Annotated in this window: 95 protein-coding genes, 1 tRNA gene, 5 pseudogenes and 3 riboswitches (1 of these 104 cut by a window edge); of the genes and pseudogenes, 33 read left to right on the top strand and 68 right to left on the bottom strand. The window is 65.1% G+C overall.

Annotated features, from left to right (window positions below):
* Nucleotides 1-3,082, bottom strand: partial view of a type I polyketide synthase gene (locus P9A17_RS07460; RefSeq protein ID WP_278037918.1) — the 5' portion only. Its footprint begins 2,453 nt before the window's first position; only the first 3,082 of its 5,535 coding nucleotides appear in the window; its start codon is at nt 3,080-3,082; its stop codon lies off the left edge, out of view.
* A 14-nt stretch (nt 3,083-3,096) separates the two neighbouring features.
* Complete coding sequence (locus tag P9A17_RS07455) at nt 3,097-4,866, bottom strand: tryptophan 7-halogenase (RefSeq protein ID WP_278037917.1); 1,770 nt, start codon at nt 4,864-4,866, stop codon at nt 3,097-3,099.
* 262 nt (nt 4,867-5,128) lie between these two features.
* Between P9A17_RS07455 and P9A17_RS07450 the strand changes: the two genes are divergently transcribed.
* The 3 genes from P9A17_RS07450 (at nt 5,129) to P9A17_RS07440 (ending at nt 8,655) form a co-directional block, all read left to right on the top strand.
* On the top strand, nt 5,129-6,679 hold the full coding sequence (locus P9A17_RS07450; protein ID WP_278037916.1) for a threonine/serine exporter family protein: 1,551 nt from the start codon (nt 5,129-5,131) through the stop codon (nt 6,677-6,679).
* A 26-nt stretch (nt 6,680-6,705) separates the two neighbouring features.
* The gene (locus P9A17_RS07445) at nt 6,706-7,866 is read left to right on the top strand and encodes a lycopene cyclase family protein (protein WP_278037915.1); all 1,161 of its coding nucleotides are present in this window, start codon (nt 6,706-6,708) and stop codon (nt 7,864-7,866) included.
* Between the two features lie 222 nt (nt 7,867-8,088).
* Entirely contained in the window at nt 8,089-8,655 is a 567-nt protein-coding gene (locus P9A17_RS07440; protein ID WP_278037914.1) for a hemerythrin domain-containing protein, read from the top strand.
* Nucleotides 8,656-8,740: 85 nt separating this feature from the next.
* Here the strand turns inward: P9A17_RS07440 and P9A17_RS07435 are convergent, their stop codons facing one another.
* The 13 genes from P9A17_RS07435 to P9A17_RS07375 all read right to left on the bottom strand — a co-directional run bounded on the left by P9A17_RS07435 (nt 8,741) and on the right by P9A17_RS07375 (nt 21,477).
* Nucleotides 8,741-9,421, bottom strand: a complete 681-nt coding sequence (locus tag P9A17_RS07435; RefSeq protein ID WP_278037913.1) for an IF2 family translation initiation factor — start codon at nt 9,419-9,421, stop codon at nt 8,741-8,743.
* Between the two features lie 27 nt (nt 9,422-9,448).
* Nucleotides 9,449-10,006, bottom strand: a complete 558-nt coding sequence (locus P9A17_RS07430; RefSeq protein ID WP_278037912.1) for a CsbD family protein — start codon at nt 10,004-10,006, stop codon at nt 9,449-9,451.
* Nucleotides 10,007-10,313: 307 nt separating this feature from the next.
* Nucleotides 10,314-11,153 carry an SDR family oxidoreductase gene (locus tag P9A17_RS07425; RefSeq protein ID WP_278037911.1) on the bottom strand — a complete coding sequence of 280 codons (840 nt, stop codon included), beginning with the start codon at nt 11,151-11,153 and terminating at the stop codon, nt 10,314-10,316.
* Between the two features lie 352 nt (nt 11,154-11,505).
* Entirely contained in the window at nt 11,506-13,347 is a 1,842-nt protein-coding gene (locus P9A17_RS07420) for a sugar phosphate isomerase/epimerase and 4-hydroxyphenylpyruvate domain-containing protein (protein ID WP_278037910.1), read from the bottom strand.
* Nucleotides 13,334-14,038: a 3-oxoacid CoA-transferase subunit B gene (locus P9A17_RS07415; RefSeq protein WP_278037909.1), complete on the bottom strand. Its 705-nt coding sequence runs from the start codon at nt 14,036-14,038 to the stop codon at nt 13,334-13,336. The genes P9A17_RS07420 and P9A17_RS07415 overlap by 14 nt, the downstream gene beginning before the upstream one ends.
* Entirely contained in the window at nt 14,035-14,724 is a 690-nt protein-coding gene (locus P9A17_RS07410) for a 3-oxoacid CoA-transferase subunit A (protein ID WP_278037908.1), read from the bottom strand. The genes P9A17_RS07415 and P9A17_RS07410 overlap by 4 nt, the downstream gene beginning before the upstream one ends.
* Entirely contained in the window at nt 14,721-15,893 is a 1,173-nt protein-coding gene (pcaC, locus tag P9A17_RS07405; protein WP_278037907.1) for a 4-carboxymuconolactone decarboxylase, read from the bottom strand. The genes P9A17_RS07410 and pcaC overlap by 4 nt, the downstream gene beginning before the upstream one ends.
* Entirely contained in the window at nt 15,890-17,095 is a 1,206-nt protein-coding gene (locus P9A17_RS07400) for a lyase family protein (protein WP_278037906.1), read from the bottom strand. Before P9A17_RS07400 ends, pcaC begins: the two co-directional genes overlap by 4 nt.
* Complete coding sequence (gene pcaG, locus P9A17_RS07395; RefSeq protein WP_278037905.1) at nt 17,092-17,661, bottom strand: protocatechuate 3,4-dioxygenase subunit alpha; 570 nt, start codon at nt 17,659-17,661, stop codon at nt 17,092-17,094. The genes P9A17_RS07400 and pcaG overlap by 4 nt, the downstream gene beginning before the upstream one ends.
* Nucleotides 17,658-18,461: a protocatechuate 3,4-dioxygenase subunit beta gene (gene pcaH, locus P9A17_RS07390; RefSeq protein ID WP_278037904.1), complete on the bottom strand. Its 804-nt coding sequence runs from the start codon at nt 18,459-18,461 to the stop codon at nt 17,658-17,660. The genes pcaG and pcaH overlap by 4 nt, the downstream gene beginning before the upstream one ends.
* A gap of 13 nt (nt 18,462-18,474) precedes the next feature.
* The gene (locus P9A17_RS07385) at nt 18,475-19,746 is read right to left on the bottom strand and encodes an MFS transporter (RefSeq protein WP_278038645.1); all 1,272 of its coding nucleotides are present in this window, start codon (nt 19,744-19,746) and stop codon (nt 18,475-18,477) included.
* Nucleotides 19,747-19,877: 131 nt separating this feature from the next.
* On the bottom strand, nt 19,878-20,735 hold the full coding sequence (locus tag P9A17_RS07380; RefSeq protein WP_278037903.1) for a shikimate dehydrogenase: 858 nt from the start codon (nt 20,733-20,735) through the stop codon (nt 19,878-19,880).
* 100 nt (nt 20,736-20,835) lie between these two features.
* Nucleotides 20,836-21,477: a TetR/AcrR family transcriptional regulator gene (locus P9A17_RS07375; protein ID WP_278037902.1), complete on the bottom strand. Its 642-nt coding sequence runs from the start codon at nt 21,475-21,477 to the stop codon at nt 20,836-20,838.
* A 519-nt stretch (nt 21,478-21,996) separates the two neighbouring features.
* Here P9A17_RS07375 and P9A17_RS07370 point away from each other — a divergent pair.
* Nucleotides 21,997-22,986 (top strand): GGDEF domain-containing protein, encoded by a 990-nt coding sequence (locus P9A17_RS07370; protein ID WP_278037901.1) that lies wholly within the window; start codon nt 21,997-21,999, stop codon nt 22,984-22,986.
* Here the strand turns inward: P9A17_RS07370 and P9A17_RS07365 are convergent.
* The 6 genes from P9A17_RS07365 to P9A17_RS07340 form a co-directional block, all read right to left on the bottom strand.
* Nucleotides 22,983-23,597 carry a 5'/3'-nucleotidase SurE gene (locus P9A17_RS07365; RefSeq protein ID WP_278037900.1) on the bottom strand — a complete coding sequence of 205 codons (615 nt, stop codon included), beginning with the start codon at nt 23,595-23,597 and terminating at the stop codon, nt 22,983-22,985. The genes P9A17_RS07370 and P9A17_RS07365 overlap by 4 nt on opposite strands.
* Before the next feature lie 13 nt (nt 23,598-23,610).
* Nucleotides 23,611-23,967, bottom strand: coding sequence for a ClpX C4-type zinc finger protein (locus P9A17_RS07360; protein ID WP_278037899.1), 357 nt, complete (start codon nt 23,965-23,967; stop codon nt 23,611-23,613).
* A gap of 62 nt (nt 23,968-24,029) precedes the next feature.
* Nucleotides 24,030-25,628 carry an MFS transporter gene (locus P9A17_RS07355; protein ID WP_278037898.1) on the bottom strand — a complete coding sequence of 533 codons (1,599 nt, stop codon included), beginning with the start codon at nt 25,626-25,628 and terminating at the stop codon, nt 24,030-24,032.
* Nucleotides 25,629-25,755: 127 nt separating this feature from the next.
* Nucleotides 25,756-26,964 carry a cytochrome P450 gene (locus P9A17_RS07350; RefSeq protein ID WP_278037897.1) on the bottom strand — a complete coding sequence of 403 codons (1,209 nt, stop codon included), beginning with the start codon at nt 26,962-26,964 and terminating at the stop codon, nt 25,756-25,758.
* Nucleotides 26,961-27,590: a TetR/AcrR family transcriptional regulator gene (locus tag P9A17_RS07345; protein WP_278037896.1), complete on the bottom strand. Its 630-nt coding sequence runs from the start codon at nt 27,588-27,590 to the stop codon at nt 26,961-26,963. Before P9A17_RS07345 ends, P9A17_RS07350 begins: the two co-directional genes overlap by 4 nt.
* A gap of 31 nt (nt 27,591-27,621) precedes the next feature.
* Entirely contained in the window at nt 27,622-28,032 is a 411-nt protein-coding gene (locus P9A17_RS07340) for a nitroreductase family deazaflavin-dependent oxidoreductase (RefSeq protein ID WP_278037895.1), read from the bottom strand.
* A 556-nt stretch (nt 28,033-28,588) separates the two neighbouring features.
* On the opposite strand from P9A17_RS07340, the gene P9A17_RS07335 reads away from it, so the two are divergent.
* On the top strand, nt 28,589-29,941 hold the full coding sequence (locus tag P9A17_RS07335) for an alpha/beta hydrolase (RefSeq protein ID WP_278037894.1): 1,353 nt from the start codon (nt 28,589-28,591) through the stop codon (nt 29,939-29,941).
* Nucleotide 29,942: 1 nt separating this feature from the next.
* Here the strand turns inward: P9A17_RS07335 and P9A17_RS07330 are convergent.
* Together P9A17_RS07330 and P9A17_RS07325 are read right to left on the bottom strand one after the other, a co-directional pair.
* Nucleotides 29,943-30,038 (bottom strand): annotated as a pseudogene (locus P9A17_RS07330) (pyridoxamine 5'-phosphate oxidase); the annotation flags it as partial.
* A gap of 138 nt (nt 30,039-30,176) precedes the next feature.
* Nucleotides 30,177-32,900, bottom strand: a complete 2,724-nt coding sequence (locus P9A17_RS07325; protein WP_278037893.1) for a hypothetical protein — start codon at nt 32,898-32,900, stop codon at nt 30,177-30,179.
* A gap of 173 nt (nt 32,901-33,073) precedes the next feature.
* Between P9A17_RS07325 and P9A17_RS07320 the strand changes: the two genes are divergently transcribed.
* The gene (locus P9A17_RS07320) at nt 33,074-33,742 is read left to right on the top strand and encodes a TetR/AcrR family transcriptional regulator (protein WP_278037892.1); all 669 of its coding nucleotides are present in this window, start codon (nt 33,074-33,076) and stop codon (nt 33,740-33,742) included.
* A 40-nt stretch (nt 33,743-33,782) separates the two neighbouring features.
* Here P9A17_RS07320 and P9A17_RS07315 read toward each other — a convergent pair whose 3' ends face one another.
* On the bottom strand, nt 33,783-35,078 hold the full coding sequence (locus tag P9A17_RS07315; protein ID WP_278037891.1) for a cytochrome P450: 1,296 nt from the start codon (nt 35,076-35,078) through the stop codon (nt 33,783-33,785).
* Between the two features lie 46 nt (nt 35,079-35,124).
* A complete protein-coding gene (locus P9A17_RS07310; RefSeq protein ID WP_278037890.1) occupies nt 35,125-35,322 on the bottom strand; it encodes a ferredoxin in 198 nt (65 codons plus the stop codon).
* A 139-nt stretch (nt 35,323-35,461) separates the two neighbouring features.
* Between P9A17_RS07310 and P9A17_RS07305 the strand changes: the two genes are divergently transcribed.
* The 3 genes from P9A17_RS07305 to P9A17_RS07295 all read left to right on the top strand — a co-directional run bounded on the left by P9A17_RS07305 (nt 35,462) and on the right by P9A17_RS07295 (nt 38,322).
* Nucleotides 35,462-36,061 carry a TetR/AcrR family transcriptional regulator gene (locus P9A17_RS07305; RefSeq protein ID WP_278038644.1) on the top strand — a complete coding sequence of 200 codons (600 nt, stop codon included), beginning with the start codon at nt 35,462-35,464 and terminating at the stop codon, nt 36,059-36,061.
* A 124-nt stretch (nt 36,062-36,185) separates the two neighbouring features.
* Nucleotides 36,186-37,025, top strand: coding sequence for a mycofactocin-coupled SDR family oxidoreductase (locus tag P9A17_RS07300; RefSeq protein ID WP_278037889.1), 840 nt, complete (start codon nt 36,186-36,188; stop codon nt 37,023-37,025).
* Nucleotides 37,026-37,128: 103 nt separating this feature from the next.
* On the top strand, nt 37,129-38,322 hold the full coding sequence (locus P9A17_RS07295) for an MCE family protein (protein ID WP_278037888.1): 1,194 nt from the start codon (nt 37,129-37,131) through the stop codon (nt 38,320-38,322).
* 50 nt (nt 38,323-38,372) lie between these two features.
* Here P9A17_RS07295 and P9A17_RS07290 read toward each other — a convergent pair whose 3' ends face one another.
* The 4 genes from P9A17_RS07290 to P9A17_RS07275 are packed head-to-tail and all read right to left on the bottom strand — an operon-like array spanning nt 38,373 to nt 42,260.
* Complete coding sequence (locus tag P9A17_RS07290; protein ID WP_278037887.1) at nt 38,373-39,833, bottom strand: aldehyde dehydrogenase family protein; 1,461 nt, start codon at nt 39,831-39,833, stop codon at nt 38,373-38,375.
* Entirely contained in the window at nt 39,830-40,618 is a 789-nt protein-coding gene (locus P9A17_RS07285; RefSeq protein WP_278038643.1) for a carboxymuconolactone decarboxylase family protein, read from the bottom strand. Before P9A17_RS07285 ends, P9A17_RS07290 begins: the two co-directional genes overlap by 4 nt.
* Before the next feature lie 11 nt (nt 40,619-40,629).
* Nucleotides 40,630-41,433, bottom strand: a complete 804-nt coding sequence (locus P9A17_RS07280) for a mycofactocin-coupled SDR family oxidoreductase (RefSeq protein WP_278037886.1) — start codon at nt 41,431-41,433, stop codon at nt 40,630-40,632.
* Nucleotides 41,430-42,260, bottom strand: coding sequence for a mycofactocin-coupled SDR family oxidoreductase (locus tag P9A17_RS07275; RefSeq protein WP_278037885.1), 831 nt, complete (start codon nt 42,258-42,260; stop codon nt 41,430-41,432). Before P9A17_RS07275 ends, P9A17_RS07280 begins: the two co-directional genes overlap by 4 nt.
* A gap of 100 nt (nt 42,261-42,360) precedes the next feature.
* Here P9A17_RS07275 and P9A17_RS07270 point away from each other — a divergent pair, with 100 nt between their 5' ends.
* Entirely contained in the window at nt 42,361-42,942 is a 582-nt protein-coding gene (locus P9A17_RS07270) for a TetR family transcriptional regulator (RefSeq protein WP_278037884.1), read from the top strand.
* An 8-nt stretch (nt 42,943-42,950) separates the two neighbouring features.
* Here the strand turns inward: P9A17_RS07270 and P9A17_RS07265 are convergent, their stop codons facing one another.
* From P9A17_RS07265 to P9A17_RS07250, 4 genes and pseudogenes are all read right to left on the bottom strand, one after another.
* Nucleotides 42,951-43,976 carry a hypothetical protein gene (locus P9A17_RS07265; protein WP_278037883.1) on the bottom strand — a complete coding sequence of 342 codons (1,026 nt, stop codon included), beginning with the start codon at nt 43,974-43,976 and terminating at the stop codon, nt 42,951-42,953.
* Between the two features lie 203 nt (nt 43,977-44,179).
* A pseudogene (locus P9A17_RS07260) lies at nt 44,180-44,707 on the bottom strand (type 1 glutamine amidotransferase domain-containing protein); the annotation flags it as partial.
* A 110-nt stretch (nt 44,708-44,817) separates the two neighbouring features.
* Entirely contained in the window at nt 44,818-45,393 is a 576-nt protein-coding gene (locus P9A17_RS07255) for a hypothetical protein (RefSeq protein ID WP_278037882.1), read from the bottom strand.
* A 21-nt stretch (nt 45,394-45,414) separates the two neighbouring features.
* Entirely contained in the window at nt 45,415-46,563 is a 1,149-nt protein-coding gene (locus P9A17_RS07250) for a zinc-dependent alcohol dehydrogenase (RefSeq protein ID WP_278037881.1), read from the bottom strand.
* Nucleotides 46,564-46,982: 419 nt separating this feature from the next.
* Between P9A17_RS07250 and P9A17_RS07245 the strand changes: the two genes are divergently transcribed.
* Together P9A17_RS07245 and P9A17_RS07240 are read left to right on the top strand one after the other, a co-directional pair.
* Nucleotides 46,983-48,047 carry a glycosyltransferase family 1 protein gene (locus P9A17_RS07245; RefSeq protein ID WP_278037880.1) on the top strand — a complete coding sequence of 355 codons (1,065 nt, stop codon included), beginning with the start codon at nt 46,983-46,985 and terminating at the stop codon, nt 48,045-48,047.
* Nucleotides 48,048-48,055: 8 nt separating this feature from the next.
* A complete protein-coding gene (locus P9A17_RS07240; RefSeq protein WP_278038642.1) occupies nt 48,056-49,150 on the top strand; it encodes a glycosyltransferase in 1,095 nt (364 codons plus the stop codon).
* Between the two features lie 112 nt (nt 49,151-49,262).
* Here the strand turns inward: P9A17_RS07240 and P9A17_RS07235 are convergent, their stop codons facing one another.
* On the bottom strand, nt 49,263-50,165 hold the full coding sequence (locus P9A17_RS07235; protein ID WP_278037879.1) for an NADP-dependent oxidoreductase: 903 nt from the start codon (nt 50,163-50,165) through the stop codon (nt 49,263-49,265).
* Between the two features lie 66 nt (nt 50,166-50,231).
* A complete protein-coding gene (locus P9A17_RS07230) occupies nt 50,232-50,801 on the bottom strand; it encodes a TetR/AcrR family transcriptional regulator (protein WP_278037878.1) in 570 nt (189 codons plus the stop codon).
* 120 nt (nt 50,802-50,921) lie between these two features.
* On the opposite strand from P9A17_RS07230, the gene P9A17_RS07225 reads away from it, so the two are divergent.
* The 3 genes from P9A17_RS07225 to P9A17_RS07215 all read left to right on the top strand — a co-directional run bounded on the left by P9A17_RS07225 (nt 50,922) and on the right by P9A17_RS07215 (nt 53,043).
* Nucleotides 50,922-51,656, top strand: coding sequence for an SDR family oxidoreductase (locus P9A17_RS07225; protein WP_278037877.1), 735 nt, complete (start codon nt 50,922-50,924; stop codon nt 51,654-51,656).
* A 152-nt stretch (nt 51,657-51,808) separates the two neighbouring features.
* The gene (locus P9A17_RS07220; protein ID WP_278037876.1) at nt 51,809-51,952 is read left to right on the top strand and encodes a hypothetical protein; all 144 of its coding nucleotides are present in this window, start codon (nt 51,809-51,811) and stop codon (nt 51,950-51,952) included.
* A gap of 368 nt (nt 51,953-52,320) precedes the next feature.
* The gene (locus tag P9A17_RS07215) at nt 52,321-53,043 is read left to right on the top strand and encodes a GAF and ANTAR domain-containing protein (protein WP_278037875.1); all 723 of its coding nucleotides are present in this window, start codon (nt 52,321-52,323) and stop codon (nt 53,041-53,043) included.
* A 586-nt stretch (nt 53,044-53,629) separates the two neighbouring features.
* Here P9A17_RS07215 and P9A17_RS07210 read toward each other — a convergent pair.
* From P9A17_RS07210 to P9A17_RS07190, 5 genes and pseudogenes are all read right to left on the bottom strand, one after another.
* Nucleotides 53,630-53,959 carry a DUF3703 domain-containing protein gene (locus P9A17_RS07210; protein WP_278037874.1) on the bottom strand — a complete coding sequence of 110 codons (330 nt, stop codon included), beginning with the start codon at nt 53,957-53,959 and terminating at the stop codon, nt 53,630-53,632.
* A gap of 12 nt (nt 53,960-53,971) precedes the next feature.
* Entirely contained in the window at nt 53,972-54,670 is a 699-nt protein-coding gene (locus P9A17_RS07205; RefSeq protein ID WP_278037873.1) for a cation transporter, read from the bottom strand.
* On the bottom strand, nt 54,670-54,999 hold the full coding sequence (locus P9A17_RS07200; protein WP_278037872.1) for a metalloregulator ArsR/SmtB family transcription factor: 330 nt from the start codon (nt 54,997-54,999) through the stop codon (nt 54,670-54,672). The genes P9A17_RS07205 and P9A17_RS07200 overlap by 1 nt, the downstream gene beginning before the upstream one ends.
* 56 nt (nt 55,000-55,055) lie before the next feature.
* Nucleotides 55,056-55,259 (bottom strand): annotated as a pseudogene (locus tag P9A17_RS07195) (DinB family protein); the annotation flags it as partial.
* Nucleotides 55,260-55,568: 309 nt separating this feature from the next.
* The gene (locus tag P9A17_RS07190) at nt 55,569-56,189 is read right to left on the bottom strand and encodes a superoxide dismutase (RefSeq protein ID WP_278037871.1); all 621 of its coding nucleotides are present in this window, start codon (nt 56,187-56,189) and stop codon (nt 55,569-55,571) included.
* Nucleotides 56,190-56,483: 294 nt separating this feature from the next.
* Between P9A17_RS07190 and P9A17_RS07185 the strand changes: the two genes are divergently transcribed.
* Complete coding sequence (locus P9A17_RS07185) at nt 56,484-56,744, top strand: hypothetical protein (protein ID WP_278037870.1); 261 nt, start codon at nt 56,484-56,486, stop codon at nt 56,742-56,744.
* Between the two features lie 14 nt (nt 56,745-56,758).
* Here the strand turns inward: P9A17_RS07185 and P9A17_RS07180 are convergent, their stop codons facing one another.
* Nucleotides 56,759-57,037, bottom strand: coding sequence for a hypothetical protein (locus P9A17_RS07180; RefSeq protein ID WP_278037869.1), 279 nt, complete (start codon nt 57,035-57,037; stop codon nt 56,759-56,761).
* Nucleotides 57,038-57,073: 36 nt separating this feature from the next.
* Nucleotides 57,074-57,216: riboswitch (cobalamin riboswitch) on the bottom strand.
* A 54-nt stretch (nt 57,217-57,270) separates the two neighbouring features.
* A riboswitch (cobalamin riboswitch) is annotated at nt 57,271-57,394 on the top strand.
* 93 nt (nt 57,395-57,487) lie between these two features.
* Between P9A17_RS07180 and P9A17_RS07175 the strand changes: the two genes are divergently transcribed.
* Together P9A17_RS07175 and P9A17_RS07170 are read left to right on the top strand one after the other, a co-directional pair.
* A complete protein-coding gene (locus P9A17_RS07175; protein ID WP_278037868.1) occupies nt 57,488-58,378 on the top strand; it encodes a mycobacterial-type methylenetetrahydrofolate reductase in 891 nt (296 codons plus the stop codon).
* An 88-nt stretch (nt 58,379-58,466) separates the two neighbouring features.
* Nucleotides 58,467-58,832, top strand: coding sequence for a (2Fe-2S) ferredoxin domain-containing protein (locus tag P9A17_RS07170; RefSeq protein ID WP_278037867.1), 366 nt, complete (start codon nt 58,467-58,469; stop codon nt 58,830-58,832).
* A 27-nt stretch (nt 58,833-58,859) separates the two neighbouring features.
* On the opposite strand, the gene P9A17_RS07165 is transcribed toward P9A17_RS07170, so the two are convergent.
* Genes P9A17_RS07165 through prpD form a run of 4 tightly spaced genes read right to left on the bottom strand, consistent with a single transcriptional unit; the run spans nt 58,860 to nt 65,824 of the window.
* Nucleotides 58,860-62,249: a pyruvate carboxylase gene (locus P9A17_RS07165; protein WP_278038641.1), complete on the bottom strand. Its 3,390-nt coding sequence runs from the start codon at nt 62,247-62,249 to the stop codon at nt 58,860-58,862.
* Nucleotide 62,250: 1 nt separating this feature from the next.
* A complete protein-coding gene (locus tag P9A17_RS07160; protein ID WP_278037866.1) occupies nt 62,251-63,375 on the bottom strand; it encodes a bifunctional 2-methylcitrate synthase/citrate synthase in 1,125 nt (374 codons plus the stop codon).
* Nucleotides 63,372-64,289, bottom strand: a complete 918-nt coding sequence (gene prpB, locus P9A17_RS07155) for a methylisocitrate lyase (protein ID WP_278038640.1) — start codon at nt 64,287-64,289, stop codon at nt 63,372-63,374. The genes P9A17_RS07160 and prpB overlap by 4 nt, the downstream gene beginning before the upstream one ends.
* 29 nt (nt 64,290-64,318) lie before the next feature.
* Nucleotides 64,319-65,824 carry a 2-methylcitrate dehydratase PrpD gene (gene prpD / locus P9A17_RS07150; RefSeq protein WP_278037865.1) on the bottom strand — a complete coding sequence of 502 codons (1,506 nt, stop codon included), beginning with the start codon at nt 65,822-65,824 and terminating at the stop codon, nt 64,319-64,321.
* A 110-nt stretch (nt 65,825-65,934) separates the two neighbouring features.
* Between prpD and P9A17_RS07145 the strand changes: the two genes are divergently transcribed.
* Nucleotides 65,935-67,362: a short-chain fatty acyl-CoA regulator family protein gene (locus tag P9A17_RS07145; protein WP_278038639.1), complete on the top strand. Its 1,428-nt coding sequence runs from the start codon at nt 65,935-65,937 to the stop codon at nt 67,360-67,362.
* Here P9A17_RS07145 and P9A17_RS07140 read toward each other — a convergent pair.
* Genes P9A17_RS07140 through P9A17_RS07130 form a run of 3 tightly spaced genes read right to left on the bottom strand, consistent with a single transcriptional unit; the run spans nt 67,346 to nt 70,847 of the window.
* A complete protein-coding gene (locus P9A17_RS07140) occupies nt 67,346-68,257 on the bottom strand; it encodes a CoA ester lyase (RefSeq protein WP_278037864.1) in 912 nt (303 codons plus the stop codon). The genes P9A17_RS07145 and P9A17_RS07140 overlap by 17 nt on opposite strands.
* A 16-nt stretch (nt 68,258-68,273) precedes the next feature.
* A complete protein-coding gene (locus tag P9A17_RS07135; protein ID WP_278038638.1) occupies nt 68,274-69,458 on the bottom strand; it encodes a CoA transferase in 1,185 nt (394 codons plus the stop codon).
* 15 nt (nt 69,459-69,473) lie between these two features.
* Nucleotides 69,474-70,847 carry an LLM class flavin-dependent oxidoreductase gene (locus P9A17_RS07130; protein ID WP_278037863.1) on the bottom strand — a complete coding sequence of 458 codons (1,374 nt, stop codon included), beginning with the start codon at nt 70,845-70,847 and terminating at the stop codon, nt 69,474-69,476.
* A 68-nt stretch (nt 70,848-70,915) separates the two neighbouring features.
* Here P9A17_RS07130 and P9A17_RS07125 point away from each other — a divergent pair, with 68 nt between their 5' ends.
* The 3 genes and pseudogenes from P9A17_RS07125 to P9A17_RS07115 all read left to right on the top strand — a co-directional run.
* Complete coding sequence (locus P9A17_RS07125) at nt 70,916-71,572, top strand: GntR family transcriptional regulator (protein ID WP_278037862.1); 657 nt, start codon at nt 70,916-70,918, stop codon at nt 71,570-71,572.
* A gap of 31 nt (nt 71,573-71,603) precedes the next feature.
* Nucleotides 71,604-71,823: riboswitch (cobalamin riboswitch) on the top strand.
* A gap of 126 nt (nt 71,824-71,949) precedes the next feature.
* Nucleotides 71,950-74,232 (top strand): 5-methyltetrahydropteroyltriglutamate--homocysteine S-methyltransferase, encoded by a 2,283-nt coding sequence (gene metE / locus P9A17_RS07120; protein WP_278037861.1) that lies wholly within the window; start codon nt 71,950-71,952, stop codon nt 74,230-74,232.
* Between the two features lie 43 nt (nt 74,233-74,275).
* Nucleotides 74,276-74,503 (top strand): annotated as a pseudogene (locus tag P9A17_RS07115) (IS3 family transposase); the annotation flags it as partial.
* Between the two features lie 90 nt (nt 74,504-74,593).
* Here P9A17_RS07115 and P9A17_RS07110 read toward each other — a convergent pair.
* The 4 genes from P9A17_RS07110 to P9A17_RS07095 all read right to left on the bottom strand — a co-directional run bounded on the left by P9A17_RS07110 (nt 74,594) and on the right by P9A17_RS07095 (nt 78,894).
* On the bottom strand, nt 74,594-75,004 hold the full coding sequence (locus P9A17_RS07110; RefSeq protein ID WP_278037860.1) for a carboxymuconolactone decarboxylase family protein: 411 nt from the start codon (nt 75,002-75,004) through the stop codon (nt 74,594-74,596).
* A 133-nt stretch (nt 75,005-75,137) separates the two neighbouring features.
* Nucleotides 75,138-75,944, bottom strand: a complete 807-nt coding sequence (locus P9A17_RS07105) for a CbbQ/NirQ/NorQ/GpvN family protein (protein ID WP_278037859.1) — start codon at nt 75,942-75,944, stop codon at nt 75,138-75,140.
* A 92-nt stretch (nt 75,945-76,036) separates the two neighbouring features.
* Nucleotides 76,037-77,749: a VWA domain-containing protein gene (locus tag P9A17_RS07100; RefSeq protein ID WP_278037858.1), complete on the bottom strand. Its 1,713-nt coding sequence runs from the start codon at nt 77,747-77,749 to the stop codon at nt 76,037-76,039.
* A 26-nt stretch (nt 77,750-77,775) separates the two neighbouring features.
* Nucleotides 77,776-78,894 carry a spirocyclase AveC family protein gene (locus P9A17_RS07095; RefSeq protein ID WP_278037857.1) on the bottom strand — a complete coding sequence of 373 codons (1,119 nt, stop codon included), beginning with the start codon at nt 78,892-78,894 and terminating at the stop codon, nt 77,776-77,778.
* Between the two features lie 293 nt (nt 78,895-79,187).
* Here P9A17_RS07095 and P9A17_RS07090 point away from each other — a divergent pair, with 293 nt between their 5' ends.
* The 3 genes and pseudogenes from P9A17_RS07090 (at nt 79,188) to P9A17_RS07080 (ending at nt 82,596) form a co-directional block, all read left to right on the top strand.
* Nucleotides 79,188-79,808: a TetR/AcrR family transcriptional regulator gene (locus P9A17_RS07090; RefSeq protein WP_278038637.1), complete on the top strand. Its 621-nt coding sequence runs from the start codon at nt 79,188-79,190 to the stop codon at nt 79,806-79,808.
* 749 nt (nt 79,809-80,557) lie between these two features.
* Nucleotides 80,558-81,698, top strand: a pseudogene (locus P9A17_RS07085) (IS3 family transposase).
* Between the two features lie 148 nt (nt 81,699-81,846).
* On the top strand, nt 81,847-82,596 hold the full coding sequence (locus P9A17_RS07080; RefSeq protein ID WP_278037856.1) for a site-specific integrase: 750 nt from the start codon (nt 81,847-81,849) through the stop codon (nt 82,594-82,596).
* Between the two features lie 67 nt (nt 82,597-82,663).
* Here P9A17_RS07080 and P9A17_RS07075 read toward each other — a convergent pair.
* From P9A17_RS07075 to P9A17_RS07045, 7 genes are all read right to left on the bottom strand, one after another.
* Nucleotides 82,664-82,740, bottom strand: a tRNA-Met gene (locus P9A17_RS07075).
* A gap of 80 nt (nt 82,741-82,820) precedes the next feature.
* Nucleotides 82,821-84,776: a molecular chaperone HtpG gene (gene htpG / locus P9A17_RS07070; protein WP_278037855.1), complete on the bottom strand. Its 1,956-nt coding sequence runs from the start codon at nt 84,774-84,776 to the stop codon at nt 82,821-82,823.
* Between the two features lie 80 nt (nt 84,777-84,856).
* Nucleotides 84,857-86,242, bottom strand: coding sequence for an FAD-binding oxidoreductase (locus P9A17_RS07065; protein WP_278037854.1), 1,386 nt, complete (start codon nt 86,240-86,242; stop codon nt 84,857-84,859).
* Nucleotides 86,243-86,387: 145 nt separating this feature from the next.
* Nucleotides 86,388-87,005, bottom strand: a complete 618-nt coding sequence (locus tag P9A17_RS07060) for a hypothetical protein (RefSeq protein ID WP_278037853.1) — start codon at nt 87,003-87,005, stop codon at nt 86,388-86,390.
* A 171-nt stretch (nt 87,006-87,176) separates the two neighbouring features.
* Nucleotides 87,177-90,608 (bottom strand): BTAD domain-containing putative transcriptional regulator, encoded by a 3,432-nt coding sequence (locus P9A17_RS07055; RefSeq protein ID WP_278037852.1) that lies wholly within the window; start codon nt 90,606-90,608, stop codon nt 87,177-87,179.
* A 12-nt stretch (nt 90,609-90,620) separates the two neighbouring features.
* Nucleotides 90,621-93,632, bottom strand: coding sequence for a UPF0182 family protein (locus P9A17_RS07050; protein ID WP_278037851.1), 3,012 nt, complete (start codon nt 93,630-93,632; stop codon nt 90,621-90,623).
* 88 nt (nt 93,633-93,720) lie between these two features.
* Nucleotides 93,721-94,746, bottom strand: a complete 1,026-nt coding sequence (locus P9A17_RS07045; RefSeq protein ID WP_278037850.1) for a PDZ domain-containing protein — start codon at nt 94,744-94,746, stop codon at nt 93,721-93,723.
* A 95-nt stretch (nt 94,747-94,841) separates the two neighbouring features.
* Here P9A17_RS07045 and P9A17_RS07040 point away from each other — a divergent pair, with 95 nt between their 5' ends.
* The 3 genes from P9A17_RS07040 to P9A17_RS07030 all read left to right on the top strand — a co-directional run bounded on the left by P9A17_RS07040 (nt 94,842) and on the right by P9A17_RS07030 (nt 98,642).
* A complete protein-coding gene (locus tag P9A17_RS07040; protein WP_278038636.1) occupies nt 94,842-96,224 on the top strand; it encodes a zinc-dependent metalloprotease in 1,383 nt (460 codons plus the stop codon).
* Between the two features lie 213 nt (nt 96,225-96,437).
* Entirely contained in the window at nt 96,438-97,262 is an 825-nt protein-coding gene (locus P9A17_RS07035) for a cyclodehydratase (RefSeq protein ID WP_278037849.1), read from the top strand.
* A gap of 42 nt (nt 97,263-97,304) precedes the next feature.
* On the top strand, nt 97,305-98,642 hold the full coding sequence (locus P9A17_RS07030) for an AarF/UbiB family protein (protein ID WP_278037848.1): 1,338 nt from the start codon (nt 97,305-97,307) through the stop codon (nt 98,640-98,642).
* A gap of 28 nt (nt 98,643-98,670) precedes the next feature.
* Here the strand turns inward: P9A17_RS07030 and P9A17_RS07025 are convergent, their stop codons facing one another.
* Together P9A17_RS07025 and P9A17_RS07020 are read right to left on the bottom strand one after the other, a co-directional pair.
* On the bottom strand, nt 98,671-98,955 hold the full coding sequence (locus P9A17_RS07025; RefSeq protein WP_278037847.1) for a WhiB family transcriptional regulator: 285 nt from the start codon (nt 98,953-98,955) through the stop codon (nt 98,671-98,673).
* A gap of 438 nt (nt 98,956-99,393) precedes the next feature.
* A complete protein-coding gene (locus P9A17_RS07020; RefSeq protein WP_278037846.1) occupies nt 99,394-101,514 on the bottom strand; it encodes an ATP-dependent DNA helicase UvrD2 in 2,121 nt (706 codons plus the stop codon).
* 82 nt (nt 101,515-101,596) lie between these two features.
* Between P9A17_RS07020 and mrx1 the strand changes: the two genes are divergently transcribed.
* A complete protein-coding gene (mrx1, locus tag P9A17_RS07015; protein WP_278037845.1) occupies nt 101,597-101,848 on the top strand; it encodes a mycoredoxin Mrx1 in 252 nt (83 codons plus the stop codon).
* On the opposite strand, the gene P9A17_RS07010 is transcribed toward mrx1, so the two are convergent.
* The gene (locus tag P9A17_RS07010; RefSeq protein ID WP_278037844.1) at nt 101,845-102,111 is read right to left on the bottom strand and encodes a helix-turn-helix transcriptional regulator; all 267 of its coding nucleotides are present in this window, start codon (nt 102,109-102,111) and stop codon (nt 101,845-101,847) included. The genes mrx1 and P9A17_RS07010 overlap by 4 nt on opposite strands.
* An 89-nt stretch (nt 102,112-102,200) precedes the next feature.
* Here P9A17_RS07010 and map point away from each other — a divergent pair, with 89 nt between their 5' ends.
* On the top strand, nt 102,201-102,971 hold the full coding sequence (gene map, locus P9A17_RS07005) for a type I methionyl aminopeptidase (protein ID WP_278038635.1): 771 nt from the start codon (nt 102,201-102,203) through the stop codon (nt 102,969-102,971).
* A gap of 44 nt (nt 102,972-103,015) precedes the next feature.
* On the opposite strand, the gene nudC is transcribed toward map, so the two are convergent.
* Entirely contained in the window at nt 103,016-103,975 is a 960-nt protein-coding gene (nudC, locus tag P9A17_RS07000) for an NAD(+) diphosphatase (protein WP_278037843.1), read from the bottom strand.
* Between the two features lie 28 nt (nt 103,976-104,003).
* A complete protein-coding gene (locus P9A17_RS06995; RefSeq protein ID WP_278037842.1) occupies nt 104,004-105,098 on the bottom strand; it encodes a potassium channel family protein in 1,095 nt (364 codons plus the stop codon).
* 46 nt (nt 105,099-105,144) lie between these two features.
* Here P9A17_RS06995 and P9A17_RS06990 point away from each other — a divergent pair, with 46 nt between their 5' ends.
* Nucleotides 105,145-105,549, top strand: a complete 405-nt coding sequence (locus tag P9A17_RS06990; RefSeq protein WP_278037841.1) for a hypothetical protein — start codon at nt 105,145-105,147, stop codon at nt 105,547-105,549.
* On the opposite strand, the gene P9A17_RS06985 is transcribed toward P9A17_RS06990, so the two are convergent.
* Together P9A17_RS06985 and P9A17_RS06980 are read right to left on the bottom strand one after the other, a co-directional pair.
* The gene (locus P9A17_RS06985) at nt 105,546-108,824 is read right to left on the bottom strand and encodes an ATP-dependent DNA helicase (protein WP_278037840.1); all 3,279 of its coding nucleotides are present in this window, start codon (nt 108,822-108,824) and stop codon (nt 105,546-105,548) included. The two genes, P9A17_RS06990 and P9A17_RS06985, sit on opposite strands and share 4 nt — an antisense overlap.
* Entirely contained in the window at nt 108,821-111,937 is a 3,117-nt protein-coding gene (locus tag P9A17_RS06980) for an ATP-dependent DNA helicase (RefSeq protein ID WP_278037839.1), read from the bottom strand. The genes P9A17_RS06985 and P9A17_RS06980 overlap by 4 nt, the downstream gene beginning before the upstream one ends.
* 77 nt (nt 111,938-112,014) lie before the next feature.
* Between P9A17_RS06980 and P9A17_RS06975 the strand changes: the two genes are divergently transcribed.
* Both P9A17_RS06975 and P9A17_RS06970 read left to right on the top strand, forming a co-directional pair.
* Nucleotides 112,015-112,797, top strand: coding sequence for an alpha/beta hydrolase (locus P9A17_RS06975; RefSeq protein WP_278037838.1), 783 nt, complete (start codon nt 112,015-112,017; stop codon nt 112,795-112,797).
* A gap of 2 nt (nt 112,798-112,799) precedes the next feature.
* Entirely contained in the window at nt 112,800-113,096 is a 297-nt protein-coding gene (locus P9A17_RS06970; protein WP_278037837.1) for an MGMT family protein, read from the top strand.
* Nucleotides 113,097-113,167: 71 nt separating this feature from the next.
* Here the strand turns inward: P9A17_RS06970 and P9A17_RS06965 are convergent, their stop codons facing one another.
* Both P9A17_RS06965 and moeZ read right to left on the bottom strand, forming a co-directional pair.
* Nucleotides 113,168-114,022, bottom strand: coding sequence for a TIGR02569 family protein (locus tag P9A17_RS06965; protein ID WP_278037836.1), 855 nt, complete (start codon nt 114,020-114,022; stop codon nt 113,168-113,170).
* Between the two features lie 36 nt (nt 114,023-114,058).
* Nucleotides 114,059-115,237 (bottom strand): adenylyltransferase/sulfurtransferase MoeZ, encoded by a 1,179-nt coding sequence (moeZ, locus tag P9A17_RS06960; protein ID WP_278037835.1) that lies wholly within the window; start codon nt 115,235-115,237, stop codon nt 114,059-114,061.
* Nucleotides 115,238-115,343 lie beyond the last annotated feature (106 nt).

The following is a 115,343-nucleotide window of genomic DNA, read 5'->3' as shown; positions in this document are numbered from 1 at the left end:
GATGTCGGGGCCGTCGTGAGGGAACGGTGTTCAGCTCAGCGGTCGCGGTGATGACCCACTTGAGATCGCCATCGGCGTTGGCGGTGAACGCTGCGAACTCGAGCGTGCCATCGGCCTCGTTGAGGGTGGTTCGCAGGAGGGGGTCGCAGGTCGCGTCGAGGATGACGGCGCGATGCAACACCAGATTGTTGACGCTGTGATTCGACCCGTACGTTTCCCTGGCTGCGGCGTGTGCCATCTCGATGTACACAGCGCCGGGAACGACGACGCTGCCTTGCACCCGGTGGTCGGCGAGAAACGGGTTGAGGACGGCGCTCACCTCCGCTTCCCAGGTGGGATGGACGGCGCTGACTTCCTGTCCCAAGAGTGGATGCACCGGGTGGTAGAAAAGCAGTTCGGTCGCTTCCTGGGTGTCGTTCCAGTACCGCTTGGTCTGCCAGGGATAGGACGGCAGCTTGAGGAGTCGGGCGTCTCCGGTCGGGTTGACGGCGTCCCAGGCGATGTCGTGGCCACTGCAGTGCAATTCGCCGACGCAGCCGAGCAGCGTGCGGGCATCGTCGTGCTCGCGGCGTTGCGTCGCCGTCACCGAAACACGCTCCTGGCCAGCAGTTTCGAAGATGGAAGCAGCCAGAACGGGGTGGGGACCCAACTCGACGAAATGGGTGTATCCGTCGTCGATCATCTGGCGCAGTGCAGGCTCGAACAGCACCGTGGCTCGGGTGTTCTGCCACCAATAGGCCGCACCCGCTCCGTAGTGGTCCAGGCGTCCGCCGGTGACGGTGGAATACAACGGAAGAGTGGCCTGCTCGGAGGACAGTCCGTCGAAAGCCGACAGCAGGTCGTCTTTCACCGTCTCCATGAAATGCGTGTGGTAGGGGACGTTGCCCGCGAGCAGTCGGTTGAAGATGCCTGCGGCGTCGAGTTGTCGCGCGATGTCGTCGAGGACGTCGCCGTCGCCGGCGAGAGTGACGGCGGACGGGCTGTTGACAGCGGCCACCGATACCTGGCGGCCGATCTCGGCCAGTGCGTCGCCGGTCAGTGCACTCATCAGCGCGTCCGCATCGACGCCGACAGCAAGCATCCGTCCCAGTCCACTGGTGCGTTGCTGGAGCCGGCTCCGGTGGTAGATGACCTCGACCGCTTGCTCGAAGCTGAGCAGACCGGCGAGGTGATGTGCGGCGACTTCGCCTGCGCTGTGGCCGATCACCGCATCTGGGGTGATGCCATAGTGCGCGAGCAGATCGGCGAGGGCGATCTGGATGGCGAAGTTCGCCGGCTGGGCGATCTGCGTCTCTGCCATCCGGGTGGTGGCCTCGTCGCGCTGCAGTTCTTCGAGCAGCGACCAGTCGGCGTGGCGCGCCAGTTCACGATCGGTGCGCGCGATGCTGTCGGCGAAGACGGGGAAGGCCTCGAGCAGACCTCGGCACATCCGCCACCACTGGGGTCCCATGCCCGTGCACACGAAGGCGAGTTTGGGTGCATCGGTGGCTGCGCGCGCGGTGACGATCTGTCCGCCTTCGGCGAGTGCGTGAAGCTGTTGTCGCACTTCGTCGATGCTGTCGGCGATCACCGTGTGACGGTGACTGAGGTGGGCGCGTCGGAGACCGAGCGTGTAGGCAAGCGAGGTGAGCTCGACCTCGGGCTGCGAATCCAGATAGCCGGCCAGTTGCCTCGCGGTCGCGGCGAGCGCATCGTCGCTGCGTGCCGAAATCGGCAGCAGGGCCGGTCCTGTTGCCCGCGCGGATCCCGAGCTGGATTCCTCACGGGGCGTGGGGGGTTCGGCGAGGACGACGTGCGCGTTCGTGCCGCCGAAACCGAATGAGTTGACGCCTACCACGCGTCGGGCGCATTCGGGAAACGGTCGTCCCCGGTTTGAGATGTCGATGTTCAGGTCGGTCAGAGAGACATGTCTGGTCGGAGTCTGGAAGTGCACCGTGGCGGGGATGTACCCGTGCTTGGCGACCAACGCCGCCTTGATGAGTCCGGCCACTCCGGCGCCGGCCTCAAGGTGGCCGATGTTCGTCTTGACCGACCCGACGACGAGTGGGTTCGTCCTGTTTCGTCCGCCGGTCAACGCCGCGGCGAGAGCGCGGATCTCGATCGGGTCTCCGAGAGGTGTTCCGGTGCCGTGCGCTTCGACGTATCCGACGTCGTCGGGCTCGACACGTGCCCGACCGAGAGCGGTTCTGATCGCGCCTTCCTGGGCGTCCTCCCGCGGCACGGTGATGCCGTCGGTGTGCCCATCCTGTGTCACCGCGGTGCCCAGAATCTGGGCGTAGATGTCGTCACCGTCGCGGAGCGCGTCCGACAGAGGTTTCACAACGACGACGGCAGCGCCTTCGCCGCGGGCATAGCCGTCGGCCGAGTCATCGAACGCTTTGGAGCGCCCCTCCGGACTGAGGAACCCGCTCTTCGACTCGGCGATGGCGGTGTTGGGGCCCACCATGACATTGACTCCACCGACCAGCGCAAGCTGACAGTCACCGCTCCAGATGCTCTGCGCCGCAAGATGTACCGCGACCAGCGAGCTGGAACACGCGGTGTCGACCGACATGCTCGGCCCGCGCAGATCGAAGGCATGCGAGATGCGGTTCGCCAGCATCGTCATCATCATCCCGGTGGCCGAATGCGCCTTGAAGCGGTACCGGCTGGTGCGTCCCTGATTCTGCAACAGCTGATAGTCGAGGGTGAAGCCGCCGACGAACACGCCGACGTCGGTTCCCGCCAGCCGGTCGGCAGGCATCCCCGCGTCCTCCAGCGCTTCCCAGGTAGCTTGCAGCAGCAGCCGTTGTTGCGGGTCGAGCGAATGCGCTTCGCGGGGCGAGATTCCGAAGAACTGTGGATCGAACTGGTCGATCTCTGCGAGGAATCCCCCGCGGCGCGTGACGATCTTGCCGACCTTCGACGTATTCGGATCGTGGAAGCGCGCTGCGTGCCACCGAGTTTCCGGGACGTCGCGCGTGGCGTCGGCTCCGTCGCACAACAGGCTCCATAGCTCTCGCGCCGAACGGACATCACCGGGCAGGCGACAGCCGATACCGACGATCGCCAACGCCTCGTGCTTGCCGTCCTCACCGGACATGCCCACTCCCATCGTCAGGACGGCTGCAGAGCAACAGCGGTGGGAACGATCCATGCGCTGCTGACCGGGTTGACCGACTGTTCCTGGCGGTACACCGAACGCAGCTCACGCAGGAGTGAATCCTGTTGCCACGCTTGCACCTGGCGCATCACGTCGTCGTCGCCGAACATCGCCGACTTCTCGGCGATCACTGTCTCGACCAGCTGTCCGGCCAGCTGCCGGAGCAGCCGGGCATTGGCGTCGAACTGTACGGCGAAATCGGGACTCGTGCCGATCATTGCCGTGTGCAGCGTGACCATGAAGTTCAGCGGCGCATAGAGATCGACGAAAGATGCTGTTGCCGTGCCCTTCTCGATCGATGCCCACTCTCGGAAGAAGTGCTGGAGCCGATTGCTCAGGTCGATGAGACCCTGGAGGTAGGGCACGAAGTCGGGCTCGTCGGCGATCCGGACGAACCGGTCGTTCATGTAGAGGAGGCCGATGAAGCCCCAGTAGAACGCCACATCCCAGACCACTTTGGCCGACATGACCGCCGGTGCCCCCATCAGCACGTACTGATCCTGGTAGATGGCCAGCCACATGTCGGTCAGTGACCGGAAGAGGGTGTCGCTGATCGTCGAGCGCGCCAGTACGTCCTCGCCGTCCAGTTCGCGGATGATCATGTCGGTGATCAGCCCGTTGCCGATCGCGACCAGATCCAGCCCCGACGAATACAGCGGGTCCAGGAAGACTCCCGCGTCTCCGGTGAGGCACCATCGGGCACCGCCGTCGAACATCTTCGTCACGCCGTGGCTGTACTTCTTCATGACCCGGAAGTCGCGAATCCCGTCGTAATGCTCGGCCAGCACGTCGGCGCACTGAGGTTCGTGCTCACGCAGCCACGCCATCGCCTTCTCAAGAGTGTTGAAACCGTCGAAGGAATGAAACGCGGGGTCGGCCACGATGCCGACGCTGGTGGCACCCGAAGCAAGACGGATCAACCACACCCAGTAACCCTCGCCCATGAGGTGATTCGTCGACATCGCTCGATCACCTTCAACGAGACGGCTGTGGAACTCCGGGTCGTCGCTCCACCGATTGACGTCGATCTCCGTTGCCACCCGCAGCCAGGCGGCGTTGCAGTGATGCCCGTTGACCTGTCGCAGATCGAGTTGTCGCGGCAACAGCCGATTCCGGCCCGACGCGTCGACGACCCACCGCGACGTGGTCTCGGTGACGGTGTCCCCACTCTGGTAGGTGATCGTGTGCGCCGACGCGTCGGCACCGAGTTCGACGCTGCGAACTCGGCCGCAGACCAGGGCTATTCCTTCGGACCGGCAGTGGTCGTAGAGCTCGTTTTCCAGCCTTCCGCGGTCGATCTGGTAGGTCACCTGCGGCACGAACGATGAGCCCCCCAACTCCATCCTGCGGGCGATGTCGGTATTTCCGTTGTTGGAGAAGAACATCCGCAGGCCCATCTTGCGGATTTGGGCTGTGCGGAGATGGTCGGCAAGGCCGATGCGTTCCCGCAGGTAATGTGCTGACACTTCGACGGTCGACTCCCCGACTGTGTGCGTGACCTCGGGGATGGGATGCGCGTTGGGCTCGATGACTTGGATCCGGGTGTCGGGGCGGTCCCGACGGATCTGCAGTGCCAATGTCAGCGCGGCGGTACCGCCGCCGATGACGACGACGTCGTGGTCGGTCGCCGGCTTGTCAGCATGAGTCAGGCGTGACTTGATCCGCTGCGCGAGGGCCGCCCTGGCCTCGGGGCTCATCTGCGACACCTGTGCTCGGACGTCCACCGACAACCTCCATCTAGTCCTGTCGACGGTGTACCCAGCGGCTCGACCTGCATGCAGGCAGCGACGATCAAGGCCGCACCGAACGGCCCTTCCAGCGAATCACAGGACTCGGTCGCGCACAGGGGGACGATGATTACCGAATCCTGACGTGCGCCCGGACGTCATCACCGCGTCGAGGCGGTCGATCTGAGGCTGCCGGCGGGGCCGAAAGTTCGCGACGCCCCCGGCCTCCGCGTTGGCGACCGTCAGTATCGTGCCTCGGATGGCTCGTCGACGATCCGGTCGCCTGGCGCGATATCTGCAGAGCACCCTTCCGGGGCGCCGCGACCCCGCTCCCGACGCTGGGCAGCGCCGACGCAGCGGGCAGGAACTGGACGAACGGCACACCCGGGCGGTCCTCGACCTGACGGTCCGGCTCGCGGAGGTCATGCTCTTCTGCGGGTCAGGAACGGCCGACGTCGTTGCGACAGCTAAAGACGTGGCGGAGGCATACCGGCTGACCGACTGCGTCGTCGACGTCTTCGTCACCACGGTCTTCGTCTCTGCCCTGCCGACCGCCGAAAGCCCGCCGGTCACGATTGTGCGGACGGTACGCGCGCGCTCGACGGACTACACCCGCCTCGCCGAGCTGGACCGCCTGGTTCAGCGCGTCACTTCGGGCGGCGTCACCGTCGACGAAGCACATCGCGTCATGGACGAGTTGACCGAACGACCGCACGCCTACCCGCGCTGGCTGGCCACGGTCGGGTGGGCGGGTTTCGGTTTGGGCATCGCCATGCTTCTCGGTGGCACCTGGCTGACATGCCTGCTGGCCGCAGTCAGTGCAGCGGTCATCGATCGCGTCGGCCGCATCCTCAATCGCTTCGGCACGCCCTTCTTCTTCCAGAACGTTGCGGGGGCGGCCATCGTCACGTTGGTGGCGGTCGCGGCGTACTGGTTCGCAGGTCTCAATCCCACCGCACTCGTGGCCACCGGAATCGTGATGCTGCTGACCGGGTTGACCTTCGTCGGTGCGATGCAGGACGCCGTGACCGGTTACACGATGACCGCGGTGACCCGATTCGGCGAGGCGTTGTTCCTCACCGCGGGCATCGTTGTCGGCATCGTGACAGGGCTCGAGCTCGCCGCGCTCGCCGGAGTCATCATCGACCTGCATGTGGATGCGACGGTGAGCGTCGTCATTCCCAACCAGCCGCTGCCCATCGCGCTGGCCGTCTTCGGCGCCGGCCTTGCCGGGCTGTGTCTGACCATCGCGAGTTACTCGCCGCTGAGGCCGGCCTTCATCGGAGGGATCGCTGCTGCCGCAGCAGAACTCGTGCTGATCGGCCTCGGCCTCGCCGGGGTCGGCCAGGTCTTGGCAACGGGAGTCGCGGCAGTACTGGCCGGCTTTCTCGCCACGCTGATCTCGATCCGGAGACAGGCTCCCGCTTTGATCACCGCCACGGCCGCCATCATGCCCATGCTGCCGGGCCTGGCGGTGTTCCGGGCCGTCTTCTATCTGGCCGTCGACGAAAACTTCGCCGACGGCCTGGCGCAGCTGCTCTCGGCGACGGCGATTGCGCTGGCGCTGGGCAGCGGCGTGGTGCTCGGCGAGCTCCTCGGATCGCCGCTGCGCTATCGCGCAGGACGCGTCGGCGACTTCGTTCGCGCTGACGGGCCTCCCGGCCTGCGACGCGCGATCGGACGCGTGGTCCATCTGCAACCGTCCGATGCCGAACAGGTGACCGTGGAGCCTGCGGCAGAGAGCGTGGCGCTGGAGCCGGTCATGGATGAGGGCGCACATGACGATGCCGACGAAACGGCGCACGGGTGATGCGGCCGCAGCACATGGATGTTCTGGTGGTCGGGAGCGGCCCCGCCGGTCTTGCGCTGGCGGGAGCCTGTGCGCGGGTGGGCCTGGACACCGGCTTGGTCGACCCGGCGCCCGAGAAGCCGTTCACCGCGACGTACGGCATGTGGAGCAGCGAGCTGCCACCGGATCTGCCACCGGACGTGGTTGCGGCTAGCGCAACAGGCCGAGCGTTCGCACTGACAGAGCACGATCTGGGGTGGGAGTACGCCGTTCTCGATGTGCCTGCGCTGCATTCGCATCTCGCCGATCAAGCGCGCGGGGTCAGCGTCCAAACCGGGCGGGTGGTGGGATCGCCGGAACGCGGCGTGGTCACCTTGGCCGACGGGTCCCGACTACGCGCTTCGATCGTCGTCGACGCCGGCGGACGGGCACGCCCTTTGCATCCCGCCTCGACGCGCCGCACACCTGCCGAACAGACCGCGTACGGGGTGATGGTCGACAAAGAGATCGCCGCCCCGCTCGTGGCTCCCGGTGAAGCGCTGTTCATGGATTGGCGCGCCGATCACGGCGAAACCGGTTGGCCGACATTTCTTTACGCGATCCCGCTCGGGCGTGATGCGGTGCTGCTGGAGGAAACCTCGCTCGCGCGCCGACCCGGCCTTCCCCTGCCGACGCTGAAGAGGCGACTCCATGCCCGGTTGGCACATCACGGCATCTCCATTCCGGAAGGCCTACCCACAGAGAAGGTATGGTTTCCGGTCGACCAGAAGCGTCATGGCGCGCGGGAAGTCCTCGGGTTCGGGGCCGCCGCACCTCTCATTCATCCAGCGACCGGATTCAGTGTGGCGACAACACTTCGGCTCGCTCCGCTGGTCGCCGACGCCTTCGCCTCGCATCTGCCGCATGACCCGGACAGGGCCGTGGCGGCAGCTCGTCACGTGGTCTGGCCATCTGCCGCGACGGTCATCCACCGCTTCCGTCAGATCGGCCTGGAGGCACTGCTGCGCATGCCCCCAGACGATGTACCCGGATTCTTTGAACGCTTCTTCGGCCTACCGGCGGAACATCGGTTGACCTACCTGACCTCGCGGGACGACATCCGCGGTACGGCCGTGGCCATGGCCCACCTGTTCCGCGCATCAGACGGCCTGTTGAGACGCCGCCTCGTCACGTCCGCCGTCCGGCGTCCGGTGTTCAATGACGATTGAGGATTAACGGCCCACCTGCAACCGTCCGAGGCCGAACCGGTGACGTCCCAACCGGCATCGGAAAGCGTCACTGTAGAACCTGTCGTGAGCGATGCCCGCGATGTCGGTGGTTCGGAGTCACAGGACGACACGTGAGGCGTTTGGCCGGATTGCCGCTGGGAACTCGTGCCTCAGGCGCACAGCCCCGCGCCGCATTCGACGTCGTGAAGCAGAGGTATCCCCATGGTTGAAACATTCGTGCAGTCCACCGATGACGTGGTCGAATTTCTACGGGGGCAGCACAACTTGATCAAGGACATGTTCGACGACGTGGTGCACGCGTCGGGATCGAAGGCGCGCGAGGCCGCCTTCGTCAACCTTCGCCAGTTGCTGGCCGTCCACGAGACCGCCGAAGAGATGGTGGTTCACCCCCGCGTCCGGCGGGAAGTCGACGGCGGAGACACGATCGTCGACGCCCGATTGCGCGAGGAGCACGAGGCCAAGGAGCAGTTGTCTGCACTGGAAGCCATGGACGTCGACTCGCCGGAATTTCTGGACGCGCTCCTGCTCTTCAAGTCCGCGGTCATCGATCACGCGGAGCGCGAAGAGACCGAGGAGTTCAACCGACTGCAACGCGAACTCGATCCGGACGATCTGAAGCGGTTGGTGGCCGCCGTTCAAGCCGCCCAGGCGATCGCCCCGACGCGCCCGCACCCCGGTGTCGAATCGGCGGTCCTGAACTTCGCCGTCGGACCGTTCGCATCGATGCTCGACCGAGCGCGCGATGCGATCTCGGCAGCACTGCGATGAACGTCCTGGCTGGCTCGATGTAACGCGTTCGCACGAATGCCCCTCGGTATCCGAGGGGCATTCGTACGCGTCCGGGCTGCGGGCGTCAGGCGTCGTTGCCTGATCTGGCTGCCCGGCGACGCGCCTTCTCCGTGTCGGCCAGTTCGTCGAGTTGATCGGCTTTCGCTCGACGGCTCGCCGCTTCGCCGCGCTTGGACGCCACGTCGTCCAAGGTCGACTGCGCCGCGGCCGTCGCCGCCTTGTCTTCTGCGCGGATGGCTTCCTTCGCGTTCGTCCTCGTCTTTTCGGCTGAACTCACCCGCTTGTCGGCGACGTCGTCGACACTTTGCTTCGCCGCGGCGGTGCGCTTCCGCACCGATTCGGCCGCCTGACCGGTCCGCTGCTGCGCCGCTTTGCGTGCCGCTCCGATTTCGTCCGCAGCGGTCTCGCCGGCCTCCTGCTGTTCGGCATCAGCCTCGGCGCGCTTGGCATCGAGCTCTTCATCAGCCTTCTCGCGCTTGGCATCAGCGGCCGAGTCCAATCTGACTGCCCGCTGCAACGCGTCACTGCGGGCCGCGAGCGCAGCTCCTTTGTTCTGCAGCTCCACGTCTCCCAACGCTTCTCCTACTACAGCGTCCACGGTGCCCAAGGAGCGTTCGTAAACCAGGCGGGCGGGAGTCTCGGCGTCGAACCGCGTCATGATGGTGTCCGCGACGAGTTGTAGGGGGTATCGGGCGATCCGATACTGCAATCGCAAGATCGCAACGGGCACATGGAGAATGTTCATGGAACGTATTCCTGCTTCTGTCGGCATTTACGGCAGGTCGGCTTGCTCGGTGATGTTGTCGGCCCGTTCTCTGAGACGGTCCGCCTCGGACTTCGCGGCACCGGTCACCTTGACCGCCGTCTCGTGCTCGGCGGCCGCTTCGACGACATCCTCGCGCGCGGCCTCCTTTTCGGCGTCGGCGCGGGCCTGCGCTTCGCGCACCTCTTGCTGCGCATCGACTTGAGCGGTGGTCGCAGCGGTGGCCATCTCGTGTCGCCCCTGCTCCTCCACGATGCGCTTCTCGTCCTGCCGTTGAGTCTGGATCTCGGCCTTGGCCGCCGCTGTCTCGGCGTCGACCTCGGCGCGCTCGCGTGCCGTTTCGGCCCGCGCGTTCTCCAACTGTTCCCGGGTCTCGTCGACTTCGGCGTCCGCGACAGCTTCGGTGATGTTGGCTTCCTTGCGCTCTCGGGCCTGCGCTTGCTCGAGTTGTCCTTCGATGGTCAGCGATTCGTTGCCGATGACTGCACCGACAACTTCCTTTGTCTTGCCTTTGACCGAATCCAGCAGTCCCTCTCGGGCCTGACCGGTCTTGTTGTCATCACCCATAGGGCTCCTTTCGACGAGCGGCGACAGCCCACACCGAAGATGGGGCCGCACACGCGTTCTGATCACCCCTGAGCGGGGTGCTTCTTCTTCGGCATTCTCGGCCGCCTGACAATCCCGGGATGGGGTGCTCGGTCACCACTAATGCTGCGCAACAGATTTCGGGAATGAAGCACGAAGGCGCTGTGTCGAGAGTGTTTCAGTGGGTGGGTCACCGACGGTGCTCCACGGGCTAGAAGCGAAGGCTTACCAGGCTTACCAGGCGCGAGCTCGGACAAAAACATTCATTCGAGGTAGTTGTCGGCCCGGGTTACAGGACCGGTCGACCACCTGTCACCGCAACGCGCGCGCCGGAGATGTAGCTGCCGTCGTCGGAGGCCAGCAACACATACACGGGCGCCAGTTCGGCCGGTTGACCGGCACGGCCCAACGGGGTGTCGTCGCCGAAGTTCGCGACCTTCTTCTCGGGCATCGTGGCGGGTATCAGCGGAGTCCAAATCGGTCCTGGTGCGACGCTGTTGACTCGAATGCCTTTTTCGCCCAACAGTTGTGCCAGGCTGGCCGACAGGTTCGCGATGGCAGCCTTCGTAGCCGCATAGGGCGCGAGTGTCGGCGACGGCATATCCGAGTTCACCGAGGAGCTGCCGATGATCGATGAGCCCGGACCCAGGTGCGGCAACGCCGCTTTCACAAGATGGAAGTAGGCTCCGACGTTGAGTCGCAGTGTGTAGTCCCATTCCTCGTCGCTGATCTCGTTCAGATCCTCGTGGCTCATCTGGAATGCCGCATTGCTCACCAGCACATCGAGGCCACCGAGGTCTGCTACGGCACGCTCGACGACTGCGCGACAGTGGGCGGGCTCGGACAGGTCTCCCCGCACAAGCACGCATTTGCGACCTGCCTCTTCGACCAGCCGGGCGACGTCGGCGGCATCGTCATCCTCGTCGAGGTAGGCGATCAACACGTCGGCGCCCTCACGCGCGTAGGCGATCGCGACCGCCCGCCCGATTCCGCTGTCCCCGCCGGTGATCAGCGCCCGTTTGCCGGTCATCCGGCCCGAGCCCCGATAGGTGTCCTCCCCGCAATCGGGGATGGGATCCATGAGCGACTGAGTACCCGGAACTTCTTGCTGCTGTTCGGGAAAACCCATCGGTCGACCTCCTCGTCAACGGCTGTTTCGAACGTGCCCACGGCCTTGAAACGTGGACGAGCGAGTACCCGCGAGTGGGTCGCGAAAACGCGGGTAACCCACTTTCTGCAGACATCTGTGTCTCGCGGTCTTCAGGACGCGCACGTGAGGAGGTGCGGCCGATGCCGAATAGCGCGGCGCCCTCCACCACGCGACCTTCAAGCAGCGAAATGCCCGCCCACCGGGCGGCCGGCAGGATCGTAACGGCGCCGCTCACGATCGACCGGAGCGTCGCCTCGGTATCATCCTGATCCTGCATTTCCAAGGCGAGACGCCCCAGGACCTGCCACGATCGCCGGGCTCCTCCACGTGATCAGCAACCGAGCCCGACCGCTCCCCGCCGTGCAGCGACGTGCGCGGCCATGCGGATGGGCGCGTCGGCGAGCGGTCGTCCTCGGTAGTTGCCTCGCCGTTCGATGATCTCGAAGTAGACCTGCGAACCGATCACTCTCGTGTAGGCGTGGAGATATTCGCCGTCGGCGCTCCGGTCGAAGAGGATGTTCAGTCGTTGCAGGGTCGCGACGAACTCGGCCGACAGATCGAACCGAGCCAGCAGGTCGGCGTAGTAGTTGCTCGGGATCGGAAGGATCGGAGTCTCTGAACTCATCGTGGTCAGGCTTCCGATGATGTCGTCGGTGGTCAATGCAATGTGTTGCGGCGTCTGCACCCCGGGCGACCAATTGCCCCGCCTCAACAACGGCCCGTCGAGTGCGACACCGAATCCGCTGTCGGGCAGCCGAAGAAGATGGCTTCGCACCAATCCATAGGGTCCGGGATACTCCGCGACATCGTCGGTTCGCATCCCGACCACCGAGCGATAGAACAGCACGCTCTCGTCGTAGCGATCGAACGGTGCCGTCACCGAAATATGGTCGATGCCAGTGATACCGGAGCCTTCGACGGTCTCTTCCGGGGAGGTCGATTCGAAATCTCTGCGCCAATCCAGTCCGGCGCGGTTCGCCGATACGAAGAAGATCGACAATCCGTCGGGTGCGGCGACCGCGGGAAGGTCGGCCTCTCCCTGCCGTACTACACGCGGCACGGGCGCGACATGGAGATCATCCGCCGACGCCGCCATTGAATGGGCATCTTCTGTGTCGAACGCGATCGCTGCGACCGCTGACGAGTCGTCGTCGGGAGCATCCGTGGTGACGGTCAGCAAGATGGTTGCCGCCGCCTGAGTCCACACAGCGACCGTCTTCGAACGGTGCCGCGCCGACTTCGTAAAACCGAGACCAGCCAACGTATGTTCTGCCGCATCGATGTTGGTCGGCGTCACGGTCAACTCGACGAAGGCCGTGGCCATGGGACATGCCCGCCGGCCATGGCTCATGCCGGCTTCCAGAGACGCCAGCGATCGCACCGCATCGATAGCGGTTCGTACCGGCGACGACTGGCGGAAGACGTCGTTGAAGACCTCCAGGGAGAGTGGTCCTGCGTAGCCGGCGTCGAGAGCGGCCCGGGTGAAACCGACGAGATCGAACGCGCCTTCACCGGGAAACAGCCGGTAGTGCCGACTCCACTGCAGCACGTCCATGTCCTTATGGGGTGCATCGGCGAGTTGGAGGAAGAAGATCTTCTCGCCGGGCACGTCGGTGAAATCGGGCACCGTCGGGGATTTGGACAAGATGTGAAAACTGTCGAGGCAGAGGCCGACGGCGGGGTGGTCGGCGCGCCGGACCGCGTCCCAGGACTGCTCCCAGAGGTTGACCGCGCTGCCCCACGCGAGCGCCTCGTACGCGATGCACATCCCGCGGTTACGTGCCAGCTCGCCGGCAACGTGTAATTGCCGGGCCAATTCGTCCATGTCTTGCACGGCGTCTGCAGAAGCGTTGGAGCACACCAGGATCGTGTCGGTGCCGAGTTGCTCCATGACGTCGAATTTGTGTTGCAGCCGACGGAGGTTGCGCTCGACCTGTTCCGGGTCTGTGCTGTCGAGGTCTCTGAAGGGTTGGTAGAGCACGATGCGCAGCCCGAGTTCCTCGCATCGTCGTCGCAGGGCCTTCGGACTCGACGTTGAAGTGATGAGATCGGGTTCGAAGAGTTCGATCCCCTCAAATCCTGCGTGGGCGGCGGCGGTCACCTTGTCATCGAGAATCCCCGAGAGACATACCGTGGCAATCGTTTTCGAGTGATGAGTGTCAGCGTGGGTCATTGCCCGCCTCCTCCATCCGCTGCAGTGGCGAGTCGATACGCCCCTGCAGGTCATCCACTGAGATCCCGTAGGTGGCGATGACGCGGACACCTTCCGGCCCGACGGCAAAGGTGCCCAGCTCGGTGTAGACCCGACTGACACACGCCAAACCCGTGAGCGGGTACGTACACTGCGGCACAAGTTTTGGGGCGCCGTCCTTGGTGAACAGCGACATCATCACGAAGACGTCTTTGGCACCGATGGCGAGGTCCATCGCGCCCCCAACAGCGGGTATGGCGCCCTCCGCTCCGGTGTGCCAGTTGGCGAGATCGCCACGTTCGGAGACCTGGAAGGCCCCCAGGACGCACACGTCGAGATGGCCGCCGCGCATCATCGCGAAGGAATCGGCGTGATGAAAGTATGCCGCACCGGGCAATTCGGTGACCGGGATCTTCCCGGCATTGGTCAGGTCGGGGTCGATCTCGTCCCCGACGGCTTCCGGACCCATCCCCAGCATGCCGTTCTCGGTATGCAGGATGATGCCGCTGTCGGGGGCAAGGTAGTCCGACACCTTCGTGGGTTGCCCGATTCCGAGATTCACGAACGATCCGGCAGGGATGTCGGCAGCGACCGCCCTGGCCATCTCGTCGCGGCGCAGCGGCCCCCGGTCCAGGTTCTCGACGGTGCGGGTGGTGGTCAGTGCGATGGTCATGAGGCCTCCGGCATCGTCGCTTTGGTGGCGCTGAGATCGACTACCCTGTCGACGTAAATCGACGGCGTGACAACGATTTCGGGGTCGATGCCGCCCGTCTCGACCACCGAGGACACCTCGACGATGGTCAGTGCCGCCGCAGTCGCCATGACGGGGCCGAAGTTTCGGGCCGTCTTGCGGTACACCAGGTTGCCCAGCCGGTCGCTGACGTGAGCGCCGATCAGGGCGACGTCGCCCCGGATCGGATACTCGAGGACGTAATTCCGTCCGTCTATCGTGCGGGTCTCTCGGTCAGCGGCGAGCGAGGTCCCGAAGCCGGTCGGGCAGAAGAAGGCGCCTATACCCGCACCTGCGGCCCGCATGCGTTCGGCGAGATTCCCCTGCGGGACCACTTCGAGGTCGATCTCGCCTGCGCGGTAGAGCCGGTCGAAGACGTGCGAGTCGCTTTGACGCGGGAACGAACAGATGATCCGGCGGACCCGGCCTGCGGCCAGCAATGCCGCCAGGCCGGTGTCACCGTTGCCGGCGTTGTTGCTGACGATCGTCAGGTCGGTGGCGCCCTGCTCGATCAGCGCGTCGATCAGCGTGGTCGGCATCCCCGCCATGCCGAAGCCACCGACGAGAATGGTTGCACCGTCGGCGATTCCCTCGACCGCCTCGGCCGGATTGCCGGTGATGAGCGTCATGATGGATCCTCGCCGGCGCTGCCGAGTTCGGACAGCACGGTCGACGTGATGCGGAACGCGGCGTTCGCATCAGGGACGCCGCAGTAGATGGCGGCCTGCATGATCAGCTCCTTGATCTCTTCGTTCGTCAGTCCGTTCCGGCGGGCGGCACGCACGTGCATGGCGAACTCCTCGTGGTGCCCGCGCGCGATCAGCGCAGTGAGCGTGATCATCGACCGACTGCGACGATCCAGACCGGGGCGGGTCCAGATGCCACCCCACGCGTACTCGGTGATCATGCGCTGGAAATCCGCGGTCAGCTCGGTGGTGGCAGCCACCGCGCGGTCGACGTGTGCGTCACCGAGTACTTCGCGGCGTACTGCCATCCCAGCCTTGTAGACCTCGTCCACCGTCTGCAGATTGCGCTGCGGCGAAAATCCGTGGTGTTCGGCGATCAGCGCCGCGACGCGATCCGGCGCTTCGGCCGGTGCGAGATGACCAACTTGGTCCAGCACGACCAGGTCGCCGTCCTTCACTCCGGACGCTATGCGCTGCAACGACTCCGGTGGTGTGGCCGCGTCGTCGGCGCCGGCGATGGCCAGCACGGGTGTCACGATCTCAGCCAACCGTGCGGAGACGTCGAACGTGGCGAGCGCTTCACACGTCTGTGCGTAGGATTCCGGATCGGTGTGCCGCAGGCTGTCCAGCAGGGCCGCGCTGACGGCAGGGGGCCGCCCGGCGAACCACCGTTGGGGTGCGGCGGCGAGCATCGGGTCGATCCCCTCGGCGCGCACCACGGCAGCGCGTTCGTGCCAGCTCCCGGGAGTACCGATCTTCGCCCCCGTGCACAGAAGCGTTGCGGCTTCGATCCGGTGCGGGGCATCGAGCGCCAGCTGCAGGCCGACGCATCCTCCGACGGAATCTCCTGCGTAGTCGAATGTTTCGGCGCCCATGCGGTCCGCGATGGTCAGCACCGCTGCGGCAAGCTCGTCGATAGCGAACGGTTCTGCCGAACCGCTGCGCCCGTGCCCGGGGAGGTCCCACCCGACGACACGGGCATATGCGGTCAGCCGCTGCGCGACGGCAGCCCACAGGGTCGCCGACGAGGTTCCCAGCGATGGGCCCAGGATGAGCACCGGCCCGCTCTCCGGCCCCCCGAAGTCGACGGTGGCCAGCACCGGCGTGGTCATGATGCCTCCTTGACGAAGCGGCGGGCGCGGGTGAGTGTCGATTCGACGACACGGTCGGTGGCACCGAGGTAGTCGGGCAGGGCTGTGCGGCCTGTCAATTCGGCCATGGCGTGCTGCTCGGCGTCCAGCCCTTGGGCAGCGGCGAGGTTGGCGGAGGTGCGTGCCTCGTCGACGCGGAGTCCTGAGACGAGCTCGGACGTATGGATGGCGGCGACGACCGTGTGTCGCGCCAGTGTCCGCAGGGTTGCCCACTCCGCGTGCCACGCACCGTCGGAACGCTCGTCGACACTCAGACCCGAGGCGGTGTGCAAGGTCGATGACAGCGGTGCTGCCACCAGCGCGGCTCTGCGGATCAGCACCGATCGCACTGGATTGTTCTTGTGCGGCATGGTCGATGAGCCTCCGCTGCTTCCTTCGGAGAACTCACCGACCTCGGTGCGGGCGCCCGTCGCAACGTCGGCGGCGATGTGCCCCCACGCGTCCGAGCATCGGACGAAGGCGTCGCCCATGCCGGTGATCGTCACCCTGGTGGTGTGCCATGGCAGTGCCGGGACGAGTCGCAACTTCTCGGCGAACGCGTCGCCGAGGGCGATGGCGCGGTCGGCAGATCCTGCGAGCTCGGTGGCCGCAGCGAGAGTCCCGACCGCACCGCCGAACTGCGCGGGCAGCGAGGTCGTCACATCCGCCAACGGCTCGGCGGCATCCAGCAGGCCGGTAAGCCAGCGTGCGAACTTGGCGCCGAGGGTGCTCGGCAACGCCGCCTGGGTCAGGGTGCGCGCGAGAGCCTTTGTGCACCGGTGTGTGTCGGCGAGCATCGCCAGCGCGGTCACCTGCGTCACGCACTCGTCCAGAACTCTGGTCAGCGCGTCGCGCGCGCAGAGGACGAGCGCGGTGTCGAGCACGTCCTGACTCGTCAGACCTCGATGCAGCCATCGTCGCGGCTCCGCGCCCGACCGGTCCCTGAGCATCGCGACCGTGGCACTGACCGGATTTCCGTCGACGTCGGCGCGGCGCGCGATCGTGTCGATGTCGGCCTCGGTGACGATGGCGGCCAGGTCGATCCGCGCCTCGCCGGGTGCAATCGCGGCACTCACGAGAACGTCGAGCCAGGCTTGTTCGACGGCCACCATCGCCGACAGCAAGGCGCTGTCGCTCATGAGATCACCGGCGAGGTGATCGCCCGGCCAGAACAGATCGGTCATCGGTGATGCCCCGGGTAGCGCAGGAAGACGGTCTCGGGCTTTCCTGGGGCGTCCTGCAAGTGGATGTCGAACTGCAGTCCGCTGCCCACCCGGGTGGCGACGAGAGTCTCACGCCGCTCGGGGGGCAGCGATGCCAGCAGAGGATCGTCGGCGAGGCACTCCCCCGGGACGTAGGCGCGGGTGAACAGACGGTTCAGCAGCCCTCGCGCGAAGACGGTGACCATGATGAACGGCGCGGCGCCGGGTCGCGTCGCGCCGGGGATGACGGTGGAGAAGCTGTACCGGCCGTCGTCGCCGGTGCTGGCTCGCCCCCACCCGGTGAAGGTGTAGCCGTCGCGGTGCAGGGAGCCCGCTGCGTCGCACGTCGTACCGTCGGCGTGCGCCTGCCAGATCTCGAGCAGGGCGTCACAGACCGGGCGCCCCTGCCCGTCGGAGACTACCCCTGAGAACTGCACGGCCCCAGGCGATCCGGGCGGTACCAGCTCGCTGCATCGGTCAAAGGGCAATGCGTACCCGAAGAAGGGGCCTACGGTCTGACCAGGTGTGGCGGTCAGCAGCGCGCTCATCGGTGGCCACCTTCGGCGTCTTCGACGGGTGTGCGCGACGCACCGGTCAGCACGATGTCCCACCGATATCCGGTGGCCCACTCGTGGGTGGTGACGTCGTGGTCGTAACTGGCCACGAGCCGATCGCGAGCCTTCTGGTCGGTGATGGCCTGGTAGATCGGATCGAGGCCGAACAAGGGGTCTCCCGGAAAGTACATCTGCGTCACCATCCGCTGCGTGAATTCCGTTCCGAACAACGAGAAATGGATATGTGCAGGGCGCCAGGCGTTGCGATGGTTCTTCCACGGGTACGGGCCCGGCTTGATGGTGGTGAAGCGGTAGCGACCGTCGTCGTCGGTCAGGCACCGGCCGACACCGGAGAAGTTCGGATCGATCGCCGCCGGGTGCTGGTCGCGTTTGTGGATGTAGCGTCCGCCGGCGTTGGCCTGCCAGATCTCGACGAGTTGGCGTCGCACCGGTCTGCCGTCGCCGTCGACAACCCGCCCGGTCACCACCATCCGCTCGCCGATGGGCTCACCGGCGTGCTGGATGGTCAGGTCGGCCTCGAGGGGATTGACGTCACGCTCGGAGAAACACGGCGTCCACAACTCGACGCCTTCCGGATCGGCGTGGTGGAGATCCTTGGTCGGGTGCCGTAGCAGGCTGCTGCGGTAGGGCGCATACGCCAGCCGGGGCTGCGTCTCCTCGGATCCCGCTCGTAGATAACCGGATTCGATCGCCGCGATCTCCTCGCTGATCGACTGCTGGGTTGCCTCAGCACTGTCGGGATCGGTGCCCGCCATCGTGGTGATGGATTGCATGTGCGCCACTCCCTCAGTGGTCGACGAGTGCGCGGGCGTCACCGGAAGTCCTGACACCCAGCTGCGCGGTCGGCACGTCCTTGGTCTCCTTCGCCGTCAGCGCGGCGCCTGTTGCGATGAGGCAGACAGCCGCTGTGAAGACGCTGATCACCACCCAGCCGCCTTCCTGCACGCCGCCGAGAGCGGTCACGATCGCGGGGGCGAAACCGGCGACCAGGAAACCCAATTGGGTGCCGATGGCCAAGCCGGAGAATCGGACTTGAGTGGAGAACATCTCCCCGTAGAACGACGGCCAGACTGCGTTGGCGGCAGCGTAGCCGAACGAGAAGGTGGCGGCCGCCAGCGCGAACATCACGAAGGTGTTGTCGCCGCTCATCGACAGGAGGTAGAAGGGCATCAGCACCGCGGACGACAACGCGCCGTAGATGAACACCGGCTTGCGGCCGAAGCGGTCAGCGAGCTTTCCGAACAACGGCTGCGTTCCCAGGGCCACCAGGTTGGCCACAACGACGAGCCACAGCGTCTCGTCCGAGTCGAGCCCCATCTCCTTGCCGTACGCGATGGCCAGATTGGCGAACACTGTGGACACCGCGGCGATCATCGCGCAGAAGATCACCCTCAGGACGTCGCGCCAGTGGTTGCGCAGCAGCGGCGCCAGCGGCATCCGGGCGATGGTGCCGGCGGATTTGGCTTCCTCGAATTCCGGCGTCTCGTGTAGACGGCGCCGGATGAAGTAGGCGACCACGACGACGACGGCGCTGAGCCAGAACGGAACTCGCCATCCCCAGCTGTAGAGATCTTCGTCGGGCAATGCCACGATCGGGATGACCACGAGTGAGGCCAGGATGAGCCCGCCCTGGGTTCCGGTCAGTGTCCAGGAGGTGAAGAATGCTCGCTGCCGATCGGGTGAATGTTCCAAGGTGAGCGAGCTCGCACCGGCTTGCTCACCAGCCGCGGAAAAGCCCTGCAGCAAGCGGCAGGTCACCAGGAGGATCGGCGCGAGGACACCCACTGTCTCGTAGGTGGGCAGGCAGCCGATCGCGAAGGTCGACGCACCCATGAGCAGCAGGGTGAACATCAGAACGTTCCGCCGGCCGATCCGATCGCCGAAGTGGCCGATGACGAAGGCGCCGATCGGTCGGGCGATATAGGCGACGCCAAGCGTGGCGAAAGACTGCGCCAGCGCTACCGTCTCGTCCCCTTCAGGAAAGAACACCTTCGGAAATACCAGCGCGGCAACGAAACCGAAGACGAAGAAGTCGTAGTACTCGACCGCGCTGCCCATGAAGCTGGCAAGTGCTGCTTTCTTCGGCGTTCGATCGGGTGCGGCCGTTGGCGCCCGGTCGGGCGGGTTGTTGTCCAGGACACTCACGATTTCCTCCTCGGTTTACTGCTGTGCGGTTGGAGCGTCGGTTCTCATGACGCGAGTTCGCGGAAGTGCCGCGACATGCGATCACTGTCGGGGGTGATGCCGGTGATCAGCTCGAAGGCAGTGGTCGCCTGGTGTACTGCCATGTGGCCGCCGTCGACCGTGCGGCAGCCGGCCTCGCGCGCTGCGATGAGCAGCGCGGTGTTCAGTGGCCGATAGACGATGTCGGCGACCCAGAGACCGGGATGCAGGAGCTCTTTGTCGAACGGCAGGCCCGGGTGATCGGCCATCCCGGTCGGCGTGCAGTGCACGACACCGTCGCTGTGCGGCAACAGAATTGACACCTTGTCGAACGCTGACGCTTCGACTCGCGCTCGACGGTGCCGGGCACCGAGTTCGCCGGCCAGGCCGGCAGCGCGGTCGACATCGAGGTCGACGATTGTCAGGTGCTCGGCGCCGAGATCGAGCAGGGCATGGCCGACGGCGGCACCGGCCCCACCGGCGCCCATCAGCGTCACGGATCGTGTTGCAGCGTCGGGCAATCCCTCTCGGAAGCCGAGGGCGAAGCCGGGGGCGTCCGTGTTGTATCCGACGGTGCGATCCGCCTCGAAGATCACTGTGTTGACCGCACCCAGGGCTGCCGCTTCATCGTCGAGTGCGTCGAGGTGCGGGATGACCAGCTGCTTGCACGGGTGCGTGATGTTGAGTGCGTCGAAGCCGAGCGCACGCGCCCAGGTCAGGATGTCGCCGATCCGCTCAGGCGCGAGGCCGACGGCGTTCAGGTCGATGGTGCGGTAGACGTAGTCGAGGCCGTGGGCTCGACCCTCGGCCATGTGGAGAGCCGGCGTCAGCGACGGGCCAACGCCCTGTCCGACGAGACCGACCAAGAATGGGCTGCGTTCCACGGTACACCGTCCTGCTTAATGTACTAACTAGTACGTTCACTATTGAGTACAGCACTGTGGCCTACGTCTCGTCAAGAAGAAAATGTGAGGCGCGCCGTGATCAGCGCGTGGTGAGCCAGCCGACCACGACGTCACCGATCATGCGACGCAGACGAGCGTGCACATCGGCCTCGGTGAAATCCACATCGAACAGGAAACCGAAGGTGTAGCGGTTCGCGACCTGGAACACGCAGTACGAGCTGATCACGAGGTGGACGTCGAGCGCCTCGACGTCTGCGCGGAAGACTCCCTGCTCACGCCCCCGCGCCAGAATCTCGTCGAGCAGCGACGTCGCCGGCCTGGACATGCTGCGCAACGACTCCAGACGACCGATGTACTCACCCCGGTGGATGTTCTCGATCGCCACGAGTCGGATGAAGGCCTGGTGGTCGAGATGGTGGTCGAAGGTGAGCTCGGCCAGGCGACGCATGGCATCAACCGGGTCGACATGTTCGACCTGCAGCCGCTGCTCCGCCTCGCGGATCCCGCGGTAGGCGTTCTCCAGCACGGCCATGTACAGGCCCTCTTTGCCGCCGAAGTAGTAGTAGATCATCCGCTTGGTGGTGCGGGTACGCTCGGCGATCACGTCAACCCGTGCGCCCGAGAACCCCGACTCAGCGAACACTTCCGTTGCCACGGACAGTAATTCGGCGCGAGTGCGATCCTTATCGCGCAGCAGCTCGGCACGGGGCTCGGCGGTCACGATGCAGAGTTTACTGAGTGGGCGATTGCACGAACACGCTCTCGGCGCTGAACCGACGCGCGCTGTTTGCCGCGGCCGGCATCGCCGTGACCGTGAACGCCCGAGGCCAGCTGCGCCCGCGATCAGCGGACTGCCACGCTGCCATTGCATTGCGCGTGTGCGCTTCTCGATGCTTTTGCGATCCGTCGCTATCGCACCTCAGCCGTTGCGGCTGAGCAGGATTCAGCGGTTTTCAGCGAGACTTCGGTTGCGAATTCCGCCACCTTCTCGCGCGAACACTAGCGCCCTGTGCGACGGCTGAGCGAATCACCGATCGTGCACATCCGTTTCTCACCGGATTGCCACTGCGCGGGCCGAACGTAACCTACTATGGTTTGCTGGGGAGCGTTGAGACGATGGGCGGGGGCGGCAATTTCCCAGGTAGGACGGGTGCTCACGCTGCTCCGTGGTGCTGATGCCTTCGATAGTGTCTCGGCGCTTCTGCGCCGTCGCCGACTGGTGCGCCAAACACAGCTCATCATGGCAATGATCGCGTCGATCTCGGCACTCGTACCGTTGACGATCCTGCTGACGTCCGGCTCGTACACGCTGCTCGGAATATCCCTGAGCGTGTTGGGGCTGCTATTCGCCGTTGGCACCACAGTGTTCTGGTTGACGCGGTGGCCGACCCGGGTGCAGTCCGAAGCTCTGGCACTGAGTGGAATCGCCTTCATCGCGTGGTGGAGCGTCGCACAACCCTTTTCGACGACAGCCGCGTTGGCCGGCGGAGTTCTCGCAGTTGCAAGCGGTTATCTCGCGCTCTTCCATGGCCCGCGCGCCGCCACCGTCGGAGGATTCGCGGCCGGGGCGGTTGCGGCATACACAGCGTTTCGGCTCTCCAACGAGACTGACCCGACCACCGCGACCACGACCTTCTGGCTGATGATGTTTCCCAACGTCGCCGTGCCTGTCACCGCGGCCGCGCTCTCGCGTGCCCTGAGGATCTACGCGATGCGCGCCGACGAAGACGAGCTCACCGGGTTGTTCAACCGCCGTGGCTTCGTCGATGAGGTAGAGCGCATCCTGCACGAATCATCACAAGTGGACGGCAATCCGACGGACCAACTGAGGTTGGCCGTCTTCATGATCGACATCGACAACTTCAAGCGGATCAACGACACCTACGGGCACGCCGCGGGCGATCAGGCCATCCTCGCCGTGGCTCAACTGTTGCGGCGCCAGGCTCCGCTGCCCGCTGTCATCTGCCGGTCGGGCGGCGAGGAATTCCTCATCGCGGCCGTCACTCGTTCGGACACGGTGGCGATGGCCCGTCGCATCTGTGCCGCCGTGGTCGACCTCCCCGTGGGCATCACCGCGAGCATCGGCCTGTCGGCGTCGGCGGTGGACGAACTTCGCGACCGTGACCCCAGATCGATGGTGGCCGCCCTCATCGCTGATGCCGACGCAGCGATGTACGAGGCAAAACGCCAAGGCGGCAACGATGTTCGACTTGCACCGCGATGCCCCTAGTTCCCCGGCAATTCTTGAGATCTCGACGCCAGCCACCTCTGAACAAGGTCGCCGTCGTCCGCCGCAACGGACTGCAGTGCCGTCAACGTCGGATGACCGGCGACCAGCAATGCGCTGTCGGTGCCTTCCTCTGGCTCGTCGGACACCTCGACTTCGGTCAGGTGAAGATCACCGTCGCGGACTTCGTCGACGCGCATCTGGACCTCTCCTCCACGAGCTAAACTGGCATGGCGCAGAGGGCGGAGTTCGGCTGCCGGACGATCGGGAACGTTGAGGGACAAGGCCGTTCCCTCTGGAGCGTGGAGTAGCAACTCCAACACCGGCCCCACCAGCTGGACCGCGCTGTCCCAATGCCGCTCACCGGTCGGGTGCAACGCCAGATCGAGCGACACCGCCAGTCCCCTGGTGTCGTTGATCTTCGCAGTCAGCGCCGCGCCGACAGTCCCCGAGTGCAGCACGGCCCGACCCACATTGCCGCCGTGGTTGATTCCCGACAGCACCAGATCGGGTCGCGGATCGAGCCATCCGTTGAGTGCGGCAGCCACGATGTGCCCGGGCTGCGCGTACACCGCCCAGGCCTCGACGCCGTCCAGGCCTGGCAGGTCGCGCACCCTGTCTGTTTATTCAGTCCACGGTGAATCGTTCCCAGGCTGACTGGCGGGTCACGCCCAACTCAGCCGCGATCCGAGACCACGTGACTTTTCGCTGCCGGAGCTCCCGGACCCGCGCCCGCAAGTCTTCCTCGACGCTGGCTTTGGTCGCCGCAACCCGCGGAATCTGACTGAGCAACTCTTCGTCACAACACGCCTCGCGATGACGACGACGAAAGCCCTCCACCCCAAGGCGACCCTCCAGGATCGAGACACATTCTGCGATGCAGACCTCGCAGATATAGACGCCAAGACCGGCGACGACCTGCGCCCGCGGGCGGGCTTCGCCGCAGAACGCGCAATACCTCGTTTCGGCCATCGTGGCGCCCATGAGCTATCTCGTCTGGGCCGGGCGGACGGATCCGACAAACTGACGCGGGCGGGTCATTGTCGTCATCGCTTGCGATGCCGGCCAGATCGCCGGGCCCGCTTGGCGTCTCGCTGATCGCCTTCTCCGGCGTGCTCGCCGAACCTCCCCGCTGTAACCATCGGCTCGCTCGTTTCGTGCCGTCTGCGCAAGAACGTCCATTGCCGCCCGTCACGGCCGGGAGCCCATAAAGCCATGAGCATGGCACCGGCGGCAAGGGTGATGCTGAGAACGGTAAGAGCCTGTTCCATCGCGTGCCCGAAGGCCGACTCGGCTTGCTGGATGAGTTGAGCACCCGCTGGGCCCATCTGCTGACCAGCCGCGAGAGCCGAACCCAACGAATTGGCAGCAGCATCACGCAGCTCGGCCGGGGCAGAGCTTAGGTGCGGCATCAACGCGTCGCGATACCCGGCCGCGAGCACCGAACCCGCGACCGCAATGCCAAGCGCGGCACCGACTTCCCTCGTCGCGTCGTTGACCGCGGAAGCCACACCCTGCTTCTCGTCCGGAGCTGCGTTCATGATCGCACTGGTCATCGGAGCCATGCACAGCCCGATTCCGGCCGCATTGATCAGCATCGGGCCTGCCAGATCGAGGTAGGTCGAGTTCTCATCGACCGCTCTCATCAGCCAGAAGCCGATGGCGTTGAGCAACAGGCCGATGCTCGTGGCGGCCCGCAATCCAACCTTCGGCAAGGCGAGATGCATGGTCGCGCCCAGAACAAGCATTGGCACTGCGAGCGGGGATAAGGCAAATGCGGTCTGGAGGGCCGTGTAGCCCATCACCAGCTGTAGTAGCTGCATGACGACATAGAAGAAGCCGAAGAGCGCGAAGAAGAGAAAGGTCAATCCTGTTGCGCCGGTGCCGAAGGCCGGTGAGGCGAAGAGGCGGACGTCGAGCAGTGGGTGGCGCGTCCGCAGTTGCACCCAGGCGAACAAGCTTGCCAGCACGACGCCGCCTGCAAGTAAACAGAGAACGAGGACGTCGTCCCAGCCTCGGGTCGGCACTTCGATGACACCGAGCACGAAGACGGCGATAGCGGTGCCGATGAGTACGGCACCCGCCCAGTCGACGGGTGTGGCGCTGTCGTCACGCGACGACCCGATGGAGCAGGTGAGAATGCCCAACAACAGACCGCAGCCGGCCAACCCGTAGAACAGTGACGGCCATTCGAAGAACATGAGAAGCAGTCCCGCACCGAGCATGCCCAGGATGGCCCCACACCCGGCTACTCCGGCCCACACGCCGACCGCCTTGTTTCGCTCTGCCCGCGGAAATGCTGATGTGATCAGCGACAACGTCGCCGGCATGATGAGCGCCGCACCGATGCCGGCGACGGCGCGCGACGCGATCACCTGCCAGGGATCGTGCCAGATGACCGGTGCCGCAGAGGCAAGCGTGAAGATCGCCAGGCCGACCAGTAGGGCGCCGCGACGGCCGTAGCGGTCGCCGAGGGCGCCCGCGGGCAGCAGCAGGCAGGCCAGCGCCACGGTATAACCATCGACGATCCACGTGAGCTGGGTCTGAGTCGCCGATGTCTCGACCGCAATGTCTGGCAACGCAGCGTTGAGTGCAACCATGGAAGCCAGCACCAGCACTACCCCCGCGCTCGCCACGAACAGCACCCAGCGCTGACGACGCGGTGAAAGATTTGGGGACTCGATCCGGCCACTGTCCGAAACTGTCAGCGCCGGATCGACCTGTGGTGTATCCATCATCGAGGTCTTTAGAATTCTCCGGGTTCTGGCCTGCTCAGCGACGCCGCGTGACCCGCACGGGGAGGGAATCGATGCCGATCCCGACGTTGTGGACCGGACCGGCACCGGCCCACACGGGCGGCCCCATGAGCTCAATCCGATAGCCGTTTGCGATCGCGTCGAAGACCACTTGGATCTCCTTGCGGGCCAGGTTCGCGCCGAGGCAGTAATGTGCTCCTCCCCCGCCGAATGACAGGTGCGGGTTGGGTGATCGGTGGATGTCGAAACGAAACGGGTCGTCGAACACGGTCTCGTCTCTGTTCCCCGACGGATACCAGAACACCACGCGTTCCCCTGCCGCCACGACCTGATCACCGACAGTCACGTCTTCGGTGGCGGTTCGGCCGAAGAGGAGCACCGGACTCGACCAGCGAAGCACCTCATCGGCGGCCGAGAGCGAAAGGCTTCGGTCCGAAGCGATCTCGTCGAACTGGTCAGGTCTGTCGAGCAGCGCGATAAGCCCCTGTGTCAACGCATTTCGGGTGGTTTCACTTCCGGCGACGGCAAGGATGAGAAAGAACATGTCGAGCTCGAAGCCGTCGAGCTGGTGTGCCAGTTTCGTCCATACGTCGTCGGTCGGATTCGCCCGCTTGGCTGCGGAGATGCGTTGCGCGTACTCGAACAGTTCGACCTGCAGCCCGAGCCGCTCCTCGTCCGAGTGGCCCGAATACGGATCAGCAGTCTTCAGCAAGCGGTCGGTGCGCTCGAACACCCACGCCCGATCGTCCTCGGGGATGCCGACGATATCGGCGATCAGATGCATGGGCACCTGATAGGCGATGTCCGCCACAAAGTCGACGGTATTCCCTTGGGCCGCAGCAAGAATCCGCTCGGTTCTGGACGCGATGCGTTGTTCGAGTCTGCCGATCATGCGCGGCGTGAACTCTGAGGTGATGATGCGGCGCATCGTATTGTGCTCGGGCGGGTCCAGCGTGAGGATGGTTCTGCCCTGGGAGATCAACGGGTCTTTTCCGACCATCGGCCCATCGGTGGCAGCGAACGTCTTCCAGTCGCGGTTGGCTTGCTGAATCTCGGGATGGGTGACGATCGACCAGAATTCCGTCGACGGAACACCCGGGCGTCCTTCGACAACGGGGTGCCGGTGTACCGGTCCGCGGCGGCGCAGCTCCGTGAACACTTCGTGCGGAAATCCATTGCGATACAGTCGCGGATCCGTCAGATCCACCTCGACAGCTCGAGTCAAAATCCCTCCTTGGAACTCGGTGAGCAGCTTTGAGTGGCTTGGCCGATGAGGGTTCGCACAGCGGAAGCATCGACTGCTTCACCGAGGAGCAGACGCCGATACAAGAGCCCACCCGCCACCATCTGGACAAGCGCGTCAGCGTCGGTCGAACTCGCAATCTCACCGGCTTGACGGGCACGCTCCACGGCGGCCACGGCCTGCTGACGGGACCTGGTGGCGAATGTTCGCAAGGTGTCGCGAATCGACCCATCCGTGGCGGCCTCGACGAGCAACGCAGGCAGTAGCGCGTCCAGGTCCGGCCGCGCCAACATGTCGGCGATCGGGAGTACAGCCGCGAAGAGGTCCTCGGACAGCGAGCCGGTCTCCGGCACTTCGACCGGTTGGGTGATGGACGACGCGGCGTAGTGAAACAGTTCGGTTTTGCTCGACCAGCGCCGGTAGATCGTCGCCCGACCTACACCGGCGCGGGCGGCAATCCCCTCGATTGTGGCCCCAGTCCACCCTTTTGCGCCCACCTCGGCGATGGCTGCACTCACGATGACGTCATCGAGACGCTCATCGCGCGGCCTCCCACGACGAACGTCGCGGCCTGTTGCCACTGAGGTCCCGTCGCTACTCACCGCCATATGGCAATACTGGACGCCTAAGTTCCGGAATTCAAGAGTCTCGTAATAATCCGCTACCGTCGATCTTCGTCAGCACCAATGCGGCTTCGTCGTAGGGAAACAGGCGATAGAACAACCGGGATGCGGGCGAGATGAGTGGAGCTGCATCAGCCTTATCCGTGAGCCGCGGACTCCCCAGTGCGACGACCGAGCCCCGCTTACGCAGTGCCGTTGGGCCGCCGGCAAATACGTTCTTCAGCCAGTCCGACTCAGGCCCGTAGCCAATAAGGACGACGAATCCGTCTTCGGTTTTGAAGACGAGGAGGGGTGTTCGGTACTTTTTACCGGATCTGCGTCCGATGTGTTCGAGCGTTCCCAGATACGGGAGCCAGGGCGCAATCGGCCGAGCCGCGGGATTGGTGAAACGCCGATTGAAGATCGCCACGGCACGGGGCATACGCATGGAAGTCCTTTCGCAAAGGTGACTTGTTCTGCACTTGTTCGCGGGACCCCGCTTTCCACGCGTTCGCTTTCATGCATGGCGTCGCGTTTTTGCCAGGCCCTGGCTCAAGGAGCGACCGGCCGAACGAGGCGACGTATGCGAGAGCATCGTCGATGTCGAAATCCGCCCCTCCTCGCGCAGTCAGGTCTCCATCAGCCACTTGGCATTGTCGGCCAGACTCGCTTGGCGCCCTTCCTGTTCGTGAAAACGGTCAGTCGTCGACCGGCGAACAGACCGGTGCCGTCCCGTACTGAACAGTTCGAGCAGAATTCTACCGAGCGGTCCAAAGCCCGGTAGATGGCCGCCGCGCTCGTGGCCGGAACGCGGCAGGCCTCGGCAACCAAGCGCCTGATGGGGTGTCCGGAGTCGAGTGGTGAGGCGAAAAGAAGTGTTCCACAACGGATCTCCAGCCCGCCGACGCATCGGCGCTGCGAACGCGTCGACGACTGCGCGGAGCCGGGTATCGCAGGATACTGCTACGGTCCTAACAGTTGTTCCGCGTCGTGAGGAGATTTGCGTGGCAAAGGCCTCCTTCCTGCAGAAGCTCGCCGTAACGATGTGCGCACTCACCCGCAGCACGGACCTGGCTGCCCGCTGGACCGGGGCTACGCCATTTCTGCCTGCCCTGTTCGTGCTGCGCTACGCCAACATGGGCGGTCTCGACCGCGCCCTGTTCGCCGAGCAGATCCGCGCTGCACGGTCCTTCCGCGACGACCGCTGGTGCAGCTATTGGAACCGCACCGCGGAAGCCCAGGCCAATCGCGCCACCGATCTGTTGCGCGCTCTGGCCGGTCCCAACTCCGCGGACGTGGCCGACCTCACCGACCCGAGCACCCCACCGGTGCCCCTCGATGGGCTGACCCCGTGGATGGCCTCCGCTGCGGCGCTGTTCGCTGATCACGGGCCACAACCAGACCCGTGTGCGCTCGCCGCGATCGTCGACGAGTACGTGCCCACCGAAGATCGCGAACCAGTCACATTGGCCTTCAGCGTAATTGACGCATGGGTGAAGGCGATCACGTACTATCAGGTCAGCGCCTTCCCTGGCCACGACCCTCAGCGGTTGCAGGCTTATTGGCGTTCCCGGCACCTCTTCGATCGGTTGGTCGAGGTGGTGGTACCTGCGCTGGGACTCAGCGTCGCACACGTCGACATCCCGCTCGCAGGCGGTGACGCCGTCCGCGGCTACCTCGTCGTACCGCCCGGACCGGGTCCCCACCCGGTGGTGCTGACAACCAACGGCCTGGAGGGCACCGTCCAGGAGTTGGCGATCCCGCAACTTCGCTACCGCGATTCGGGTATGGCGATGTTCGTCATGGAGATGCCCGGCAGCTACGCCTACACAGATTCGATGCGCCCGGAGTCCCAAGCGGTCTACCACCAGGTAATCGACTACCTCGCCTCCGACGAACGGCTCGACGCAAACCGGATTGCGATGGTGGGGGTCAGCTTCGGCGCCTACTGGACCGCGCGCGTGGCCGCCACCAGTGGCCGATTGAACTGTGCGATCGCCTGCGGGGCGCCAACACACCGGTCTTTTCATGGTGGCGCACTTGGCACACCACAGATCATCTTGCACGCACTCGCCAGGACTGTCGGTGCGGTTCACCCGATCGACCTGGTAAAGAAGCTCAGGGCTTTGTCTATCCGAGATCTGTACCAGGACATCACAATTCCGCTCCTGGTGATCAACGGAGACCACGACACCCTGATGAGCACCCAGGACAGCCGAGACCTCGCCCGCGCCGCACCGAATGCCACGCTACTGCTCTATCCCGACGACGATCACTGCGCGATGGGCCACTACCGCCAATGGCTGGATTACTCCCAGCGCTGGCTTCTGGAAAACCTCAACGCCGCCGTGGTCTAGAAACGTGCACCGCAAGAGGCGCTCGATCGGGGCGTTCGAGGGCGATCACCCCGACGTGTAAATCGGCCAGGTACCGCTCGCGTTCGGTGCCGGTCATCTTCGGCACTACGCGACCAATTGCGTGGAACGTGACGCGATTCCCGACGCCACGAGAGGCGGGGGTCCATTGCACACCCCGCCTCTCGTGGCTCGCGGCCTCACCGAAGAGGTCGATGAACCATCACTCGGCTTCTCCTTATGCGCCGGCCTTGGCCTCTTCTGCCTTCGCGGGATCCGGGATGGTCTGTGTGTCCCCGTCGAGCGTCGAGGTGATGTGGCCCGTGACCGACTGGGTGAACGCATTCACCACAGCGTTGGCGTCCAGGTTGCCTCTGCTGGCACCGGTGGCGTCGGTGACATCGATGTCCGCCAGGTACGTGACGCTGCTCTGACTCGGTCCATAGGTCGAGGACTCGGTGCCGTTGAGAATGAGGCCGTCCTCGTTGACATAGTTGGTGTAGGTCACGGTGCGCGTGGTCTGGAAGGTGGTCGGATTGACGACCTCGCTGACCAGCGCCGAACCCCCCTTGGCGCCGGCGTAGGTTCCGGTCGGCGGCAGCGGCGTCGCCTTGGCCACGTACGTGCTCAGCGCCGGGAACGCGGATGCGTCGAAGTCCGTCGCCGTATTGCCCACCGGTCCAACGCTTGTCGTGTACTTCACGTTCGCGATCACGATCCGCGATTCCGTCGGGGCCACGCCATGCTCGTCGCCGTTACCGGACTCCCAGAACGTGATCGCGGTACCGTCGGCATTCCAGCTCGGCATGCTTCGCGAGGCCCACCCGTCACCCTCATCGATATCCGGCGTATTCGGATCGTCCTGGATGAACAGCGGAATACCGTTCTCCCGCTTGAGATCATCCTCGATAGCCACCAGCCAGTTCTGGTTCGACACGTTGCGGACCTGATCGTCGGCGTACTGCGCGTAAACCGCAGCACCGACGTAGACCGGCAGGAAGTTCTGCCGGATGATCCGCGTCATCGGTGTCAGCGCCTCGAATCCGCGCGTGCTGCCGATCGCCATCCACAACATGTTGGGCGAGAGGTCGAGATCCTCGTCGTAGTCGAGATTGCCGGTGATGCGGTGGGCGCGGAACGGGCTACCCGGGATCAGGTTGTCACCCGTCTTACCCGAGACGTCGACCATGATGTCGTCGACGTTGCCCGCATCGATGGCCCCGCCCAGGATGATCACGCCCTTACCGTCCGGGGTCCACTGCTTGCCTTCACCGGTCGGCCAGACGACCACCGCGTCCGTCACGGTGTACTGATCACCGTTGCGTGTCAGCTCACCGACGATGGGCAGTGCCTGCAGACCTCCCGTCTGACCGAACACGATGCGGGTGAACAGCACGTGCTTGCCGTCGGGCGACGGCCGCATCTCACGCTGCGCTTCGAGAACTCCGCCCGGCGGCAGTCCCGGCAAGCTGGCTCCCCCTCCGGGGGGCGTGATCACCGCCACGATGCGCGCTTCCGCGTTGCCCAAATAGCCCGTCGGCTCGAACACCGAGTAGCGCGGTCCGCCCGTTGCACCGAGACCATTCTGGAGCACCAGGACTCGTCCCGAACCATCAGTGAACGGAACAGGTTTGAACAACCCGCCCGTCTCACTCGGCGCCGCGCCGCAAGTGACACAGCGGACCGTCGATCCGTCGACATCGTCGACGTCGATCTCATAGATCTCCGCGCGGCCACCGGCTGTGGGCGTCCCGGAGAAGAAGATCGACTTGCCGTCCTGCGAGTAGCGCGGATTGACCGGCTTGGTGACGCTGTCGGGCATGTTCAAGATGACGCGTTGCACCTGCGGATTCAGCACGTCGACATCGACGGTGTTCTTCACGGTGCGCGGTGTGAGTAGCCCCAACAGGTTGAAGCCGCGGTCCGACACTGACACCGTGAACGAATCTTCCTGTATCGCGGTGTAATTGATGTCATTCGGCGTGTAGGTGAAAATGCCCGTGGCCTGATCGATCGTCACCGTGCCGCTCTTGGGCTGCTGCTTGATCACATAGAACAGTTCGTCACCCTCGGCGTCGATCACACCGATGTTGCCCGTGACGGTCTGCCCGGTCTGAGAGATGGTGGTCGGAACGCTCACCACCGGGGCCTGATTGAACAGGTTGCGCCGGACCCAGCCGAGAACACCCCACACCAGAGGTGTGATCGGCTCACCCGTGGAGGGCGCCGGCTCGAGGAACGGATTGAGCAGGTTCGTGACGACCGAATTCAGGAGACTGAAGAAGCCACGTACCGGAGGGGCCGCCTCAGTCACCGGGGTGACGGAAACAGTGTCGACCGTCGCGCTCCGAACGGTGTCGTTGCTCTGCGTGCTGCCGTGGGTTTGGCCGACGGGCGCTTCATCCGCCTCGCGTTCCGGGGTCGTGCTGACGGTGTCACTGCTCTCGACCGGAACGGTGCTTGCCTGAGAACGTGACGCCTTGGTAGTGGCGCCAGCTCTGTCATCTGCTGCGCTCGACTCTGCTTCGACAGTCGAGCTCACCGGGAGTTCCTCAGCCACTGGCGTTTCCGTCGGAGCGGGCTCAGATGGGGCGTCAGTATCGGCGTCAGGGCTGTCGTCGGTGTCGGGCTCATCAGTAGCCGGCGACTCTTCGTCCGGGGCTTGCGTCTCGGTATCGTCGACGTCGTCCCCACTCGTGACGTCATCCTCGGCTCCTGCGTCCGCTTCGCCGGCGGTTGGCTCGCCTTTGGTGGTCGACTTCGTTCGACCGGAGGGCGCGGAGTCCTGGGCGCTCGCAGTGTCCGATTGGCTCGACGATTCAGCACTGGAGTCACCAGTGTCCGCGCCGGCAATCACGGGAGAGGTGCCGACCAGAACGCCGATTCCCAGTGCGGCGGCCAGCGCGCCGACGCGTCCGACATAACGGCCGTAGGTGGTCTGGTGTGTTTTGTGTGTGCCCATGTCATTCCCAGGTGTTGATGGAGCGCCCGGGAAGATCGACTTACCGAGCGTAAAGTGTGATCTGTATGACAGTAAAGCCGTTACTTACCGATCGTCAAGCATCAACTTTCCGGCGTAAAGCAGCGACTTGACGCACGTCCAGTACACTGAGGCCGACACGAAGGAGGTACACCGTGACGTCTGCGCGGCTCGATGAACCCGTTGTCCCAGTCGACACGCGGCAACGACTGCTCGACGTTGCGATGGAGCTGATCAGTCGAAATGGCTGCGCCGGTACTTCCCTGCAGATGATTGCCGACGAACTCGGGTTCACGAAAGCGGCCATCTATTACCATTTTCGAACGCGCGATGAGCTTCTCGCTGCGCTGATGGACCCGATCCTGAGGCAGAACCAGCGCGCAGTCGAAAACGCCGAAGCCCAGGCGTCGCCGCGGGCACAAATGGAGGCCATGGTTCGCGGCTACGCCGAGGTGGTCGCCCAAAATCGTTCCCTCGCGTCGGTCGTCGTTTTCGATTCCAGCGTTCGGCGCATCGTCCAAACTGAGCCCGAATGGGTTGATCTCATCGAGCGCCAATTGGCGATACTGATGCAGACCGAGCCTGACACGGCGGGATTCGTCCGGGCGACGACGTTCTTCAGCGGACTCGCTGGGGCGGCGACCGCCGCGCCACGCGATCTTGGCTCAGCCGAACTGGTTGAGGAGCTGAGCACGGTCGGTAGGCGAATCTTGGGGCTTCGGCAGCCGCGCCGCTCGCCCATGCCTCAAGCCACGGCAGGAACCAAGGCCCAGCGACCAAAACCGTTGCCGCGGCGTTGGAAAGACCTCCTCGCCGAGTCGTGATCTTAGCGCCGAGATCAGAAGTCCACCATCCGGTGTCACGTCAGCCGATCACTCTTTCTGGAGCTGGTGTGAACTCGATGTGCAACTCACTGAGACCGCGGAGAAGGAAGGTGGGTTCGTAGGCGTAGGAGCGTTGTTCGCGGGGGCCGTGTTTGTGCTCGCTGATATGGAACTCCGTCATACGGTCGAGGAGCCGGTTCAGAGTGACGCGACCCTCGACGCGAGCGAGCGGTGCGCCTGCGCACGTATGGATGCCGCGACCGAAGGAGATATGTTCACGGACGTTCTTGCGGTCGAGATCGAACTCGCCGGGATTGTCGAACTTTCGCGGATCACGATTGGCAGCACCTAGGCACAACATCAGAACGGTGCCGGCCTTGATGGGTACACCTCCAAGCGTCGTCGACTTCCGGGCGAGCCGGAAGTCAACCTTGGTCGGGCTTTCGAAACGCAACGACTCCTCGATGAAAGCTGGGATCAAGGACCGGTCTGCGCGCAGCCGCTGTTGGAGATCCGGCCGGTCTCCCAGGACCTGCAGCGCAGAGCTGAGCAACTTGACCACGGTTTCTTGCCCGGCGCCGAACAGGAATGTGGCCGGGCGGACCACCTCGAGCAGCGGGGGTGTCGAGCCGTCGGGGTAGGTCGCCGTGGCCAGACCCGTCAGGACGTCGTCGCGCGGATTGCTGCGCCGATCGGCGATGTACTCGCTGAACAGATCATCGAGATACTTCAACGGATTGCTGCCCACCGGCGTCGAATCGAGAGCGCCGACCTGGTGGTCCGGTGCGCTGCCGGCCCCGAGATTCCTGCGCAGCTTCGGACGATCTTCGTGGGGCACTCCGAGAAGATCCGCAATCGCCAGCGTTGCATAGGGTTTCGCATACTCGGAGAGGAACTCGCACTGGCCGTTGCCGATGAACTCGTCGAACTGCCGATCAGCGAGAGTCCAGATGTACTCTTCGTTCTCTTGGAGCCGGCGCGGTGTCAACAGCCGACCAAGTAATGACCGCGCCTTTTCGTGGTGCGGCGGATCCATCACGACCATGTGCTCGAAGATCGGGAACAGATGCCGGTGGGTCTCGATCAGATCACTGATGTCGTCGCCCTCCGGGGTAAACGGGAGCGGGGGAAACGGCCCACCGATGGCATTGACCGCAGAAAAGCAGTCCACATCTTTGAATGCCGCGTGGACCTCCTGATAGCCGGTGACAGCCACGACCCCGTAATGCGGCTCACGTGCAACGGGTCCCTGGCCACGCAGATATTCCCAGTACTCATAGGGGTTCTGCGCAAGGTCAGCGTCGGCGAAGTAGTCGAGGTCAGCAAGATCAGGCATGCTATAGGCCTTTCGATGCGAGTTTTGATATTGGGAGCGGGGCGGGTCAGTGAACCCAACTGATGGCCTGCCGCGGGCAAGCCGAGACGGCCGCGTCGACATCGCGTGCGTCGTCGGGGTCTGGCGACTTCTCCACCGTCGCAATGTCTTCACTGAGGTCGAAGACGTTTGGTGCCAACTCGATGCACAGCGCGTGGGCTTCGCACAATCGCGGATCGACCTGTACCGAACGGTGTTTCGCCATTGACGCCTCTCTGTGATTCACCTCGCCTGAAACCCCTCGGTCCAAGCGCGCCCGCCTGCTCTGATCGATCGATCAGCCTGCTACGATGCAGTATGCCTACCACGCAGCTTTGGCGCCGGTCAAGTGGATCAGGCCTCTGATGCCGGCTACCCAGCGGGCGAAGACCTCAGACGGGGCCACTCGTCGCCGGCTCATCGAGGCGGCGACCCAGATCATGCACGACGAGGGCTATGCCGCGGCGACGTCACGGCGAGTCGCAGCCAAGGCGGACGTCAAGCAGGCGCTGGTCTATTACTACTTCCCCACCATGGATGATCTGTTCCTCGAGGTGCTGCGGGCAGGATCTGAAGCATCCCTAACGCGCCTTCGCGACTCGCTTCGAGATGACAATCCGGCGCGCACGCTGTGGCTGATCAACAGCGACACGCGAAACACCGTGCTGAGTACCGAATTCATGGCATTGGCGAATCATCGCAAAGCTATCGGCGCGGAACTGAAGAACTATGCAGAGCGGGTACGGGATATCGAGTCGGCTGCGGTCACGATGATGCTTCGCGCCCAGGGTGTCGACATTGGACGGTATCCACCCGTCGCCATCTCGATGTTGATCACGCAGCTCGCGCGCAGTATGGCCAATGAACGTGCCGTCGGGGTCTCCTACGGCCACGAGGAACTTCAACGCTTCCTCGAAGAGCAGCTGCCCTGGCTGCTCTCCCCTTCTCCGAGCGGACACACCTGACACCTCCCGTTGAGCCGTGGTTGACAGATGAACCCACCCGTGCCAGCCTTCCTGATCGAATGACAAATACTCGAGGTCTCGGCGCACGCCGTTGGCCTCGGGCTCAACGGCAGCGAGGTGCCCTATGGCTGGACGTGTTGACGGAAAAGTCGCTTTCATCACCGGGGCCGCGCGCGGCCAGGGACGTAGCCACGCGGTGCGGCTTGCCGAGGAAGGTGCCGACATCATCGCGATCGACATCTGCGGTCCGGTGAGCAGCAACCCGCAGATCGAGCCCGCAACCGTCGACGATCTCGCCGAAACCGCGGATCTGGTCAAGCAGTTGAACCGACGCATCGTCACCGCCGAGGTCGATGTCCGCGACTACGACGCCATCAAGGCCGCCGTCGACAGCGGCGTCGAGCAGCTCGGCCGGCTCGACATCATCTGCGCGAATGCGGGTATCGGCAACGGCGGCCAGACGCTGGATCACACCAGCGAAGCCGACTGGACGGACATGATCGACGTCAACCTCTCAGGCGTCTGGAAGACCGTCAAAGCAGCTGTCCCGCACCTTATCTCGCAAGGACAGGGTGGATCAATCATCCTGACCAGCTCGGTAGGCGGGCTGAAGCCCTACCCGCATACCGGTCACTACATCGCCGCCAAACACGGTGTCGTCGGCCTGATGCGCACGTTCGCTGTGGAACTCGGCCAGCACTCGATCCGCGTGAATTCGGTACACCCCACCAACGTCAACACCCCACTGTTCATGAACGAGGGCACCATGAAGCTCTTCCGTCCCGACCTGGAGAACCCGGGCCCAGACGACCTTGCGGTCGCCGCACAGTTCATGCACGTCCTCCCCGTCGGCTGGGTCGAACCGGTCGACATCAGCAATGCCGTGCTCTTCCTGGCCTCCGACGAATCCCGTTACGTCACCGGACTACCGATGACTGTCGATGCCGGAAGCATGCTCAAATAGCGGCTTCTCGCTGACAGGCGGCCGGCGGCGCATCCCACAGGATCGCCGGCCGCGGCACTATCCGTGTTCGAGAACGACCTGACAATCGAAAGCCTGAGGAAGAATGCAGGGGGATCGCGCCCGGATTGTGGCTGGGCTGGGTATGGTCGCCGCCCTTGTTGCCGCCGTTGCGGTGTCGATCGGGCTGTTTCGGGGGTCGTTCACCGAAACCGTTCCCGTGACCGTGATCTCCGACCGCGCCGGGCTCGTGATGAATCCCGATGCGAAGGTCAAACTGCGTGGCGTGCAGGTCGGCACCGTCAAATCGATCGCCTATCTGCCCGACGGCAAGGCCCAGCTGCAACTGGACATGGACCCGTCCCAGCTGCACCTCATTCCCGGAAATGTCGGCGTCGACATCGCGTCGTCAACCGTGTTCGGCGCCAAGTTCGTTCAGCTCCAAGCGCCGGAGAATCCCTCCGGCGAACTACGCAACGGGCAGGTGCTCGAAGGTGACCACGTCACCGTCGAGATCAACACCGTGTTCCAGAGCCTGGTGCAGGTGCTCGACGCCGTCGAGCCCACGAAACTCAACGAGACCCTCGGGGCGATCTCGCAGGCGTTCAGTGGACGCGGCGAGAAGTTCGGCCAAACCCTGTCGGACTTCAACGCGCTGCTGGCCAAGCTCGAACCGAGTCTGCCGAACCTGTCCCACGACATCGAGGCGTCGGTCCCCATGCTGCAGGCCTACGCCGATGCTTCACCCGATCTGGTGGGTACGGTCGAGAACACCACCACGCTGAGCAACTCCATCGTCGACGAGCAGGACAACCTCGACCAGTTCCTCATCAGGTCAATCGGTCTGGCCGACCTCGGCAATGAAGTCGTCGGCGGTAACCGGGTGGCGCTGACCGATGTGCTGCACAAGCTCGAACCCACCACCGGCCTGCTGAACCTGTACAAGAAGTCGCTGTGGTGCGGCATCGGCGGTCTGGTTCCGTTCGCCAAGTCGCCACCGCAGTTTTCGGGTGTGCTGATCTCCTCCGGTCTGACGCTGGGCGTCGAACGCTACCGCTACCCGCGTGACCTCCCCAAGGTGGCCGCCAAGAGCGGTGGGCGCGACTACTGCACCGAGCTCGGCCTGCCCGAGATGCCGGCCGAATTCATCCCGCCATTCATTGCCGCAGACGTCGGATCCAACCCCGCGCAATACGGCAACCAAGGCATCCTGCTCAACTCAGAAGGCCTGAAAAACTGGCTGTTCGGACCGCTTGACGGGCCACCGCGCAACACCGCACAGATCGGAATGCCCGGATAGTCCGTACGCCGGTTGAAGCAACTTGGGCGACGGACTGGTCGAGCGCGCTCTTATCCGAGTCCGATTCGAATGTTCTTGACCTGTTGGAATTCTCGGAGGCCTTCCAGGCCTCCGGTGCGCCCGGAGCCACTCTGCTTGTAGCCGCCGTAGGGCCCCTGCGGGGAGATGCGGCTGCCCTGGTTGATCCACACCGACCCGGACTGCAGTCGGCGGGCCACGGTGTGGGCGCGCGTGAGATCTCGTGTGTGCACGAAGGCGTTCAATCCGTACGGAGTGTCGTTGGCAATACGAACGGCTTCGTCGTCATCGGCGAACGGGATCAGTGACACCACGGGGCCGAATGTCTCGTTCTGTGCCAGTGTGGATGCGTTGTCGACATGGCCCAGCACGGTCGGTTCCAAGTAATGGCCGCCCGTGAGCGCGTCGTCGGTGAAACGACGGCCGCCCGTGAGGAGCTCGCCGCTGCCGCTGTCGATGGCCTCCCCGATCACACCCAGGATGCGATCTAGGGCGGCGGCCGATATGACTGGGCCGAAAACCGTTGCGGGATCGATCGGATCGCCGATGCGGGCGGATTCGATCACGGCAAGGAACCTTTCGGTGAACGCGTCGTAGACGGTTTCGTGGACGAGGATCCTGCTGGCGCACGCACAGCTCTGCCCCGACTGCATCAGCGGACCTTGATGGGCAGACCGTGCGGCGGCGGTGTCGAGATCGGCGTCGTCGAAGATGATGTTGGCCGACTTGCCACCAAGTTCGGTGACCACCGGGGTCAGATTGTCTGCCGCGGCGCGCAGAATGGCGCGGGCCGTGTGCCCGCCGCCGGTGAAGTGGATCTTCGCGATGCCCGGATGTCTGACGAGGGCGTCGCCGCCGTCGCCTGCGGCGGGGACGATGTTCACCAGGCCGGGCGGAAGTCCTGCCTCCAAACAAAGTTCACCGAACCGCAGAGCGGCCAGCGGCGCCACCTCGGATGGTTTGAACACCACCGCATTGCCCGCCGCTAGCGCAGGCGCGACGCACGATGCGGCCACGACGAGCGACCCGTTCCAGGGCGCAATCACTCCGACGGCGCCAAGAGGTTCTCGTTCGATGAGGTTGAGGTCGTCGCTGCCGCTGACCGGTGTGCTGGTGCCGTGCGGTTTGTCGACGTAGCCGGCGAAGTGACGCAGGAACTGGTCGAGCATCACGGCGTTACCGGCGTAGGAGATCGGGACGCCGTAGTCGAGCGTGTTGAGCTCGGCGAGTTCATTCAGGTGCTCGCGCACGACGTCGGCGAGATCGATCAGCATGTCTCTGCGCTGATCGACATTCAGGGCGATCCACTCGCGCTGCGCCTCTTTCGCGGCCGCCACCGCCATGTTCATCTCGGCAACGCCGGCCAGCGCCACGGTAGCGTTGGGTGCGCCGGTGGCCGGATAGATGTGCGGATGCGGATCGAGCGACGTGTGGGTGAGCCGGTCTGACCCAATCAGAAGCCCGACGGGAGTGGCTATGTCGAGCGCCCTCACGAGACGGGTGCCCCTTCTGCGGCCCACTCCGCTGTCACGCGCTCCTTCTGCTCGGCGATCACCTGGTTCAGATGCGAACCTTTCGGCCACCCGTAATGCGCGGCGAAGTGCAGTGCCAGTTCGTCCATTTCCTCGAAGGAGATGTCGCGGCTCTTCAAGGCTGCATAGACGTGGCTGAGGATGGGATACGGCGAATCCTGGAAGGCGACGCAGGCGACGGTGATGAGCCTGCGCTCCTTCATGCCGAGGTTCGGCCGTAGCCACATCTCGCCGAAGACGAAGTTCAGGATGCCGGCGCCTTGAAAGGGGTTGTCCCGCTGGGGCGCAAACGGGAGGCAGTTGACGTCCTTGAAGGACTGTTCGCCGACGGACAGCCGAGCCTCCGGGTCACTCGGCGTGCTCAGCGGCAGCAGCGGTGGCGGCGGCGGCACTGGCTGTCCGCGTTCGCGGTGGATCCGGTCCCACTGCTCGTCGACGACCATGTTGAACCGCGAGGCCTTTGGCCAGCCGGCATACACCGCGAAATGCAGGACAGCTTCTCGCATCTCGTCGATGCTGAGATCGCCGCTGTTGAGTGCGGCGTAGACGTGGTCGCGCATGGGGGCCTCGGCATCGGCTGCCGCCACGCAGGGCAGGGTGACGAACCGACGTTCCCTGCGGGTCAGGCCCGGGCGCTGCCACACCTCGGCGAACACGAAGTCCAGCAGATGCTGCGTCGCCGGCGACGTGTCTTCGGGGGCAGGCGCCGTCATGATGTCGGTGTACGCTCTCCGTCCGCGGTCCATCCGATCGGTGCTCACCGGATCGTCACTCCTGCATCGACCTTGAACTCCAGACCCGTGACGTAGCGCGCCTCGTCGGAGATCAGGAACAGGACCGCGTTGCTGATGTCGATGGCCTCGGCCATGACGATCGGCAGCGCGTTCTGAAAGATCGGCCCGAGGTCGCTGCGGGTGTCGTGCAGCAGCTGATGCAGCGACGCGGGCTGCATGCCCGTCGGCACCCCGGTCGGATGCACGGTGTTGACCCGGATGTTCACGGCGGCGAGCTCATTGGCCAGCGCCTTGCTCAGGCCGACGACGCCCGCTTTGGAGGCGGTATATGGCGTATGAAGCGGTGAGCCCTTGATACCCGCCGCGGAGCTCACGTTGATCAGGCTGCCGCCGCGCTCCAGCAGGTGCGGGATCGCGGCGCGGCAGGTGTTCCACGTGCCGATGAGATTGACGTCGACGACGGTGCGCCACTGCTGCGCCGTGGTGGTGTCCCATGTCCCACCAGTCAGTACGCCGGCGTTGGCCACGGCGGCTTCGAGGCCGCCGAGTTGCGCGACACCGTCGTCGACGGCTCCCGTCAGCGCCTGCTCGTCGCGCACGTCAACGATGTGGGTGACCACGCGGCGGCCGTGCTGCGCCACAAGCTCCGCGGTCTCGGCGAGCTCTTCGACTGTGGCAAGCGGATATTCGATCTCCGGCAGGGAGTCGCAGATGTCGACCAGGATGAGATCGGCGCCTTCTTGCGCCAACCGGACCGCGTGACTGCGTCCCATACCGCGGGCTGCGCCGGTGATCAGTACGCGCTTGCCCTCGACCCGGCCGCTCATAGCTTGTTGCAGAAGCCGGCGTCGACGGGGAACGTGACCCCGGTGACGTACTTGGCGGCATCGGACACCAGATACGAGATCGCCGCGCTGATGTCTTCGGGTTCGAGCAGCGAGACCGGCATGGGGTTCTGCAGGTGGGGTCCACCGTCGGGGTACGCGTCCAGGAACGCGGTCATCGCGGGGTTGGTCGCCATCATGGTGTTGACGGCCGTCGGATGAACGGTGTTCACCCGGATACTGTGCGGTGCAAGGGCATTGGCGAGTGTGCGCATCAACCCGACGATGCCGTGCTTGGAAGCCGCGTACCCCAGGCCGCCGCCCTGCGATCCGCCGAAGCCCTTGAGTCCCGCGGTGGAACTGGTGAACACGATCGCGCCACCCCGGCCACCGTCGATCAGGTGCGGAATGGCCGCCTTCGCGGTGTGGAACGAACCGACCAAGTTGACGTCGATCGCCGCGGCCCACATCTCCAGGTCCTCTTCGATGCTCACCTCCCGAAATGCGGTGGGCGCGATTCCTGCGTTAGCGCAGACGATGTCGAGGCGGCCGAAGTGCCCGACACCTGAGTCGAGCGCAGCCTTGAGTGCCGCGAAATCTCGGACGTCGGCAACGGACCCGAGCATCTTGCCGCCTGCCGATTCGACGAGCGCAATGGTCTCGTCCAATTCGTCGCGGGACGCCATCGGATATCCGTTGGCCTCGATGTCGGCGCAGATGTCCACCCCGACGATGTCGGCGCCTTCGGAGGCCAGGCGGATCGCGTGACTTCGCCCCTGCCCCCGGGCCACGCCCGTGATGAATGCAACCCTGCCGTCCAGTGAACCCATTGCCCTCGCCTCGTCACACGCGTCGGATAGCGACTCCAGAAGGAGTAACCGCGTTACTCACGGTAGGGTAACCGCGTTATCCACGGAAAGGCAAGGGGGCATGGACGAGGGCACGGCGTCACCGCCAGAGGGTGATCGGCTTCTCGATGTCGTCGTCGACATGCTCGAAACCGAGGGCTACGAATCAGTCCAACTGCGCGCCGTGGCGAAGCGTGCGAGAAGTTCACTGGCAACGATCTACAGGCGTTACCCCACCCGGGACGACCTGATCCTGGCCGCACTCGAGTACTGGATGGCCAGACACCGCTACGCCGGCATCGCCGGCCCGCCGGCGGACGGCGTAACGTCGCTGCGAGAGGGGCTTATGTCGTTGTTCCGCACCATCTTCGAGCCGTGGGAACGCCACCCGGAAATGCTGAAGACCTACTTCCGGGTGCGCTCTTCTCCGAACGGGCAGAAGTTGTTCCGCTTCGGATTCGATATCGTCGCCCCAGCGGGCATGGAACTGCTCAAAGGTGTGGACGACGATCTCGTCGCCGACCTGGAGGCCGTTCTCGAGAACGTCATCTATGGGCTGCTGGGACGCTTCTCCGCCGGCGAGATCGCGGTGACCGACATACTGCCTGTCCTCGACCGAACCGTGTACTGGCTCACCCGAGTTGGTCTGGGCCGCGACGACTAGGAGGTTGCTCAGGACCAATTCGCCCTAGCGAACCTCTGCTGCTGGCGTGCGCCATAAGCGGCCTGTTTGACCGCCTGGTCGTCCTCAAGGCCTGATCCGAGGGCACCACCCAACGTGGCGATCGCAGCTACCAGCCATGCCAGCCGGAGGAAATCGGGGAGGCCGACGGGATGACCGATGTTCTGCTCCAACAGTTGCGGAGGCAACGTCCACCACGCCGTCAGCAACAACAGCACGAAGCACGTGGCATGCAGAACAACGACACCAATCGTTAGTGTGGCGACCGTCGACGCGTTGTACAGGGCGGCACGCTCACGTTCCGTTGGTGAACTCGGCTTCTCCCAGAGTTTGTGATTCACGATCAGCCATCCCACCATCGCGGCGGTGGCCAAAACCGTTGTGACCCCGAGTCGGAACGAACCCATAGTCGACGACAGCTGCCAGATTGTCGGATAGGCCAGGCTGACCGCCCCCGTCGCGAAGGTCGCCATAAGGACCCGCGACAAACCGGCGGTCAGCTTCCATGGGCGGTTGGCGTAGATCATGCCCATGAGCAGACGCAGACGAGCGAACCGGGGCGGCGCGACATAGCGCACCACGCCGTCGGCTTCGGTTCGATTCAGCCGGCCAGGAACAGCAGGGTCTTTACCGCGGCCCTCAGCGACTTCGGCGATGACGGACTCGACCATCGCCCGCACCCGCCGGCCAATGAACAGGCCGCCGACGCTCGGCACCGAGATGACGCCGAAGCGCTGTTCAAGGCTGATGTCTGCCACCACCGGTTGGGTGCCGTCGCGGCGCGGCAGGTCGGTCACATAGACCACGACGTCATGGCGTTGGCTTGCGGGATCGACGGCGTCGAGAACGTCGTCGAGCGGGTCCTGTTCGGTGAGACGGTAAGAGCCCGTTTGCACCGACACCGCCGGGCTGGACGACGAGTCCCGCGTGAGCAGCTTCGGCAAATCCTTGGACAGGTCCTCTGCCAACTCCGCTGGCGCGCCAGGATCTGCGATCAACAGTACGGACGGCGACATCAGGCCGCCTTTCGAATCGATACCCGCCCGCGGAGCGGCGTCACGAGGGCCGCAGCGACCGCCCCGGCCAGGGCTGCCGCCGAGGGCTTCGGAGACCAGCGCAGCGCGGCCACCGCCCAGCCAATGGGCTTGTCGAGAGCGGGATCTGACTCGACAGCGTTGGTCACAGTCTGCGGGTGGCTGGCCGGCTGGGCGAAGATGTCGACCATGGCCGGCACGAACATCTTCAGGTCCTGGGGACCGCGGCTGGTGAGTAGGTTGCGGTCGCGCACGACGTCGCGATCGAGCCACGTCGCGCCGGCGTTGATGAGATCGTCACGGATACCCGGCCACGATGTCAGGGTTCGTCCGGTGAGGAATCCGGCCGACGCCAGCACCCACGGGCCGTGACACAGTGTTGCTATTGGCTTTCCGCTGTGGTCGAAGGCGCGCACGAAATCCCTGGCATCAGCTGACTGGCGCAGCAGATCTGGGTTGATGAAGCCTCCCGGAAGGAGCAGCGCGTCGTAGTCGTCGGGGTTCGCGTCAGCAACGGTCGTGTCCACGCCGACCCGGGTCGCGGGCATGTGGAGATTCACCCCGCGAATTCGTCCATGGCGCAGCGACACGATGTCGACATCCGCACCGGCCCGTTGCAGTGCCCGCATCGGAACCACCAACTCGACCTTCTCGAACCCGTCGGCGGCCAGCACCGCGATCTTCTTCCCCGAAAGGCGTCGTCCGTTCGACATTATCCTCCTCCTTTGCCTACGACACTTGTAGTGCCACCGGCGGTTTCGACAATCAGCTAGCTTCTCGAAAGCGCACCGTGCCGCGGCGCGGTACGCAGGGCGGTCCGGCTCTACTTGCGGCCCCGGAACAGCCTTCGCAGCAGGTAGATACCGAGAACCCATGGGCCGGCGACCAGAACGGGGTCAATCCACATGTGCTTGACGTCGACACGCTTGCGACCGACCCGAGACCTCATGCCGTTGTGGGTCAATTCCGCCCTTAAGCCCGACTCGGTGATCGGATTGTCAGGACGCATGGTCAGCAGTGAACGAAAGTGATGCTCGGCCGCGTCGACGCGATCCGCATACAGCAGAATCAGCCAGTGGGCGGCACGCCCCTCGCTGAACTTCGCGTACGCGAACTTGCGAAGAATTCCGGAGAGGCCGCTGGGTGGTTGCGCCGTACCGAACACCGGCGTGAGGAACCGATGTTCGACCGAACGCTCCCGCGGCCACTTCTCGGGCTGGCGCTCCGGGAAATCCCAATGCGCCCCCGTCTCAAGGAACTTCAACTTCGGCGACGAGGGCCGATCCGCCTTGTCGAGATCGGCGCCCCATCCCGGGATGCGGGCCCGAAGAGCCTCGCTGTCAGGGACCGGTGGATGATCGGCCGTGTAGGCCGGCACTCGTGGCGTTGTCTGGGTCATGACGGTTCTCCCTAGGTTCGATCAGTTGTGGTTGACGACGACGACCGGTTTGATGATGTCGTCCAGCTTGGATGAAAAGATGTGATAGCCCTCCGCAATATGTTCGAGCGGGAACCTGTGTGTGACAATCTCATTCGGCTTGATATGACCGTTTTCGATATGCGACCACAACCGAGGCCACTGTCGCTTTACCGGACATTGGTTAGCGTGGATGGTGAGGCCTTTGTTCATCGCGTCGCCGAACTTCACCGCACTGAACATCGGCCCGTAGGCGCCGACGACCGAGACCGTTCCGCCTTTGCGCACCGAGTCGATGGCCCAGTTGAGGGCAATGGGAGAGCCGCCCTGCATCTTGAGCTTTGCCGTGGTGATGTGCTGTATCAGATTGCCGTCGGCTTCGGCGCCAACCGCGTCGATGGCGACATCGGCGCCGAGAAAGTCGGTCGCCTTCTTCATCTCGACGACGATGTCGCCGTACTCGCCAAAGTTGTACGTCTCGGCGTGCGCAAAGGAGCGCGCCTTCTCCAGCCGGTGCTCCAGGTGGTCGATGACGATGACGCGGGCCGCCCCCATCAGCCATGAACTCTTCGCCGCGTACAGACCGACCGGCCCCGCCCCGAAGACGACGACGGTGTCTCCTTCGACGATGTCGCCCAGTTGTGCGCCGAAGTAACCCGTCGAGAGGGCATCAGTGCACAACAACGCATCCTCGGCCTCCATCCAGTCCGGGATCACAGAGGGGCCGACGTCGGCAAAGGGCACCCGCACGAACTCCGCCTGACCTCCGTCGTAACCACCGCAGGTATGGGAATAGCCGTAGATGCCGCCCACCGCGGTGGCGTTCGGGTTCACGTTGTGGCAGTTCGAGTACAGGCCGCGGGCGCAGAAGTAGCACGACCCGCAGTAGACGTTGAACGGCACCATCACCCGGTCCCCCGGCGCAAGGTTCTGCACGGACGGACCCACCGACTCCACCACCCCGATGAACTCATGTCCGAAGGTGTGACCGATCCGCGTGTCCGGCATCAACCCGTGATAGAGATGCAGGTCCGATCCGCAGATCGCCGCCAATTCCACCCGCACGATTGCATCGTTGGGGTGTTCAATAACCGGGACGTCCTTCTCCTCGATACGGACCTTGTAAGGACCGCGGTACGTCATCGCCTTCATTGCGCCTCCTAGCGGATCGGTATTCGGCGCGGCATACCCGGCACCAATGCGTGAAAACGGTCCTGCTGTAGCGAAAAACGTCGTCGGATTTCCGCCCCCGAGTACCAAGACCGCCGCCTGGGTGTCCTGAACAGTGGAGAATCACCACCGACGCGTCGCCGCGCACAGCCGCGCCGGGGACTGCACTCGCGTACCGCCGCAGACGCAAGCATCGGGACTTCACGACCGACTGCGTGCCTGGAAACCTGTTGCTATTGCTCAGGAACACCCGGCCGCGAGCGTTGAAAACAGCGATGATGTCCTACTCAACACGGTGGTTGATGGCTCTGGTTCCGGGTATCTGGTGGCCATAGAAGTTGGCCATGCGCGGGTGACAGCGGTGCCTGTTCGCGTTTCAGCACACACCGGGAGTTCGTAGTATGCGGGTCGCGTCAGTGCCGCAGTCGCACGTGTACGTGCGTCACCTATCGCACCCGATGGGCGTCGACGCCGTCGTCCGACTGCCGGACCCGGTCCCGGCCGACGGACGGATAGTGCCGGGCGGGTGGTGGCCCCCATTAATGCTCGAACCCTCATGGATTGAGCGGCATCACAACGAATTTGACGTATTTCATGTCCATTTCGGATTCGACGCCGTCGGTTCCGAGATTCTCGGCGATGTGGTGCACGCGTTGGAGAGGCATGACAAACCCCTCGTCTACACCGTCCATGACTTACGCAACCCGCACCACCCAGACCCCGCGGCACATACTGAGCAGCAGAACATCCTCGTTTCAGCAGCCCAATCCCTGATCACGTTGACCCCTGGCGCCGCCACAACCGTCGAGCGGCGCTGGGGCCGCCGAGCTCTCGTCGCTCCCCACCCGCACGTCGTAGAAAGTGCCCGCATCCAAGCAGTCCGCAAGCCTTCCACTCAGTTCGTCGTCGCAGTTCACGTCAAGAGCTTGCGCGCCAACATGGATCCACTCCCAGTGCTGCACACCCTTGTGTCCACCATTACGACGCTGCCCCATGCGCGATTGCAGATCAACGTTCACGACGAGATCTTCGACGAGAACAATCATTGGTTCTCACCTCGGGCCGGTGCGGCGATCATGGCCTTCGAGCGGTTCGAGCACGTGGATGTGCGCGTGCACCCGTACTTCTCGGAAGACCAACTGTGGGAATATCTTTCGGCTGTTGATGTGTCAGTGCTGCCGTACCGGTTCGGCACACACTCGGGTTGGCTGGAAGCCTGTTTCGACCTTGGCACCGCGGTCATCGCACCCAGTTGCGGCTTCTACGACGAACAGCGCCCGTGCGGTGTTTTCGGCTTCACTGAAGACTATTTCGACTCCGAATCACTCGACGCAGCCGTGCGGACCCAGCATGCGCGCTGGGCAACGGGCGATTCGGCGCCGCGCGCCGACTGGGCAACCCGACGAGCCGAGCGGGTTCTCTTGGCCGAGGCGCACCAGGACCTTTACAGACAGCTGTCGTCGTGACCGCCCCGATGCGGATAGCGTTGATCGCCTCCAATCAGTTTCCGATCCGCCAGCCGTTCGCCGGCGGACTGGAGGCTCATGTCTGGCACCTTGCTCGCGCACTCGTCCAGGCAGGACATCGCGTCTCATTGTTCGCAGGACCCGACTCGGACCCCGGTCTGGATTGTCCCGCCCTAGAGGTCCAAAGTCTCGGACTCAGTGCTGCGGCCCTGTCCGACTCGTCCATGCCCAGCGCGGTATTCATGGCCGATCATCACGCATACCTGACACTGATGCTGCAATTGGCAGGCTCGGCAGGGAAGGAATTCGACGTCATCCACAACCACAGCCTGCATCACCTGCCTGTGGCGATGGCACCGACACTGTCCACTCCTATGCTGTGCACCCTGCATACTCCCCCAACTCCGTGGCTCGAATCGGCACTGGGCGCCACAGCCGGAGCCGGCGCCCAGTTCGCAGCTGTCAGCGCCTTCACTGCACGTTCTTGGCAGCACCTATTGTCTGATATTGCGTTGGTGCGCAACGGTATCGACTGTCGGTACTGGCCGGTGGGCTCCGGCGGAGACGACCTTGTCTGGTTCGGCCGGATCACCCGGGAGAAGGCACCCCACCTGGCCATCGCCGCCGCTCGCCTCGCCCGCCGGCAGCTGATTCTTGCCGGGCCCATCTCTGACGTCGACTACTTTGTGCACGATGTTCAGCCCCATCTGGGCGGGAACGTCCGTTATGCCGGGCATCTGGCTCATGCCGAACTTGCGCAGCTAGTCGGAAACTCGGCGGCAGCTTTGGTGACCCCGCAATGGGATGAGCCGTACGGGCTGGTCGTCGCCGAGGCGATGATGTGTGGCACGCCTGTCATTGCTTTCGCCCGCGGCGGAATCCCCGAAATTGTTGGTACGCAGGGTGGCCGGCTCGTTCCGGATGGTGACGTTAACGGAATGGCCGCCGCTATCGGTCACGCGCTCACCTTGCCTAGATCCGCTGTGCATGCGCAGGCCGCAAGCCACTGCTCGGCGGCGTCGATGGTTGACAGATATCTCAACCTTTACCGCACCATGATCGAGAATTCAGGACAAGTCAACGTGCCTGCGCAGGCGACCTAACGAAGCACTTCCGTGAATCGGTTGCATGCCAAGGATCTTTGAGATCGCGGCTGCCGAACTTCCGCCATCGATGACGATCGGCATCATCGGACCGCGACACCGCGGTGCTGAATCAGGGCACGAGCACGACCTTTCCGGTGGCGTGCCCCTCCTCGATCAGCGCGAGAGCAGACGCCGCATCGGCGAGCGGCATCACATCCGTGACATGGGGATCCAATTGGCCCGATGCGACGAGTTGGGCGAGTTCAGCCAGCACGGCGGAACTGCGATCGCGTACCAGCTCGAAACCGCCCAGCTCCACGACAAGTGACTTGTCCGCAAGAGACGTCAATCGTGACCGGTCGGCCATTAGGCCCGCGACGATCCGCAGGGGTTCGCCACCGACCATATCGAGGACTGCATCCACTCCCTGCGGGGCCGCGTCGCGTATCCGCTGTTCGACGCCGGAGCCGTAATCCACTGGCGTGGCGCCGAACTCAGCGATCAGAGCATGCTTGGCAGGGCTCGCAACCCCTATCGTCCGCAGTCCGCGCGCCCGTGCGAGTTGCACCGCGGCAACGCCGACGCCACCTCCTGCGCCATTGACCAACAACGTCGAACCGGCGGCAAGGTCGAACCGTCTCAACGCGTCCAGCGCCGTCCCCGCCGCTACCGGCAGCACGGCGGCGGCCTCGGGCCGAACCGCGGCCGGCCGATGGGCGGTGAACGAGGCGATGGTGAGAGCCTGTTCCGCCCACCCGCCCGTCATCCCGGGGCAACCACCGAAGACTTCTTCCCCGATTTCGAAGCCCGATACCTCAGGCCCTACGGCAGTCACCGTCCCCGCCACTTCCCGACCGAGCACCGTCGGGCCGTGATGGCCTTGCGATCCTTCACGCACGCGCCAGTCGCCGGGGTTAACCCCCGCCGCGCGCACGCGAACGCGCACCTCGTCTCGCCCGGGTTCTGGAACGGGCACGTCCAGGAGGGCCTGATTTTGAGGACCACCTACTTCGGTGAAGCCGTAGGCACGCATGTCGATCCCTTTCCGCTCACGTCCGCTAGTCCCAGTCGTTCTGCAACACCGCGCCTTTGGACGGTACTAGGCCTGACCCAGGGCGGTGTCGATGAGGACCGTCGCGATGGCGGCGGCGGTCTCGAAGCTTTCGGCGTTGAGGACCCGGTTGCGGGCTGAGGCCCCGTCGAGCAGCAGCGCCAGCTGTTCGCCGAGTCGTTCGGGGTGGGCGGCGCCAGCCTCGCGCGCGGCGTCGGTCAGCCGTGCGGCAAAGGCCAGCTTGTAGTCGCGGGCGTGTTCGCGTGCGGGATGGTCAGGGTCGTGAATTTCGACGGCCGCCGCGATGTACGGGCACAGGGGGCCGTGGAGGTCGAAGACAGCGAGGAGTCGTTCCCGCGGAGTGAGATCAGTGCGGTCGAACACCTCGGGCAGGATGTCGGGATCGAATCGCCGTAGGTGTTCAGCGATCAGCTCGTCCTTGCCCGCAAAGTGCTGGTAGAAGGTGCGCTTGGACACCTGCGCCACCGAGCACAGCTGGTCCAGTCCCGTGTTGTTGATGCCTTGCTCCCGGAACAGTTGTCGGGACGCACCAAGGATTCGCTCTCGCGCGCCCCTGCCACGACGCAGGCCTCGCGGCCCCTTTTCCAACTCCGTCACGCACGAAGCGTAACTCAGCGGGTACGAATCTGTGTACATAACTTGCGCGCCCTCGCAACGTTCGCTACGTTAAGCACCCTGTTCGGTGTACATAATTTTCCGCTACGAAATGGAGCGATCGTGGGAAAGCTCGATGGCAAGGTCGCGGTGATCACCGGCGCGACAAGTGGTTTGGCGCTAGCGGGTGCGAAGCTGTTCGTCGACGAAGGCGCATACGTCTTCATCTCGGGCCGCAGGAAAGACGCGCTGGACGAGGCCGTCAACCTGATCGGTTCGAATGTGACTGGTGTTCAGGGCAATTCGGCAGATCTCAATGACCTCGACCGGTTGTTCGACACCGTCAAACGGGAAAAGGGGGCGATCGACGTGCTGTGGGCCAGTGCCGGCACCGGCGCGCAGAGCCGACTCGGCGAGATCACCGAGGAGCACTTCGACGCCACCTTCGGACTGAACGCGCGCGGCACGCTGTTCACGGTCCAGAAGGCGCTGCCGCTGTTCAACGACGGCGGCTCAATTCTCATGACGGGATCGAACGCCTCGCTGAAGGGCTACCCCGAGTGGAGTGTGTACGCGGCAAGCAAGGCCGTACTGCAGGCCTACGCCCGGGTGTGGTTGACCGAGTTGAAGGACAGGAAGATCCGGGTCAACGTCCTGACCCCCGGCCAGGTCGCCACGCCGATACAGGAGCAGTTGTTCGACGCAGACACGAAGGCGCAGTTCGAATCCTTGATTCCGCGGGGAAAGATGGGCCGCCCCGACGAGATCGCAGATGCCGCGTTGTTCCTCGCCTCGGACGCGTCAAGCTACGTCAACGGCCTCGAACTCGTCATCGACGGCGGCGTCTCAGCGATCTAGCGGTAGCCCTCGATAACCGAGGGTCAAGAATGGACGCTGCACGATAGGCAATTCATGGGGACGCCGGGTTCGCGGTGAACCGCGGTGGGAGGCTCAAGGCACTTGCCCGACTCGTCGCGTCGATCGATCGTCATCGCGCACCGGCTACGACCATGCGCTTTGGCATTGAACACGAAGACCCCAGCCTTGCTGCTGTCGAAGGCATCCAGCGGTCGGTCGATCTGTCGAGCAGCGCCGGGTCTGACATCCAGCTGGACCCTGTCGGCATCGCGAGTGCACTCGAATGGCTGTGGTGACCCGTCAGGAATACTGAACAAGAAGTTCAGTAGGATCGAAGAGGTGCCGGGCTCCGCTCAGACACCAGCGCGGAACTCCCCGACCAGCTCAGAATCAATCGATGCTGGGGACTCAACATCGGTCAGCAGTCGGGGAGTTCCGCTCGCGAGGTCGTACCCATCGACGCAACACTTAACCCATCAAACTTGCGACTCAGATCGCCAGGGCCCCGGCGGCACGTTCGCACTGCCGCGTCGCTCGCGGCAGTGGGCGAGGGTACTTGCATGCCTTGCCCCCAAAGAAGGCCTCGACTGTTCAGCGGTGTAGGCGTGCGACAATCTGCCCGACGCGGATCGTCGACGAGATGTGGCAGATAGGAGTTCGGCTGTTGAACACCGGGGCCGGCGTGACCGACAACCACGACATTGTGACTGCAGTGCGCGAATCCATGGCGAAGGTGGTGCGAGAATTTGCAAACCCCCGCACCGTAGAAGCCACCCTGGAATCGATCACCGCCGCCGCAACGACGTTGATCGCCGACATCGACAGCGTTGACGTGCTCCTCATCGACGAAGGCGGCGGCTACCGCTCGGTGGCGCCCACCTCTGCGCTGGCCAGCGACATGAGTCGCCTCCAACACCGCCTCGGCTACGGCCCCTGCATCGACGCCGCGGTCGGCGAAACGTTGGTGCTCAGCCACGATCTCAGCAACGACCAGCGTTGGTCCGAATACACCAGGGCTGCGGTCGCCGCGGGCGCCCGCAGCGTCATGTCGCTGCAGCTTTACACCCATCAGGGACGCCCCAGCTGCCGAGCTGCGCTGAACCTCTTCAGCCGCTCCCCCAACGCATTTCAACCAGAGAGCCAAGCGGCAGCAGTAACGCTGGCCACTCATGGGGCATTGGCGCTCATCGCCCACGACCGCGAGGCGCAGTTCCACTCAGCACTGGCCAGCCGCGACACCATCGGGCAGGCCAAAGGAATGCTGATGGAACGATTCACTATCGACGCCGTCCGAGCATTCGAACTTCTGGTCAAACTGTCTCAAGACACGAATACCAAAATTGTCAACATCGCCGCTCAGATTGTCGCGGCAGGCCCTGAACGCTAGACGGGAACAGAGAAAGATCTCCATCACCGGTGAACCTTTCCATTACTCCTGCGGCGAGACCGAATCGGCGGCGATCGAAGTCGTGGGTACTTCTCTCAGCGTTGAGTTGGGTTCGGCTCAGTCCGGAAAAGGGACTCCCCAAGACGTCAGAAAGTGCCTTGGAGTCCGGTCAGGCTGGGAGGATGTAAACCTGCGGCCACTTGACCCCCAGTCGGACATTGGTCGAATTGCGCTGTCGCGCAATGCTTCCGAAAGTCTTCTGACCAGGAGGATGTGTGTCACGGCGTCTCCTCTGAACCCTGCTGGTCTGCACCCAATTGTGACAACGTCGTGACAACTGCATACGGGGCGCCATAGCAGCAGCCGTCCTATGTTCCCTTTGCTAGCCGTTTCGCCTGTGGTCAATGTCGGTTAGCGCCGACGCGTCTTGAATGCTTTGTGATGCCGTATTCGCCGCTGCTCGATATGGAGTAGCGCTGCAGCGGCCGTCGCCATGGGGTTGTTCTTCGCTCGGTTGGTGGCGCCCTGATGTTGCGGAGGCGATGATTATGCGATCGCACGTTTGGCCGGCCGATTAACGAAACAGTCAGTCTGCGAGATCGGCTGGTAATGGCATGGGGGTCATAAGTCCAGCGGAGGTTCGGCCAGTGTTGCCTGGTGGATAACGTCCCGTGAGTGAGCCGGGTGCGGCGAGTATCAGGCGCAGGACTTGCCCGAGCGCTTCGCGTCGATCATGTTGTCGCAGCGCGAGTTTAAGCATTTCACCATGATTGGAGGTGTGCCTCCACGGGTCAGGCTGGGAGATGATGTGTGCCCGCTCTAGGTGGTGCCATCGCAAGTCCGGTGTCTGCGCCAAACGTGCCGCCGCCATCTCATCGCTATAGAGGCGCTTGGCCTGTTCGTCGAGTCGGGTCACGGCATCTCCTGTTCAATCCGCACAGCAGTCACAGGAGTCGCCGCGCCCGGAACTGGGGGCGACGGTGGTGGTCGGCGCGCAGCACAAGTCTCCGCGCCATGCTTGGATGCCTTCGCGTACTGCGATGACGGCGATGACCAGGGCTGCGATGGGATCAGCCCATGACCATCCAAACACCGAGTTGAGGAGTAGCCCGACTAAGAGGACTGCGGACAGGTACGTGCAGAGCAGTGTCTGTTTTGAGTCGGCGACCGCCGACGACGAGCCAAGTTCTCTTCCGGCTCTGCGCTGCGCCCATGACAACACGGGCATGATCGCGAGACTCACTGCGGCCAAGACGATCCCGACCGTGGAATGTTCAGCTTCGCCGTAGCCGAGCAGTGTTCGTACGGACTCGACGGTGACGAAGGCTGCTAGTCCGAAGAAGGAGAAGGCGATGATCCGCAATGCGACCTTTTCGCGTGCTTGCGGGTCAGGTCCTGCGAACTGCCAGGCCACCGCTGCTGCCGAGGAGACTTCGATGACCGAGTCGAGGCCGAAGCCGATCAGGGCCGTCGAGGAGACGCGGGCACCTTCGCCAAGAGCGATGATCGCCTCGACGACGTTGTAGCTGATGGTGACCGCCACGAAAAGGCGAATGCGCCGCGACAGGGCGCGGCGACGACCCTCGGAAAGCAATGGTGGCGCGGGTATACCGAGGTCGTGTGCCATCAGCAGCAGCCTTCGTCGCTGCTGGCCGCGCAGCAGTTCGGGTCGACGGCGAGTACCAGACCGACCAGGTCTTGTAGGGCGTGTCCAATGCGAGGGTCGGCGAGTTCATAGCGGCTGCGCCTGCCTTCGGGCACTGCGACCACTAGTCCGCAGCCACGAAGGCACGCGAGATGGTTTGACACGATCTGACGGGACACGTCCATCTCGTCGGCGAGGTCAGACGGGTAGCGACCACCCTGGCGAAGGCTGAGCAGAATCGACGCCCTGGTGGCATCCGAAAGGGCGTAGCCGAACCGTGCTAGCGCGTCACGGTGCATAAGAGTCTCCACAACCAGGAGAGTACATCTATTTCTGAATTAAGAAAATTATGTATTAATTGACGGATCTATCCCAGGCGGTGGGCCAGTACCGCCTGGCCTGGTCCCGACAAGTCATCAGCGACGACCGTGCGACCGGCCATCGCCATGAGCAGCGCCTCGCCGGTCCCGACCACCTCCGGCCCGTCATGACCGTGTCGCCAGTCAACGTCATTGGCGCGCAGGCGAAGTCCTCTGATCCGCTTACTCGCACCCAATCTCGGATTCGACTTTGACGGATCCCGACCTATGTCCTTTAAGCCGGTTAATTCTTAATGTAACAAGGCTTTTCACACTATTTCGGCACCCAGCGGACCCGAGCAATTCCGGCCGAATCGCAATCATTACCGCTGAATATTCGATGACCAGATAGCCGCTGGTGCTTTGAGCCTGGTGGGACGGCTGTGGCTGCCGCAGGTGGCGAGGCAGGCGGCCCTTGATTTGCGAGAGAGCCGGTGTGCGCGTTTATCGGCGCCGGGGCTGAACTGCCGCGAGGTGTTCCGAGAGCGTCGCGTGAGGCCCTGGCGCCAACGAACGTCACCTCAGAAAATGAGGCCCTGCGTCTTGCTCGTCGCCGCGGCGAAGCGGTTCTGGATGTCTTCCCAATTGACGACGTTCCAGAATGCCTTGACATAGTCAGCCTTTACGTTCTTGTACTGCAGGTAGTAGGCGTGCTCCCACATATCGACCTGCAGCAGCGGAATGATTCCCAGCGGCACGTTTGCCTGCTGGTCATAGAGCTGGAAGGTGAGCAGTCGATCACCGAGGGTGTCGTAGCCCAGCACCGCCCAGCCGGAGCCCTGGAGCCCGTTGGCGGCAGCGGTGAACTGTGCGCGGAAGTTGTCGAACGATCCGAACTGGTCGTCGATTGCGGCGGCCAGGTCGCCGGTCGGCTTGTCACCGCCGTTGGGCGACAGGTTCTTCCACCAGATCGTGTGGTTGACGTGTCCGCCGAGATGGAAGGCAAGGTTCTTCTCGTTAAGGAAGATGGCGCCATGGTCACTATCCGCGCGAGCCTCTTCGAGTTTGGCGATCGCGTCGTTGAGCCCTTTGACGTACGTCGCGTGGTGCCTGCTGTGGTGAATCTCGTTGATCTGGCCTGAAATGTGGGGTTCGAGTGCGCCGTAGTCGTAATCGAGCTCCGGCAGCGTGTACTCGGCCATAACGTTCTCTGCTCTCCGTTGGTGGGTTGAGCATGGGCCATCGCGGACGTCTTCACAGCAGACGCCAGTTGCGATGCTCAAGCGGTGTCCGCCTTCACCCTATGGCGGCAATCGCTTACCTGTCCACCACCACACATGTACACCTGTTAAGATGAACATACGGGATCGGTTGTGGCGTCGTCGATGCAGCACATCACGAGGCCCTCTCGCTGAGTCAGCGGGAGCCGTGCCGCGACCGACCCGTTCGAAACACGATGATTCTTAACCGTTTAACGGATTGTCAGGCGGCCCCGCATGGCGGATGACGAGAAGACGCGGTGGGCGGTCGATGTAATGACCGCCTGGATCGACCACGATCACGACAGCGACTTCATGCATGCCCGGATCGACAGCTATCTGTCCGAACCCAACGGTTCATCAGATTTGACCACCGGCTTGATCAATCTCTCGGGTCTCTTGTTAATGGGTATGGAAGCAACGCTGGGCAGGAGCCCACGGGAAATCCTCCAGACCATCGCGGTGACACTCTCCCGCCACGAAGATCCATCCGAATAGAGGCGAGCGGGCCGTCAGAGCGTGACGCGGGCGGCCTCACGCAGTAGTGCGTGCACATCTGCACCCGTCTGGTGCCGCAGCTGCAGCAGCAAGATCGCGGTGAGATTGATGAACCCGACGGTGAGTTTCATCGTGCCCTCCGGTGATTCTGCCGCGTAGGTCGCTACCCGATCAGCAGCGAACGAATACCCCTCGTCATGGGTGGCCCACGCGGTCATGACGTCGATGGCTTGCCGAGTCCACTCGCCCTTTTCGCCGAGTTCGTCGTCATCCGCGGTGCGCTGTTCGTGCATCGTCGCTCTCCTCTCCGGGGATTACGCGTCCCCGCCTTGGGTTTCGGTGCGAGGGGGCAGTATCTGACTCCCAGACCCGAGGGGCCTGGTCACAGTGGCGCGACCGTCCTGGAGTTTCACCAGGTTCCTGTTGATCCCACGCGGTTGCGACGATAGGAACAAATGGGCGATTACGTCAATGACCGGCTATTGTCAGTGCTGGCCGGTCGACCCGATCGGCCCCGATGAGTAGGCAGGAAGCCGGTGTGAATCCGGCACGGTCCCGCCACTGTGACTGGGGAGCAAGCCCCGCATCGACCACGGCCCGTCGAGGGTTGGAAGGTCGGGGTGCGTGTCGATCCGGGAGTCAGGATACTGCTCTTGTCGGCCCTCTTGCTGGGACGCGGAGATCCCGGATGGAGCCGATGAAGTGTTCTTCACATTTTGGTGTCAGGCCGCCGTGGTGGCCCGATGACACTCAATACCATTGCGCTGGAGCTTGTTCCGTCGAATCTGGAAAGTGGCGCAGCTAGGGCCTCGGAAGATGGACGGCGTGTCAGAAACCTGCGTGCGGCAGCGGGTTTGGACGAGCGGATCAGGCACCTCATGATTCCGGGGATGATCGAAGAGGACGGGGACCGTCCGATCGAGATGAAGCCGAAGTTCGATGTAGTCGACTACTGGGAAATGGTGCAGAAGGAACTTCCCAACGTACGAGGCCTCTGCACCCAGGTCACGTCGTTCCTCGACGAGCAGGCCCTGCATCAGCGCCTGACTACGTTGACCCGCATCGGGTTCGAGGGAATCGCATTCGTCGGTGTGCCGCGCACCATGAACGACGGTGACGGGGCCGGAGTCGCCCCGACCGATGCGCTGTCGACGTACGCCAATCTGGTGCCACACCGCGGCGTGATCCTCATTCCAACCCGCGACGACGAACAAGGCCGGTTCGCGTTCAAGTGCTCCAGTGGAGCCACCTACGGGATGACGCAGCTGCTGTATTCGGATGCCATCGTCGACTTCCTCACCGAATTCGCGCGCCGATCCGACCATCGCCCCGAGATCCTGCTGTCGTTCGGCTTCGTGCCGAAGATGGAAGGCAACGTTGGACTCATCGACTGGCTGATCAAGGATCCGGGCAACGAAATCGTCGCCGCTGAGCAGGATTTCGTGCGCCAGCTGGCGGCCTCTGAACCGCTCAAGCGTCGGGCCCTGCTGATGGATCTGTACAAGCGCGTGATTGACGGCGTTGTCGATCTCGGCTTCCCGCTGAGCCTGCATCTCGAGGCGACCTACGGGGTCTCGACGCCGGCCTTCGACACCTTCGCCGAAATGATCGACTACTGGGCGCCCGACCGCTGAGTTCGATCCGAACGCGCCCGAGGCCGCTGCACGTGACGGGGCAGACCGTGGTCAGCGCAATACAGCGACATCGAGAAGGATCGACACCATGGCCCTGGACCGGACCCGACCCACCGTCAGCGTGTGCCGAGGGTGCTGCTGCGGTACCGCGAAGAAGCACCCCGACACCGACCACCACGCTCAGCTCAGTGCGCTGCGCAAACTGTTGCGCGACATCGCCGACCTGCGGGTCACCGACTGCCTTGGACCGTGCGAGCGTTCCAATGTCCTAGTGGTCACACCGTCGGAGGGTGGACATCGTCGCGGCGGACGTTCCACCTGGCTCGGCTACGTCTTCACCGATGAAGCGGGGTCGAATATCGCCGACTGGTTGCGAGACGGCGGGCCCGGGTTGGCCGACTTTCCGCAGAGCCTGCGGCGGTATCGGTTCACCAGGCTGAGAAAGCGTCGCTGACAGCGCACACGGCGCTGAAATCGATGCTCAGACCACCACGACGAGGAGGTCTCCCCCATCGACCTGGGAGGTGGGAGACACCGCAATCCGTTCGACCACACCGTCTTTCGGTGCAGTGATGGCGGCCTCCATCTTCATGGCCTCGATTGTGGCGATGGTCTGTCCTGCCTCGACGGCGTCACCCTGCTTGACGGTGACGGTGACGACGCCGGCGAAGGGCGCAGGCACATGATCGGGGTCCGCGCGGTCGGCCTTCTCCGCGGCGGGCACATCCGCAGCGATACTGCGGTCGCGCACCACGATGGGACGGAGTTGACCGTTCATGAGGCACATCACGCTGCGCATGCCCCGCTCATCAGCGTCAGAGACGGCCTCCAGGCCGATGAGCAGCTCGACGCCTTTCTCCAGCGTCACCTTGTGTTCCTCGCCGTACCGCAGCCCGTAGAAGAACTGATTGGCGCTCAACCGTGAGGTGTCACCGTACTCATCCCTGTGCGCCTCGAACTCTCTTGTGGGCCCGGGGAAAAGAAGCCGATTCAGCGTGGCCTGGCGCCTGGTTCCCGGCTCGGTCAGCAGCCCCTCATCCTCCAGAGACAAGGGAACATCGTCGACGGCCGGAGTACGCCCTTCTAAAGCTTTGGTGCGCAGCGGTTCCGCCCAACCACCCGCCGGGTCCCCGAGTTCCCCGCGGAGGAAGCCGATCACGCTGGCAGGAATGTCGACGCGGCCCGGGTCGGCGGCGAACTCGTCGGCGGAAATCCCGGCGCCAACCAGGGTCAACGCTAGGTCGCCGACAACCTTGCTCGACGGCGTCACCTTCACCAGGTGGCCCAGCACGCGGTCGGCGGCGGCATAGTTTTCCTCGATCTGCTCGAACTGGTCACCCAGACCCAGGCCTATCGCCTGTTGACGCAGGTTGGACAGCTGACCGCCCGGGATCTCGTGGCGGTACACCCGGCCCGTGGGGGTGGGCGGTCCGGATGCTGCAACATCGAATGGTGCATAGACCTTGCGGAGCGCCTCCCAGTACGGCTCCAGTTCGCAGACCGCCGCCAGGCTCAGTCCCGTGTCGTGCTCGGTATGTGCCGCTGCCGCCACGATCGAGCTGAGTGCCGGCTGACTGGTGGTCCCCGCCAGCGGCGCCGCGGCACCGTCGACCGCGCTCGCGCCTGCCTGCCACGCCGTCAGATAGGTGGCCAACTGGCCTCCGGGGGTGTCGTGGGTGTGGACATGCACCGGCAGGTCGAAGCGACTCCGCAGCGCGGAGACCAATGTTGCCGCCGCCGGCGGACGCAATAGCCCGGCCATGTCCTTGATCGCCAGGACATGGGCTCCGGCCACGACGATCTGTTCGGCCAGCTTCAGGTAGTAGTCGAGTGTGTAAAGGTTCTCTGCCGGGTCCGACAAGTCAGACGTGTAGGACATAGCGACCTCGGCGACCGCGGTGCCAGTGGCGCGCACGGCGTCGATCGCCGGTCGCATCGACTCGACGTTGTTGAGCGCATCGAAGATTCGGAAGATGTCGATACCCGTTGCCGTGGCCTCCACCACGAACGCTTCGGTGACCGATTCGGGGTACGGCGTGTAACCCACGGTATTGCGTCCACGAAGCAGCATCTGAAGGCAGATGTTCGGCACCGCGCCACGCAGGACGGCCAACCGCTCCCACGGGTCTTCCTTCAGGAAGCGCAGGGCAACGTCGTACGTCGCTCCGCCCCAACATTCGATGGACAGCAGTTCCGGCATCGTGCGGGCGATGTACGGGGCGACAGTCACCAACCCCGAGGTGCGAACTCTCGTCGCCAGCAGGGATTGATGCGCATCGCGAAACGTCGTGTCGGTGACCCCTACCTCCGGGCTGTCCCGCAGCCAGGCCGAGAACCCCTCGGGGCCAAGCTTTTCGAGTCGCTGTTTGCTGCCCGCAGGTGGTGGGACCGACAGGTCGATGGCCGGCAGCTTGTCGTGCGGATACACCGTCGACAGTCGCTCGCCGTGCGGCTTGTTGACCGTGACATCGGCAAGGTAGTTGAGGATGCGCGTCCCGCGGTCGGCCAGGGTGTGAGCGGTCAGTAGATGCGGACGCTCGTCGATGAACGATGTGGTGGCTCGTCCCGCCCGGAAGTCGGGATCGTCGACGACGGCGAGCAGAAACGGAATATTCGTCGAGACTCCGCGAATTCGGAACTCGGCCAGAGCGCGGCGCGCACGTGTCACTGCACCGGCGAAATCGCTTCCGCGACAGGTCAACTTCACCAGCATCGAGTCGAAGTGGGCGCTGATCTCCGCACCGGTGTGGGTGCCACCGTCGAGTCGGACTCCGGCGCCACCCGGTGACCGGTACGCAGTGACCCTGCCGGTGTCGGGCCGGAACCCGTTGGCGGGATCTTCGGTGGTGATGCGGCACTGCATCGCCGCCCCGCGAATGCGGACACTGTCTTGCGACAGCCCGAGATCGGCCAGTGTCTCCCCCGACGCGATCCGCAGTTGGCTGGCAACCAGATCGACGTCGGTGATCTCCTCGGTCACGGTGTGCTCGACCTGAATCCGGGGATTGCACTCGATGAACACGTGGTGGCCGCGTTCGTCGAGCAGGAACTCGACGGTGCCGGCGCAGAAGTAATCGATCTGCCGGGCGAAGGCGACGGCGTCGGCGCAGATCCGCTGCCGCTGTTCGTCCCTCACGTTTGGCGCGGGTGCCAGCTCGATGACCTTCTGGTGGCGCCGCTGCATGCTGCAGTCGCGTTCGAACAGGTGGATGATCTCGCCGGTGCGGTCCGCAAGGATCTGCACCTCGATGTGCCGCGGGTTGAGGACGGCCTGCTCGAGGTAGACCATCGGGTCACCGAATGCCGACTCCGCTTCGCGGCTGGCCGCCTCGATCGACTCGGCCAGCGCCGCCGGCTCGGTCACGCGCCGCATTCCCCTACCGCCGCCACCGGAGACTGCCTTGACGAAGAGCGGGAAGTCCATCGACTCCGCAGCCGCCACGAGTTCGGTAACGGAAGCCGATGGCGCCGTCGACGCGAGCACCGGCAGGCCGGCCTCGCGTGCGGCCGCGATGGCGCTCGCCTTGTTCCCGGTCAGCTCGAGAACTTGTGCGCGCGGCCCGACGAACACGATGCCCGCCTCTTCGCACGCCGCCGAAAGCTCCGGATTCTCGGAGAGGAATCCGTAACCGGGGTAGACCGCGTCCGCTCCCGAATGCTTGGCCACCCTGATGATCTCGTCGACCGATAGATAGGCACGGACCGGGTGACCGACCTCGCCGATTTCGTAGGCCTCGTCGGCTTTGAGACGGTGCGGCGAATTGCGGTCCTCGTAGGCGAACACCGCGACGGTGGAGATCCCGAGTTCGTAGGCCGCACGGAATGCCCTTATCGCAATCTCTCCGCGATTGGCGACGAGGAGCTTGGTGATCTCAGACAAGAGCGCGTTGGGGCTGGCCCGAGTATTCACTCAGGGGACGGATCAGTGCGTTGGAAGCGGCCTGCTCCATGATGTGGGCGGTCCAGCCGGTGATTCGGCTCATCACGAACAGCGGGGTGAAGGTCTCGATCGGAAAGCCCATCAGGTAGTACGCCGGTCCTGTCGGAAAATCGAGGTTGGGCTTGATGCGCGTCACGGCGAACATCGCGCTCTCTAACACGGCGTAGATGTCAAGCCATTGCTGGCCACCGCGGGCCTGGGCCACCTGCTGCAGTGCGGCCTTCATCGTCGGGACGCGAGAGTCGCCGTTCTTGTAGACGCGGTGACCGAAACCCATCACCTTGTCTTTGCGGGACAGCTTGCCGTGCAACCATTCTGCCGCCTTGTCGGCCGAACCGATCTCGATCATGTCGTGCATCACGGCCTCGTTGGCTCCGCCGTGCAGCGATCCTTTGAGTGCCCCGATGGCTGCGGTGACCGCGCTGTAGATGTCGGACTGCGTGGAAGTGACGACCCGGGCGGCGAACGTGGAGGCATTGAAGCTGTGCTCGGCATACAGCACCATTGACTGCTCGAATGCATTCACGATGGCTGGCTCGGGGATCCTGCCGAAACACATGTTCAGGAAGTTCTCCGAATACCCCATATCGCTGTGCGGAGCGGTCGGCGCTAATCCCTGTCGCCGCCGGATGTCGGTCGCGACGATCGTCGGCAGCACGGCGAACATGCGCAACGACTTCGCATAATTCGCCTCGGGGGTGGCGACGTCCTCGTCGGGATCCTCGGCGCCCAGAACGCTGATCGCCGTACGCACCACATCCATCGGGTGGCACGTGTCCGGCAGCTTCGCCAGCAGCGACTGCATCGACCGATCGATGCGCCGTGACGCACGCTCACGCTGGTTGAACAGCGCCAGTTGTCCGTCGGTGGGCAGTTCTCCGTGCCACAGCAGGTACGCGACCTGCTCGAAGGAGCACTTCGTCGCGAGATCCTGCACCGGGTAACCCCGGTAGGTCAGGCTGTTGGTTTCCGGCACCACTTTGGAGATCGTCGTGGTGTCGACGACGACACCGGCCAGGCCTTTGTAGATGTGAGGAGCCTCGGTGGTGGTGCTCATGCTTTCACGTCCTGGAGGGCGAAGTTATATATATCGGAGTCGAATTCGTTGTATTCGGCGTAGCGGAGAAGCTCGTAGAGCTTGCTGCGGTGCTGCATGTTGTCGAGCAGGCCGGATTGCGTTCCGGCGTCGAAGACTTCGCGCATCCCGATCTCGACGGCGTGCATGGCCAGCCGCAACGTGGTCACCGGATAGATCACGACGTTATAGCCGATCTCGGCCAGCGTGCGGGCGTTGACGAGCTCGGATTTGCCGAACTCGGTCATGTTCGCCAGCAGTGGGGTATCGACAGCGGCACGGAACTTGGCGAACTCCTCGGGCGTCGACAGCGCTTCGGTGAAGATCAGGTCTGCGCCGGCTCCCGCGTATGCTTTCGCCCTCTCGACGGCAGCGTCGACACCCTCGATGCCCGCGGCGTCGGTGCGTGCGCAGATGATGAAGTTCGGATCCCGTCGCGCAGTCACCGCGGCGCGCAGACGCTTGACCATCTCTTCGGTCGGGACCACGGCCTTGCCGTCGAGGTGCCCACATCGCTTCGGATTCACCTGATCCTCAAGGTGGCAACCCGCCAGGCCTGCGTCCTCCAGAAGGGTGACGGTCCGAGCCGCACTCATCGGCTCACCAAAGCCCGTATCGGCGTCGATCAGCGTGGGAAGGTCTGAGGCAGAGGCGATCTGGGCGCCTCGGGTAACCACCTCGGTGAGCGTGGTCAGCCCAATATCGGGCAGGCCGAGGTCGGCCGACAGCACCGCGCCCGACACATACACGCCCTCGAACCCGATATTCGCCAGCAGCTTTGCAACGAGAGGCGAGAATGCCCCCGGATAGCGTTGCAGCTGACCCGATTCGAGCGCCCGACGAAAGTTCGCCCGCTTCTCGTGGGCCGGGACGACCGACCCGAGCAACCCGCTCACCTGTGCCGTCTGCTCTTCGCGCACGCGGCTCATCGGAAGATTCCCGAGGGGATCGTCGGCGCCTTCTCCAGCACCGTCGCATCGACCCGCACGTTGAGCCCACCGAGACCGCCGGACTTGGCCGACGCGACCTCGTCGACAGCTTTCAGGAACCGTTGCTGCTCAGCAGCATCGACGACACCGTCGGCAAGGATTGCGAACTTCTTGCGGTACTGCTCGCGGGCGAACGGGCGGGCGCCTAGCGGATGTGCATCCGCCACCGCGAGTTCGTCGACGATGACCTCACCGCTCTTGAGCGTGATCTCGGCGCGGGCACCGAACGCCTTCTCGGCCGGGTTATTCGAGTGGTAGCGCCGCGTCCACTCCGGATCCTCGACCGTAGAGATCTTGCTCCACAGCTCGATCGTGTCCGGACGATGCGAGCGCTCCGGGGCGTACGACGCCTCGTGATGCCAGACGCCGTCCTGCAAAGCGACCGCGAAGATGTACATCACTGAGTGGTCGAGAGTCTCGCGGGAAGCCGACGGATCGAACTTCTGGGGGTCGTTGCTGCCGGTACCGATCACCACATGAGTGTGGTTGCTGGTGTGCAGCACGATCGAGGCGATCTGGTCGAGATCGCCGATGCGGGAACGCATCCGGCGTGCCAGGTCGATCGGAGCCTGGCTCTGGTACTCGGCCGAGTGCTCCTTGGTGTAGGTGTCGAGGATCGCGCGCTTCGGCTCACCGGGACCCGGCAGCGGCACCTGGTAGGTGTGCTCGGGGCCGGCCAACATCCACGAGATGACACCGTCCTCGCCCTCCCAGATCGGGGCGGGCGATCCCTCGCCGCGCATGGCACGGTCGACAGCCTCGATCGCGACCTTGCCCGCCCATGCCGGTGCGTAGGCCTTCCAGCTGGAGATCAGGCCCTTGCGCGACTGGCGAGTGGCGGTCGTCAAGTGCAGCGCCTGCCCGATCGCCGCGTAGATCGTCTCGGGATCAAGACGCAGCATCGTGCCGATACCCGCGGCAGCCGACGGTCCGAGGTGGGCAACGTGGTCGATCTTGTGCCTGTGCAGGCAGATGCCCTTGACCAGATCGACCTGAACCTCGTAGGCGGTGGCCAGGCCGCGAACGAGATCAGACCCGCGGACTCCCATCTGCTGCGCGACGGCCACAAGTGGCGGGATGTTGTCGCCAGGATGCGAATACTCTGCGGCCAGGAACGTGTCGTGGAAGTCGAGCTCACGCACGGCGACCCCGTTGGCCCACGCGGCCCACTCCGGCGAGTACATGCCGTCGATACCGAACACGGCGGCACCGGACTTGGCGCGATGCGCCTGAGCCTGTGCGCGGGCGACGGTGACGGGACGGCGGATCACCGATGCGGCAGACACGGCGGCGTTGTCGATGATGCGGTTGAGGACCATCTCTTCGACGTCGGCATCGACGGCAACCGGGTCGGCGGCGATCTGGGCGATCTTCCACGCGAGGTGTTCGCTGCGGGGGAAGTCTTCGGCGCTGCGCCGGGTGCGGACGTCGTGGAGTTGCATGATCCGCACGCTACGCAGAGGCCGGTGACCGAAAAAGGCCCTGTAAGTGCGTAATTATGTGTCCTTCTGCAAGAGATCTTGCGAACGTTGTGTAAGGCCTTCGCGTTACGCTGTGCGCGGTGGCGAAGACGTTTGTGGGTGCCCGCCTCCGGCGGTTGCGGGAGGAACACGGCCTGACTCAGGTCGCGCTGGCGCGTGCCTTGAACCTGTCGACGAGCTATGTCAATCAGCTGGAGAACGACCAACGGCCGATCACGGTGCCGGTGCTGTTGTCACTGTCGGAGCGTTTCGACCTGCCGACGCACTACTTCACCCCCGACTCCGATGCACGTCTGGTATCCGACCTGCGGGACGTCCTGGCGGACAGTCAAGCGACCCCGGCCCAGATCGACGAGCTCGTGGCGCGGATGCCCGCGGTCGGGCAGACGCTGGTGAGCCTGCACCGCCGGCTATACGACGCCACCGCCGAGCTGGAAGCCATGCACACACGCGCCAGCGCGGACACGCCGACTCCGCTGCAGCAGCCGATGCCTTTCGAGGAAGTCCGCGACTTCTTCTACGACCGCAAGAACCACATCGCAGAGCTCGACCTGGCAGCCGAGACACTGTTCGTCGAACGGGGCCTACGCGTCGGCGGCCTGGACGTCCAACTCGCCGAGCTTCTTTCAGACCAGTTGGGAATCAACGTCGTGATTGACGACGGAGACGTGCTGACCCCCAATGCAAAACGCGCCTACCGCCCGGACGCTGCAACCTTATATGTGGCTCGGTGGCTGCATCCCGGGCAGCGAGCGTTCCAGATGGCCACCCAGTACGCGTTGCTGACCCAGGCTGACCTGATCTCCGCTCTCGTCGCCGGTGCAGAACGTCTCAGCAGCGAAGCACGCGAGGTGGCCCGCATCGGATTGGCCAACTACTTCGCGGGCGCCCTGATGCTTCCCTATCGGATCTTCCTTTCGGCGGCCGAAGAACTGCGCTACGACATCGACCAACTGGGGCGGCGGTTCGAAGTAGGCTTCGAAACCGTCTGTCACCGGTTGTCGACGATGCAGCGGCCCGACGCGCGCGGGGTACCGTTCATCTTCGTCCGCACCGACAGCGCGGGCAACATCTCGAAGCGTCAGTCCGCCACGGCTTTTCACTTCTCCCGCGTCGGCGGGAACTGCCCCTTGTGGGTGGTCCACCACGCGTTCACCCAGCCCGGGCAGTTCATCACGCAGGTTGCGCAGATGCCCGACGGCCGCGCGTACTTCTGGATCGCCAGGACCACACCGCCGGGTCAGAGCCGCTACCTGGGCCCGACGAAGAGCTTTGCGATCGGCTTGGGTTGCGACCTGGCACACGCGGACCGCCTGATCTATTCGGCGGGAATCGATCTTGCCGATGCCGACGCCGCCGTACCGATCGGTGCCGGCTGCAAGATCTGCGAGCGGCCGGCGTGCCCCCAGCGCGCGTTTCCCTACATCGGCCGTGCGGTCAAAGTCGATCCGCACGCCAGCAGCGATCTGCCGTATCCGACAGTCAGCGACTGCCGTTGATGAGTGCGACGCGCGCCAGCGTCTCTTCGGCCATCTTGACGTGGGCGGCGTCCACGAGCACGCCCTCGACGCCGACGGCGCCGCGCCCCTGGGCTTCGGCCTCTCGGTAGGCCGCGACATTGCGCTCTGCACGGGCGATCTCGTCGTCGGTCGGTGCATACACCTGGTTGGCGATCGGCACCTGGTCAGGGTGGATGGCCCACTTGCCCGTGTAGCCGTACAGCGCCGAACGTCGAGCGTCGCGTTCGTAGCCGTCAACATTTTTGTAGTCGGGATAGGGCGAGTCGATGGCGTCGATACCGGCTATTCGGGCCGCAACCATGATCTTGTTCCGCGCGTACGCCCAGAAATCACCGGGATAGCCACCTAGCGGATCAAAGTTAGTGTCCACCCTCGCCCCTTGCGACAACGAGAAGTCACCGACGCCGAAGATCACCGCGTCCAGGCGTGAACTGGCCTGTGCGATCTCCTCGGCATTGGCGAGCCCCTCGACCTCTTCGATCAGCACTTCCAGCCGGATCTGTTTGGCCAAGCCAAGTTTGGCCTCGAGCTGGGTGAGCAGCACGTCGACCCACCACACATCGCGTGCCGTCTTGGCCTTAGGGATCACAATCGTGTCGAGTTGTTCTCCTGCGTGCGTGACGACGTCGATGATGTCGTCATGGCACCATTCGGTGTCAAGCCCGTTGATCCGGATGGCGCGCGCGGTGCGGCCCCAATCCAACTCCGTCAGCGCATGAATGGCCTTGGCACGCGATTCCACCTTGAGCCCGACCGGTGTGGCGTCCTCCAGATCCAGAAACACCAGATCGGCGCCACAGGTGACTCCCTTGGCGAACATGTGGTCGTTGCAGGCCGGTAGCGCCAGTTCAGAGCGGCGCAGCAAATTCGTCATTAAGGTTCCTTTGTCCTCAGAGCACGCCGCGGGCGTGCAGATCGTCGATTTCAGAAGGGCTGAGCCCCAACAATTTTCCGTAGACCTCGTCGTTGTGTTCGCCGAGACGGGGTCCGAGGTGTGCCACGCATCCGTCGGCGTCCGAGAATTTCGGTACGGGTGCCTGCACCGTCATCCGGCCGAGTTCCTCGTCATCGACCGAGATGAAGACGCCCCGATGCTGCAGTTGTTCGTCGGCGAGCAGCGACTCGATGTCGTAGACCGGGGCGGCGGCGACCTCGGCGGCCTCGAACACCGTCATCGCCTCGGCCAGCGTCTTGGTGGCCACCCAGTCGGCGACCACGGCGTCGACTTCGCGGGCGCGGGCGAGACGTCGCTGCGGATCGGAGAAGTCGTCATCGTCGACGAGGTCAGCGCGACCGATAGCCTTGAACACCCGAAGTGCCAGTGCCGGTGAACTTCCCGACATCGCCAGCCAAATACCGTCGGCGGTCTGATAGGTGTTGCGCGGGGCCGAGATGTCCCACCGGTTACCCGCGCGCTGCGGCACTATGCCCAGCTGGTCGTATCCCAGCAGCGTCTGTTCCAGCAGACGAGCGAGCGGGTCGACGAGGTTGATGTCGATCAATTGTCCACCGGCGCCATGGACGTCGCGGTGATACAGCGCCATCATGATGGCGTACGCCGCGTTCAGGGACGCGACCCCGTCGGCGAGCATGAACGGCGGCAGGGTGGGAGGGCCGTCGGCCTCACCGGTGATGTGGGCGAAACCGCTCATCGCCTCACCGAGCGTGCCGAATCCCGGCCGAGTCGATTTCGGCCCGCTGAGACCGTAGCCGGTGATGTGCAGCATCACGATGCGGTCATTGACCTTCCGCAGCGCGTCGTAGTCGAGGTTCCAGCCACTCAAAGTCTGGGGCCGGGTGTTGACGATCACGACGTCAGCCTGTTCGACCAGGCGATGCGCCAACGACTGACCTTCGGCGCCCCGCAGGTCGAGCGTGATCGCTTTTTTGTTGCGCGACACAGACTTCCACATCAGGCCGACGTCGTCGCGCTGATTTCCCCATCCACGGATCGGGTCGCCATGGCGGGGTTGTTCGATCTTGATGACCTCGGCGCCGAATTCGCCGAGATAGGTGGCGGCCAGAGGCGCAGCAGCCAGGGTCGCGAAGTCGAGGACTCGGACGCCCTCAAGCATCTGTTGCTGAGACATCTACGCCGACACGCCTGCCGTCGCCCGCGTCGACTCCGGCCGATCGAGACCGAGATGGCCACGCAGAGTAGAGGATTCGTATTGTGTGCGGAACAGGCCGCGGCGCTGGAGTTCAGGGACGACCATGCGAACGACGTCCTCGAAGGCACCGGGCATGTGGGTAGCAGCGAGCACGAAGCCGTCGCACGCTCCCCCTTCGAACCATTCCGCCATCTGATCGGCGACCTGTTCGCCCGTGCCGACGAACCGCGGCCCCTGCAACAGGGTCGCGCGATGCCCGGCGAGGTCGCGCACCGTGACCGTGTCTCCACCGATGTGCTTGCGAATGTTCTGCACCAGACCGCGGATTCCCGAGACCGATGCGATCAGATCGTCGTTGATCGGGTCGTCGAGATCGTGCTGGGCGAAGTCGTAGTTCATCAACTCCGACAGCAAGGTCAGCGACGCCATGGGGTGGACGAGGTCGTTGAGGAACATCGCCTCACGGTCCTTGGCATGGGATTCGCTCTCCCCCACCACCGCGTAGGCCATGGGACAGATGCGGACGGCGTCCGGATTGCGCCCGGCCTCAGCGATGCGCGCCTTCTGATCGGCGTAATGCTCCCGCGCAATGGCCAGGCCGGGGTCGCCGGTGAAGATCAATTCCGCCCAGCGCGAAGCGAATTCGCGTCCCCGCCCCGAGGATCCGGCCTGCAGGATCACCGGGCGACCCTGGGGAGTCCGAGGCACGGTCAACGGCCCCCGCGCCGAGAAGTACTGGCCCACATGACCAAGTTCGTGCACCTTCGCCGCATCGGCGTAGACGCCCTCGGCGCGATTGTGCAGGACGGCGCCGTCGTCCCAGGTGTCCCACAGGCCGGTCACGACGTCGAGAAACTCGTCCGCGCGGTCGTAACGTTCGTCGTGGCCCAGGTGGGCGTCGACACCGAAGTTCTGCGCCTCGCTGTCGTTGACCGACGTGACGACGTTCCACGCGGCCCGCCCGCCGGACAGATGATCGAGCGTGGCGAAGGTCCGCGCTACGTGGAACGGCGCGTAGTACGTCGTGGAATACGTTGCGCCGAGCCCGATATGCGATGTCGTCTGGGCGAGCACACCGAGGACGACACCGAGGTCGAGTTTCACCGGCCGCGCACCGTAGCGGACCGCTTCACCAACCGATCTGCCGTAGATGCCGGGCATCGCGAGGCGGTCGTCGAAGAACATCAGATCGAAGCAGCCCTCTTCGAGCTGCCGCCCGACCTTCGCGTAGTAGGACGCATCGAGGTAGCTGTGCTCGGTGGCGGGGTGCCGCCATGATCCGGCGTAGACGGAGGTGCTGCCTGCTTGCATGAACGCGACGAGGGACATCTTGTCGGTGCGCTGCTGAACCATGCCGCGAACCTAACATCTGATATATTAGATTTCAAATGTCAGATGCTGCACATTGCTAGACTTCCCCCATGACGGGCGCCCTCAACATCGGCGGCACAGTGCGTGAGCGTGCGGCTCGCGAACTGCGCGACCGGATCCTCACCGGGGCCCTGCCAGCCGGCACCCGCATCGATCTCGATGCCATCACCGAAGAGTTCGCCACCAGCCGCACCCCCGTCCGGGAAGCGTTCCTGGAGTTGTCCTTTGAGGGATTAGTCCGGATCGCCCCCCGTAGCGGCATCACCGTTATCGGCATCAGCACGCGCGACATCCTGGACAGCTTCACGATTCTCGGGGTGCTGACTGGGCAGGCCGCGGCCTGGGCCGCCCAGCGCGTCGACCCCGACGAACTGGCGCGGATGCGTGACCTCGCCGCCGAAGTGGCCGCCAAGTCCGGAGACGACACGATCGGCGAGGCCAATTGGCGATTTCACCAGGAGATCCACCGCGCAGCCCACTCTCCCCGGTTGATGGCCCAACTGAAGCAGGCAGCGCGCGTCGTCCCGACGAACTTCTTGACCGTGTTCCCCGACCATGAGGAGCACTCGCTGTCCGAGCATGAGGATCTGCTCGACGCGCTCGCCGTCCACGATGCCGACTCAGCACGCGGGATCGCCGAGCGCCATGTCCTGGAGGCCGGTCGTTCCCTGGTCGACTGGCTCGACCGCCGCGCGGTGACGTCCTAGAGGTACGCTCCACCTGCAACTGGTTTGACCGGAGCACGCACTGTGCGCCGGCCACCGAGTGCCACACGCCCCGTCGGGTGTGGTGCGAGAGGGAACCCGGTGAGAATCCGGGACTGTCCCGCAGCGGTATGCAGGAACGACCGCCGTCACAAGCACTGGCCCCTCCGGGCCGGGAAGCGACGGCCAGTAGGTGTGCGCGACTGTGCACGTGCTTGTGAGTCCGAAGACCTGCCAGCTGTACCGGGCGCGCCGCGCCCGGTGGTTCATCGCCTCGCGGAATGGGCAGTGGCCGAAGCGGTGGACTGTGTGGCTGTCGACCGCGCTCGGTTCGACGTCTCCAGGCGATGGCCTCCCGCCGTACCGAAGGGCACGTCCTCATGACCGCAACACGTTTCACCGCCACCATCCTCGGATCACCGCGCATCGGACCCAACCGCGAACTCAAACGCGCCGTCGAGAAGTACTGGGCCGGCAACCTCGACCAAGCCGACCTCGAAGCCGTGGCCACCAAGATCCGCCGCGACACCTGGGAATCGCTCGCCGCATCGGGCCTGGACTCAATTCCGGTGAACACCTTCTCCTACTACGACCAAGTGCTCGACACGGCCGTCCTCGTCGGCGCGCTGCCCGAGCGTGTCTCGGGAGTGGCAGACGACCTAGACCGCTACTTTGCCGCGGCACGCGGGGGCACCTACGCCGGAGCCGACATCGCACCGCTGGAGATGACAAAGTGGTTCGACACCAACTACCACTACATCGTCCCCGAGATCGGCCCGGACACCGCCTTCACACTGAATCCCGCCAAAGTTCTGGCAGAGCTGGAAGAGGCTCGCGCCCAGGCTATTCCGGCTCGCCCGGTGATCGTCGGACCGATCACGTTCTTGGCGTTGAGCAAGGCCGTCGACGGTGCGGGCCACCCAATCAGGCGGTTGGTCGATCTCGTGGCCGTTTACGGGGAGCTGTTGGCACTGCTCGCGGACAACGGCATCGAGTGGGTGCAGATCGACGAGCCCATCCTTGTCACCGATGCTCTCGACAACGTCGCCGAACTGGTCGAGCAGACCTACCAAGCCCTCGGCCAGATGGCGACGCGACCCTTCATCTTCGTCGCGACGTACTTCGGCGAGCTGACCGACGCATTGCCTGCGCTGGCCCGCACGCCCGTCGAAGCCATCGGCGTCGACCTCGTCGCAGGCGGGGTGTCGGCCATCGCGGCCGTGCCAGAGTTGGCGAGCAAGACCGTCGTCGCGGGCGTCGTCGACGGACGCAACATCTGGCGCACCGACCTGGAAGCGGCATTCGACACGCTGGCCTCGCTGTCAGGATCTGTCGGACACCTTGCGGTCTCGACGTCCTGTTCGACGCTCCATGTGCCGTACACCCTTGACGCCGAGACCGATCTCGATGCGGCACTGCGTAGCTGGCTCGCCTTCGGATTCGAGAAGGTGACCGAAGTCGTGGCGCTCGCCCGTGGACTCTCCGATAGCCGCGACTCCATCACCGCTGAGATCGCCGCATCCAATGCGGCGATCGAGTCGCGAAACGCTGATCCGCGACTCAACAACGGCGACGTCCGATCCCGGATATCGACGATCACCGCGTCCGGCGCCGCGCGAGGACCTGCCGAGCAGCGTCGGCTGGCCCAGCAAGACCGGCTGAACCTGCCGGCACTGCCGACGACGACGATCGGTTCGTACCCCCAGACATCCGAAATCCGCGTCGCGCGAGCAGATCTGCGGTCAGGCAAGATCGACACGGCCGAGTACGACCGCCGAATGAGAGCTGAAATCGCGGACGTCATCGCGCTGCAAGAGGACCTCGGGCTCGACGTGTTGGTACACGGAGAGCCGGAGCGCAACGACATGGTGCAGTACTTCGCCGAGCAACTCGACGGGTTCTTCGCCACGCAGAACGGGTGGGTCCAGTCCTACGGCAGCCGCTGCGTGCGCCCGCCGATCCTGTACGGCGACGTCGCACGGCCCACGCCGATGACGGTCGACTGGGCCATCTACGCCCAATCGCTGACGGCCAAGCCGGTCAAGGGCATGCTGACGGGCCCGGTGACGATCCTGGCGTGGTCATTCGTGCGGGACGACCAGCCGCTGGCCGAAACGGCGGCGCAGGTGGCGCTGGCGATCCGTGACGAAACCATCGACCTGCAATCCGCGGGCATCGCGATCATCCAGGTCGATGAGCCCGCGTTGCGTGAGCTACTGCCGCTGCGTTCGAAAGAGAAAGAGGCGTACCTGAAGTGGGCAGTGGAAGCGTTCAAGCTGTCCACTTCCGGGGTAGACGACTCGACGCAGATCCACACGCATCTGTGCTACTCCGAGTTCGGTGAAGTCATCGGCGCGATCGCCGACCTCGACGCCGACGTGACCTCGATCGAGGCCGCCCGATCGCACATGGAGGTGCTTGGCGACCTCAACGCGGTCGGCTTCGCCAACAGCGTCGGTCCGGGCGTCTACGACATCCACTCGCCGCGCGTCCCGGGAGTCGACGAGATTTCGACATCACTGCGTGAAGCTCTGAACTCGGTTCCTGCGGAACGCCTCTGGGTCAATCCGGACTGCGGACTCAAGACGCGCAAGACCAACGAAGTGTCGGCCGCGCTGCGCAACCTGGTGGCGGCCACCGAACAGGTACGACAGAACGCGTGATAGTCGGCGGTGGCGGCGGCCGGCGGGTCGCCACCACCGCCCGATCGGTGACGGCCTGGACAACGCCATGATGGAAAGCTTCTGGTCCTCCATGCAGATCGAACTTCTCGACCGCCAGAAGTGGAAGACCCGCGTCGAGCTGGCCAACGCAATCTTCGACTACATCGAGATCTTCCACAACCGCCAACGCCGCCACTCAGCACTGAACTACCGCACCCCGATCGAGTACGAACTATCCTTCACCAACGACACCCTCACCGCCGTCAGTTAGCCACCACAACTGGAACCCAACAGGTAGGTCAGGTCAAACCGTCACCCGATCGTGCAGCAGACCCAAGGCTGGCGGGCTGAGCGCGTCGCGCTAGCCCCGAGGCGGCGAAGTGGTGGCTGATTCGACTTCCGGCTGGTTCTCCTCGCTTTCAAGTGCTTCGAGGAGCAGTGGCACGCCTTCTGAGATTGAATGCACGCCGACGAGGGTGACGAGCTGGAGCGTTTCGAGGATTTCCTCCTTGGTGGCTCCGAGCTTCCGTGCCTCCTTTATGTGAAAGAGGGTTCCTGGGTTGTAGAGGTGTGTGGCGGCAGCGTCGATGGCGATGAAGATGAGTTCGCGGACCTTGGGGTCTAGGGCGTTCTTGGCGATGGTGGCGTTGTAGTAGTTGGCGAATGCAGTCATGAACGGCGGGTCCACCTCGTAGATGGCAGCCATCGCGCTTTCCCAGGTGTGCTCGGCGGCGTCGTTCTGACCGGTCGGTGTCGTGTTGCTCGTGCTCATTGCGGGTCCTTTACCAGAGCGAGTGGTCAGGGGTGCGTGGTGATATCTCGCGAACTGAGTTGCAGGCTCGGCGGCCGTGTCAGCGGCGACCTTCGGACAGGTCGCTTTGCGGCGTCGACATTCTTTGGCGTGTTCACAACGACTCTCCGCTGGCCTGATTGCCGACGTAGGTGTCGATCATTTTCAGGAGGCCGGCCTGTACGGCCGGGTCGTCGCTCAGTGGTGCCGCGATAGCGATTCGTGCGGCGTCGTGCGGTGTGAGACCTTCTGCGATGAGTCTTCCCGCGGCGATGAGCACGCGCGTTGATGCGACTTCGCGCAGGCCTGGTGTTTCAAGTCGTCGTATGGCTTGGCTGAATCGGACGAGGGTTGCGGCGGTGTCGGGGCTGATACCTGCCTCTTCGGTGATTATCTTCTCTTCGGTTTCGGGTGCGGGGAAGCCGAATTCGATGGCGACCATTCGTTGACGAGTGGAGTCTTTGAGGTCTTTGAGGACGCTTTGATAGCCAGGGTTGTACGACACCACCAGGCCGAACCCTGGTGCTGCGTCGAGGGTGATGCCGAGACGTTCGATGGGTAGCTGTCTTCTGTGGTCGGCGAGGGGGTGCAGCACGACGGTGGTGTCCTGTCGGGCCTCGACGACCTCGTCGAGGTAGCAGATGGCTCCTTCTCGGACCGCGCGGGTGAGCGGACCGTCGACCCATTCGGTTTCCCCGCCGCGGAGGTGGAAGCGCCCGACGAGGTCGGCGGTCGTCAGGTCGTCGTGGCAGGACACGGTGATCAGCGGTCGGTTGAGGTCGTGTGCCATCGCTTCGACGAAACGTGTCTTGCCGCATCCGGTCGGTCCTTTGAGAACGATGGACAGCCCTTGGCGATAGGCGGCTTTGAAGTGTTGCTCCTCATCTCCGGTGGATACGTAGAAGGGCCGTGGTTGGTGCATGGTAGGCGTTTTGGAAACAGCATGGTGGGTGTGGACGGAGGTCATCGGATGTCGTCTGCTCCTTCGGGTGCACTGATGTGGTCGGGATGTGGTTAGGACACGCGCCGGCGAACGTCGGCGGATCGCAGGGCTGAGTGGACGAGCGCACTGACTGCGTGAGCGAGGTGGGCTTGATTGGAAACGGTTGCGTGCGCTGCTGTTCCAAAGACGCGTTCCAGTGAGTCTTCATCGGCATGCACGCCGAAGGTGAGGCAGAGCGCGCCTATTCCTCGGTGGCGGGCTTCGGTGAGCGCCCGCCGCGCGTCGGCGGCTCCGTAGTCCTTGTCGTAGCCGTGGTCGTAGGCCAGTCCATCGGAAAGGACGATGAGCAGTCGGCGCGATGTGCCGCCCTGGGATTCCAGGACAGCAGCTCCGTGGCGGACGGCTGCTCCGAGTCGGGAGTATGCGCCGGGTGTCAGGCTGTGCAATCGGCGCAGTGTGTCGGCGTTGAAGCGGTCGTCGAACTTCTTGACCGGCACCAGCTGGACCGACGATCGTCCCTGCGAGTTGTAGGCGTAGAGCCCGGTGCGGTCGCCGAGGTCGTGAAGAGTGGAGGTGATGGCGGCTGCGGCGGTCCGCTGGCGCTCGTGGACACTGCTGCCGAAACCGTCGGGTTCAGCCGCGGAACCTGAGATGTCGAGCAGCACCATGACCGAGAGATCGCGGCGACGGCGCAGACTCGCGATGTAGACGTTGTCGTCTGGGGTGGAAGACGCCGCTGCTTGAACGTAGGACTCCATGGCGGCGTCGATGTCGATGTCGTCTCCATGGGATCGCCGGTGGCATTGGTCGAGGCCGAGAGCGAGACGTCCCAGTGAACGGCGAAGTCGCGCCGTGTCGGGCACTCTCGCGTCTCCCACCTCCCGAGGAGGCGGCTCAATCTCGTTGACGGTGCACCAATCTCGCCGGTAGGCCTTGCGCTTCACATCCCATTCGGGGTACTTGGTTGCACCGTCCTTCGGCGCTTCGTCGTCATCGACCCTCATTGCGGCCTGGGACAAGACACCGTTTCCTCGTCGCTGGGCGAGACCGCGTGACAGGTGCGTTGCCGAGTCCGTACCGGGGTTGCCGCCGCTGGGCTCGCGTCTGCGCATGGACTTGAGAAGGCGTTTCAACAAGCGGCCAAAGATGCCGGATACCCCACCCGCGGAGAACATGTCGACCGCAGTGCCTTCGTCGGAGTCAGCGAAGTCGTTGTCTTCCAGTTCCTCCAACGCTTCACTTTGACGCTTCGGTGTGTGGTGCTGGTCGTTCGCCTCGGCGCCTTCCGTACGTGCAGCAGCGGCTAGTGCACGTTTGGGGTTGAGCGTGCCGAACAGTGGCGACGGTGAGGTGAGTGAAACTGCAGACTTTGCGATCGCCAGTGATTGGGCTGGCGATGCGGACCGCGCAGCGAGAGCGCGATCAACCAGCAGATTCATCGCCGGGGGAAGGACGGCGCTGTTTGCCTTTAACGCCCGGTGTACCTCAACCACCAGGTAGCGCTGCGCGAGCCTGCCGCGCCGGTGCAGCTGCCGCAGCATTTCTGGTGCCAGACTCCCGGCTGAGATGAGCGATGCCTGCACAAGTATGGTGGCGATCTGCTCCCGCTCAGGCAATGTGTCGTCGACGTAGACCAATTTTCCGTCTGTCCAGCACTTTTCGCCAGGTTGGCCGCCAACAACCCGCAGCGTCCTACCCGCGACAGCGGAAGCCAGGATGTCGAAGTGCGGAATGAGACTTTCTGTTGTCGGCTCGTCAGCGACCACGGTGCCTCGTTCGCCCACGCTCGTTAGTGGAGCGACCGGCGACCTTAGTCATGGCCGGGACCGCAGCGACCGGCCGGCACCGGTCCCTCGATGACCGGGCGTCCGTCGGGCTGGCCTGACATCCAGGTGCTCCACTTACCCTCGTAGAACGGTCCGGGGTGGCCGGCCATCTCGTAAAACCCCTGAGGGTCATACACCTTCGACTCGGGGAAGGGCCAGGGGCAAGCCACCGAGGTAGCAAGCTTTGCCGCGCGAATGATGGTGAACCCTCCCCCGTACACCACGGCGTAGGCGAGGCTCAAAGCGGTGATCATCACAATGAAGGAAGCCAGTGCGGGTTTGGTCGGCAGCAGTCGCAGTCGCTGGGCGAGCTTCTCGGCGTACGTCTTTCCGGTGTCGTCCCGGTAGACGGAGATCGACGCGGCGATCATCATCGAGGTCGCCAGGCCGCTCTCCCACAGCAGAGGGAATTGGTTGTACTGACCGACGAAGATCGACCCGAATTCGGGCACCTGGGTGTAGGCATACACGCGCTTGCTGACGCAGAAGATTTCCACCACGGCGTCCAAGGTGAAGCCGATGACGAAGGTGATCGCGCTCAGTGTGATCAAGGGGTGGCGCCACACAAAGCTGTCGGTTGACCGACCCTGTTGCAGTCGTCGCAGCAAGGGGATCGCAGCGAACGTGGGGACGATCAACACCGACGCATAAGCGATGCACACGAACGGTTCGACCAAAGGTGCGATATTCACCCACGGCCAGTCAACCGGATAGTGGTAGAGCTCGGGACTGAACGCCGAATACGACACCCAGTTGGCGAACGGGTCAAGCCATACAAGCACCGTGCCTGCGAGAACCAGCAGTAGATAAGGGTGCTTCGGATGTCGTCGCCAACTGATGATGAACGCGGTAATGCCGACCACCATCATGACGGCGGTCCATACATTGCACAGCGATGCCCAACTCGTAATGCCCGCAACCGACTCTCGCGCTTCATCAGTCACGTTGGGGTTGGCGATTCGTGGCTCGCTGGCACCGACTTGAGCATTCAGCCCGATCAGAACGAGCATTCCGATCCCGAACAGCCACCACAGCGCAATCGGCAGCCGACTGCCGCTCTTGCTCGCACTGTCGCTGGGCGGTCGCGTCTCCGGCTTCGTCATCTCAGTCACTCTCTCGTTTTGAACGCTGATGGGCTGAGCACGCTCCACCCCCGATGACGGTTCAGCGTGCGAGCCATGTTTAACCCAAATTGCTGACAAATGTCAACGTTCAGGGCCGAAGCGAGCGTCAGTTACGAAGAACGTGAGACTGCTATCGAACCCATCAGAGTGCGCAGTTCCATCCTGGTCTGATTGTTCCTGCCATCGCGCGCCGTCGCTCTCGGGATCTGATTGCTGACAATTGCCAGGAAATATTGACGATCGTCAGCACCCAGCCGGGAATGGTGCAGAATATGGGTGTGGAGGCGACGCCGAACAAACACGAGGCTCAGAGGCGGAGGACACGCGAGCGAGTGTTAGATGCCGCCATCGTGGAGTTCAGGCGCGCCGGTGCGGCGGCCGCCGACATCAACGCCGTGGTTAAGGCTGCCGGTGTATCGCGGGGCACGTTCTACTTTCACTTTCCCACCAGAGAGCACGTGCTGCACGAGTTGATTTGCCGGGAGGAAGCAAGGGTCGCCGCAGAACTCGGTACGTTTCTGGACTCTTCTCGCGATCTCGCCGCCGTCCTCAAACAGATCGTCAGACTGGTCGTCGACCTCGAAAACCGTTGGGGCAGCGCACTTTTTCGAGATGTCATCGGACTGTACTTCTCACCCACCCGGCCTGAGAACGACGAGTGGACCGACCATCCCACCATCGTGCTGCTAGCTGCAGAAATCGTGCGCGCCCGCAACCGAGGCGAGGTCTTCGCCGACGTGGACGCATTCCATAGCGCCGTGTTCTTCCTGCTAGGCCTCTACGCACTGGTCACCACCATGCGCAGCGAAACTCCTGGCCGCGACGGACTGCTCGATAAGTACGTGGCTAGAGAGCTGCGAAGCCTGCGAGCGGAAGTCCCGTCGCCTGCGTAGTAGCCCTCAGTCCGATACCCCGTGGGTGTGCCCCGCGTCTGTCACTGCATCGCGACTCCAAGAGTCTCCTCGCTCCCTTGACCTCGTCGCAGAGGGCCTTAATCAAAGCGGCTCATGCACGAGTCGCCATCGCGTCGAGCTGAGTATTCTCATCGCCTCCGTAGTCAGAAGGCGGATCTTGCGGCGGGTTGACGGCGCAACCACCAATCCGGCCCAATAACCTTAAGAAAGTAGTGCGCGGCAGCGTCTTCTCGTGCCTATAGCGTGAATATGTGCCGATTCTGGTGCTCTTCAGACCTACGGGAGCTGTCGCGTCGCAGGAGATGCGAATCGACGAGTTCGCGAATACCTATGGCTTCCAGATGGTTCCGGCGATACTTGATGGCGATGTGTGCGTCAAGCTCGTGTTGGGCGGTCAATGGATTGCGACCGCGCAATACATCTGGCGCGGCTGTCGCCTAACGGATCTCAGAGTTCCAGGCTGTCGTCGGCATCTCGACTCAGGAGGATATCGCGCTCCCGAGCCGACCCCGGCCGGGCGGAATCATTGGCGGCCGCAGCCCGCCAAGTGCGGAAGGCGTCGCGGCGGACTTGAATCGCAGATGCCCTACTGCGCAGCAACTCTGCGACGGTTTCAGGCAGGACAGCAGGGTGAATCGCCCTGGAAATGTTGGAGGTGATGTGCCCTGGGTTGCATGGAGTCGGTTTGCTCGACTTTTGGTCACGACGTCCACGAAGGAGCCGTGTCCGTGCCCAAGCGTTATCCCGAAGAGTTCCGCCGCAAGGTGCCCGATCTAGTAGCCGCTGGCCGTCCGATTGCGCAGATCTGAATATCAGCGACCAGACGATCTACGGCTGGCGCCGCCAGGAGTTGATCGACACCGGCCAGCTACCCGGGCTCAACCGCGCTGAGTTGGCCCGAGCTCAGCGCGGCCAACAGGCGCATCCGCGAGTTGGAAACCGAGGTGGCCGTCCTGAAAAGGGCGCGTGAGCTGCTGCGGGAGCCGCACGACCCAAAAGGCGGTACGCGGCCATAGAAACCATGGCCGCGAAAGGACTGCCCGTCCAGGTGGCCTGCCGACTGTTGGAGGTCACCGAGTCGGGCTACTACGCATGGCGCAGCCGGGCGCCGTCAGCTCGGGAGATCCGTCATGGGTAGCTGACCGAGCAGATCCTCGCCGTCCACATAGCCTCTCGGAGTACTTACGGCGCCCGCCGGGTTCACGCCGAACTCACCCTTGGGCTGGGGCTACAGGTCGGCCATAACCAGGTCGAGATGTTGATGGCTCGCGCGAGCATCAAGGGGCTTCCAGGTACTCGTCGTGCCGGCCCCGTCATGAGACGCCCACGGCGACGGATCTGGTGGAGCGGATGTTCACTCGTGATGCTCCAAATCGGTTGTGTGTCACTGATATCACTGAGCACCGCACCTATGAGGGCAAGGTGCATTGCGCGGTGGTGCTGGACACGTTCTCCCGACGTGTGGTCGGCTGGTCGATCGATTCGAGTCAGACCGCGGCGCTGGTCACCAACGCGCTGGGCATGGCGATTGGCAACCGCGACCCGCAGGCCGGTGGGATCATTCATTCCGACCACGGAGTGCAATTCACCTCCTGGGCGTTCACCGATCGGGCCAAGCGGTCCGGGTTGGTCCCGTCGATGGGTTCGATCGGTGACTGTTACGACAATGCGATGATCGAATCATTCTGGGGCAGAATGCAAACCGAGCTACTCAACCGCAAGCGTTGGAAGACAAGAATCGAACTAGCCAACGCGATCTTCGACTACTTGGAGATCTTCCACAACCGCCAGCGTCGCCATTCCGCCCTCGGGATGCGCACTCCGATAGAGTTCGAACTGCTACACCAGTCCACCCAACCTGTGGCCTGAAACCAAGTATGGCGACACCACCGAACCCAGGGCACATCAGAGTCTCCGGCAAAGCCAGGGCGATTCAGTTCGGTGATACAAGTCCGGCCTGGTTTCCAAGAAGGTCTCCCCCGGTCTGTCACCGAAGACGGTCCGCAACGTTCACGCGATGATCCACCGCGCGCTCGTCGATACCGTTGCGTGGAAGTACGTCAGCGACAACCCTGCAAGCAACGTCAAGCCTCCCAAACTTGCTCGAACGCGGCGGCAGGTCTGGACAACCGAAGAGATCCAAACGTTCCTCGCCTCGATCCACAGCGACAGGTTCGCGGCACTTTTCATGCTGGAGTTGACCACTGGCATTCGGCGCGGCCAAGTCTGCGGGCTCAAGTGGGCAGCGGTCGACCTCGACGCCGGCGAGATCACCGTGCACGACAACCGCGTGGTCGTCGGAGGACGCGTACGGAACGAGTCGGGCGGCAAGACCAAGAACGCCGACCAAACAATCTCCATCGACCGCGCAACGGTCGCCGCGCTGCGCGAGTGGCGCAGGGTCCAGGACGCGGAGCGCGCGTTCTTCGGGAGCGACTATCACCCGGGCGACTACGTCTTCACCTATCAAGACGGGCGCCCACCGCACCCGGACACCATCCGGCAGCGATTTGACCGCCTATCGGCCGCAGCAGGGCTCTCGCGCATCACCTTCCATGATCTCCGGCACTCGTACGCCACAGCGGCGTTGAAGGCGGGTGTGAGCCCCAAGGTGGTCAGTGACCGAATCGGTCATGCCAACGTCGGCTTCTTGCTGGAGACCTACGCACACGTGCTGAAGAAGGACGACCGCGAAGCTGCCGAGCAGGCAGCCTCGTTCCTTCTCGGACCTGACCTGTACCCGTCACAAATTGATGAGCATGGCTAGGTTCACAAATCCGTTCACAAATGGCATGAAAACGGCCCCCGGACTGACGTCCGAGGGCCGTTTTACCTGGTAGCGGGGACAGGATTCGAACCTGCGACCTCTGGGTTATGAGCCCAGCGAGCTACCGAGCTGCTCCACCCCGCGATGGTGAACGTTAGGTTACCGGGGCGGCCGGTTGCGCTCCAAATCGCCTGTTCAGCGGCTCGTTGGAACGCGACGACCTGCTAGGACGGGTCCCCCATCGCACGTGTCAACCGGTCGGCCAGAAGCCCGGCGAAGCGCGCCGGATCCTCCAGCACCCCTCCCTCCGCAAGAAGGGCGGTCCCGTAGAGCAATTCGGCGGTGCCGGTCAGCTCGTCGCTGGCGCCTCCACTCTTGTGCGCCTGCCCGAGGCCCACGATGAGCGGGTGGCTCGGATTGAGCTCCAGAATCCGCTTCTCGACCGGCACCGGCTGCCCGGACGCCCGGTACATGCGGGCCAACGCCGGAGTGATGCCGAAGGTGTCGGTGATCAGGCACGCCGGCGAATCGGTCAGGCGGGTGGACAACCGCACTTCCTTGACGTGGTCGCTCAGCGCCTCCTTCAGCCACGCCGTCAGGTCGGCGAATTCCTGCTCGCGCTCCTGACGTTCGGCTTCCTGTGCGGCTTTGTCCGTCTCGGAGTCGAGGTCCACCTCCCCCTTGGCCACCGACTGCAACGGCTTGCCGTCGAACTCATGGATCGATTCGACCCAGACCTCATCGACAGGGTCGGTGAGCAACAGCACCTCGTACCCTTTGGCCTTGAACGCCTCCAAGTGCGGCGAATTCAGCAGTTGTTGCCGCGATTCGCCTGCGGCGTAGAAGATCTGGCTCTGCCCGTCTGGCATCCGCGTGACGTAATCGGCCAGCGTGGTCGGTTCGTCGTCGCTGCGCGTCGATGCGAAGGAGCACAGGCGCAGCAACGTCTCCTTGTTGTCGTCATCGCTCAGCAAGCCCTCTTTGAGGACTCTGCCGAACTGCGTCCAGAAGGTGCGGTACTTCTCCGGCTGCTCGTTCTGCATCTCCGTGATCGTCGACAGTACCTTCTTCGTCAGTCGACGCCGGATCGCCCTGATCTGCCGGTCCTGCTGCAGGATCTCGCGAGAAACGTTGAGGGACATGTCTTGTGCATCGACCACGCCCTTGACGAAGCGCAGATACGGCGGCATCAGCTGATCGCAGTCGGCCATGATGAACACCCGCTTCACGTACAGCTGAACTCCGACCGCGGCGTTCTGGTTGAAGAGGTCGAACGGTGCGTGCGACGGGATGAACAGCAGCGCCTGGTATTCGAACGTGCCTTCGGCCTTCATCGCGATGATGTCCAACGGCTCGTCCCACGCGTGGGCGATGTGCTTGTAGAACTCCGTGTACTCCTCGTCGGACACGTCGTCGCGGGACCTGGCCCACAGGGCTTTCATCGAGTTCAGGGTCTGAGTCTCGACGGTCACCGACTCCTCACCCCCGTCCTCGGACGCCGGCGTCCTGCGCTCGACATCCATCCGGACGGGCCAGGCGATGAAGTCCGAATACTGCTTGACGAGCTCCCGGATCTTCCACTCCGAGGTGTAGTCGTGCAGCTCGTCCTCGCGGTCTTCGGGTTTGAGGTGCAGCGTGACCGAAGTGCCATGCGGCACTTCGCTTTCGGCCTGGTCCACCGTCTCGATGGTGTAACTACCCTCGCCGGTGGACTCCCACCGGGTCGCCTCACTCTCGCCGGCTTTGCGCGTGACGAGCTCCACCCGGTCGGCCACCATGAAGCTTGCATAGAAGCCGATCCCGAACTGACCGATCAGTTCTTCAGACGAGTCCTGGTCCTTGGCCTCCCGCAGCTGTTGACGCAGCTCGGCCGTTCCCGACTTCGCCAGCGTTCCGATGAGCCGTACCACCTCGTCACGCGACATGCCGATGCCGTTGTCGCGCACCGTCAGAGTGCGGGCCTGCTTGTCGACATCGAGCTCGATGTGCAAATCGGAGGTGTCAACATCGAGTTCCTTGTTGCGGAACGCTTCCAGCCGCACCTTGTCCAACGCATCGGAAGCATTCGAGATGAGCTCCCGCAGGAACGAGTCCTTGTTGCTGTACACGGAGTGGATCATCAGATCCAGCAGTTGGCGTGCCTCCGCCTGAAATTCGAGCTGCTCCACCTGTGCGGCCATGTGCATTCCCCTTCGACAAAACGACCTCGGATGCCGGGAGAAAAATAGTAACCAGTGTCACCGGGCGGCCGAACCGCCGGTCACACAGGCGTCCGGATGACCTGCCCCGTCGCCAGCACCCGGGCTGGGTCGTAACGGTCGGCCAGAGCAGCCAGCCAGTGCAGCGTGTCCTGGTTGTAGACGCGCGACGGGCGTGCCGGGTCATAGGACGGCGCGAAGTTCGGCATCTGCCCACCGATTGCCCACGGGTCCACCGCCCTGGCCGTCGCCTCCGCATGCTCGACCACGGGCGCCGCTTCGGGCATCGGCACCCCGATGATGGTCAACGCGTACGCAGCATTGCGGTGACAGAACGCACTGCGATGGCGGGGCTCCCGGGCCATCGCGCCCCCGAGCAACCGCAACTCGACGATCACCTGTGGCGACCCCGACTGCGGACCCGCGGCCGCCAGCACCGCGTCGATCGCTTCGGCCGGTAACTCGCGCAGCAGCGCCTGGTCCTCGCAGATCGGCATCGGATCCAGCGGATCGGCGTGCACCATGCCGATCGCCGCGTAGGGCATCACCGCGACGGCATCCATCAGCGGGTTCGCAGCGGCCCGTATGGGCGCGAAAAGCTGCTCCGCTTCGGCGAAGTCGCCGACCGCGGTGTAGCGCACCGCGACCGTCATCCGTCCCGCCAACGGCTCAGGCACACCCGGCAGCGGCGGCAGCTGCTGGATCGCGATCGACGTGTTCGCAGTATCCGGAAGACGTTCGCTCCAGTCACGCCACGCATGTAGCACCGTGGCCGCATCGGATCCGTCGAAATAGATTGCACCGCCGTAGAATTGCGGCACGGCGGGCAGGTCGATCTGCACGGCCGTGACGATGCCCAACGTTGCCTTGCCGCCGCGCAGCCCCCAGAAAAGGTCGGCGTACTCGTCGGCCGTGGCGCGAAGCAGCCGGCCGTCGCCGGTCACGACGTCGAACGCCCGCACATGATCCGAGGACAGCCCGAATGTGCGGACCAGCGGACCGATCCCCCCGCCGGTGAGGAACCCCACTACCCCGACGTTCGGTGCCGAACCGCACAGCGGCGCAAGCCCGTGCGGGGCAGCCGCGTCGAGAACGTCCTGCCACCGGGCGCCCGCGCCGACCCACGCGGTGCGGTTCAGCGCGTCCACGGTGCAGTGCTTCATCGCCGAGGTCACCACGAGGATCGCGTCCGGACCCACCCCGACCGCGCCGTGCCCCGTTGCCTGGACAGTGACGGTAAACCCGTGCGCCGCGGCAAACCTCACGGTGCCCGCCACGTCCTCCGGCGTGGTCGCCAGCACCACGGCGGCGGGCGCCACCGTCGCGGCCACGTTCCACGGCATGCAGCGCTCGTAGCCCGGTTCACCGGGCAATGCGATCGGGGTGGCGACCTGTTCGCGCAACGTGCGCAGCGCCTCGTCGCGCGCCAGGTCGGTCGTCATCGTCATCGGGGTCCTTTCTCGGATTCCTTGTGTCGGCGTGAAGCATCGCCGACCAGGCTTGGCAATGCCTTGGCCGGGCATGCCAAGAAAAATCCAAGCGGACGGTACCGCGCGACCAGTGGGAACGCGCGGCAGGGCGCAGACCTGTCTGTCAGACCATCTCGGGGACCCTCAGATGCGCCAGCACGAGGTCGAATTCGCTCTTGTCCAGCACCTCGACGCCGTCACGCACCGAGGCGGCCTCGAGCTCGTCCATCGCGTGTCGACTCCGTCGCATGGCCGCAGCGCTGTCGAACGTCACCGAGACCACCCCGAAGCCCGAATCGCGGTCGGCCAGCAGGCTGGCGCTGCAGAAACCCTCCATCTCCTCCATCGCGGGAATCGTCGCGAACCGGAACCCGTCGATAGCCCGGTCAGCCTGCTCGGTGTCGACCCGCGCCCACGTCACCCGCACGCAGGCGCCGGGCGTCGAATGATGATTACGGTGGAGCGCGGCGATCTCCCACTCGTCGACGGTCGGGCTGCCGCCGAGGATCTGGGCCGCTGTGTCTCGGTACGTGTTCGTGGCCTGTCTGCTGGCGGCCATGGTGTGCTCGGACTCCCAGGCCGTGGTCGCGATGCACCGACCGTTGAGCCGGTCGACGAGCAGTGACAGGCCGACGTAGCCGTCCAGACCGGTCAGCGCCGGCCATACCGTGTCGTGGATGTAGGCGATCCCGGAGTCGATGGCCGAGGACCGAGCGTGAATAGTGGAGCTGCGCGCATACATGTCTGCCTCCGTGGTACGCGGCAGCGTCCCAGCGGCGCCGCCGGACCCTTCGATCGTCCTCCCACCTGACGCCCCCGGCAATGCCTGATGTGGTACCGCGAGCGCGCCCAAAATGCCAGCAGATGGCCGCGTGTTGCCGGGCAAACACGCGCGCTCGCGGAGCAAAGGGTCCTACTCCAGGGCGCGAGCCGCGGCAGCAACTGCCGCCATGCCGACGTCTGCGGCCTCGGTCGCCAGACGCCGTGCCGCAGCGGACCGTTCGGGCGAAGGCTCGGCCAGTTCGCATTCCAGCAGACGGCACCTCAGCAGTGTCGGGACGCCGGCGCTGCGCTCGGCGATACCGCGCGCGACGGTGAGATCGTCGAGGGCTTGACCGTGGTCACCCCGCAGCGCGTGCAACCGCGCCGTCGCCAGCGCCACCGGCCCCGCCAGCCCGACCTGTCCGATCACCGCGATGCGGTCGCGGTACGGGGCAAGCTCCGCCAACAACTGCTCCGCGAACTCCGGTAGATCGTGCTCGACGGCCAGATGCGCGAGCAGCGCATGGTGACCGAGCGTCGTCCAGATGTGCGCACGGTCGATATCGGACGACCATTGACGCAGCGTGGCGAGAGCCTCGGCACGCGCATCCGGCCCGGTCAGCAGGGTCAGCACGGCAGTCCGGACGACGCCGACCATGCCCATCCCGCCGGTCTCCTGACTGGGGTGCAGTTCGTGCCACCGAGGATCGACGGGCCCGCCCCGCTCGCGAAGAAGCGTCGCCGTCGCCAGCAGCCCACTGCCCGCCTCGTACAGCTCGGTCTGCTCATGCACGTGCGCGGCGATCGCGTGATGACGCTCGGCTTCGGCGAAGTCGCCGACCCACACCGCCAGCACCGCCTCCATCCACCGCAATTGCGCACGCAGCACCGGCAATTGGAGCTCTTCGCTGCCGGCAATTCCCGCCTGGACATGCCTGCGCGCACCCGCAACATCGCTGAGGTTCATCGCCGCCATCGTCGCCACAGAATGCGCGATCACCGCATCCTCACGAGACCTGCTGTGCTGCAACGAATCCAGGCGATCGACCCACGACAGTGTCTGCTCGCTCAGCGTCGACACTCCTGAGAAGGTGATGAGCCTGCCGATCAGGACGTCGGCGATGACGTCGGGATCTCCCGTCGCGTCGGCGAGAATGTCGGCGCGGTCCAGCAGGTCAGGCGCGACCGTCGCATCCGGGTTGTAGCAGTGCCCGACCGCCAGCGCGGGCAGAACCCGTGCCGCCGAAGCCGGCTCACCCTCCGACAGCGTGGCGGCCCTCGCCAGCAGCCCGAGCAACTCGCCGGGGTCGTGCCCCGGCGCCAGCCACGGCCACCCACCGCTGGCGCGCAACAGCGCGCTGGCCACCCGACCCGCCGACGCAATACGGCCGGTGCGCAACGCCTCTCCCAGGTAGCGCTGCACGCTGTCGAGCACCAGTTGGCCGCGCCCCGCGCGTGAGTGAGCCTCGAGCAGCTCCACGGTCAGCGCATCGCGCTCGCCGTCATCGCGCAGCGACGCCGGCTGGCTGTCGTAGGCGTCCAGCGCCGCCTGCCACCAGCGCGCGGCGATATCCGAACTCCATTGCGCTGTCGCCTGTTCCGCGGCGAGACGGCACGCCTGGACGACGACCGCCGGCTCGACCAGAGGCTGCGCCGCGACGAGATGCTGGGCGCGACGCGTCGGCGCGTCGTGAGCCGTGCTGTCGGCCAGCACCTCGGCGACCTTGGCGTGGATACGCTGTCGTCGCAGCGCGGGCATGCTCGCGAGCAGTTGTTCGCGCAGCAGTCCGTGGGCGAACTCGTAGCCGCCACCGGCGTGCGCCGTCACGACGATCCGCTCGTCGGCCGCTTCATCGAGGTAGTCGGCGAGCGTGTCCAGGTCGAGCCGGGTGGCCTGCGCGAGCACCGGCACCGCTCCTGCGTCGATCTCGTCGCCGATCACCGCTGCCGCCCGCAGCACCTGCACCACCGCCGGGTCCAGCGCGGCCAGACGTCGGTCGAGCACCGAGCGCACCGCGTGCGGAATCTCATTGCCCGCCCGCTCAGCTCGTGGCAGCCGGGCGTACTCGGACACGAAGAACGGGTTCCCGCCGGTACGGTCGGCCAACTCCGCAGCCTCCGCGGCCGTCACCGCCTCCTCAGCCACCTCGTTGGCCAGGGTCGCGACATCGGCCGACGACAGCGCGGGCACCTCGATGTGCCGGTTGTCCTCCCCGCGGGCGACGGTGCTCAGCAGGCGGGCGACTTCAGGGGCGTGCTCGCCGTCGCGCACGGTGACGATGACCAGCACGGGATGGTCACGCAGCGAACCCGCGATGTAGGCAAGGCAACTCGCCGACGCCGTGTCCGACCACTGCACGTCGTCGACAACCACCGCCAACAATCGCGGCGAGCTTTCAAGCAGTCTTTGAACTCGTTCGTAGACAAGGAATCTGGCGGTGTCGGGATCGGCGTGGGGCGGTACCTCGAGCACCGAGTCGGCGTCGGCACCCAGCGCCCTGACCAGATGACGCATCGGCCACCACGGCGGCGTTCCCCGTTCGTCGGGGCAGTTGACCCACACGGTGTCACCGCCGCCCGCCGTCACCAGCCCCGCGATCTCCTCGGCCAGCCGGGTCTTGCCGATCCCCGGCGGTCCCGACAACACCAGCCAGCGCGCGGCTCCCGCTGTCACCCGTGCGAGAACATCAGCAGCTCTTGCCAATTCACGTCGACGTCCCACCAGGGGCGCGCGGTGCGGCGCGGATTCGACCACCACCGACGATGCTGGGACAGATTCGGGCTCGGGGAGCGTCACCGCGCCCGTCCACTCCGGAGACCGCGGCCACCCCGCGAGCTCCGGGGCCTGACGGAGCACCGCGGTCTGCAGCTCCCTCAGCTCCGGGCCCGGTTGCAGCCCCAGCTCGTCGTCGAGCACCCGGGCGTGCCGCGTATAGGCGTCCAGAGCCTCGGCTGCCCGTCCCGCCCGGTACAGCGTGAGCATGTGCAGCCGACAGCCGCGGTCGGCCAGCGGGTCCAGCGCACGCAGCCGTGTCACCTCGGCCAGCGCAGCAGGGATCTTCCCCAGCGCCAGTAGCGAGATCACCTTGTTGGCAAGGCATTCGGTGTGCATCTCGGCCAGCCGGGCGGCGTCCTCACGTATCCAGTCAGCGTCGCCCATGTCCTCCAGCAGACTGCCCCGTACCAGGCTCAGCGCCCCGTCGGACTCGGCGAGCGCCTCCTCCCAGCGCTCGGCGTCGATGGCCGTCGCGGCACGAGCGCACGACGCCGCGAAGACGGTGACATCCACGTCGTCCGGGGTGACGTCGAGGAAGTATCCCGGAGGCTGCCGAACGATCGGCGACGCCATCTGCGCGACACCGCGCAGTGCGCGGCGCAGATTCGAGATGTAGACCTGCAGGCTCGCGGTGGCGCTGGCAGGGACATCGTCCCCCCACACCGCATCGGTGAGCCGGTCAGTCGAGACCACCCTGCCCTGCGCGAGCAGCAACGCCGCCAGCACGGCGCGCTGCTTGCGCGGCCCGATATCGACCGGCACCTCCCCGTCGACCACCTGCAGTGGCCCGAGCAACCGATAGCGCACCGGCGTCGACGGTCAGTTGGTCGACTGGTACTTGGTCACCGCATCGTCGAGACGCTGCAGAGCGTCACCATACTGCGCGAAGTCCCCGCTCTCCTGAGCACCCTTGAGGGCATCCAATGCGGCGTTGACATCTTGCAGCGCTGCGGCTTTCGCTGCCGACAGCTGCGTCGGACCGGCACCCGGAACCGCCACCGGAACCTCCGGCTGCCCGGCCGGCGGCGTCTGCCCCGGCCGGTTCGGCGGCGCGGCAGGCGGACTGGCAGGCGGCCGCTGCTGCGGAGCCTGGCCCGCAGGCACATCGGTGGCCGCCGGCCCCGTGGCCGTCGCGTCGGCCCCCGGACCGAACAGGTCGGTCAACGCTTCGCGCACCGTCGGCCCGTACCCGATCTGGTCGTTGTACATCATCGCCACACGGATGAGGCGGGGATACGACGACGCCGCATCACTGGCACCTGGTGACGCGTAAACCGGTGCGACATAGAGCAATCCGCCCTGACCCAGAGGAAGTGTCAGCAGGTTGCCCCAGCGGATCCGGTTCTGGTTGTCGCGGCCGATCACACCGAGGTCCTGGCTGACCGCGGTATCGGTACTGATCGCGTTGAACGCAAGCTTGGGACCGTTGACCTGCCCCGGAATCGTCAGAACGGTGATCCGCCCGTACGTTTCGGGATCGGAGCTAGCACTGATGTAGGCCGCCAGGAAGTCCCGTCGGAACCGGTTCATCGCGCTCGTCAGCTGGAACGACGTCGAACTGTTGTTCTCGGCAAGGTCTTTGGCGACGATGTAGTACGGCGGCTGGTAGCTGCTGGCCGTCGGGTTCGGATCCAGTGGGACGTCCCAGAAGTCCGACGTCGAGAAGAACGTCACCGGGTCGTCGACGTGGTACTTGGCGAGCAGCGCGCGCTGCACCTTGAACAGATCCTCGGGATAGCGCAGATGCTCCTGCAGCTCTGGGCTGATGTCGGCCTTGGGCTTGACGGTGTCGGGGAACACCTTCATCCACGCCTGCAGCACCGGGTCTTGCTCGTCCTGGGCGTACAGCGTCACGGTGCCGTCGTAGGCGTCGACCGTGGCCTTGACCGAGTTGCGGATGTAGGACACCTGCTTGTCGAGCTGCAGTCGGTTCTGCGCCACCTCGTTGGAGTCGGTGGTCACCGACGACAGCGACTGCAATTCCGAATACGGGTAGTTGTCCAATGTTGTGTAACCGTCGACGATCCAGACGATCCGTTCGTTGACAATCGCCGGATATACCGTGGTGTCGGTGGTCAGCCACGGGGCGACCGCCTCGACACGATCGGCAGGGTCCCGGTTGAACAGAATCTTGCTGCTGTCGTTGATGACGTTGGAGAACAGGAAGTTCCGCTCGGCATACTTCGCGGCGAAGACGCTGCGCGTCAACCAGCTGCCGATCGGAACACCGCCGCTGCCCGTGTAGGTGTAGTTGCGGGTGTCGGTGTTGGTCTCGTAGTCGTACTCGCGCGGAGTGCCGCTCTCCCCGACGATCGCGTAGTCGTCGGCCGCGCTGGCGATCACGGGACCGTAGTAGATGCGCGGCTGGGACAGCGGAGCGGGGCCGGGCGACGTCACCTCGCCGTTGGCGCCGACGACGCTGGCCAGGAACTCGGGGTAACCGCCGTTCTGGTTGGGGTCGTTGGCGATTCCGCGCACCGTGTTGGCCGGCGACGCGATGAAGCCGTTGCCGTGGGTGTAGACGGTGTGGCGGTTGATCCAGTCCCGCTGGTTGTCGATGAGGCGATCGGGGTTCAGCTCACGCGCGGCCACCACGTAGTCCCGCAGGCTGCCGGTCTCGTCCCGGTAGCGGTCCATGTTCAGCTGGTCGGGGAAGAAGTAGAAGTTCTTGCCCTGCTGGAACTGCGTGAACGCCGGGCTGACGATGTTCGGGTCGAGCACGCGGATGTTCGACGTCGTCGCCCGGTCTGCGGCCACCTGTTGCGCCGTCGCACTGGTGTTGCCCGGGTAGTCGCGGTAGGTGACGGCGTCCTCCGTCAGCCCGTACGCCTGTCTCGTCGCCGAGATACTGCGACTGATGTATTCGCTTTCCTTCTGCGCGGCATTGGGGCGGACGCTGATCTGCTCGACCACCAGCGGCCAGCCAGCACCGATCACCAACGACGACAGCAGCAGCAGCACCACGCCGATGGCCGGGATCCGCAAGTCGCGCAGGAAGATCGCGGAGAACACCGCGACGGCGCAGATGACCGCGATGGCCATCAGGATCAGCTTGGCAGGCAGCACGGCGTTGATGTCGGTGTACCCGGCGCCGGTGAACGGCTTACCGCCCCGCGTGTGGCTCAGCAGCTCGTAGCGGTCCAGCCAGTACGCCACCGCCTTAAGCAGCATCAGCAAGCCGACGAGCGTGATCAGCTGGATGCGGGCCGCGCGACTGAGCGCACCACTGCGACCGGCCAACCGGATACCGCCGAACAGGTAGTGGCCCAACAGGTTCGCGATGAACGCCAGGAACGTCGCGACGAACAGGTAGGACAGGATGAGACGGTAGAACGGCAGATCGAAGGCATAGAAACCGAGGTCGATGCCGAACTGCGGGTCCGTCACCCCGAAACTGCCGCCGTGCAGGAACAGCTGCACCTGCTGCCAATAGCTCTGCGCCACGAAACCGGCGAGCACGCCGATGAACGCCGGCACCCCGATGCCCACCAGCCGCAGGCGCGACATCACCGCGGTGCGATAACGGGCGATCGGGTCGTTGGGGCCGGCAGTCGGGACGAACACCGGCCGCGTGCGATAGGCCAGCGTCAGGCCCGCGAAGACGACGGCACCCAACAGGATCGCGACGACGAAGAAGATGACCACCCGGGTCACGATCTGCGTCGTGAACACCGACCGGTAGCCGAGCTCCCCGAACCACAGCCAGTCGACATAGGTGTCGATGAACCGTGGCCCCAACAGCAGCAGCACGACCACGGCCAAGGCGACCGCGATCAGAAACCGGCTTCGTTGCGTCAGCTTCGGCATTCTCGCCGCGGGCCGCATACCCACTCGACTACTCCACTCTCAGAAATTCCCAGCAGATTTACAGGTGCGATAACTCAGCCATAACTTTACGCATCCCTCCGACGGTGCCGTCTCAGCAGCGGGGAGGTTCACCACCAGCGGAAAGCGTCCTCAAGCCGTCGATCGCGTGTTCGAGGGTGTCCACCTTGAGCAACTCGATCCCGTCGGCGTCGGCGGTCTTGGCCTCCGCACAGTTGTCGGCGGGCACCAGGAACACGGTGGCGCCGGCTTCCTGGGCGGCGACGATCTTGTGGGTGATGCCGCCGATCGAGCCGACGACGCCGTCCCCGGTGATGGTCCCGGTGCCTGCGACGAACTTGCCGCCGTTGATGTCCCCGGTGGTCAGCTTGTCGACGACGGCCAGGCTGAACATCAGCCCCGCCGACGGACCGCCGATGTTGGCGAGGTTGAAGTCGATCGTGAACGGTGCCCACGGCGCGTCGAGAACGTTGATCCCGAGGATTCCCTTGTCGGCCTGGTCCGGGTGCTTGCCGAGCGTGATCTCGGCGGTGCCGGGCGCCTCGTTCTTGCGGCGATAGTCGACGACGATCACGTCGCCCGGCTTCTTGTCCTTGAGCAGCGCCTGGAACTCCTCAAGGGTGGCGACGGGCTGGTTGTCGACCGCGTCGACAGCATCACCGCCCTGCAGCTTGCCCTTCGACGGGCCTTCCTCGTCGATGCTCTCGATCGTGACGGCCATCGGATACTTCAGGTAGTGCAGCGCGGCGTACTCGGCGCTGTCCTCGGACTGGCGGAAGTCGGCGCTGTTGGCCTCGTCGATCTCCTCGCGCGTCTTGTCCGGCGGGTAGACCAGATCGCGCGGGATGAGCTGGTCGCGGCCCGACGCCCAGAAGATGAGTGCCTGCCCCAGCGTCATCCCGTCACGCTGCGAGACCGTCGTCATGTTGAGGTGCCCGGACGTCTTCTGTAGCTCGGTGCCCTCGATATCGACGACCTCCATGCCGTCGACTTCGCCCAGCGTGTCGAACGTCGGCCCCGGGCCCAGCGCCACGTACGGCACGGTCACCGCGGACAGCAGCAGCCCGAAGATCAGGATCGGCGCCAGCGCGACGATCAGGGTCGACATCCGCCTGTTCACGCCGCCCACAGTAGAGGGCAATGCCCGCCGCGGGCCGCGAAGATCACCTGGGTTCACTCTCAGCGTGACCCGCGCGGGCGCGCGGCGCGCCCATGGTGAGTACCGTTGGGGGCATGGCTGACCTGCCCTTCGGCTTCTCCGCCGGGGATGACCCCGACCGTGACAAGCGTAAGAAAGACGGCCCCGAGCAGGGGGCCGACCCCTTCGGTATGGGCATGCCGGGCGGTGAATTCGACATGTCGCAGCTCGGCCAGATCTTCTCCAAGCTCGGCGAGATGTTCAGCGGCGCAGGCACGTCGATGGCCGGCGGCTCCTCCGGCGGACCGGTGAACTACGACCTCGCCCGCCAGCTCGCGTCCAGCTCGATCGGTTTCGTCACGCCCGTTCCCGAGCAGACGACAACGGCGATCTCCGATGCGGTCCGCCTGGCCGAGACCTGGCTCGACGGAGTCACCCCGCTGCCCGCGGGCACCAGCAGAACGGTGGCGTGGACACCGACCGACTGGATCGACAACACGATGGACACCTGGAAGCGCCTGTGCGATCCGGTGGCCGAGCAGATCTCGACGGTGTGGGCTCAGGCCCTGCCCGAGGAGGCCAAAGCGATGGCCGGTCCGCTGCTGGCGATGATGTCGCAGATGGGCGGAATGGCGTTCGGCTCCCAGTTGGGGCAGGCGCTCGGGAAGCTGTCCAAGGAGGTGCTCACCTCCACCGACATCGGACTTCCGTTGGGCCCCAAGGGAGTTGCGGCTCTCATGCCCGAGGCGGTCGAGTCGCTGGCCGAGGGGCTGGAGCAGCCGCGCAGCGAGATCGTGACGTTCCTTGCCGCACGCGAGGCCGCCCATCACCGCCTGTTCAGCCATGTGCCGTGGCTATCGAGCCAGCTGCTCAGCGCCGTCGAGGCGTTCGCCAAGGGCACCAAGATCGACATGTCCGGCATCGAAGATTTCGCCCGCGACTTCAACCCGGCCTCGCTGACCGATCCGTCGCAAATGGAGCAGCTGCTCAACCAGGGGATCTTCGAGCCCAAGGCCACCCCGGAGCAGACAGCGGCGCTGGAACGCCTCGAAACACTGCTGGCGCTCATCGAAGGCTGGGTGCAGACCGTCGTCTCCAACGCCCTCGGTGACCGGATCCCGGGAACCGCCGCGCTGAGCGAGATGCTGCGCAGGCGACGCGCCACCGGTGGGCCCGCCGAGCAGACGTTCGCCACGCTGGTCGGCCTCGAACTGCGGCCCCGCAAGATGCGCGAAGCCGCCGACCTGTGGGTGAAGCTGACCGACGCCGTCGGCGCCGATGCGCGCGACGGTGTGTGGCAGCACCCCGACCTGCTGCCCAGCGCATCGGATCTCGACGAGCCGGCCGGGTTCATCGACCGGATGATCGGCGGCGACACCAGCGGCATCGAAGAAGCGATCGCCGACCTGGAACGCGACCTGCAGCGCGGCAGCGACGAGGGCGACTCCCCCAAGGAGTAGCCGCGCCCGCGCCGGGTCTCGGCCGAACCTCGCGCTGCCCAGTGCGAGCGACAAAGTCGGCCTCTGCTTAGCCTGCCTGCCCAACGAGCGACAATGTCGCTCGCGGTGGGTAACTCGACAACCACCGCCGAGCCTGGCCCCTTCGCCTCACGACCCCACCAGAGCCTGTGGATAACTCGGCTGGGTGTCCGCGCGCCGTGACAGGGTCGAGCCATGACGCGATACGCGCTGAGCCCCAGCACCCCGGTGTTGTCGAGGCCTGACGGCACCGTCCAGGTCGGGTGGGATCCGCGTCGCGCCCTCATCGTCCACCCACCCGCAGGACTGCCCCGCACCGTCCTCGTCGAACTGCTCCGCACGTTGCAAACCGCCGCGACCACCGCCGAACTACAGACCATGGCCGCCGGACACGGCGTCGAGGCGACCCTCGTCGACGGGCTCGTCACCCACCTCGTCAGCAGCGGCGTCGTCACCTCCGCGCCACGCACCCACGTGCGGGCCGTATCGGTGCGCGTCCACGGCGACGGTCCGCTCGCCGATCTCCTGACCACGTCACTGCGCTGCTCCAACGTGAAGATCAGCCGGACCACGCGAACCAACGCGTCGAGCACCAAAGCCGATCTCGTCGTCCTGACGGACTACCTCGTCGCCGACCCCCGCCTGGTCCGCGACCTCCATGAGGCCGGCGTGCCCCATCTGCCCGTGCGCGTCCGCGACGGCACCGGTCTCGTCGGGCCGCTGGTCATCCCCGGGGCGACGAGCTGCCTGCGCTGTGGTGACCTGCACCGCAGCGATCGCGACGCCGCCTGGCCGGCCGTCGCAGCACAGCTGTGCCGCACCGTCGGCAGCGCGGACCGGGCCACCGTCCTGGCGACCGCAGCGCTGGCGCTCAAAGAGATCGAGCACATCATCCGGGGAATCCGCGCGGAGGTCCCGGTGGCGAACCCGTCGACCCTGGAAACCACGCTGGAATTCGACGTCGCCAGCGGCTCGATCGACGCCCGCCGATGGTCGCGGCACCCTTCGTGCTCGTGTTGACAACACCGGTTTCCAACTAGTTGGTGGAAGTGTGCCGCGGTCGTGGATGATGGTCATGTGAGTGAGATCAAGCGGGGCAGCGTCGCACGCAACGCCAAGTTGGCGTCGCTGCCGGTTGGTATGGCAGGACGTGCCGCACTCGGCTTCGGTAAACGGCTGACCGGCAAGTCGAAAGACGAGGTCAACGCCGAACTGCTCGACAAGGCGGCCCAACAGCTGTTCACGGTGCTCGGCGAGCTCAAGGGCGGCGCGATGAAAGTCGGCCAAGCCCTGTCGGTGATGGAAGCAGCGATTCCCGAGCAATACGGAAAGCCCTACCGCGAAGCTCTGACCAAACTCCAGCGCGAAGCGCCACCGCTGCCCGCGGCCAAGGTGCACCGCGTGCTCGACCAGCAGCTCGGCACCAAGTGGCGCGAACGGTTCCAATCGTTCGACGACAAAGCCGTGGCCTCGGCCAGCATCGGCCAGGTGCACAAAGCGGTGTGGTCCGACGGCCGTGAGGTCGCCGTCAAGATCCAGTACCCCGGCGCCGACGAAGCCTTGCGCGCCGACCTGAAAACGATGCAGCGCATGGTCAGCGTGCTGAAACAGCTGTCCCCCGGCGCCGACGTGCAAGGCGTCGTCGACGAGCTGATCGAACGCACCGAGATGGAACTCGACTATCGACTCGAAGCCGACAACCAGCGTGCGTTCGCGAAAGCCTACGAAGGCGATCCGCATTTCGTCGTACCCCACGTTGTCGCCAGCGCGCCCAAGGTTGTCATCCAGGAATGGATCGAAGGCATCCCGCTGTCGCAGATCATCCGCGACGGTGACCAGGAGACGCGTGACCTGATGGCCACCCGGATGTTCGAGTTCTGCGACGACGCCCCCACCCGGCTTGAAATGGTGCACGGCGATGCCCACCCCGGAAACTTCATGCTGCTGCCCGGCAAGAAGATGGGTGTCATCGACTTCGGCGCCGTGGCACCGATGCCCGGCGGCTGGCCCATCGAGCTGGGCCAGATCCTGCGCTATGGCGTCGACAAGAACTACGAGAAGCTGCTGCCGACGATGGAAAAGGTCGGGTTCATCCAGAAGGGCCAGCAGGTGTCGACCCGCGAGATCGACGACCTACTGCGCCAATACGTCGAGCCGCTTGAGGTCCCCGTCTTCCACTACACCCGCAAGTGGCTGCAGAAGATGACCGCCCTCGAACTCGACAAGGCGCCCGGCCAGATCAAAGCCGCGCGGCAGATGGACCTTCCACCCAAGCTGATCATTCCGATGCGGGTGATCGCGTCGATCGTCGCGATCTCATGCCAGCTCGACGCCCACGTCGACACCCGGCGCATCGCGATGGAAAAGGTGCCGGGGTTCGCCAACCCCGACGAGGTTTAGCGGCAGACCCCGCCGCCGCGCGTGAAAGTCACGCGGCGACAGGGTCTTTCGCATCCTTGCGCGGCCGTCCACGCGGCCGCTTCCGTGCGATGACCGTGCCCCGGTCGAGGATTTCGCCGCCCCAGACACCCCACGGCTCCTGACGCTGCAGCGCAGCGTTCAGGCATTCCCGCCGGATCGGGCAATCCGCGCACAGCGCCTTGGCGCGTTCCAGCTCACGCGGATCCTCGGCAAACCACAGATCGGGTTCCTCGACATGACACGGCACAATCATCTTGGTCAGCGTCGTCGTCTCGCATGTCGGCGAAGACATGTCCGGTCCTCTGCTTCCTGGTCGTTGGATTTGGGTTGGTGTGTGAACTCTTTTCGGTGGATCTGGGACCAGGCTTGATTGGGAGGAAACCCAAACAAAAAGGCCACGGATCCGGTGTTTACGGGTCCGTGGCCTGGGAGGCGGTTGGGGCTGTACCTAGATATAACCCCTCACGGACACGGCAACCGTGCCGGCGGCGGCGCGACGCTTACGCGGCGCGGCGGCGGCAGCTGCTTTGGCAGTGGGATGTGCGGGATGCCCCTGAACCTGGGCGTGGAGGGCCCTGATGCCGGCAGCGGCTACGCCGGAGAAATCGAAATTGCTGTTCATGTCGGACACCCTCCTTTCGCACATGGCACTCGTCTGTGTGTTTCTGAGGTTAGACGCTAGCAGCCAGAACCGACAACATATTTTTGACCAGCGGTTTTGGCGCGATCTTTACTTTTTTTGGCGGCCTTTGACCAACGCGAGGACATCGGCTCCGTACTGCTCGAGCTTGCGGGCGCCGATGCCGGGGATCGCGACGAGCGCGGCGTCATCGGTCGGCAGGGATTCGGCGATCGCGATCAGGGTGTTGTCGGAGAACACCACGAACGCGGGCACGCTGGCCTCCTTCGAGGTTCGCAGCCGCCAGTCCTTGAGCTCGGCGAGCAACTCGTCGTCGATGTCGGACGGGCACGTCTCGCAGCGGCGCAGCATGATCGCCGGCGGTGAAGTCAGTGCCGCATTGCAGACACGGCAGCGCGGCGTCGGCCCACGGGGCTTGCGCGGCTTGCTCGGCCCGTCGTCACGCTGGGACTGTGGCGCGATGCCGTTGAGGAACCGTGACGGGCGCCTGCCCTGACGGCCACCCGGCTTGCGGGCCAGCGCCCAGGTCAACGTCAGGTGCACGCGCGCCCGGGTGACTCCCACGTAGAGCAGGCGGCGCTCCTCCTCGACCGGTTCGCTGTCGGGTCCGTGGGACAACGCATGCGAGATCGGCAGGGTGCCGTCCGCTAGCCCGACCAGATACACCGCGTCCCACTCCAGCCCCTTCGCGGCGTGCAACGACGCCAGCGTGACGCCCTGGACCACCGGTGGGTGCCGCGCGTCGGCGCGCTGACGCAGTTCGGCGAGCAGCGCGCGCAGATCGAGATGCGGGCGTTGCTCGACCTCGTCATCGACCAGTTCGGCGAGCGCGACGAGCGCCTCCCAGCGATCGCGGGCGCTGGTGCCCGCGGGCGGCTCGGCCGTCAACCCGAGCGGCTCGAGGGCGGTGCGCACGATCTGCGGAAGCTCCCCGACGGTGTCCCCCTCGGTACGTTCGGCCGTCCGCTGCAGCGCCAGCTGCGCCTGCCGGATCTCCTGGCGGCTGAAAAACCCTTCGCCGCCGCGCACCTGGAACGGGACACCCGCCTCGGTGAGCGCCTCTTCGTAGACCTCCGATTGCGCGTTGATCCGATACAACACCGCGATTTCTGAAGCGGGAGTGCCGGATTCGATGAGCTTCTGAATACTCTTGGCCACCGCCGCGGCCTCGGCGACCTCGTCGGGATACTCCCGGAACACCGGGTTGGGCCCAGGCTTGCGCTGCCCGACGAGATGCAGCTTGCTGCCCGCCATGCGGCCGCGGGCCGCGGCGATGACGCGATTGGCCAGCGACACCACCTGCGGGGTCGAGCGGTAATCACGTTCGAGGCGCACCACTGTGGCCTCCGGGAAGCGGCGCGAGAAGTCCAGCAGATAGCGCGGCGAGGCGCCGGTGAACGAGTAGATGGTCTGGTTGGCATCGCCGACGACGGTCAGATCGTCGCGGCCGCCGAGCCACGCGTCGAGCACACGCTGCTGCAGCGGTGTGACGTCCTGATATTCGTCGACGACGAAACAGCGGTATCGATCGCGGAACTCCTGCGCGACGGCGACGTCGTTCTCGATCGCGGCGGCTGTGTGCAGCAGCAGGTCGTCGAAGTCGAGGAGGACCATGCCTTCCCGCCGGGTCTTGAGCGCCTCGTAGTTGGCGTAGACCGTGGCGATCTTGGCCGCGTCGAAAGGGATGTCGCGGCCCGCCTCGGCGACCGCCGCCGGGTAGGTCTCCGGACTGATCAAAGACGCCTTGGCCCACTCGATTTCGCCGGCGAGGTCGCGGACGTTGTCGGTGCCGGTGGGCAGCCCGCCGCGGTTGGCGGCCTGCGCGACGACGGCGAACTTGCTGTCCATCAACTGCCACTCGGTGCTGCCGACGACGCGTGGCCAGAAGTACGCGAGCTGGCGACGTGCGGCGGCGTGGAACGTCTGCGCCTGCACCGATTCGGTGGACGCACCCACTCCATCTTCGCTGAGCGCGCGCAGCCGTCCCCGCATCTCACCGGCCGCACGGGAGGTGAACGTCACCGCCAGCACCTGGCCGGGCGCAACATGCCCGGCCGTCACGAGATGAGCGATCCGGCGGGTGATGGTGCGCGTCTTGCCGGTGCCTGCACCGGCAAGCACGCAGACCGGGCCGCGAGGAGCGAGCACCGCGTCGCGCTGCTCCTCATCGAGGTCGCCCAGTAACCGGTCGCGGGAGGCCGTGGGAGACATGGCGACCATCATGTCAGCGCGGCCCGACAATCGCGGGCCTCGACCCGGGCATGTTGGGGACGTCGGCTACGTTGAATGGCTTATGAGTACTGATGGCGCCGCTCTGACCATGTACACGACGACGTGGTGCGGCTACTGCTCGCGCCTCAAGATGGCCCTCAAGTCCGAAGGCATCGTCTGGGACGAGGTCGACATCGAGGCCGAACCCGCCGCGGCGGAGTTCGTCGGATCGGTGAACAACGGGAACCATGTGGTGCCGACGGTGAAGTTCGCCGACGGTTCGACGCTGACCAACCCGAGCATCAAGCAGGTCAAGGCCAAGCTCGCCAGCTAGATCGCGATCTGTTCGCCGTCTGCGCCACGCCACACGTCGACGGCGTGATCAAGCGGAAGACCGAGTGCGTCGCACAGACCGACGACCGTCCCGAAGCTGGGGCTCGGCAGCCTGCCGACCTCGATCTTGCGCAGAGTCTCGGGTGAGATGCCCGCTTCGCGGGCGATGACGTCGGCCGGACGGCCTGCGCGTGCCGTTCTGATCAACGCACCGAGGCGCTGTCCGGCACGGATCTGCTCGGGACTCAGGGGCACGCGAACCATGGGCCCAGCCTAACCGAACCGGTATTAAAGTACCGCGACTGGTATCGTCGGCTCGGTATAAAAATACCGAGCTGATGGAGTTGCCCGCGATGATCGAACTCAAGACCGCCAAAGAAATCGACATGATGGCCGTCACCGGGCAATTCGTCGCCTACACGTTGGACACGCTGGCGCGCGAGGCGGCGCCCGGCATGAACCTGATGGAGCTCGAACACCGGGCTCGAGCGCTCGTCGCTGAGCGCGGAGCCACCTCGTGCTATTGGGACTACGCACCGTCGTTCGGCCGCGGACCCTTCCAGAACGTCATCTGTCTGTCGGTCAACGACGGTGTGCTGCACGGGCTTCCACACTCCTATGTGCTGCGCGACGGCGACGTGCTGACGATGGACTTCGCCGTGACCATCGACGGATGGGCCGCCGACGCCGCGCGAACCGTCATCGTCGGATCACCCAAGGACCCCGCCGACGTCGCCCTTGTCGACTCCACCCGACGGGCCCTGGCCGCGGCCATCGACGCCGCGGTTCCCGGCGGCCACCTCGGCGACATCTCCGCGGCCATCGGCGCCGTCGCCGCCGCGGATGGCTACGCCGTCAACACCGACTTCGGCGGGCACGGCATCGGACGCACCATGCACGAGGACCCCCACGTCCCCAACCGCGGGAAACCGGGCCGCGGGCTGCGGCTCCAGGCCGGCATGACCCTGGCGCTGGAACCGTGGTGGGGTCGCGGGACGAACCAGCTAATCGTCGACGACGACGGCTGGACGTTGCGGTCGGCCGACGGCTCGAACACTGCGCACTCAGAACACACCATCGCGGTCACCGAGGACGGTCCGCGGGTTCTCACCGAACTCGGCTGAAATAGATTGCCGCTGAGGCTAATCGAGCCAGCCAGGACTCGAGGCTAATCCAGCGCAGCCCAAGATTCGATGATCTCCCTGGCAATCGAGATCGAGCCGGGCAGAAGCAGCCGGGAACTGCCGCCCGAACCCCAGTCACCCTGATCGAGCGCCTCGCGGATCTCGGCGCGGGTGAACCACTGCGCCTCGGCGATCTCCCCGTCGTTGAACGAGAACGGCTGATCGGGATCGCCGAGAGCGTGAAAGCCGATCATCAGCGACCGCGGGAACGGCCACGGCTGCGAGCCCAGATACTGGACGTCGGTGACCGTCAGGCCGACCTCCTCGGCGATCTCGCGCGCCACACAGGACTCGAACGACTCCCCCGCCTCGACGAACCCCGCGAGGATCGAGAACAGCCGCGGCGGCCACACTGTCTGCCGCGCCAGCACGGCGCGGTCGTGGCCGTCGTGCACCAGACAGATCACCGCAGGGTCGATGCGCGGGAACTCTTCGTGGCCGGTGACCGGGTTGACCCGCGACCAACCGCTCTTGACCGGCTTCGTCGGGGCACCGTCGACCGGGCTGAACCGCGCGTTGTCATGCCAATTCAGCAGCGCCGTCGCGGTCGCGACGAGTTGAGCGCTCACATCGTCGAACACGTCACCGGTGCGGCGAAGGTCGAGGACCTCGGTCTTCAGGCCGGGATCCTCGGGAGGCTCCAAGTCGGAGCGCATCGCCCACACATGTCGGCCGTCGTCGAGCTTGCCGAGGAACACGGCGTCCTCGGGTGGGCTGTCCGCCGCGCCACTGGCCTTGTTCAGCACAGCGCGGCCGTCGGCGATCAGCACCTGATTGCGCCGATCCACCCGCAGCAGCAGCGCATCGGCCCAGCCGGCCACTGCGGCGTCGAGATCGGTGCGCAGCGTGTCGGCGCGATCGGCGCCCACCCGCGACAGCAACGGGACATTGCGAAGCCGAAACCCTGGGCTGTTGACCGGGTTGACCGAGTGCTCGTCGCTCATCGGTGCTCTCTGCTCTTCGCGCAAGCGCTCATCGGTCCTCGTCCGCGGACCGGATGTACAACAGCCGATCCCCCAATTCCAACGCGTCGACCTCGGGGTCGTCGACGCGGATCAGCCTGTTGCCCCGCACCACACCCAGCACGATGTCGGTCTGATGCCGGGGCGAACCGCCCGCCTCCTTCGGCGTGACCTCCCGCTCGGCGATGGCGAACCCGCGGTCGGGAGTCAACAGGTCTTCCATCATCTCGACGACGCTCGGCGTCTGCACGGCGATGCCCAACAGGCGGCCCGCGGTCTCCGAGGTCACCACCGTCGAGTCGGCGCCGGACTGTTCGAGCAGATGCTGATTCTCCGCCTCACGGACGGCGGCGATGATCTTCGCCTTCGGCGCGAGCTCGCGCGCCGTGAGCGTCACGAGCACAGCGGTGTCGTCGCGATTGGTCGCCACGATGATCGATTTGGCGTGTTGCGCGCCGGCCAGTCGAAGCACTTCGGAGTCGGTGGCGCTGCCGCGAACGGTCACCAGCCCCGCGCTCTTCGCGCGTTCCAGCGAGGCGGAGTCTTCGTCCACCACGACGATGTCCGCGGGAGCGACCTCGTCGCCGACCATCGCTGCGGCCGCAGTCCGGCCCTTGGTGCCGTAGCCGACGATGATGATGTGGTTGCGCAATCTGCTCCTCCATCGCTGGATCTGGTAGACCTGCCGCGACTGCGTGGTGAGGGTTTCTACCGTGGTACCGATGAGCACGATCAGGAAGGCCACGCGCAGTGGCGTGATCACCAGGACGTTGATCAGCCGGGCCGTCGGAGAGACAGGCGTGATGTCGCCATAGCCGGTGGTCGACAGCGACACCGTCGCGTAATACAGACAATCCAGAAACGACAGCGGATTGGCGGGGTCCGGTTCGCTCCCGATGTCGCGATAGCCGTCCCGATCCAGATAGACGATGATGACCGCGGCGAACAGCGCGGTGAGCGCATAGACGACGCGGACCGTGATCCGTCGGGCCGGGCCGACGAGCGTCGTCGGGATCTGAACGCGGTCGGTGAGCGCGTGGTCGGGCAACTCGGCCAAGGACTGATCGAACCGACGCACCCGTCGCCGCAGGCGTCCCTTAGCCACGAGGGCCGGTCATAAGGTGAGGCAGCCACACCAGCACAATGTAATCATGACCTCTTCCACGTCGGCACTGCAGCGCATCACCAATTCATCTCGGGGCGCCAAGACCGGCGCCTGGCTCGTCGGGATGGGCATCCTCCACTTCGCGGCGCCCAAGCCGTTCGACACCATCGTTCCGGAGGAGCTTCCTGGCTCGGCGCGGTTCTACACCTACGCTTCCGGCGTCGCCGAGGTCGGTGTCGGCGCCCTGCTGCTGGCGCCCAAGACTCGCAAGGCCGGAGCGCTGTCAGCGATTGCGCTCTACGCCGGTGTCTTCCCCGGCAACGTGAACATGGTGCGGCTCTGGTTTAAAGATCCGACCAAGAACCTGCCAATGCGGATCGGCGCGATCGCGCGGCTGCCCTTGCAGATCCCTATGATCACGCAGGCCTGGAAAATCTACAAAGAGAGCTAGGCGGCCTCCTCTCCGATCTGGTCGGTCAGCAAGGCGATCAGATCGTCCTCGTCGGGCAGCACATCGGGCATCACCGTCCGCCCGGTGCGCACATAGTGGAACGCGGCCCGCACCGACGACACCGGGCATCCGTGCAGCCGAGCCCACGCCAACCGATACACGGCGAGCTGAATAGCGTTGAGCTGCAGGTCTTCCGGTGTTGACGGCTCATCGCCCGTCTTCCAGTCCACGACGGTGACCGTGTCGTCCGAACCGGCGAAGATGGCGTCGATACGGCCACGCACCACCCGGCCCGCGATCATCATGTCGAACGGCACCTCGACATCGATCGGCGTGCGGGCGGCCCAGGGCGACAGCGCAAACGCGGTCTGCAACTCCTCGAGCTCTCCCCTGTCCTGACGGTCGGCGTCGACGGCGCCGGGCAGATCGTCGAGATCGAACAGCTTCTCCGCCTGGAAATAGCGTTGCACCCACTCGTGAAACGCGGTGCCGAGCAACGCCTGCGCGTCCGGGCGGCGCGGCAGACGCCGCTGCAACCGCTGCGCGACCGCGCCCGGATCCCGACCGAGTTCGACCATCGCGCTCACCGACAGCTGCACGGGCAGCACCGGTACCGGTCGACGCGCGGCCATCTCCCGCTCGGCCAGCAGCGCGTCGACGTCCGCGGCCCAGCCGTGACGATCCTCCTCCTCGGCCGCGTCAGGAGCGGCGGCCGACATCGCGGCGCTCACCAGGTGTGCTCCGTGGTCGACCGGCGCGCGGCGACCGCCCATCGGATCCACCGGCCACATGGCCTCGATCACGCGGTCCCGCAAAGGGTTCGCCTCGCCGTCGGCGGGAGCGTCGGCCCACACATCGACGGCTCCGCACGGCGTGCCCGCCACGACGGATGCGTCGATGACCTCCCTGAGCTCGCACAGGAACGTCGACGGACCGCGCGGCTTGGATTCGGTCGCTCCCCAATGGTGCCCCGACACCAGCAGCGTGTGCTCGGCCCGGGTGATCGCGACGTAGAGCAACCGTCGCTCCTCGTCGGTGCGACGCTGATCCAGGCTGGCCTTGTGATCGGAGATCTTGTCTGACAGCCCTTTCCGATCGCTGACATCGGAGGTGTCGAGAACCGGAACCCCGTGCGCCGAGACTGTCGCACAGTCGCCGCGCAGCAGCGGCGGCAGGTCCGCGGCGTCGGTGAGCCACGTCCGCGGAGAGGCCGTGGACGGGAAAACCCGCCCCGACAGATGGGGCACGGCGACGACCTGCCACTCGAGGCCCTTTGCCGCGTGCACCGTCAGGATCTGCACGCGGTCCGCGGACACGGAGACCTCGGCCGGCGCGAGCCCGTTTTCGACCTCTTCGGCCGTGTCGAGGTAGGCGAGCAGACTCGACACCGTCACCGGCCCCCGCAATGCGAAGTCGGCCACCACGTCACCGAATCTGTCCAGATGTTCGGATCCCGTCCAACCGGCAGAGACCGGTTGGGCGGCACGGACTTCCACGTCCACTCCGAGAACGCGTCGCACCTCGGCGACGAGGTCGGGCAGTGGGCTTCCCAGATGCGCCCGCAGTCCTGTCAGCTCACGTCCGAGCGCGACGATCCGCGCGTGGCCGACGTCGGAGTAAGCCGCGGCGGCCCCGGGATCGCAGATCGCGTCGGCCAGACATGCGCCATCGGCGTCGGGCCCCAACTCGGCCACGATCTCCGCGGTCGCCGACGCGGTGTCCGAGGCCGGGCTGCCGGCATCCACCAGTGCGACCGCCCGCTTCCACAGGGCCGCGACATCGCGCGCACCGAGCCGCCACCTCGGTCCGGTCAGCACGCGGACGGCGGCGGCACCGGCAGTCGGATCCGCGCACAGGCGCAGCATCGCAACGACATCGGCGACCTCGGGAACGGCGAGCAGACCGGCCAACCCCACCACCTCGACGGGAACCCCTCGCCGGCCCAGCGCTTCGGCCATCGGCGCCGCATCGGCGTTCCTGCGTACGAGCACCGCTGCGGTCGGGACCGCGCCGGACTGCGCGATACCGCCGTGCCATCGGCCCGCGATCTGATCGGCGACCCAATCCCGTTCGGCCTCAACGTCGGACAGCAGCGCAGCGCGGACGGTTCCCGGTTCCGCGGCGGGCCGCGGCTGCAACGCCCGAACCGCGACGGAGCGGCGTCTCGCGTCGACCGACACCTCGTTGGCCAGATGCAACACCTCCGGTGGGTTGCGCCAGCTGGTGCGCAGTTCCAGCGTGGGCGCGGGTGTGCCGTCCGACAACGGGAAATCGGTGGTGAACCGCGGCAGGTTCGTCGCCGACGCGCCACGCCACCCGTAGATGGATTGGATGGGATCGCCGACGGCCGTCAGAGCCAGGTCGTCGTCGGCGCCTCCCCCGAACAACGATGACAGCGCGACCCGCTGTGAATGCCCTGTGTCCTGATACTCGTCGAGGAGCACCACCCGATAGCGCTGCCGCAATTGCTCACCGACAGTGGGGAATTGCGATGCCAGCCGCGCGGCCGAGGCCATCTGCATCCCGAAGTCCATGACCCTGCCCTCGCGCATCCTGCGGTGCAGCTCGTCGATCAGCGGAACCAGCATCGTGCGCTCGGACTGCGTCGCCAGCATCCGCAGCAGCCATTGGCTGGGACCCCGGTCACGCTGATACCTGCCGGCGGGGAGCGCGTGGACGAGACGCTCCAGTTCCACGTGGGTGTCGTTCAGTTGTGCGGTGTCGACGAGATGCTCCGACAGCTGGCCGGCCAGGCGCAGCACCATGCCGGTGATCGACGTCGGCGACTTGTCGGTGTCGAGAGCAGCCGGATGTTCACACACCACGCCGAAAGCCAACTGCCACAGCTCGGTCTCGCCGAGCAGACGGGTGTCGGGCTCCACCGGGAGCATCAGCCCGTACTCGCGCAACAGGTTTCCCGCGAAAGCGTGATAGGTGCCGATGGTCACGGGGTCCTCGGCGAAATCCGCGCTCCCCGAGGGGATCGTCAGCCCCGCCCCGGCAAGCCGCGCCAGCCTGGACCGCACGCGGCGCAGCAGTTGACCGGCCGCCTTGCGGGTGAAGGTCAGGCCCAGCACCTCGCCGGGATGCGCGTAACCGTTCGCGACCAGCCACACCACGCGCGCCGCCATCGTCTCGGTCTTGCCGGCACCGGCGCCGGCAATGACGACGAGCGGGCCCGGCGGCGCCGCAATGACGGCAGCTTGTTCGTCAGTCGGCTCGAAAAGACCCAGCGCCTTGGACAGTTCGGCGGGGCTGTATCGGGGTGTGCTCACGTATCACTCCTGGTGTCCTGCGCCGGGCACATCGCCCGGACCGGGCAATGCGCGCAACCGTCGTTGACCCGGGCGACGAACTCCGGGCCCTGCGTCGCCGCCGCGGCGCGCTGGACCTGGGATCGCCACTCGGCGCGGCCTTCTTCGGTCAGCGCATCCTGATGACGTTCGGTGGCGCCGCCACCGGTGGTCTTGCCCAGGTAGACCAGCCGGCCGCCGCCGGGCTCATCCCCCTCGGCGAGAAGGCCGGCCGCCACCGCGAGCTGGTACATCGCCAGCTGTGCGTGGGTTTGAGCGTCCCCCTTGGTCACCGGGCTCTTTCCGGTCTTGAGGTCGACGACGACCAGGCGACCCTCGCTGTCGCGTTCCAGACGATCGAGCCGTCCCCTGACCCGCACCGCAGGCCCGTCGTCGTCCACGTCGTCGATCTCACCGTCGACGTCGATCTCGGTGCCGATCTCGGTCAGCTCGGTGCGGGTGTCGGTGCGCCAACGCAGGAACGTGGCCAGCATTTCGAGGTGCCGGCCGAGCTCGTTGTCGGAATGCCATTGAGCATCGAACGGGAGTTCCTCCCATACTTTTTCCAGTGCACTGCCAAGCTGTGACTCGGACTTCCCCGTCTCCGAGACCAGGGCGTGTACGAGCGAACCCAACGCCGAGCGCACATCGCGGCCACGCGACCCCCCGTGCCGTTCCAACAACCAGCGCAGCGGGCAGTCGGACAGCATCTGCAGCGTCGACGGCGACAACGTGACCACGTGATCGTCGCCATCCCACAGCGGTTGGTCGCTGGAGAGTTCACGCGCGCCGTACCACGCGCCGGGATCGGCACCGTGCACACCCGCGTCCGCCAGACGCGCCAACTGGGCTGCCGCACAGGCCCGTTCGATGTCATCCACGGCGCCGGGGGCGGCGCAGACCACGGCACGCAGCCGACCGACCACGGCAGCGGGCGCCAACACTCTGGGCGCCCGGACCGGCAGATCGGGCTCGGGCGCCGGTTCGGTGGCCAGCGCGGCCAGCTCATGACAGAACGACGACGGCAACATGGCGTCCTCGCCCGCATCGCTGTCGACGGCCGTGACAAGCAACCGCCGGCGGGCCCGTCCCATCGCGGCGATCAGCAACCGCCGCTCCTCGGCCAGAAGCGGTGCGCGGGAGGACAAGCGCTGTCCGGCCTCCGCGACACCATCGATGACGTCGACGAGCTGCTGAGTGGCCAGCACGCCGCCCCGCGGAGAAACGTTGGGCCACAGACCTTCCTGCACACCCGCGATCACGACGAACTCCCACTCACGATTGAGCGCCGAGTGCGCGCTGACCAGTGCGACCGCGTGACCGGCCTGGTCGTCGCGGCGAACCGGCGGCAGGGACAGCGCTGTGATGTGATCGATCAGTCCGCGGATCGACGCTCCGGCGGTGCGGTCGACGTACTGCTCGGCGACGTCGAACATCGCGGTGACCGCGTCGAGATCGCGTTCCGCCTGCGCGGCAGCGGGACCCCCGCGTTCCTCCGCCGCCAGCCAGCGCCTCTGCAGGCCCGACCGGTGCCACGCCTGCCACAACGTGTGTCGCGGATCGCTGCCCTCGTCGGCGCTGCGCCGTGCGGCGGTCAGAACCGCGCGGACGCGTCGCAACGCACGAGCCTGCTCGTCAGACAGCGGGACCGAATCACGGTGCAGCGCGGCGACGAGAAGTTCCCCGAAGCCGCCCGATGACTCGTCCACACCGCGACGCAGCGCACGTCGGAGCTGGCGCAGCGACACCGGGTCGATCCGTCCGATGGGTCCGGTCACCAACGCCAGCGCGCGTTCCCCGTCGAGGCCGTCGGCAGTTGCTTCCAGCGCCGTCAGCAGCGCCCGCACCGCCGGCTGATCGGCAAGCGGCGCATCGGTGTGCGGCTGATCGACCGGCACGCCGGCCGCGGTCAACGCGCGCGCCAGGGACGCACCCATGCGGGACACGGACCGGACGATGACGGCCATGTCCTCCCAGGGCACGCCGTCGACAAGGTGTGCGCGCCGCAACGCGTCGGCGATGAGGGCCGACTCGGCGTGCGATGAGGCGGCGATGCGGACGGCGACCGAACCCGGCCCATTGCCGCCGGTGAACGGGCGTGAGGCGTCGGCGCCGGGAAGCCGACGCGTGACAGCGCCGATCGCATCGGCGAGCGGTGCCGCGCACCGGTGCGACTCGGTGAGCGTCAGCGTGTGGCCGTCTCCACGCAACAGCGTCGGATCGGCGCCGCGGTATCCGAACACCGTCTGATGAGGATCGCCGGCGATGACGGTCAGTTCGGCACCCGCGCCGAGGATCTCGACGAGGCGAGCGGCCTGTGGATCGAGGTGCTGGGCGTCGTCGACCAGGAGCAGGTGTACACGCGCGCGCTCAGCTGCCAGCAGGTCGGGATCCGTCGCGAACGCCTCCAGCGCCGCGCCGACGAGTTCAGCGGCGCCCAGTGCAGGCACAGTGGCCTGGGGGGCGGCCATGCCCACCGCGGAACGCAGAAGCATGATCTGCTCGTAGGCCTGGGCAAAGCGCCCGGCCGCCTGCCACTCGGGGCGGCCGTTGATGCGGCCGATGCGTTGCAGGGCAAGCGGATCGACGCCGCGCTCGCTGCAGCGGGCCATAAGATCACGCAGTTCGGTCACGAACCCGACAGTGCTCAAGGCCGGCCGCAGACGCTCCGGCCACCGCACGGGTGATGCGTCGCCGTCCTCGACGTCGCCGGCCAGCATTTCGCGGATGATGCCGTCCTGTTCGGCGCTCGTGATCAGCCGTGGTTGCGGGCTTCCGTTGCGCTGCGCGGCGAGCCGCAACACCGCGAAAGCGTAGGAGTGAATGGTGCGCACCAGAGGCTCCCGAACCGCGTCACGCCCCCCGGCACCCAACAGTCTGGTCGTGATCGAGGCCCGGGCCTCGGAGCTCAGCCGCGCCGAACCCGTCAGCAGCAGAACCGATTCCGGGTCGCAACCGGCCGCGATATGCGCCACCGCGGTGTCGATGAGCAGGCTGCTCTTACCGGTGCCCGGGCCTCCCAGCACCCGCACGGTGCCGCGGGTGTCCCGCAGACCCAGGGCCTCGGGCGTCAGTTCGGTGTGTGGCGCGGACATGCAGGCATGACATCACGGGGGTCCGACAAGTCGCCCTCACGAGGCCGGCGGCCGGCGGGCCTGGCAGCATCGTCGTTGTGACCGACGTGTTGTGCACCTACCGTTACGGGCCCTCCGGGCCGCCGCGTGTGCTGGCGATCCACGGCCTGACCGGACACGGCAAACGCTGGGAAAGCCTGTTCGCCCAGCACCTGCCCGGCGTTCCCGCCGTCGCCCCCGACCTCCTCGGGCACGGCCGCTCGTCGTGGGATGCGCCGTGGACGATCGACGCGAACGTCGCGGCACTGGCCGGCCTACTCGATGCCGAAGCGGACGGCCCGGTCGTCGTCACCGGCCACTCGTTCGGCGGAGCGGTCGCGCTGAACCTCGCTGCGGCCCGGCCGGATCTGGTCGCCGGACTGGTCCTGCTGGATCCTGCGGTGGCACTCGACGGCCGGTGGATGCGGGAAGTCGCCGACGACATGTACGGCTCCCCCGACTACACCGATCGCGAGGAGGCCCGCCAGGAGAAGGTCGGCGGGTCCTGGAGCGAGGTCGCCGAGGACGAACTCGAACGCGAACTCGACGAACACCTCGTCGATGCGGCAGACGGACGGGTGGGTTGGCGCATCTCCATCCCCGCGATGCTGTGCTACTGGAGCGAGTTGACACGGCCCGTCGCCGTCCCGGCAACCGGCACCCCGACCACGCTGGTGCGAGCCACCTACACGGAACCGCCGTATGCCAGCGATGATCTGATCGCCGGCCTCGAAACGGCGATCGGCCCAAAGTTCACTCTGCTGCAATGGGATTGCGACCACATGGTGCCGCTGGCCAAACCCGCCGAAACGGCCGCCGCCATCCGGGACCTGCTGGGCTGACGATGGCCGCCATCACCGAGGAGCAGGTCGAGACGGTCCGTGGTCTCGTCGCCTCGATTCCGTCCGGCCGGGTGTCGACCTACGGTGATATCGCTGACGCTGCAGGGCTTTCCAGCCCGCGCATCGTCGCGTGGATCATGCGCACCGACTCATCGGATCTGCCCTGGCATCGGGTGATCAAGGCGACGGGACGTCCCGCCCCGCATCTGGAGACCCGTCAGCTGGAACGATTGCGCGCCGAGGGCGTGCTCGCCGACGACGGCAGAATCTCACTGGCCGAGCACCGTCACACCTTCTGACTCGCGAGCGAGAAGCCAGGGCTGCTGAACCGGGCCGGACCACAGCCCGGAATGCTATTCCGCGGCCCGGCTCAGAGAGCCAGGCGCACCAGCGCGGCGGTGCGGGACAGACCGGGGAAGGCGGCAGCCGTCGACCGCGGGTGCAGTGCGTGCACGGCGAGACGGAACATCAAGGCCCGCAACAGCATCTGCGGCCACTCCGGCAGCGCGGACCAGCGCTCGATCAGCGCGTCATCCGCCTCGCCCCAGGCGATCGCGTCAACCACGACCACACCGGCGGCCCACGCCGGCGGACGCCAGTACGGCGTGATGTCGGTGATCCCCGGCGCCGCCGTTCCGGCGAAAAGCACTGTGCCGTAAAGGTCCCCGTGCACCAGCTGGCTGGGACTCTTCGTCGGCCTGCGCAGCGTCGCGAGCTGGTTGATCAGCTCGATGGACTTCTGGCCGTCCGCGCTGCCCGGTCCGACCTGCGCGCCCGGCGGAAGCGAATGCAGCGGGCGTTCCTCCCACGCGGCCCGATCGGCGGCGATGAATACGTCGACGTCACCCCACGGCGCGATCGGCGGCTGAGTCAGGAACCGGGGGCGCTCCAGTTTCGCCGTCGCCTCGTGCAACCGCACTGCGGCAGAGACGACTTCGTCGTGGCGCGGCTCAGGGGTGCCCGCGACGTAGGTGTCGGCCCGCCAGCCCGCGACCACGTAGCGACCGTCGGTCGAGCGGACGGGCCGGGCCAGCCGCACCCCGTCGACGAACAACGTCTCCCGGATCTTCGCCGACCAAGCGGCGCGGGCATGGTCGGCAACCATCGACAGCACGACCTCGCCGCAGCGCCAGCCACCCTCCCAGCTCGATCCGAGCGGGGCCGGTTGCACTCCGGACAGCCCGAAAGCTGCGAGTACGTGCTCTGGCGGGCGCTCTGCGGTCACCGCAACAGCGTAAGCGCAGCGATGCCCAACCCAGCGTTAGTACATCACCATGTCGGGTTCGAGTTGCTTGCCCCAAGCCACGATTCCGCCCTGCACGTGCAGCGCGTCGGAGAAGCCCGCCTTCTTCACGATGGCGAGCACCTCGGCCGACCGCACCCCGGTCTTGCAATAAAACACCGGGGTCTGATCGACCTTCAGCTTCGACAGCGCCTCACCGGTTTCGAACGCACCCTTCGGGATCAGCTCGGCGCCCTTGATGTGGTTGATGTCCCACTCGACGGACTCGCGCACGTCGATCAATGCCACCGGCTTGCCGGAGTCCAGCAGCTCGCGCAGCTCGCGAGGCGTGATGGTGGAATTCGCGGCGGCCTCGGCGGCCTCGTCGGACACGGCACCGCAGAACGCCTCGTAATCGATGAGCTCGGTGATCTTCGGCGTGGCCGGATCCTTGCGGATCTTGATCGTGCGGTAGCTCATGTCGAGCGCGTCGTACACCATCAGACGGCCCAGCAGCGGCTCACCGATTCCGGTGATCAGCTTGATGGCCTCGGTGCCCATCACCGACGCGATCGACGCGCAGAGGATGCCCAGGACGCCGCCCTCGGCGCACGACGGCACCATGCCGGGTGGCGGGGGCTCCGGGTAGAGGTCGCGGTAATTCAGGCCCAGGCCGTTGGGCGCGTCCTCCCAGAAGACCGAGACCTGGCCTTCGAAGCGGTAGATCGAACCCCACACGTAGGGCTTGCCGGCCAGCACCGCGGCGTCGTTGACGAGGTAGCGGGTCGCGAAGTTGTCCGTGCCGTCGAGGATCAGGTCGTATTGCTCGAAGAGCTCGACCGCGTTGTCCGGTTCGAGACGGAACTCGTGCAGATTGACGTTGACGAGCGGGTTGACCTCGAGGACCGACTCCTTGGCGCTCTGCGCCTTGGAGCGCCCGATGTCGGACTGGCCGTGAATGATCTGGCGCTGCAGGTTGGATTCGTCGACGACGTCGAACTCGACGATGCCGATGGTGCCGACGCCTGCGGCGGCGAGATACAGCAGCGTGGGCGATCCGAGCCCGCCGGCGCCGATGACGAGGACGCGGGCGTTCTTCAACCGCTTCTGCCCGTCAAGGCCGAGGTCAGGGATGATGAGGTGGCGACTGTAGCGCGCGACCTCTTCGCGAGTGAGTTCAGCCGCTGGCTTGACCAGCGGCGGCAACGGTGATGACACCGACAATCTCCTTGGTTGGGCTATCCACCATCTCAGCAGGTCTAAATCTCAACAGCAACGAGGCCCTATCGCTTCCCGCGCGCTCGAATGCGGCGAGCGCGCACAC

The organism is Mycobacterium sp. 236(2023) (assembly GCF_029623955.1).
Lineage (GTDB): Bacteria > Actinomycetota > Actinomycetes > Mycobacteriales > Mycobacteriaceae > Mycobacterium.
Note: the sequence above shows the minus strand (reverse complement) of the source record. Positions and strands in the feature narration are given on the sequence as shown.

Excerpts from the sequence above, each read along its gene's own strand:
- P9A17_RS07450 (WP_278037916.1), top strand. The coding sequence starts at position 5,129 with ATGGCTCGTCGACGATCCGGTCGCCTGGCGCGATATCTGCAGAGCACC.
- P9A17_RS07440 (WP_278037914.1), top strand. The coding sequence starts at position 8,089 with ATGGTTGAAACATTCGTGCAGTCCACCGATGACGTGGTCGAATTTCTA.
- P9A17_RS07435 (WP_278037913.1), bottom strand. The coding sequence starts at position 9,421 with ATGAACATTCTCCATGTGCCCGTTGCGATCTTGCGATTGCAGTATCGG.
- P9A17_RS07430 (WP_278037912.1), bottom strand. The coding sequence starts at position 10,006 with ATGGGTGATGACAACAAGACCGGTCAGGCCCGAGAGGGACTGCTGGAT.
- P9A17_RS07425 (WP_278037911.1), bottom strand. The coding sequence starts at position 11,153 with ATGGGTTTTCCCGAACAGCAGCAAGAAGTTCCGGGTACTCAGTCGCTC.
- P9A17_RS07420 (WP_278037910.1), bottom strand. The coding sequence starts at position 13,347 with ATGACCCACGCTGACACTCATCACTCGAAAACGATTGCCACGGTATGT.
- P9A17_RS07415 (WP_278037909.1), bottom strand. The coding sequence starts at position 14,038 with ATGACCATCGCACTGACCACCACCCGCACCGTCGAGAACCTGGACCGG.
- P9A17_RS07410 (WP_278037908.1), bottom strand. The coding sequence starts at position 14,724 with ATGACGCTCATCACCGGCAATCCGGCCGAGGCGGTCGAGGGAATCGCC.
- pcaC (WP_278037907.1), bottom strand. The coding sequence starts at position 15,893 with ATGACCACGCCGGTGCTGGCCACCGTCGACTTCGGGGGGCCGGAGAGC.
- P9A17_RS07400 (WP_278037906.1), bottom strand. The coding sequence starts at position 17,095 with ATGACCGATCTGTTCTGGCCGGGCGATCACCTCGCCGGTGATCTCATG.
- pcaG (WP_278037905.1), bottom strand. The coding sequence starts at position 17,661 with ATGAGCGCGCTGCTGACCGCCACACCTGGTCAGACCGTAGGCCCCTTC.
- pcaH (WP_278037904.1), bottom strand. The coding sequence starts at position 18,461 with ATGCAATCCATCACCACGATGGCGGGCACCGATCCCGACAGTGCTGAG.
- P9A17_RS07385 (WP_278038645.1), bottom strand. The coding sequence starts at position 19,746 with ATGGGCAGCGCGGTCGAGTACTACGACTTCTTCGTCTTCGGTTTCGTT.
- P9A17_RS07370 (WP_278037901.1), top strand. The coding sequence starts at position 21,997 with ATGGCAATGATCGCGTCGATCTCGGCACTCGTACCGTTGACGATCCTG.
- P9A17_RS07360 (WP_278037899.1), bottom strand. The coding sequence starts at position 23,967 with ATGGGCGCCACGATGGCCGAAACGAGGTATTGCGCGTTCTGCGGCGAA.
- P9A17_RS07345 (WP_278037896.1), bottom strand. The coding sequence starts at position 27,590 with ATGGCGGTGAGTAGCGACGGGACCTCAGTGGCAACAGGCCGCGACGTT.
- P9A17_RS07340 (WP_278037895.1), bottom strand. The coding sequence starts at position 28,032 with ATGCGTATGCCCCGTGCCGTGGCGATCTTCAATCGGCGTTTCACCAAT.
- P9A17_RS07325 (WP_278037893.1), bottom strand. The coding sequence starts at position 32,900 with ATGGGCACACACAAAACACACCAGACCACCTACGGCCGTTATGTCGGA.
- P9A17_RS07315 (WP_278037891.1), bottom strand. The coding sequence starts at position 35,078 with ATGCCTGATCTTGCTGACCTCGACTACTTCGCCGACGCTGACCTTGCG.
- P9A17_RS07310 (WP_278037890.1), bottom strand. The coding sequence starts at position 35,322 with ATGGCGAAACACCGTTCGGTACAGGTCGATCCGCGATTGTGCGAAGCC.
- P9A17_RS07305 (WP_278038644.1), top strand. The coding sequence starts at position 35,462 with ATGCCGGCTACCCAGCGGGCGAAGACCTCAGACGGGGCCACTCGTCGC.
- P9A17_RS07300 (WP_278037889.1), top strand. The coding sequence starts at position 36,186 with ATGGCTGGACGTGTTGACGGAAAAGTCGCTTTCATCACCGGGGCCGCG.
- P9A17_RS07295 (WP_278037888.1), top strand. The coding sequence starts at position 37,129 with ATGCAGGGGGATCGCGCCCGGATTGTGGCTGGGCTGGGTATGGTCGCC.
- P9A17_RS07285 (WP_278038643.1), bottom strand. The coding sequence starts at position 40,618 with ATGGACCGCGGACGGAGAGCGTACACCGACATCATGACGGCGCCTGCC.
- P9A17_RS07280 (WP_278037886.1), bottom strand. The coding sequence starts at position 41,433 with ATGAGCGGCCGGGTCGAGGGCAAGCGCGTACTGATCACCGGCGCAGCC.
- P9A17_RS07275 (WP_278037885.1), bottom strand. The coding sequence starts at position 42,260 with ATGGGTTCACTGGACGGCAGGGTTGCATTCATCACGGGCGTGGCCCGG.
- P9A17_RS07270 (WP_278037884.1), top strand. The coding sequence starts at position 42,361 with ATGGACGAGGGCACGGCGTCACCGCCAGAGGGTGATCGGCTTCTCGAT.
- P9A17_RS07265 (WP_278037883.1), bottom strand. The coding sequence starts at position 43,976 with ATGTCGCCGTCCGTACTGTTGATCGCAGATCCTGGCGCGCCAGCGGAG.
- P9A17_RS07255 (WP_278037882.1), bottom strand. The coding sequence starts at position 45,393 with ATGACCCAGACAACGCCACGAGTGCCGGCCTACACGGCCGATCATCCA.
- P9A17_RS07250 (WP_278037881.1), bottom strand. The coding sequence starts at position 46,563 with ATGAAGGCGATGACGTACCGCGGTCCTTACAAGGTCCGTATCGAGGAG.
- P9A17_RS07245 (WP_278037880.1), top strand. The coding sequence starts at position 46,983 with ATGCGGGTCGCGTCAGTGCCGCAGTCGCACGTGTACGTGCGTCACCTA.
- P9A17_RS07240 (WP_278038642.1), top strand. The coding sequence starts at position 48,056 with ATGCGGATAGCGTTGATCGCCTCCAATCAGTTTCCGATCCGCCAGCCG.
- P9A17_RS07235 (WP_278037879.1), bottom strand. The coding sequence starts at position 50,165 with ATGCGTGCCTACGGCTTCACCGAAGTAGGTGGTCCTCAAAATCAGGCC.
- P9A17_RS07220 (WP_278037876.1), top strand. The coding sequence starts at position 51,809 with ATGCGCTTTGGCATTGAACACGAAGACCCCAGCCTTGCTGCTGTCGAA.
- P9A17_RS07205 (WP_278037873.1), bottom strand. The coding sequence starts at position 54,670 with ATGGCACACGACCTCGGTATACCCGCGCCACCATTGCTTTCCGAGGGT.
- P9A17_RS07190 (WP_278037871.1), bottom strand. The coding sequence starts at position 56,189 with ATGGCCGAGTACACGCTGCCGGAGCTCGATTACGACTACGGCGCACTC.
- P9A17_RS07185 (WP_278037870.1), top strand. The coding sequence starts at position 56,484 with ATGGCGGATGACGAGAAGACGCGGTGGGCGGTCGATGTAATGACCGCC.
- P9A17_RS07180 (WP_278037869.1), bottom strand. The coding sequence starts at position 57,037 with ATGCACGAACAGCGCACCGCGGATGACGACGAACTCGGCGAAAAGGGC.
- P9A17_RS07175 (WP_278037868.1), top strand. The coding sequence starts at position 57,488 with ATGACACTCAATACCATTGCGCTGGAGCTTGTTCCGTCGAATCTGGAA.
- P9A17_RS07170 (WP_278037867.1), top strand. The coding sequence starts at position 58,467 with ATGGCCCTGGACCGGACCCGACCCACCGTCAGCGTGTGCCGAGGGTGC.
- P9A17_RS07160 (WP_278037866.1), bottom strand. The coding sequence starts at position 63,375 with ATGAGCACCACCACCGAGGCTCCTCACATCTACAAAGGCCTGGCCGGT.
- prpD (WP_278037865.1), bottom strand. The coding sequence starts at position 65,824 with ATGCAACTCCACGACGTCCGCACCCGGCGCAGCGCCGAAGACTTCCCC.
- P9A17_RS07140 (WP_278037864.1), bottom strand. The coding sequence starts at position 68,257 with ATGACGAATTTGCTGCGCCGCTCTGAACTGGCGCTACCGGCCTGCAAC.
- P9A17_RS07135 (WP_278038638.1), bottom strand. The coding sequence starts at position 69,458 with ATGCTTGAGGGCGTCCGAGTCCTCGACTTCGCGACCCTGGCTGCTGCG.
- P9A17_RS07130 (WP_278037863.1), bottom strand. The coding sequence starts at position 70,847 with ATGGTTCAGCAGCGCACCGACAAGATGTCCCTCGTCGCGTTCATGCAA.
- P9A17_RS07125 (WP_278037862.1), top strand. The coding sequence starts at position 70,916 with ATGACGGGCGCCCTCAACATCGGCGGCACAGTGCGTGAGCGTGCGGCT.
- metE (WP_278037861.1), top strand. The coding sequence starts at position 71,950 with ATGACCGCAACACGTTTCACCGCCACCATCCTCGGATCACCGCGCATC.
- P9A17_RS07110 (WP_278037860.1), bottom strand. The coding sequence starts at position 75,004 with ATGAGCACGAGCAACACGACACCGACCGGTCAGAACGACGCCGCCGAG.
- P9A17_RS07105 (WP_278037859.1), bottom strand. The coding sequence starts at position 75,944 with ATGCACCAACCACGGCCCTTCTACGTATCCACCGGAGATGAGGAGCAA.
- P9A17_RS07095 (WP_278037857.1), bottom strand. The coding sequence starts at position 78,894 with ATGACGAAGCCGGAGACGCGACCGCCCAGCGACAGTGCGAGCAAGAGC.
- P9A17_RS07090 (WP_278038637.1), top strand. The coding sequence starts at position 79,188 with ATGGGTGTGGAGGCGACGCCGAACAAACACGAGGCTCAGAGGCGGAGG.
- P9A17_RS07080 (WP_278037856.1), top strand. The coding sequence starts at position 81,847 with ATGATCCACCGCGCGCTCGTCGATACCGTTGCGTGGAAGTACGTCAGC.
- htpG (WP_278037855.1), bottom strand. The coding sequence starts at position 84,776 with ATGGCCGCACAGGTGGAGCAGCTCGAATTTCAGGCGGAGGCACGCCAA.
- P9A17_RS07065 (WP_278037854.1), bottom strand. The coding sequence starts at position 86,242 with ATGACGATGACGACCGACCTGGCGCGCGACGAGGCGCTGCGCACGTTG.
- P9A17_RS07060 (WP_278037853.1), bottom strand. The coding sequence starts at position 87,005 with ATGTATGCGCGCAGCTCCACTATTCACGCTCGGTCCTCGGCCATCGAC.
- P9A17_RS07035 (WP_278037849.1), top strand. The coding sequence starts at position 96,438 with ATGACGCGATACGCGCTGAGCCCCAGCACCCCGGTGTTGTCGAGGCCT.
- P9A17_RS07025 (WP_278037847.1), bottom strand. The coding sequence starts at position 98,955 with ATGTCTTCGCCGACATGCGAGACGACGACGCTGACCAAGATGATTGTG.
- P9A17_RS07020 (WP_278037846.1), bottom strand. The coding sequence starts at position 101,514 with ATGTCTCCCACGGCCTCCCGCGACCGGTTACTGGGCGACCTCGATGAG.
- mrx1 (WP_278037845.1), top strand. The coding sequence starts at position 101,597 with ATGAGTACTGATGGCGCCGCTCTGACCATGTACACGACGACGTGGTGC.
- P9A17_RS07010 (WP_278037844.1), bottom strand. The coding sequence starts at position 102,111 with ATGGTTCGCGTGCCCCTGAGTCCCGAGCAGATCCGTGCCGGACAGCGC.
- map (WP_278038635.1), top strand. The coding sequence starts at position 102,201 with ATGATCGAACTCAAGACCGCCAAAGAAATCGACATGATGGCCGTCACC.
- nudC (WP_278037843.1), bottom strand. The coding sequence starts at position 103,975 with ATGAGCGACGAGCACTCGGTCAACCCGGTCAACAGCCCAGGGTTTCGG.
- P9A17_RS06990 (WP_278037841.1), top strand. The coding sequence starts at position 105,145 with ATGACCTCTTCCACGTCGGCACTGCAGCGCATCACCAATTCATCTCGG.
- P9A17_RS06980 (WP_278037839.1), bottom strand. The coding sequence starts at position 111,937 with ATGTCCGCGCCACACACCGAACTGACGCCCGAGGCCCTGGGTCTGCGG.
- P9A17_RS06970 (WP_278037837.1), top strand. The coding sequence starts at position 112,800 with ATGGCCGCCATCACCGAGGAGCAGGTCGAGACGGTCCGTGGTCTCGTC.